115 protein-coding genes, 1 tRNA gene, 5 pseudogenes and 1 riboswitch (2 of these 122 cut by a window edge) are annotated in these 109,497 nt (G+C 64.9%); of the genes and pseudogenes, 77 read left to right on the forward strand and 44 right to left on the reverse strand.

From position 1 onward, the window contains the following. The 4 genes in view from ACOYJQ_RS02155 to ACOYJQ_RS02170 are tightly spaced (each overlapping or abutting the next) and all read left to right on the forward strand, a layout consistent with a single transcriptional unit that may run on beyond the window. Positions 1-338, forward strand: partial view of an ABC transporter substrate-binding protein gene (locus ACOYJQ_RS02155; RefSeq protein ID WP_433456058.1) — the end only. Its footprint begins 682 nt before the window's first position; 338 of the gene's 1,020 nt are visible here — the last part of the coding sequence; its start codon lies off the left edge, out of view; the stop codon is at positions 336-338. Beyond that, a complete protein-coding gene (locus ACOYJQ_RS02160; protein ID WP_433456060.1) occupies positions 335-1,429 on the forward strand; it encodes a FecCD family ABC transporter permease in 1,095 nt (364 codons plus the stop codon). The genes ACOYJQ_RS02155 and ACOYJQ_RS02160 overlap by 4 nt, the downstream gene beginning before the upstream one ends. Further along, complete coding sequence (locus ACOYJQ_RS02165) at positions 1,426-2,205, forward strand: ABC transporter ATP-binding protein (protein WP_433456062.1); 780 nt, start codon at positions 1,426-1,428, stop codon at positions 2,203-2,205. The genes ACOYJQ_RS02160 and ACOYJQ_RS02165 overlap by 4 nt, the downstream gene beginning before the upstream one ends. Next, positions 2,202-2,669 (forward strand): pseudoazurin, encoded by a 468-nt coding sequence (locus ACOYJQ_RS02170; protein ID WP_433456064.1) that lies wholly within the window; start codon positions 2,202-2,204, stop codon positions 2,667-2,669. Before ACOYJQ_RS02165 ends, ACOYJQ_RS02170 begins: the two co-directional genes overlap by 4 nt. A 55-nt stretch (positions 2,670-2,724) precedes the next feature. Here the strand turns inward: ACOYJQ_RS02170 and cobF are convergent, their stop codons facing one another. Genes cobF through cbiE form a run of 6 tightly spaced genes read right to left on the reverse strand, consistent with a single transcriptional unit; the run spans position 2,725 to position 8,080 of the window. Then, on the reverse strand, positions 2,725-3,495 hold the full coding sequence (gene cobF, locus ACOYJQ_RS02175) for a precorrin-6A synthase (deacetylating) (RefSeq protein WP_433456066.1): 771 nt from the start codon (positions 3,493-3,495) through the stop codon (positions 2,725-2,727). Between the two features lie 21 nt (positions 3,496-3,516). Further along, positions 3,517-4,284, reverse strand: a complete 768-nt coding sequence (locus ACOYJQ_RS02180; RefSeq protein WP_433456068.1) for an adenosylcobinamide-GDP ribazoletransferase — start codon at positions 4,282-4,284, stop codon at positions 3,517-3,519. A gap of 4 nt (positions 4,285-4,288) precedes the next feature. Then, positions 4,289-5,623 (reverse strand): cobyrinate a,c-diamide synthase, encoded by a 1,335-nt coding sequence (locus ACOYJQ_RS02185; protein ID WP_433456070.1) that lies wholly within the window; start codon positions 5,621-5,623, stop codon positions 4,289-4,291. Beyond that, the gene (gene cobM / locus ACOYJQ_RS02190) at positions 5,620-6,384 is read right to left on the reverse strand and encodes a precorrin-4 C(11)-methyltransferase (protein WP_433456072.1); all 765 of its coding nucleotides are present in this window, start codon (positions 6,382-6,384) and stop codon (positions 5,620-5,622) included. The genes ACOYJQ_RS02185 and cobM overlap by 4 nt, the downstream gene beginning before the upstream one ends. After that, the gene (locus ACOYJQ_RS02195) at positions 6,381-6,842 is read right to left on the reverse strand and encodes a cobalamin biosynthesis protein (RefSeq protein ID WP_433456074.1); all 462 of its coding nucleotides are present in this window, start codon (positions 6,840-6,842) and stop codon (positions 6,381-6,383) included. Before ACOYJQ_RS02195 ends, cobM begins: the two co-directional genes overlap by 4 nt. Beyond that, the gene (gene cbiE, locus ACOYJQ_RS02200) at positions 6,839-8,080 is read right to left on the reverse strand and encodes a precorrin-6y C5,15-methyltransferase (decarboxylating) subunit CbiE (RefSeq protein WP_433456076.1); all 1,242 of its coding nucleotides are present in this window, start codon (positions 8,078-8,080) and stop codon (positions 6,839-6,841) included. Before cbiE ends, ACOYJQ_RS02195 begins: the two co-directional genes overlap by 4 nt. Between cbiE and ACOYJQ_RS02205 the strand changes: the two genes are divergently transcribed. Beyond that, positions 8,079-8,960, forward strand: coding sequence for a cobalt-precorrin-6A reductase (locus ACOYJQ_RS02205; protein WP_433456078.1), 882 nt, complete (start codon positions 8,079-8,081; stop codon positions 8,958-8,960). The genes cbiE and ACOYJQ_RS02205 overlap by 2 nt on opposite strands. Here ACOYJQ_RS02205 and ACOYJQ_RS02210 read toward each other — a convergent pair. From ACOYJQ_RS02210 to cobW, 6 genes and pseudogenes are all read right to left on the reverse strand, one after another. Continuing rightward, the gene (locus tag ACOYJQ_RS02210) at positions 8,924-9,736 is read right to left on the reverse strand and encodes a precorrin-3B C(17)-methyltransferase (protein WP_433456080.1); all 813 of its coding nucleotides are present in this window, start codon (positions 9,734-9,736) and stop codon (positions 8,924-8,926) included. The two genes, ACOYJQ_RS02205 and ACOYJQ_RS02210, sit on opposite strands and share 37 nt — an antisense overlap. Continuing rightward, entirely contained in the window at positions 9,733-10,479 is a 747-nt protein-coding gene (locus ACOYJQ_RS02215; RefSeq protein WP_433456082.1) for a precorrin-2 C(20)-methyltransferase, read from the reverse strand. The genes ACOYJQ_RS02210 and ACOYJQ_RS02215 overlap by 4 nt, the downstream gene beginning before the upstream one ends. 108 nt (positions 10,480-10,587) lie before the next feature. Continuing rightward, positions 10,588-11,223: pseudogene (locus ACOYJQ_RS02220) on the reverse strand (precorrin-8X methylmutase); the annotation flags it as partial. Further along, positions 11,220-12,476, reverse strand: a complete 1,257-nt coding sequence (gene cobG, locus ACOYJQ_RS02225; protein WP_433456084.1) for a precorrin-3B synthase — start codon at positions 12,474-12,476, stop codon at positions 11,220-11,222. The gene cobG and the pseudogene ACOYJQ_RS02220, both read right to left, overlap by 4 nt. After that, positions 12,473-15,832 (reverse strand): cobaltochelatase subunit CobN, encoded by a 3,360-nt coding sequence (gene cobN / locus ACOYJQ_RS02230; protein WP_433456086.1) that lies wholly within the window; start codon positions 15,830-15,832, stop codon positions 12,473-12,475. The genes cobG and cobN overlap by 4 nt, the downstream gene beginning before the upstream one ends. 34 nt (positions 15,833-15,866) lie before the next feature. Next, positions 15,867-16,934, reverse strand: a complete 1,068-nt coding sequence (cobW, locus tag ACOYJQ_RS02235) for a cobalamin biosynthesis protein CobW (protein WP_433456088.1) — start codon at positions 16,932-16,934, stop codon at positions 15,867-15,869. 39 nt (positions 16,935-16,973) lie between these two features. Continuing rightward, a riboswitch (cobalamin riboswitch) is annotated at positions 16,974-17,185 on the reverse strand. Between the two features lie 192 nt (positions 17,186-17,377). Here cobW and cobU point away from each other — a divergent pair. The 3 genes from cobU to ACOYJQ_RS02250 are packed head-to-tail and all read left to right on the forward strand — an operon-like array spanning position 17,378 to position 20,038. Beyond that, positions 17,378-17,899: a bifunctional adenosylcobinamide kinase/adenosylcobinamide-phosphate guanylyltransferase gene (gene cobU / locus ACOYJQ_RS02240; RefSeq protein ID WP_433456090.1), complete on the forward strand. Its 522-nt coding sequence runs from the start codon at positions 17,378-17,380 to the stop codon at positions 17,897-17,899. A gap of 48 nt (positions 17,900-17,947) precedes the next feature. Continuing rightward, positions 17,948-18,562: a cob(I)yrinic acid a,c-diamide adenosyltransferase gene (gene cobO / locus ACOYJQ_RS02245; RefSeq protein WP_433456092.1), complete on the forward strand. Its 615-nt coding sequence runs from the start codon at positions 17,948-17,950 to the stop codon at positions 18,560-18,562. Between the two features lie 27 nt (positions 18,563-18,589). After that, complete coding sequence (locus tag ACOYJQ_RS02250) at positions 18,590-20,038, forward strand: cobyric acid synthase (protein WP_433456094.1); 1,449 nt, start codon at positions 18,590-18,592, stop codon at positions 20,036-20,038. On the opposite strand, the gene cbiB is transcribed toward ACOYJQ_RS02250, so the two are convergent. Further along, entirely contained in the window at positions 20,022-21,014 is a 993-nt protein-coding gene (gene cbiB / locus ACOYJQ_RS02255; RefSeq protein WP_433456096.1) for an adenosylcobinamide-phosphate synthase CbiB, read from the reverse strand. The genes ACOYJQ_RS02250 and cbiB overlap by 17 nt on opposite strands. On the opposite strand from cbiB, the gene cobD reads away from it, so the two are divergent. From cobD to ACOYJQ_RS02270, 3 genes are read left to right on the forward strand one after another with little or no spacing between them, the layout of a single operon-like run. Beyond that, positions 21,015-22,088 (forward strand): threonine-phosphate decarboxylase CobD, encoded by a 1,074-nt coding sequence (cobD, locus tag ACOYJQ_RS02260; RefSeq protein ID WP_433456098.1) that lies wholly within the window; start codon positions 21,015-21,017, stop codon positions 22,086-22,088. Positions 22,089-22,093: 5 nt separating this feature from the next. After that, a complete protein-coding gene (locus tag ACOYJQ_RS02265) occupies positions 22,094-22,669 on the forward strand; it encodes a tyrosine phosphatase family protein (RefSeq protein ID WP_433456100.1) in 576 nt (191 codons plus the stop codon). Between the two features lie 37 nt (positions 22,670-22,706). Beyond that, the gene (locus ACOYJQ_RS02270; RefSeq protein WP_433456102.1) at positions 22,707-24,239 is read left to right on the forward strand and encodes a cryptochrome/photolyase family protein; all 1,533 of its coding nucleotides are present in this window, start codon (positions 22,707-22,709) and stop codon (positions 24,237-24,239) included. A 26-nt stretch (positions 24,240-24,265) separates the two neighbouring features. Here the strand turns inward: ACOYJQ_RS02270 and ACOYJQ_RS02275 are convergent, their stop codons facing one another. Then, a complete protein-coding gene (locus ACOYJQ_RS02275) occupies positions 24,266-24,346 on the reverse strand; it encodes a hypothetical protein (protein ID WP_433456409.1) in 81 nt (26 codons plus the stop codon). Positions 24,347-24,353: 7 nt separating this feature from the next. Between ACOYJQ_RS02275 and ACOYJQ_RS02280 the strand changes: the two genes are divergently transcribed. Beyond that, positions 24,354-24,584 carry a LysR substrate-binding domain-containing protein gene (locus ACOYJQ_RS02280; protein WP_433456104.1) on the forward strand — a complete coding sequence of 77 codons (231 nt, stop codon included), beginning with the start codon at positions 24,354-24,356 and terminating at the stop codon, positions 24,582-24,584. A 75-nt stretch (positions 24,585-24,659) separates the two neighbouring features. Here the strand turns inward: ACOYJQ_RS02280 and ACOYJQ_RS02285 are convergent, their stop codons facing one another. From ACOYJQ_RS02285 to dsbD, 3 genes are read right to left on the reverse strand one after another with little or no spacing between them, the layout of a single operon-like run. After that, the gene (locus tag ACOYJQ_RS02285) at positions 24,660-25,361 is read right to left on the reverse strand and encodes a L,D-transpeptidase (protein ID WP_433456106.1); all 702 of its coding nucleotides are present in this window, start codon (positions 25,359-25,361) and stop codon (positions 24,660-24,662) included. Continuing rightward, the gene (locus ACOYJQ_RS02290) at positions 25,358-25,999 is read right to left on the reverse strand and encodes a DsbA family protein (protein ID WP_433456108.1); all 642 of its coding nucleotides are present in this window, start codon (positions 25,997-25,999) and stop codon (positions 25,358-25,360) included. The genes ACOYJQ_RS02285 and ACOYJQ_RS02290 overlap by 4 nt, the downstream gene beginning before the upstream one ends. Before the next feature lie 28 nt (positions 26,000-26,027). Next, positions 26,028-27,818, reverse strand: coding sequence for a protein-disulfide reductase DsbD (gene dsbD / locus ACOYJQ_RS02295; RefSeq protein ID WP_433456110.1), 1,791 nt, complete (start codon positions 27,816-27,818; stop codon positions 26,028-26,030). 113 nt (positions 27,819-27,931) lie between these two features. On the opposite strand from dsbD, the gene ACOYJQ_RS02300 reads away from it, so the two are divergent. The 3 genes and pseudogenes from ACOYJQ_RS02300 to ACOYJQ_RS02310 all read left to right on the forward strand — a co-directional run. Next, on the forward strand, positions 27,932-28,594 hold the full coding sequence (locus ACOYJQ_RS02300; RefSeq protein WP_433456112.1) for a response regulator: 663 nt from the start codon (positions 27,932-27,934) through the stop codon (positions 28,592-28,594). A gap of 26 nt (positions 28,595-28,620) precedes the next feature. After that, positions 28,621-29,943, forward strand: a complete 1,323-nt coding sequence (locus tag ACOYJQ_RS02305; RefSeq protein WP_433456114.1) for an ATP-binding protein — start codon at positions 28,621-28,623, stop codon at positions 29,941-29,943. 95 nt (positions 29,944-30,038) lie between these two features. Then, positions 30,039-30,566 (forward strand): annotated as a pseudogene (locus tag ACOYJQ_RS02310) (AraC family transcriptional regulator); the annotation flags it as partial. A gap of 348 nt (positions 30,567-30,914) precedes the next feature. On the opposite strand, the gene ACOYJQ_RS02315 reads toward ACOYJQ_RS02310, so the two are convergent. The 5 genes from ACOYJQ_RS02315 to ACOYJQ_RS02335 all read right to left on the reverse strand — a co-directional run bounded on the left by ACOYJQ_RS02315 (position 30,915) and on the right by ACOYJQ_RS02335 (position 37,173). After that, the gene (locus ACOYJQ_RS02315; RefSeq protein ID WP_433456116.1) at positions 30,915-32,288 is read right to left on the reverse strand and encodes a DUF1254 domain-containing protein; all 1,374 of its coding nucleotides are present in this window, start codon (positions 32,286-32,288) and stop codon (positions 30,915-30,917) included. Continuing rightward, positions 32,285-33,313, reverse strand: coding sequence for a DUF1254 domain-containing protein (locus tag ACOYJQ_RS02320; RefSeq protein ID WP_433456118.1), 1,029 nt, complete (start codon positions 33,311-33,313; stop codon positions 32,285-32,287). Before ACOYJQ_RS02320 ends, ACOYJQ_RS02315 begins: the two co-directional genes overlap by 4 nt. A 76-nt stretch (positions 33,314-33,389) precedes the next feature. Continuing rightward, the gene (locus ACOYJQ_RS02325; RefSeq protein WP_433456411.1) at positions 33,390-34,310 is read right to left on the reverse strand and encodes a formylglycine-generating enzyme family protein; all 921 of its coding nucleotides are present in this window, start codon (positions 34,308-34,310) and stop codon (positions 33,390-33,392) included. A 77-nt stretch (positions 34,311-34,387) separates the two neighbouring features. Then, positions 34,388-35,263: a SphA family protein gene (locus tag ACOYJQ_RS02330; protein ID WP_433456120.1), complete on the reverse strand. Its 876-nt coding sequence runs from the start codon at positions 35,261-35,263 to the stop codon at positions 34,388-34,390. 320 nt (positions 35,264-35,583) lie between these two features. Next, on the reverse strand, positions 35,584-37,173 hold the full coding sequence (locus ACOYJQ_RS02335) for an arylsulfatase (protein ID WP_433456122.1): 1,590 nt from the start codon (positions 37,171-37,173) through the stop codon (positions 35,584-35,586). A 375-nt stretch (positions 37,174-37,548) separates the two neighbouring features. Between ACOYJQ_RS02335 and ACOYJQ_RS02340 the strand changes: the two genes are divergently transcribed. Continuing rightward, the gene (locus tag ACOYJQ_RS02340; protein ID WP_433456124.1) at positions 37,549-38,238 is read left to right on the forward strand and encodes a Crp/Fnr family transcriptional regulator; all 690 of its coding nucleotides are present in this window, start codon (positions 37,549-37,551) and stop codon (positions 38,236-38,238) included. A gap of 453 nt (positions 38,239-38,691) precedes the next feature. Here ACOYJQ_RS02340 and ACOYJQ_RS02345 read toward each other — a convergent pair whose 3' ends face one another. Further along, entirely contained in the window at positions 38,692-39,102 is a 411-nt protein-coding gene (locus ACOYJQ_RS02345) for a hypothetical protein (protein WP_433456126.1), read from the reverse strand. A gap of 234 nt (positions 39,103-39,336) precedes the next feature. Between ACOYJQ_RS02345 and ACOYJQ_RS02350 the strand changes: the two genes are divergently transcribed. The 4 genes from ACOYJQ_RS02350 to ACOYJQ_RS02365 all read left to right on the forward strand — a co-directional run bounded on the left by ACOYJQ_RS02350 (position 39,337) and on the right by ACOYJQ_RS02365 (position 44,136). Continuing rightward, the gene (locus tag ACOYJQ_RS02350; RefSeq protein ID WP_433456128.1) at positions 39,337-39,561 is read left to right on the forward strand and encodes a helix-turn-helix domain-containing protein; all 225 of its coding nucleotides are present in this window, start codon (positions 39,337-39,339) and stop codon (positions 39,559-39,561) included. Beyond that, entirely contained in the window at positions 39,551-42,157 is a 2,607-nt protein-coding gene (locus ACOYJQ_RS02355; protein WP_433456130.1) for a hypothetical protein, read from the forward strand. Before ACOYJQ_RS02350 ends, ACOYJQ_RS02355 begins: the two co-directional genes overlap by 11 nt. A gap of 419 nt (positions 42,158-42,576) precedes the next feature. Next, positions 42,577-43,818, forward strand: coding sequence for a tyrosine-type recombinase/integrase (locus tag ACOYJQ_RS02360; protein WP_433456132.1), 1,242 nt, complete (start codon positions 42,577-42,579; stop codon positions 43,816-43,818). A gap of 18 nt (positions 43,819-43,836) precedes the next feature. Continuing rightward, positions 43,837-44,136 carry a DUF3223 domain-containing protein gene (locus ACOYJQ_RS02365; protein WP_433456133.1) on the forward strand — a complete coding sequence of 100 codons (300 nt, stop codon included), beginning with the start codon at positions 43,837-43,839 and terminating at the stop codon, positions 44,134-44,136. 305 nt (positions 44,137-44,441) lie between these two features. Here ACOYJQ_RS02365 and ACOYJQ_RS02370 read toward each other — a convergent pair whose 3' ends face one another. Then, the gene (locus tag ACOYJQ_RS02370; protein ID WP_433456413.1) at positions 44,442-44,918 is read right to left on the reverse strand and encodes a hypothetical protein; all 477 of its coding nucleotides are present in this window, start codon (positions 44,916-44,918) and stop codon (positions 44,442-44,444) included. 66 nt (positions 44,919-44,984) lie between these two features. Next, positions 44,985-45,716 (reverse strand): hypothetical protein, encoded by a 732-nt coding sequence (locus ACOYJQ_RS02375; RefSeq protein WP_433456135.1) that lies wholly within the window; start codon positions 45,714-45,716, stop codon positions 44,985-44,987. Between the two features lie 82 nt (positions 45,717-45,798). Here ACOYJQ_RS02375 and ACOYJQ_RS02380 point away from each other — a divergent pair, with 82 nt between their 5' ends. Next, positions 45,799-46,149 carry a helix-turn-helix domain-containing protein gene (locus ACOYJQ_RS02380; RefSeq protein ID WP_433456137.1) on the forward strand — a complete coding sequence of 117 codons (351 nt, stop codon included), beginning with the start codon at positions 45,799-45,801 and terminating at the stop codon, positions 46,147-46,149. A gap of 243 nt (positions 46,150-46,392) precedes the next feature. On the opposite strand, the gene ACOYJQ_RS02385 is transcribed toward ACOYJQ_RS02380, so the two are convergent. Then, a complete protein-coding gene (locus ACOYJQ_RS02385) occupies positions 46,393-47,610 on the reverse strand; it encodes an AAA family ATPase (RefSeq protein WP_433456139.1) in 1,218 nt (405 codons plus the stop codon). Positions 47,611-47,876: 266 nt separating this feature from the next. Next, positions 47,877-48,014, reverse strand: a tRNA-Ser gene (locus ACOYJQ_RS02390). A gap of 108 nt (positions 48,015-48,122) precedes the next feature. Here ACOYJQ_RS02390 and ACOYJQ_RS02395 point away from each other — a divergent pair. The 3 genes from ACOYJQ_RS02395 to ACOYJQ_RS02405 are packed head-to-tail and all read left to right on the forward strand — an operon-like array spanning position 48,123 to position 50,540. Next, the gene (locus ACOYJQ_RS02395) at positions 48,123-49,397 is read left to right on the forward strand and encodes an integrase arm-type DNA-binding domain-containing protein (RefSeq protein WP_377590860.1); all 1,275 of its coding nucleotides are present in this window, start codon (positions 48,123-48,125) and stop codon (positions 49,395-49,397) included. Further along, on the forward strand, positions 49,397-49,975 hold the full coding sequence (locus ACOYJQ_RS02400) for a DNA-binding protein (protein ID WP_433456141.1): 579 nt from the start codon (positions 49,397-49,399) through the stop codon (positions 49,973-49,975). Before ACOYJQ_RS02395 ends, ACOYJQ_RS02400 begins: the two co-directional genes overlap by 1 nt. Beyond that, positions 49,965-50,540, forward strand: a complete 576-nt coding sequence (locus tag ACOYJQ_RS02405) for a PIN domain-containing protein (RefSeq protein ID WP_377590858.1) — start codon at positions 49,965-49,967, stop codon at positions 50,538-50,540. Before ACOYJQ_RS02400 ends, ACOYJQ_RS02405 begins: the two co-directional genes overlap by 11 nt. Positions 50,541-50,762: 222 nt before the next feature. Here the strand turns inward: ACOYJQ_RS02405 and ACOYJQ_RS02410 are convergent, their stop codons facing one another. Next, on the reverse strand, positions 50,763-51,194 hold the full coding sequence (locus ACOYJQ_RS02410; protein WP_377590857.1) for a MerR family transcriptional regulator: 432 nt from the start codon (positions 51,192-51,194) through the stop codon (positions 50,763-50,765). Between the two features lie 83 nt (positions 51,195-51,277). Here ACOYJQ_RS02410 and ACOYJQ_RS02415 point away from each other — a divergent pair, with 83 nt between their 5' ends. The 14 genes and pseudogenes from ACOYJQ_RS02415 to ACOYJQ_RS02480 all read left to right on the forward strand — a co-directional run bounded on the left by ACOYJQ_RS02415 (position 51,278) and on the right by ACOYJQ_RS02480 (position 64,878). Continuing rightward, positions 51,278-51,589, forward strand: coding sequence for a mercuric reductase (locus ACOYJQ_RS02415; protein ID WP_377590856.1), 312 nt, complete (start codon positions 51,278-51,280; stop codon positions 51,587-51,589). After that, entirely contained in the window at positions 51,582-51,866 is a 285-nt protein-coding gene (locus tag ACOYJQ_RS02420; protein ID WP_377590855.1) for a GDCCVxC domain-containing (seleno)protein, read from the forward strand. Before ACOYJQ_RS02415 ends, ACOYJQ_RS02420 begins: the two co-directional genes overlap by 8 nt. A gap of 154 nt (positions 51,867-52,020) precedes the next feature. Continuing rightward, entirely contained in the window at positions 52,021-52,215 is a 195-nt protein-coding gene (locus ACOYJQ_RS02425) for a hypothetical protein (protein WP_377590854.1), read from the forward strand. 109 nt (positions 52,216-52,324) lie between these two features. Then, positions 52,325-54,463 (forward strand): ParB/RepB/Spo0J family partition protein, encoded by a 2,139-nt coding sequence (locus ACOYJQ_RS02430; protein WP_377590853.1) that lies wholly within the window; start codon positions 52,325-52,327, stop codon positions 54,461-54,463. Between the two features lie 102 nt (positions 54,464-54,565). Continuing rightward, positions 54,566-55,042 (forward strand): hypothetical protein, encoded by a 477-nt coding sequence (locus tag ACOYJQ_RS02435; protein WP_377590852.1) that lies wholly within the window; start codon positions 54,566-54,568, stop codon positions 55,040-55,042. A gap of 72 nt (positions 55,043-55,114) precedes the next feature. Beyond that, complete coding sequence (locus ACOYJQ_RS02440; RefSeq protein ID WP_377590851.1) at positions 55,115-55,435, forward strand: hypothetical protein; 321 nt, start codon at positions 55,115-55,117, stop codon at positions 55,433-55,435. Positions 55,436-55,505: 70 nt separating this feature from the next. After that, a complete protein-coding gene (locus tag ACOYJQ_RS02445; RefSeq protein WP_377590850.1) occupies positions 55,506-55,775 on the forward strand; it encodes a DUF6117 family protein in 270 nt (89 codons plus the stop codon). Beyond that, positions 55,772-56,068, forward strand: coding sequence for a hypothetical protein (locus ACOYJQ_RS02450; protein WP_377590849.1), 297 nt, complete (start codon positions 55,772-55,774; stop codon positions 56,066-56,068). Before ACOYJQ_RS02445 ends, ACOYJQ_RS02450 begins: the two co-directional genes overlap by 4 nt. A 418-nt stretch (positions 56,069-56,486) precedes the next feature. After that, entirely contained in the window at positions 56,487-56,651 is a 165-nt protein-coding gene (locus ACOYJQ_RS02455) for a hypothetical protein (RefSeq protein WP_377590848.1), read from the forward strand. A 360-nt stretch (positions 56,652-57,011) separates the two neighbouring features. Then, positions 57,012-57,428, forward strand: coding sequence for a hypothetical protein (locus ACOYJQ_RS02460; protein WP_377590847.1), 417 nt, complete (start codon positions 57,012-57,014; stop codon positions 57,426-57,428). Next, positions 57,421-58,065 (forward strand): annotated as a pseudogene (locus ACOYJQ_RS02465) (antitoxin of toxin-antitoxin stability system). Before ACOYJQ_RS02460 ends, ACOYJQ_RS02465 begins: the two are co-directional and overlap by 8 nt. Positions 58,066-58,217: 152 nt before the next feature. Continuing rightward, positions 58,218-62,564: a strawberry notch-like NTP hydrolase domain-containing protein gene (locus tag ACOYJQ_RS02470; RefSeq protein ID WP_377590846.1), complete on the forward strand. Its 4,347-nt coding sequence runs from the start codon at positions 58,218-58,220 to the stop codon at positions 62,562-62,564. Then, complete coding sequence (locus ACOYJQ_RS02475; RefSeq protein WP_377590845.1) at positions 62,564-63,601, forward strand: DUF7146 domain-containing protein; 1,038 nt, start codon at positions 62,564-62,566, stop codon at positions 63,599-63,601. Before ACOYJQ_RS02470 ends, ACOYJQ_RS02475 begins: the two co-directional genes overlap by 1 nt. A gap of 338 nt (positions 63,602-63,939) precedes the next feature. After that, a complete protein-coding gene (locus ACOYJQ_RS02480) occupies positions 63,940-64,878 on the forward strand; it encodes a DUF2493 domain-containing protein (RefSeq protein WP_377590844.1) in 939 nt (312 codons plus the stop codon). A gap of 121 nt (positions 64,879-64,999) precedes the next feature. On the opposite strand, the gene ACOYJQ_RS02485 is transcribed toward ACOYJQ_RS02480, so the two are convergent. Then, positions 65,000-65,737 carry an SDR family oxidoreductase gene (locus ACOYJQ_RS02485; RefSeq protein ID WP_377590843.1) on the reverse strand — a complete coding sequence of 246 codons (738 nt, stop codon included), beginning with the start codon at positions 65,735-65,737 and terminating at the stop codon, positions 65,000-65,002. Positions 65,738-65,835: 98 nt separating this feature from the next. Between ACOYJQ_RS02485 and ACOYJQ_RS02490 the strand changes: the two genes are divergently transcribed. From ACOYJQ_RS02490 to ACOYJQ_RS02510, 5 genes are all read left to right on the forward strand, one after another. After that, positions 65,836-66,759, forward strand: coding sequence for an AraC family transcriptional regulator (locus ACOYJQ_RS02490; RefSeq protein ID WP_377590842.1), 924 nt, complete (start codon positions 65,836-65,838; stop codon positions 66,757-66,759). A 122-nt stretch (positions 66,760-66,881) separates the two neighbouring features. After that, complete coding sequence (locus ACOYJQ_RS02495; protein WP_377590841.1) at positions 66,882-67,298, forward strand: hypothetical protein; 417 nt, start codon at positions 66,882-66,884, stop codon at positions 67,296-67,298. A gap of 696 nt (positions 67,299-67,994) precedes the next feature. Continuing rightward, positions 67,995-68,396 carry a single-stranded DNA-binding protein gene (locus ACOYJQ_RS02500; RefSeq protein ID WP_377590840.1) on the forward strand — a complete coding sequence of 134 codons (402 nt, stop codon included), beginning with the start codon at positions 67,995-67,997 and terminating at the stop codon, positions 68,394-68,396. Positions 68,397-68,745: 349 nt separating this feature from the next. Further along, the gene (locus ACOYJQ_RS02505; protein ID WP_377590839.1) at positions 68,746-68,901 is read left to right on the forward strand and encodes a hypothetical protein; all 156 of its coding nucleotides are present in this window, start codon (positions 68,746-68,748) and stop codon (positions 68,899-68,901) included. Positions 68,902-69,335: 434 nt separating this feature from the next. Next, on the forward strand, positions 69,336-69,716 hold the full coding sequence (locus ACOYJQ_RS02510; RefSeq protein ID WP_377590838.1) for a hypothetical protein: 381 nt from the start codon (positions 69,336-69,338) through the stop codon (positions 69,714-69,716). A 323-nt stretch (positions 69,717-70,039) separates the two neighbouring features. On the opposite strand, the gene tnpC (ACOYJQ_RS02515) is transcribed toward ACOYJQ_RS02510, so the two are convergent. From tnpC (ACOYJQ_RS02515) to ACOYJQ_RS02540, 6 genes are all read right to left on the reverse strand, one after another. Then, positions 70,040-71,539 (reverse strand): IS66 family transposase, encoded by a 1,500-nt coding sequence (gene tnpC, locus ACOYJQ_RS02515; protein WP_377590837.1) that lies wholly within the window; start codon positions 71,537-71,539, stop codon positions 70,040-70,042. 59 nt (positions 71,540-71,598) lie between these two features. Continuing rightward, entirely contained in the window at positions 71,599-71,946 is a 348-nt protein-coding gene (gene tnpB, locus ACOYJQ_RS02520) for an IS66 family insertion sequence element accessory protein TnpB (RefSeq protein ID WP_377590836.1), read from the reverse strand. Beyond that, complete coding sequence (gene tnpA, locus ACOYJQ_RS02525) at positions 71,943-72,338, reverse strand: IS66-like element accessory protein TnpA (RefSeq protein ID WP_377590835.1); 396 nt, start codon at positions 72,336-72,338, stop codon at positions 71,943-71,945. The genes tnpB (ACOYJQ_RS02520) and tnpA (ACOYJQ_RS02525) overlap by 4 nt, the downstream gene beginning before the upstream one ends. Positions 72,339-72,717: 379 nt before the next feature. Beyond that, entirely contained in the window at positions 72,718-73,299 is a 582-nt protein-coding gene (locus ACOYJQ_RS02530) for an SLATT domain-containing protein (RefSeq protein ID WP_377590834.1), read from the reverse strand. Beyond that, the gene (locus ACOYJQ_RS02535) at positions 73,289-74,614 is read right to left on the reverse strand and encodes an SMODS domain-containing nucleotidyltransferase (RefSeq protein WP_433456151.1); all 1,326 of its coding nucleotides are present in this window, start codon (positions 74,612-74,614) and stop codon (positions 73,289-73,291) included. Before ACOYJQ_RS02535 ends, ACOYJQ_RS02530 begins: the two co-directional genes overlap by 11 nt. A 693-nt stretch (positions 74,615-75,307) precedes the next feature. Beyond that, a complete protein-coding gene (locus ACOYJQ_RS02540; protein WP_377590832.1) occupies positions 75,308-76,219 on the reverse strand; it encodes an IS110 family transposase in 912 nt (303 codons plus the stop codon). A gap of 165 nt (positions 76,220-76,384) precedes the next feature. On the opposite strand from ACOYJQ_RS02540, the pseudogene ACOYJQ_RS02545 reads away from it, so the two are divergent. Together ACOYJQ_RS02545 and ACOYJQ_RS02550 are read left to right on the forward strand one after the other, a co-directional pair. Beyond that, positions 76,385-77,082, forward strand: a pseudogene (locus ACOYJQ_RS02545) (IS5 family transposase). Positions 77,083-77,218: 136 nt separating this feature from the next. Further along, positions 77,219-77,473 (forward strand): hypothetical protein, encoded by a 255-nt coding sequence (locus ACOYJQ_RS02550; protein WP_377590830.1) that lies wholly within the window; start codon positions 77,219-77,221, stop codon positions 77,471-77,473. Positions 77,474-77,749: 276 nt separating this feature from the next. On the opposite strand, the gene ACOYJQ_RS02555 is transcribed toward ACOYJQ_RS02550, so the two are convergent. Continuing rightward, entirely contained in the window at positions 77,750-77,968 is a 219-nt protein-coding gene (locus tag ACOYJQ_RS02555; RefSeq protein ID WP_377590829.1) for a helix-turn-helix domain-containing protein, read from the reverse strand. Positions 77,969-78,122: 154 nt separating this feature from the next. On the opposite strand from ACOYJQ_RS02555, the gene ACOYJQ_RS02560 reads away from it, so the two are divergent. The 13 genes from ACOYJQ_RS02560 to ACOYJQ_RS02620 all read left to right on the forward strand — a co-directional run bounded on the left by ACOYJQ_RS02560 (position 78,123) and on the right by ACOYJQ_RS02620 (position 85,086). Continuing rightward, the gene (locus ACOYJQ_RS02560; protein ID WP_377590828.1) at positions 78,123-78,371 is read left to right on the forward strand and encodes a helix-turn-helix domain-containing protein; all 249 of its coding nucleotides are present in this window, start codon (positions 78,123-78,125) and stop codon (positions 78,369-78,371) included. 174 nt (positions 78,372-78,545) lie between these two features. After that, positions 78,546-78,752, forward strand: a complete 207-nt coding sequence (locus ACOYJQ_RS02565) for a hypothetical protein (protein WP_433456154.1) — start codon at positions 78,546-78,548, stop codon at positions 78,750-78,752. Positions 78,753-78,859: 107 nt separating this feature from the next. Next, positions 78,860-79,063, forward strand: a complete 204-nt coding sequence (locus ACOYJQ_RS02570) for a transcriptional regulator domain-containing protein (protein ID WP_377590826.1) — start codon at positions 78,860-78,862, stop codon at positions 79,061-79,063. A gap of 64 nt (positions 79,064-79,127) precedes the next feature. Next, positions 79,128-79,631, forward strand: a complete 504-nt coding sequence (locus ACOYJQ_RS02575) for a DUF2285 domain-containing protein (protein ID WP_433456156.1) — start codon at positions 79,128-79,130, stop codon at positions 79,629-79,631. 140 nt (positions 79,632-79,771) lie between these two features. Next, complete coding sequence (locus tag ACOYJQ_RS02580) at positions 79,772-80,053, forward strand: helix-turn-helix transcriptional regulator (RefSeq protein ID WP_377590824.1); 282 nt, start codon at positions 79,772-79,774, stop codon at positions 80,051-80,053. Between the two features lie 18 nt (positions 80,054-80,071). After that, positions 80,072-81,232, forward strand: coding sequence for a replication initiator protein A (locus ACOYJQ_RS02585; protein ID WP_377590823.1), 1,161 nt, complete (start codon positions 80,072-80,074; stop codon positions 81,230-81,232). Next, positions 81,229-81,882: a ParA family partition ATPase gene (gene parA, locus ACOYJQ_RS02590; RefSeq protein WP_377590822.1), complete on the forward strand. Its 654-nt coding sequence runs from the start codon at positions 81,229-81,231 to the stop codon at positions 81,880-81,882. The genes ACOYJQ_RS02585 and parA overlap by 4 nt, the downstream gene beginning before the upstream one ends. Next, positions 81,879-82,622 carry a DNA-methyltransferase gene (locus ACOYJQ_RS02595; RefSeq protein ID WP_433456159.1) on the forward strand — a complete coding sequence of 248 codons (744 nt, stop codon included), beginning with the start codon at positions 81,879-81,881 and terminating at the stop codon, positions 82,620-82,622. The genes parA and ACOYJQ_RS02595 overlap by 4 nt, the downstream gene beginning before the upstream one ends. Further along, on the forward strand, positions 82,619-82,873 hold the full coding sequence (locus ACOYJQ_RS02600; RefSeq protein ID WP_377590820.1) for a ribbon-helix-helix protein: 255 nt from the start codon (positions 82,619-82,621) through the stop codon (positions 82,871-82,873). The genes ACOYJQ_RS02595 and ACOYJQ_RS02600 overlap by 4 nt, the downstream gene beginning before the upstream one ends. Further along, positions 82,870-83,391, forward strand: a complete 522-nt coding sequence (locus ACOYJQ_RS02605) for a DUF2840 domain-containing protein (protein WP_377590819.1) — start codon at positions 82,870-82,872, stop codon at positions 83,389-83,391. The genes ACOYJQ_RS02600 and ACOYJQ_RS02605 overlap by 4 nt, the downstream gene beginning before the upstream one ends. Continuing rightward, complete coding sequence (locus tag ACOYJQ_RS02610; RefSeq protein ID WP_377590818.1) at positions 83,388-83,933, forward strand: S26 family signal peptidase; 546 nt, start codon at positions 83,388-83,390, stop codon at positions 83,931-83,933. The genes ACOYJQ_RS02605 and ACOYJQ_RS02610 overlap by 4 nt, the downstream gene beginning before the upstream one ends. A gap of 46 nt (positions 83,934-83,979) precedes the next feature. Beyond that, positions 83,980-84,315 carry a DUF736 domain-containing protein gene (locus ACOYJQ_RS02615; protein ID WP_377590817.1) on the forward strand — a complete coding sequence of 112 codons (336 nt, stop codon included), beginning with the start codon at positions 83,980-83,982 and terminating at the stop codon, positions 84,313-84,315. A gap of 3 nt (positions 84,316-84,318) precedes the next feature. After that, entirely contained in the window at positions 84,319-85,086 is a 768-nt protein-coding gene (locus tag ACOYJQ_RS02620) for a lytic transglycosylase domain-containing protein (RefSeq protein ID WP_377590816.1), read from the forward strand. Between the two features lie 107 nt (positions 85,087-85,193). On the opposite strand, the gene tnpC (ACOYJQ_RS02625) is transcribed toward ACOYJQ_RS02620, so the two are convergent. The 3 genes from tnpC (ACOYJQ_RS02625) to tnpA (ACOYJQ_RS02635) form a co-directional block, all read right to left on the reverse strand. Next, on the reverse strand, positions 85,194-86,723 hold the full coding sequence (gene tnpC, locus ACOYJQ_RS02625; protein ID WP_377592067.1) for an IS66 family transposase: 1,530 nt from the start codon (positions 86,721-86,723) through the stop codon (positions 85,194-85,196). A gap of 72 nt (positions 86,724-86,795) precedes the next feature. Further along, a complete protein-coding gene (gene tnpB, locus ACOYJQ_RS02630; protein ID WP_377590815.1) occupies positions 86,796-87,149 on the reverse strand; it encodes an IS66 family insertion sequence element accessory protein TnpB in 354 nt (117 codons plus the stop codon). Beyond that, positions 87,146-88,042, reverse strand: a complete 897-nt coding sequence (gene tnpA / locus ACOYJQ_RS02635; protein ID WP_377590814.1) for an IS66-like element accessory protein TnpA — start codon at positions 88,040-88,042, stop codon at positions 87,146-87,148. The genes tnpB (ACOYJQ_RS02630) and tnpA (ACOYJQ_RS02635) overlap by 4 nt, the downstream gene beginning before the upstream one ends. 253 nt (positions 88,043-88,295) lie before the next feature. Between tnpA (ACOYJQ_RS02635) and ACOYJQ_RS02640 the strand changes: the two genes are divergently transcribed. The 14 genes from ACOYJQ_RS02640 to ACOYJQ_RS02705 all read left to right on the forward strand — a co-directional run bounded on the left by ACOYJQ_RS02640 (position 88,296) and on the right by ACOYJQ_RS02705 (position 102,262). Further along, the gene (locus tag ACOYJQ_RS02640; RefSeq protein WP_377590813.1) at positions 88,296-90,035 is read left to right on the forward strand and encodes a relaxase/mobilization nuclease domain-containing protein; all 1,740 of its coding nucleotides are present in this window, start codon (positions 88,296-88,298) and stop codon (positions 90,033-90,035) included. Between the two features lie 29 nt (positions 90,036-90,064). Next, positions 90,065-92,050, forward strand: coding sequence for a conjugal transfer protein TraG (locus ACOYJQ_RS02645; RefSeq protein WP_183754284.1), 1,986 nt, complete (start codon positions 90,065-90,067; stop codon positions 92,048-92,050). A gap of 5 nt (positions 92,051-92,055) precedes the next feature. After that, complete coding sequence (locus ACOYJQ_RS02650; RefSeq protein WP_183754286.1) at positions 92,056-92,520, forward strand: CopG family transcriptional regulator; 465 nt, start codon at positions 92,056-92,058, stop codon at positions 92,518-92,520. 167 nt (positions 92,521-92,687) lie between these two features. Further along, positions 92,688-93,677 (forward strand): P-type conjugative transfer ATPase TrbB, encoded by a 990-nt coding sequence (gene trbB / locus ACOYJQ_RS02655; RefSeq protein ID WP_183754288.1) that lies wholly within the window; start codon positions 92,688-92,690, stop codon positions 93,675-93,677. Beyond that, a complete protein-coding gene (locus tag ACOYJQ_RS02660; protein ID WP_183754290.1) occupies positions 93,674-94,006 on the forward strand; it encodes a TrbC/VirB2 family protein in 333 nt (110 codons plus the stop codon). The genes trbB and ACOYJQ_RS02660 overlap by 4 nt, the downstream gene beginning before the upstream one ends. Further along, entirely contained in the window at positions 94,006-94,287 is a 282-nt protein-coding gene (locus ACOYJQ_RS02665; RefSeq protein ID WP_183754292.1) for a VirB3 family type IV secretion system protein, read from the forward strand. Before ACOYJQ_RS02660 ends, ACOYJQ_RS02665 begins: the two co-directional genes overlap by 1 nt. Before the next feature lie 12 nt (positions 94,288-94,299). Further along, positions 94,300-96,756 carry a conjugal transfer protein TrbE gene (gene trbE / locus ACOYJQ_RS02670; RefSeq protein WP_183754293.1) on the forward strand — a complete coding sequence of 819 codons (2,457 nt, stop codon included), beginning with the start codon at positions 94,300-94,302 and terminating at the stop codon, positions 96,754-96,756. Continuing rightward, positions 96,753-97,514, forward strand: a complete 762-nt coding sequence (gene trbJ, locus ACOYJQ_RS02675; RefSeq protein WP_183754294.1) for a P-type conjugative transfer protein TrbJ — start codon at positions 96,753-96,755, stop codon at positions 97,512-97,514. Before trbE ends, trbJ begins: the two co-directional genes overlap by 4 nt. Before the next feature lie 17 nt (positions 97,515-97,531). Continuing rightward, a complete protein-coding gene (trbK-alt, locus tag ACOYJQ_RS02680) occupies positions 97,532-97,819 on the forward strand; it encodes a putative entry exclusion protein TrbK-alt (RefSeq protein WP_183754295.1) in 288 nt (95 codons plus the stop codon). Positions 97,820-97,823: 4 nt separating this feature from the next. Further along, a complete protein-coding gene (gene trbL, locus ACOYJQ_RS02685; protein WP_377590812.1) occupies positions 97,824-99,182 on the forward strand; it encodes a P-type conjugative transfer protein TrbL in 1,359 nt (452 codons plus the stop codon). Beyond that, positions 99,179-99,868, forward strand: a complete 690-nt coding sequence (gene trbF, locus ACOYJQ_RS02690) for a conjugal transfer protein TrbF (protein WP_183754297.1) — start codon at positions 99,179-99,181, stop codon at positions 99,866-99,868. The genes trbL and trbF overlap by 4 nt, the downstream gene beginning before the upstream one ends. Next, entirely contained in the window at positions 99,865-100,845 is a 981-nt protein-coding gene (trbG, locus tag ACOYJQ_RS02695; protein WP_183754300.1) for a P-type conjugative transfer protein TrbG, read from the forward strand. Before trbF ends, trbG begins: the two co-directional genes overlap by 4 nt. Further along, complete coding sequence (locus ACOYJQ_RS02700) at positions 100,842-102,035, forward strand: TrbI/VirB10 family protein (RefSeq protein ID WP_183754302.1); 1,194 nt, start codon at positions 100,842-100,844, stop codon at positions 102,033-102,035. Before trbG ends, ACOYJQ_RS02700 begins: the two co-directional genes overlap by 4 nt. Before the next feature lie 2 nt (positions 102,036-102,037). Beyond that, complete coding sequence (locus ACOYJQ_RS02705) at positions 102,038-102,262, forward strand: DUF2274 domain-containing protein (RefSeq protein ID WP_183754304.1); 225 nt, start codon at positions 102,038-102,040, stop codon at positions 102,260-102,262. A 59-nt stretch (positions 102,263-102,321) separates the two neighbouring features. Here ACOYJQ_RS02705 and ACOYJQ_RS02710 read toward each other — a convergent pair whose 3' ends face one another. From ACOYJQ_RS02710 to ACOYJQ_RS02730, 5 genes and pseudogenes are all read right to left on the reverse strand, one after another. After that, positions 102,322-103,005: a LysR family substrate-binding domain-containing protein gene (locus ACOYJQ_RS02710; RefSeq protein WP_246375052.1), complete on the reverse strand. Its 684-nt coding sequence runs from the start codon at positions 103,003-103,005 to the stop codon at positions 102,322-102,324. Positions 103,006-103,044: 39 nt separating this feature from the next. After that, positions 103,045-103,239: pseudogene (locus tag ACOYJQ_RS02715) on the reverse strand (helix-turn-helix domain-containing protein); the annotation flags it as partial. Positions 103,240-103,491: 252 nt separating this feature from the next. Beyond that, complete coding sequence (locus ACOYJQ_RS02720; RefSeq protein WP_183754309.1) at positions 103,492-104,169, reverse strand: acyl-homoserine-lactone synthase; 678 nt, start codon at positions 104,167-104,169, stop codon at positions 103,492-103,494. 96 nt (positions 104,170-104,265) lie between these two features. Continuing rightward, entirely contained in the window at positions 104,266-104,991 is a 726-nt protein-coding gene (locus ACOYJQ_RS02725; protein WP_183754311.1) for a helix-turn-helix transcriptional regulator, read from the reverse strand. Beyond that, complete coding sequence (locus ACOYJQ_RS02730; protein ID WP_246375048.1) at positions 104,988-106,382, reverse strand: FAD-dependent oxidoreductase; 1,395 nt, start codon at positions 106,380-106,382, stop codon at positions 104,988-104,990. The genes ACOYJQ_RS02725 and ACOYJQ_RS02730 overlap by 4 nt, the downstream gene beginning before the upstream one ends. 291 nt (positions 106,383-106,673) lie before the next feature. On the opposite strand from ACOYJQ_RS02730, the gene ACOYJQ_RS02735 reads away from it, so the two are divergent. The 5 genes in view from ACOYJQ_RS02735 to arsH are tightly spaced (at most 19 nt apart) and all read left to right on the forward strand, a layout consistent with a single transcriptional unit that may run on beyond the window. Then, positions 106,674-107,039 carry an ArsR/SmtB family transcription factor gene (locus ACOYJQ_RS02735; RefSeq protein ID WP_183754313.1) on the forward strand — a complete coding sequence of 122 codons (366 nt, stop codon included), beginning with the start codon at positions 106,674-106,676 and terminating at the stop codon, positions 107,037-107,039. Beyond that, positions 107,032-107,574: an arsenate reductase ArsC gene (locus ACOYJQ_RS02740; protein WP_183754315.1), complete on the forward strand. Its 543-nt coding sequence runs from the start codon at positions 107,032-107,034 to the stop codon at positions 107,572-107,574. The genes ACOYJQ_RS02735 and ACOYJQ_RS02740 overlap by 8 nt, the downstream gene beginning before the upstream one ends. A gap of 8 nt (positions 107,575-107,582) precedes the next feature. Next, the gene (gene arsC, locus ACOYJQ_RS02745; protein WP_183754317.1) at positions 107,583-108,002 is read left to right on the forward strand and encodes an arsenate reductase (glutaredoxin); all 420 of its coding nucleotides are present in this window, start codon (positions 107,583-107,585) and stop codon (positions 108,000-108,002) included. A gap of 19 nt (positions 108,003-108,021) precedes the next feature. Continuing rightward, entirely contained in the window at positions 108,022-109,107 is a 1,086-nt protein-coding gene (arsB, locus tag ACOYJQ_RS02750; protein WP_183754319.1) for an ACR3 family arsenite efflux transporter, read from the forward strand. A gap of 12 nt (positions 109,108-109,119) precedes the next feature. After that, on the forward strand, positions 109,120-109,497 hold the start of the coding sequence (arsH, locus tag ACOYJQ_RS02755; protein WP_183754321.1) for an arsenical resistance protein ArsH. It continues 378 nt past the right edge of the window; the window shows 378 of its 756 coding nt (coding positions 1-378); its start codon is at positions 109,120-109,122; the stop codon falls past the right edge of the window.

A 109,497-nucleotide genomic window follows, 5' to 3' on the forward strand; every position in this document is an offset into this window, starting at 1 on the left:
GCCGCAAGGGCGCGCCCGCCTACATGATGGACAAGCTCGGCATCCGCAACGTCGTCGAGTCCGATGAGGAATGGCCGGTCGTCGGCTGGGAGACGATCGCGCGCGCCAACCCCGACATCATCGTCATCGCGCGGATGAACCGCCGCCGCTTCCCGGCCGACGACCACGAGAAGAAGCTGGAATTCCTGCGGACCGATCCGGTGGCGAGCCAGATGGAGGCGGTGAAGCACAACCGCATCATCGTCATGGATGCGCATGCGATGGATGCAACCATCCGCACCATCGGCGGCATCGAGACGCTCGCCGAAGGGCTGGAAGCCTTCGATCCGGCGAAATGAGCGCGGCCGCTCCGGCGCGGGCAGATGAGAACGGCGCGCGTGGGAACGGTGCGAGCTGGAGCGCCGGCCTGTCGCGCGCGCTGGGCGCGTCGCTGGCGGTCGCGGTGCTCGTCGCCGCGATCATGGCGGGCGTCTCCATCGGGGAGACGTCCATTCCCCTGCGCACCATCCTGCATACGCTGGCCAACGAGCTGTTCGGCGCCGGTTATGCCGTCGATCCGATCGATCGCGGCATCGTGTGGCACTACAGGCTCAGCCGCACCTTCGTCGCGGCGTGCTGCGGGGCGGGGCTGGCGGCGTCCGGCGTCGTGCTGCAAGCCTTGTTGCGCAACGCGCTTGCCGATCCCTACATTCTTGGCATTTCCGCCGGCGCCTCCACCGGCGCTGTCGCCGTCACCATCGCCGGCCTGGGGGCGGGCGCGGTTTCCCTGTCGCTCGGGGCTTTCGCCGGAGCGATCGTGGCGTTTCTGTTCGTGATCGTGCTGGCGCGAGCGGCCGGCGGCGGCGCGGGGGCGCTGGCGGCCGGGCAGATCGTGCTGGCGGGCATCGCGGGGTCGCAGCTCTTCAACGCGCTGACCTCCTTCATCATCACGAAATCCGCCAATGCCGAGCAGGCGCGCGGCATCATGTTCTGGCTGCTGGGCAATCTGAGCGGCGCGCGCTGGGCCGATGTGGGCCTCGTCGTGCCGGTGGCGCTGGCGGGCGTCACCATCGTCATCTGGCATGCGCGCGCGCTCGACGCATTCGTGTTCGGCGCGGATTCGGCGGCCTCGCTCGGCGTGCCGGTACGCCGCGTGCAGGTGGTGCTGATCACGGTCGCGGCCCTGCTGACGGCGGTGATGGTGAGCGTGGCGGGTTCCATCGGCTTCGTCGGCCTCGTGGTGCCGCATGCGGTGCGCTTTCTCGTCGGCGTCCGGCACGGGCGGCTCATCCCCGCCAGCGCGGTGGCCGGCGCGGCCTTCCTCATCACGGCCGATATCCTGTCGCGCACGCTCATTCCGGGGCAGGTGCTGCCCATCGGCGTCATCACGGCGCTCGTGGGCGCGCCGGTCTTCGGCATCATCCTGATCCGCGGGAGGCGTCCGCGATGACGCTTTCCGTCGAGAACGCGAGCTGGGCGGCGCGGCGCGTCAGGATCGTCGAGGACATCTCGCTCGCCTTGCGGCCGGGCGAGACGCTGGGCCTCATCGGCCCCAACGGCTCCGGCAAATCGACGCTGCTGCGTCTGATGGCCGGCATCCGCGAGCCCGCGGCGGGGGAGGTGACGCTCGGCGGCGTTCCCCTGCGCCGCATGCGCCGGCGCGATGTCGCGCGCCGGATCGCGCTCGTCGAACAGCAGGCCGATACGGGCGAGCCCATCGACGTGCGCGACGCGGTGGAGCTTGGCCGCACGCCATGGCTTTCGGCGCTGGCGCCCTGGTCGTCCAGGGACGACGCGGCCGTGGCGCAGGCGCTGGCCGATGTCGCCATGCAGGGTTTCGAGCGCCGCCACTGGCACACCCTGTCGGGCGGGGAGCGCCAGCGGGTCCACATCGCGCGGGCGCTGGCGCAGCAGCCCGACTATCTGCTGCTCGACGAGCCGACCAATCATCTCGACATCCGCCACCAGCTCGCCATCCTGCAACTGGTGCGCGGCCTGGCGGTGACGACGGTGATCGCGCTGCACGATCTCAACCAGGCGATGCAATGCGACCGCGTCGCGGTGCTCGACCATGGCCGGCTGGTCGCGCTGGGGCCGCCGGACGACATCATCACCCACGCGCTGGTGCATCGCATCTTCGCCGTCGGCGCGCGCTTCCTGACGGATGCGCACGACGGTCGGCGCGTCATCCGTTTTCATCTACCGGAGCAGGTTCAGTCATCATGAGCAGGATTGCATCGCTTTTGCGCGCGCTGGCCATCGGCGCGGCCGTCGTCACGGGCGCCGACGCCGCCGTCGCGGGCGAGGTTCACGAGGTCAGGATGCTCAATCGTAACGACATCGGGCCGATGCCCTACGAGCCCGACTATCTGGCGATCGCGCCGGGCGACACGATCCGCTTCGTCCCGACCACGAAGGGCCACAACGCGGAGACGATCAAGGGCTTCGTTCCCGAAGGCGCGCAGCCCTTCCGCAGCAAGCTGAGCGAGACTTTCGAGATCACGCTGACGGAGCCGGGCTTCTACGGCATCAAATGCACGCCCCACTACGCCATGGGCATGGTGATGCTGGTGCAGGTGCGGGACGAGGCGGGCGCGCGCCGCGCGAGCGACGTCACGCTGCCGCAGGGGCTGCCGCCGCGCGCGCGGAAGCGCTTCGAGGAAATCATCGACCGCGCGGCGGGCAAGTGATACCCGCGCGGCGGGCAAGTGATACCCGCGCGGCGGGCAAGTGATACCCCGTTTCTCAAGTGACGCCCTGTCTCTTGCGCAGCAGGTAGATGTCCATGATCCAGCCCTTGCGCCGGCGCAGATCGGCGCGGGTGGCGGCGATCTGCGCCGCGACATCGGCGAGCCGGCCGCTGATGACGGTTTCGTCCGCCATGCCGAGATACGCGCTCCAGAAGATGTCGAAGGCGTCGCCGGCGAGATGGCGGAAGCTCAAGTCGCCGTCAAGCATTACCAGCGCCGTGTCGGCGTTGTCGGGAAAACCCTCCTGCGCCAGCCTGCGGCCGGTGGTGATGTGAACCGCGCCGCCGATGGTGTTGAGCGGCATGCGAAAGCTTGCCGCCAGCGCCTGCGGGCTGGCGATGCCGGGAATGACGGTATGGTCGATGGCGAGATCCGCGCTCTCCCTCAACAGCGCCACGATGCGCAGCGTGCTGTCGTAGAGCGACGGATCGCCCCACACGAGGAGCGCCGCCGTGCCGCCTTCCGCGAGATGCGTCTTGAGCAACGCGCGGTAGGTGGCCGCGATGGCAGCGTGCCAGTCGTCGACGCCGCCGCGATAATCGGCGCGCGCCGCGTCGCGCTGCGGCAGGTCGAAGGGCACGAGGCGCGTGCGCGGATTGGTGAGGTAGCGGGCGCAGATCTCGCGGCGCAGGTCGGCCAGTTCCGCCTTTTCCGCGCCCTTTTGCGGAATCAGCACGATATCGGCGCGGTTGAGCGCGCCGATGGCCTGCACGGTCATGTGCTCGGGATTGCCGGCGCCGATGCCGATGATGAGGATATGGCGCATGAAAGGGGCTCCGTCGGCGTTTCAGGGCAGGAAGGCGCAGGCGGTGAGCAGCAGCGCGATTTCCGCGCCCTGCTGGAGCGCCCCCACGACATCGCCCGTCTGCCCGCCGATCTGGCGCCGGCACAGCCGCCGCAGGGCGAAGAACCAGATAACGAGCGGCAGAGGCGCGGCGAGCGCGAAAGGCACGCCCGGCGGCAACAGCGCCAGCGCGCCGATCAGCAGCGCGGCGGCGGCGGTTTTGCCGCCGATGCGCCCCATGCCCGCCGAAAGGCCGTCGGCGCGGGCGGGCGGCACGGCGCGCATGAAGGCGGGCATCAGCGCGCGTGAGGCGACATGAGCGGCGACGAGGGCGCTCGCGGCTGCCGCCATGCCGTGTGCCGCCAGCGCCGCCAGCGCCGACCAGCGGGCGAGGCAGCCGAGCGCGAGCGCCAGCACGCCATAGGTGCCGATGCGGCTGTCCTTCATGATGGCGAGCTTGCTGTCACGATCGCGCCCGCCGCCGAAGCCGTCCGCGACATCGGCGAGGCCGTCCTCGTGCAGCGCGCCGGTCACGAGCACCGATCCCGCGATGGCGATCGCGGCGGCGGCTTCCGCCGGCAGGCGCAGGGCGAGCGCCAGCGCCAGCAGGCCCGCGCCCGCCGCCGCCGGCGCCAGCCCCGCTATCGGCGCGGCCCATTGCCGGGCGGCGAAGGGGCGATCCGTCGGCGGCAGGGCCGGCACGGGAACGCGGGTGTAGAAGCCGATGCAGTGCAGGATGTCGGCGAGCGGCGCGGGGCGGTCGGCGGTCATGGCGTCAGGCCCCTGCGGGATGGCGCGCGATGGCGTGGAAGAAGGTGCCGCTCACCAGCCCGCGCCGCGCCCCGGCGAGGCCGAGGCTGTTGCCCTGCCCGTCGAACAGCTCCGCGAGGGCCGCATCCTCGCCCCGGTCGAGAATGCGGGAATAGTGGAACTCGTGCCCGCGCACGATCTCGCCCTTGCGGCCGATGGGGCTGTCGGCCAGCAGCAGCGCCTGCCGGTAGCCCAGATTCATCTTTCGTTGCGCGAAGCTCGTCACATGGCCGAGCAGCCCGGCCATCCGGTGGCTGATGCCGTTCGCATCCTCCAGCGCTCGCCCCAGCGCCATGAAGCCGCCGCACTCGCCATGCACCGGCCGCGTTGCGGCGAAGCGGGCGAGGGTGTCGCGGAAACGGCTTGCGGCGGCGAGCTTGCCGGCATGCAGTTCGGGATAGCCGCCGGGCAGCCAGCAGACATCGCATGTCGCATCCGGCGCCTCGTCCGCGAGCGGCGAGAAGGGCAGGATTTCCGCGCCGGCCTGCCGCCACAGCCGCGTGACATGCGGATAGACGAAGCTGAACGCATCGTCGAGCGCGACGGCGATCCGCTGGCCGGGGGGCGGCAGGGCGAAAGCCGTGCCGGCCGCATTGCCGGGCGCGGGTGCGAGAGGGGCCGCGATGGCGAGCACGGCGTCGAGGTCGAGCGAGGCTTCCATGCGGTCGGCCAGCCGGTCGATGAAGGCGTCGAGCGCCGCGTGCTCGCCGGCCTGCACCAGCCCGAGGTGGCGCTCGGGCAGGGCCATGTCGGCATTGCGGTATACCGCCCCCGCCACGGTGAGGCCGAGCGCCTCGACGGCCTGGCGCGCCAGCCGCTCGTGCCGTTCGCTGGCGACCTGGTTGAGCACCACGGCGCCGATGCGCACCTGCGCGTCGTGGGTCGCGAAGCCGCGCGCGATGGCCGCCGCCGTCTGCGACTGGCCGGAGATGTCGAGCACGAGCAGCACCGGCAGTCCGAGGCGGCGCGCCAGATCCGCCGCCGCGCCGCTGCGCCCCGCATCCGACACGATGCCGTCGAACAGGCCCATGGCGCTTTCGACGACGAGCACGTCCGCGCCTTCCGTCTGCGCATGCACCAGATGGTCGATGAAGTCCGGGGCCATGGCCCAGCTGTCGAGATTGACGCCGGTCGCGCCGGTCGCCGCGTGGTGAAAGCCGGGGTCGATGTAATCGGGGCCGGATTTCGCCCCGCGCACGGCGAGGCCGCGGCGTTTCAGCGCGCGCATCAGGCCGATGGTGACGCTGGTCTTGCCGGCGCCGGAGCGTGCCGCGCCGATGATGATGCCGCTGGTGCTCACAATCCGTCGCGCCCCCTGAAGCGCCGTTGATAATCGATGCTGTAAAGGGCGCTGTCCTGAAAGTCGCTCGCCGCGAGGGAGCGCCCGACGAGGATGAGCGCCGTGCGCTCCACCGGATCGGCGGCGATCCTTTCCGCGATGGTGGCGAGCGTGGCGCGGATGATCCGCTCGTCCGGCCAGGAGGCGCGCACCACCACGGCGACGGGGCAATCCGCGCCGTAGCAGGGCGCGAGCGCCGCCACGATATCCGCGAGGCGATGGATGGCGAGGTGGATGGCGAGCGTCGCGCCGGTGGCCGCGAAGGCTTCGAGCCGCTCGCCTGCGGGCATGGGCGAGGCGCGGCCCGACACGCGCGTCAGCACGAGGCTCTGGGCCACGCCCGGCAGGGTCAGTTCGCGCCCCAGCGCCGCCGCCGCCGCCGCGAAGGCCGGCACGCCGGGCGTGAGCGTATAGGGAATGGCGCGCGCGTCGAGCCGGCGCATCTGCTCGGCCACCGCGCTCCACACCGACAGATCGCCCGAATGCAGCCGCGCCACATCCTGCCCGGCCGCATGGGCGCGCACGAATTCCGCCTCGATGTCGTCGAGGGACAGTGGCGCGGTGTCGACGATGCGCGCGCCGGCGGGGCAATGGTCCAGCAGGGCGGGCGGCACCAGCGAGCCGGCATGGAGGCAGACGGGGCAGCGCGCGATCAGGTCGCGCCCGCGCACCGTGATGAGATCGGCGGCGCCGGGACCCGCGCCGATGAAATGAACGGTCATGATCGTGGCTCCCGAAGGCTTGATGTTGCGATGGCGCAGGCGGCCGCCCCGCGCACGGCGCGCGGATGCGCGAGCCGCCCGCCGCTTGCCGCGAGCGCCGCCGCCTCCGATACGCAGGCGATGCCGGTGGCGGCGAGCGACGCGGCGCTCGATGTCGGGCAGCGGGCCGAAGCGTCCCGCGCGGCGGCTTCGGAGACGACGACGAGCGGCACTCCGAGCGCCCGCGCCGCGTCGGCGATGGCGGGCTCGTCCCGCTTCAGCGCGATGGTCGCCAGCGCGGCGAGGTGCGCGCGGGCGAGGCCGTTGACGGCCAGCGCCGCCTCAATGGCGGCCAGCACGTCGGCGAGCGGCGCGCCCTTGCGGCAGCCGATGCCCGCCAGCGCGCTTGCCGAGGAACTCTCTCCCCGAAGCCGGTTCTGTCCGATCGGAAGATGATCCGTCGTTTTCGTGGCGCTCATGGTTTCACCCACCGCCATTGCGTCACGGGCATGGCGGGCCGCCAGCCGGCCATGCCGCCGAGCGGCGCGGCGCGGGCAATGGCGATGCGCGTCAGTTCCCCGCCGTGCCGGCGGTGGAGGTCGATGAGCAGCGCCTCCATCGCGAGCGTCACCGCATTGGCGACGAGCCGGCCGCCGGGCCGCAGGGCGTCGATGACCGCCGGCATGACGCCCTCGTCCGTGCCGCCGCCGCCGACGAAGACGGCGTGCGGCGGCGGCAGGCCCGCGAGCGCGGCGGGCGCCGCGCCGGTGACGATCCGCAGGCCCGGCACGCCGAGCCGGGCGGCGTTCTCGCCGATGCGGGCGGCGCGCTCCGCGTGTTCCTCGATGGCGATGGCGCCGAGGGAGGCGTCGGCCAGCATCCATTCGATGGCGACGGAGCCCGCCCCCGCGCCGACATCCCACAGGAGTTCGCCGCGCCGGGGCTGAAGCGCGGATAGGGAGAGCGCGCGCACCTCCCGCTTGGTGATCTGGCCGTCATGGGCGAACAGATCGTCGTCGAGCCCGGCGGCGCGCCCGAGGATGCGCGCGTTGTGGGCCGCGGCAACGGTGATCGCCACGACATTGAGCGGATGGAACGGCGCATCGCCAACGGCTTCCGCGCGGCCGGCGATCACGGCTTCCTCCGCGCCGCCGAGCGCTTCGAGCACCCGGAAGTCCGATGCGCCGAAGCCTGCCTGCGTCAGCAGGGCGGCGATGGCGGCGGGCGCCTGCCCGTCCGAGGTGAGGGCGAGAACGCGCCGCCCCGGATGGAGCAGCGGCAGGATGAGCGCGATCGGGCGGCCGTGCAGCGAGACGGTCTCGACATCCTGCAACGCCCAGCCGAGACGCGCCGCCGCGAGGCTGAAGGCGGACGGCGCGGGAACGACGCGCATCTCGCCGGGCGGCACATGGCGCGCCAGCGTCGCCCCGACGCCGTGGAGGAACGGATCGCCCGAGGCCAGCACGCAGACGGGCTTTCCCCGCAGCGCCAGCACGGCGCGCATCGCGGCATCGAAGGGTGTGGGCCAGGGATGCGCCGCGCCGCGTATGAGCGGGTGCGCCAGCGCGAGATGCCGCGCGCCGCCGAACACATGGGCGGCGGCCCCGATCAGCGTCCGCGCCTGTTCCGCGAGGCCGGCGACGCCATCCTCGCCGACGCCCACGACGGACAGCCACTTTTCCGTTGCCGCGGGTGAGCGGGAAACATTAGATGCCATGATGACGGCCGATCATTCTGAACCGCATCCCGTTCTCGTTCTCGGCGGCACGGGCGAGGGGCGGCAACTGGCGCAAAGCCTTGGCGCATGGCCGCAACTCGCGGTCACGCTGTCGCTCGCCGGGCGCACGGCGCAGCCGCAACTGCCGCCGGGAAGGGTGCGCGTGCGCACCGGCGGCTTCGGCGGCGCTGAAGGGCTCGCCGACCATCTGCGCCGCGAGGCGGTGCGTGCGCTGGTCGACGCCACCCATCCCTTCGCCGCGCGCATGTCGGCCCATGCGATCAGCGCCGCGCGCCTTGCCGGCGTGCCGCTGATCGCCGTCGTCCGCCCGGCCTGGGTGCGGCAAGCCGGCGACCGCTGGATCGAGGTCGCCGACATGGCCGGCGCGGTCGCGGCGCTGGGCGCGGGAGCGCAGACCGTGTTCCTCGCCATCGGCCGGCAGGAGGTCGCCGCCTTCCGGCAGGCGAACTTCCGGCAGGCGAACTTTCGGCAGGCGTCCCGGCATCGCTATGTCGTGCGCAGCGTCGATCCGGTCGCGCCGGAGCATCTGCCGCCCGGCGCGGCGGTGGTGCTGGCGCGCGGCCCTTTCGCGGAGGAAGAGGAGCGGCGTCTGTTCGAGACGCACGGGGTGACGGTGATCGTCGCCAAGAACAGCGGCGGCGAGGCGACCTACGGCAAGATCGCGGCGGCGCGTCGGCTCGGCCTGCCGGTCGTGATGGTGCGGCGTCCGCCCGTCGATGCGGCCGGGAGCGCGCCAGACGCCACCGTGCCTGATGCCATTGTGCCTGATGCCATTGTGCCCGATGTCGCCGCGGCGCTGGCGGCGTTGCGCCGGTTGCTGCCTCATCCGCCCGCCCCTCCCGTCGAGCGGGGCGAATAGACGAGCGGCGGCAGGCCGGGGCGTTCCACGAGCCGCGTTTCCGGCGAGCCGATGATGACGCAGGTCGCCATGTCGGCAAGGCCGGGATCGGCCTCGTCCAGCCGGGCGATGGCGATACGCCCGCCTGCCCGCCCCACCGCGCGGCCGAAGATGACGGGCGTCGCGGCGGGCAGATGCCCGCGCAGGATGGCGAACGCCTCCCCGAGTTGCCACGGGCGCGCGCGGCTGATCGGATTGTAGAGCGCGATGACGAAGCCGGCCGAGGCGGCCGCCCGCAGCCGCTGCGCGATCGTCGGCCACGGTTTCAGGTTGTCGGAGAGCGACAGCGCGCAGAAATCGTGTCCAAGCGGTGCGCCCGCCCGTGCGGCGACCGCCAGCATGGCGGTGATGCCGGGAATGACGGCGAGGTCGAGCGCGCGCCAGACTTCCGGGCCATGCTCCACCGCCTCGCAGACCGCCGCCGCCATGGCGAACACGCCCGCGTCGCCGCCCGATACGATTGCGACATGCCGTCCCGACGCGGCGAGGTCGAGCGCCGTCCGTGCCCGCGCCAGCTCCTCGCGGTTGTCGGAGGCGTGCCGGCGCTGGCCGGCGGGGCCGGGCGGCAGGCGGTCGAGATAGGGGCCGTAGCCGATGAGGTCCGTCGCGGCCGCGAGGGCCGCGCGCGCCTCGGGCGTGATCTGGTCCGGGTGGCCGGGGCCGATGCCGATGACGTGCAGCTTGCCGCTCGCTTGCACTTCGGTGATGGGTATTTCGCTCATGGATATTTCGCTCATGGGCGCTTCTCCCAGCCGGGCACGAGGATCAGCGAGAAATAGGGCGCGTCGTCGTCGGGCTTGTCCGCCAGCGGCATCATCGCGCCGTCGCTCATGGTGCCGCGCTCGACATAGAACGCCCTCGCCAGCTTGCCGGCTTGCGCGAGCGCCCGGCGCACGGCCGGCAGGTTGCGCCCCACCTTCATGATGACGGCGGCCTGCGCATCCGCGAGCCGCCGCGCCAGTTCGGCTTCCGGCAGGGTGCCGGGCAGCACGGCGAGCACGTCGTCGCCCTGCACGAGCGGCAGGCCGGCCGCCGACCAGCAGCCGGACATGGCCGGGATGCCCGGAACCACCTCCGCCGGGTAGCGGTGCGCGAGGCGCACATGCAGATGCATGTACGATCCGTAAAGGAACGGATCGCCCTCGCTCAACACGGCGACCGTCCGTCCCGCGTCGAGATGCGCGGCGATGTCCTCGGCCGAACGGTCGTAGAAGGCGGTGATCGCGGCGGTGTAATCGGGATGCGCCCTGTCGATCTCGGTCGTGACCGGATAGAGCAGCGGCAGTTCCGCGATATCGGGGCGCAGATGGCCGGCCACCGAACGGCGCGCGTTGCTGCGTCCGCCCGCCAGATGATCCGCGCGGCGCTTGGCGAAATGCGCCACCACATCGGCCTCGCCCAGCACGCGCACGGCTTTCAGGGTCAGAAGTTCCGGGTCGCCGGGGCCTGTGCCGACGCCGATCAGTTTTCCGCTCGCCATTCGCCCCTACGCTCCGCTTCCGCCGGCAGTATCGGCCGCCGCCGTCGTATTCAGGGCGTTGACGGCTGCCGCCGTCATACTCAAGGCATTGACGGCTGCCGCCGTCATACTCAAGGCGTTGACGGCTGCCGCCGTCATGGCGCTGCCGCCCATGCGGCCGGCGACGGTGATGAAGGGAATGCCGTGGCGGTTGCCCGCCAGCGCCTCTTTCGATTCCGCCGCGCCGACGAAGCCCACGGGGATGCCGATGATGGCGGCGGGCCGCGTGCCGCCGGCGGCGATCCTGCCCAGCAGGTGAAACAGCGCCGTCGGCGCGTTGCCGATGGCCACCACCGCCCCCGAGAGCCGCTCTCCCCACAGCTCGATGGCGGCGGCGGAGCGGGTGTTGCCGATGGCGCGGGCGTGTTCCGCCGTTCGCGGATCGCGCAGCGTGCAGATCACCTCGTTGCCGGCGGGCAGGAAGGCGCGGGTGATGCCGTGGGCCACCATTTCCGCATCGCAGAAGATCGGCGCGCCGGCTTGCAGCGCCTGCCGCGCGATGGCGACGACGCCGGGCGAGAAGATGAAATGCGCCGCCGCCTCCACCAGCCCGCAGGCGTGGATCATGCGCACCGCCACATCCGCCTCCTCCGCGGAAAAGCGCGACAGGTCGGCCTCGTCCCGGATGATGCGGAACGAGCGCGCGTAGATGGCCGCGCCGTCCTTGATGTAATCGGGAAAGTCGTCGCTCGCGGGTGCCGTCATGCCGTGGCTTTCGTCGTGTGAAGTGAAATTGCGTCGAGAAGCGCCGCCTTCATGCCGTCGTCGAGGGAGACGCCGCTTGCCGCGATGCTGCAACCGTCCGCATGGCCGGTCAGGGTGACGGCGGGCTGCGACGGGCGGGCGCATTGCTTTCCGCATCCGAATACATGCAGGGAAACGCCGTCGCCGGCGAGGCCGGGCAGGCGGGAGAGGGTTTCGGCCAGCGCCTGCGTGTCGATATGCGCCGACCCGCAAGCCGGCGCGCCGGCGCAGGCGTGGATGGCGAGGCGCGGATCGTGCGGCTCCGCGATGAGCCCATGCCTCTGCGCGGCTTCGCGCCAGCGGGCGGCCTCCATGGGCGGCAAGCCGATGGCGAGCAGGCCGGACGGCGCGAGCCGCAGCCGCGCGCCGCCTGCCGCCGCGCGCGCGACGGCCAGCAGGGTTTCCGCGCCCGTTCGGCCGAACGGCAGGGCGACGCCGTGCGCCGATCGGCCGCCGATCAGCGGAAAGACGCCGACCGGGGGCCGTGTCGGGCGTTTCACGCGGGCATTGTCGCTGACGAAACCGCCGGCGGGCATCGCCGGGTCGTCGTCGGCAAGGTCGTTGTCGGCAAGATCGCTGTCGGCAAGATCGCGCGCGCGGGCGTCCGGCCCTTTGCGGGCGATGGCTTGCAGAAGCGACAGTGTGATCGTCGCGGCGCGTTCCGCGTCGAGGCCGTCGCGCATGCGGCCGTTCGTCCGCAGCCGCCAGTTGCGCGCGTCGATGGCCTCCAGACGGATATCCGCGCCGCTCGCGCCCGGCGGCAGCGCGCCGCCGTCGTCGATCGCGACGGAGACTTTCGGGCCGAGCCTTTCAGCCAGACGCATCGCTGCCGCCCGGCGGCGCAGATCGTGGAGCAACGGGCGCGGATCGGCGTGCGCCCCGGCGTCGAGGCCGGCGAGCGGCCCCGTTTCCACCGGCAGGCCGCTGCGCAACGAAAGGCCGGACGCGGCGATCGCCTCGCCGAAGCCCGCCGCGCCGGCTTCCGCCAGGCCCCTGATCTGCAAGCTGGCGCGCGTGGTGATCTCGACAAGGCCGTTGCCGTGCGTGAGCGCCGCCTGCGCGACGTCGGCAAGCTGCGCCGCCGACAGCTCCCCCTCCGCCGGGTTGAGGCGCGCGAGCAGGCCGTCGCCCGTCGGCATGGGGCGCGCGAGCGAGGGGCAAGCGCCGCGCCGCCGCCAGGACGCGGGAGCGCCGGAGAGAGCGGGCGCGCTCATGCCGGCGCCTCCGGCCGTTCCGCATCCTGCGCGAGGCGGGCCAGTTCCTCGCCCACGCTGTTGCGGCGCGGGTGCCACAGGCCCCGCCGCAGCAGCGCGCCGAAACGCTGCGCCATCGCGCCTGCCGCGGCCGGGTTTTCCCGCAGCAGAAAATCGCGCACCGTCTCATCGGCGAGATAGGCGTCGTAAAGCGCCTCGATCAGGTGGTCGGGGATCAGGTGGGTGGTTTCCGCAAAGCCCGCCAGCCGGTCCACGGTCTCCAGCAGTTCGGCCGCGCCGCGCGGGCCGTGGCGCATCTGGCCGGCGATGAAACGGGAATTGACGGCGCGGGCGTGCACGACGAGCGTCACCGCCTCCAGCAGCGAGCGGGCGCGCGGGCGCGCGGGGTCGCGCGTGTCGAGCACGACGAGATCGGCCTTGCCGCCCAGCGCCGCCACCGCGGCGGAAAAGCCGCCGACGAAGGCGACATCGGCCGAACCCTCCAGCATGTCGCGGCCGGGATCGTCAGCCGCATGCACCAGCAATTGCGCCGCCGCCACCCGCTCGGCGAAGGCGCCGGGGGCGGCCTCGCCCTCTCCCTCCGCGCCGCCGAAAACATGGGAGGCCGCGTCGAGATAGGCCCGCCCCAGCGCGGCGCGGTCGCGCCAATCGCCGCTCGCGAGACGTTCTTCCGGGCCGGCGCCGTAGGTGCCCGGCGCGGAGCCGAAGATCCGGCGGGGCGCGCGGCCGCTCAGATGCGCCGCCGCCGCGAGCGGGTTGTCGTCGCCTTCGTCCGCCCGCAACGCCACGGCGCGGGTGGCGGCGTCGAGAAGCGCGATCTGGCTCGCGAACATGTCGCGGAACAGGCCGGAGATGCGCCAGGTGACATCGACCCTCGGGCGGCCGAGACGCGCGGGCGGCAGCACCTCGATGCCGGTAGCGCGGCCGGTCGCGTGGTCCCATTGCGGGCGGCAGCCCATCAGGGCGAGCCCTTGCGCGATTTCCTCGCCGCCGGTGCGCAGGGAGGCGCTGCCCCAAAGGTCCATCAGCAGCGCGCGCGGCCATTCGCCATGATCCTGCAAATAGATGCGCAGGATCTCATCCGCCGCGCGCTCGCCCAGCGCCTGGGCGGTCGGCGTCGGCAAGGTGCGCGGATCGCTGGTGAAGAGGTTGCGGCCGGTGGGCAGCACATCGGTGCGCCCGCGCGACGGCGCCCCGGCCGGGCCGGGCGGCACATGGGCGCCGTCGAGCGCGGCGAGCAGGGCTTCGCGCTCGCTCTGCGCGCTGCGCAGCCGCTGCGGGTCGACCTCGCCGGCGGCCGGGCGGCCATAGACGTGCTGGCCGTCCTTGATGGAGAAATCCTTGATATCGCAAAGCCATGCATCGATGCGCCGCAAGGCGGAGGCTTCGTCGTCGCCCTCGCCGACGCCCGCTTCGACGGCGAGCCCGGATTTTCTGGCGCTGTCGACGATGAGCTGCGCGAGCCGCTCGCGGCGGCGGCGATCGAGGCCCTCGGCCTGCGCATATTCATCGACGAGGCGTTCGAGCGCCTGATGATCCGCGCTCAGTCCCGCCGCGCACAGCGGCGGGGTGAGGTGGCCGAGCGTGAGGGCGCCGATGCGCCGCTTGGCCTGCGCGGCCTCGCCGGGATTGCTGACGATGAAGGGATAGAGGACCGGCAGGCCGCCCGTCACCGCCTGCGGAAAGCAGGAAGGCCCGAGCGCCACCGTCTTGCCGGGCAGCCATTCGAGCGTGCCGTGCGCGCCGACATGGATGACGGCGTGGCAATCGAGCTTCCCGCGCAGCCACCCGCCGAAGGCGAGCAGCGCGTGGCGCGGTGCGCGGGCCGGATCGTGATAATCCGCGCGCCGGTCCGCCTCGCGGCCCCGGTCGGGCGCGAACGCCACCGTCACCGCGCCGAAGCGGGCATGGCGGAAGGCGAATGCGCCGTCCGGCGCGTCGTCGCCGGGCGCGCCCCATTCCCGCGCCATCGCCTCGCGCACGGCGGGCGGCTGCCCTTCCAGAAACGGCGTGTAACTGTCCAGCGGCCATGCCGGGCGCGCGGTTTCGAGCAGCCGCATCAGGTCGCGCGGTGTGGCCGGAATGTCTTCCACGACATAGCCCGCCGCGCGCAGGTCGTGGAGGATGGCGAGCACGCTCGCCGGCACGTCGAGCCCGACGGCATAGCCGGCGCGGCCGGGCGCGTTGGGATAATCCGGCATGAGCACGAGGATGCGCCGATTCCGTCGCGGCGTGCGCATCAGGCGCAGATGCGCGGCGATGCGGCCCGCCGCCTGTTCGACAAGCGCGTGCTCCGGCCGGTTGACGCGGGCGGTGAAGGCGAGCGCGTCGTCGGGTGCATCCGCATCCTTGAAGGAGATGGCCCCGGCCATGATGCGCCCGTCAAGCTCCGGCAGCACGACATGCATGGCGAGATCGGCGGGCGTGAGCCCGCGCTGGCCGGAGAGCCAGGCCTTGCGGTCGGTGGTGGCGACGACGGCCTGAAAGACCGGCACGCCGAGACGGTCGAACAGCGGCCTTTCCCCGGCGCCGGCCCCGGCGGCGAAGGCGGTGGCCGTCACGATGGCGGCCGGCCGCAGGCTTCTCGCCGTTTCCTCGATCGCGGCGATGGCCTCCGGGTCACGCAGGCCCGGCACGAAGAGCGGCACGGCGGCGATGCCCCGCGCCCGCAGCGCGTGGAACAGCGCGTCGACGGGGGCGACGTCGGCGGCCAGCAGCATCGAGCGGTAGAAGACGATCGGCACGCAAGGCGTATCGTCCGCTTCCGCCCCCAGCGGGCGGAAGCGGGCGAGCGGCACGATGCCTTCCCCCGGCAGGTAGAAGCCTGCTCTGGCTACCGGCCGGGCTTCCGGCGCCGCCACCGCCGCGCCCGCGAGCGCCGCCATGCGCCGCACCAGCGCGCGCAGGTTGTCCGGCCCGCCTTCGCGAAAGCAGGCGAGGAGGGCGGCGCGCTCCTGCGGCGGGACGGTGGAGAGCGCGGCGAGCCGCTCGTCGTCGGCGCGGCATTCGCCGGGCAGCAGCGCGAGGGCGATGGCGTGCTCGCGCGCCACCGCCGCCAGCCGGTCGCAGCCGTAGCGCCACCAGTCATAGCCGCCGAGCACCCGCGCCACGACGACGCGCGCGTGGCGCGCGATCCGTTCGATCCACAGGTCGACCGACATCGGATGGCGCAGGTCGCGCAGATGGGCGAGGCGCAGGGCCGGCACGGCATCCCCCGCCCGCCGCCATGCCGCCGCGAGGCCGGCGAGGTCGCTGTCCGTGAGGGACAGCGCCGCCATCGGCGCGGGAGACTGGCCGAGATCGACGGGTTCGATCAGGTCGTCCAGCGAGGCGGAGGTGGTGGCGAGCAGATGCATGGCTCACGCTTTGCGATATGGTCTCGCGACGGGCTCAGGCCGCGAGAATCTTCTCGACCGCCGCGCGGTCGATGCCCTTGAGGCCGATGACGACGAGGCGCGTGCGCGGCGTCTCGCCCGCGGTCCACGGCCGGTCGTAATAATGCTCGACGCGCGGCCCCGCCGCCTGCACGAGCAGGCGCAGCGGCTTGCCCTCGACATGGGCGAAACCCTTGAGGCGCAAGACGTTGGCGGCCTCGACGGCTTCGCTGACGCGCCTTGCCAGCTCTTCCGGCCGGCGGATCGCCGGCAGCTCGACGACGAAGCTGTCGAAATCGTCGTGCTCGTGATCCGCCTCGTCGTCGTGGTGCGTGCGGCGGCTCTCGATGGCGTCCTCGACGCCGATCCCCAGCCCGAGAAGCCCGAGCCCCAGCGCCGCGCCGGCGTCGACCTTGCCGTTCACGCCCGTCAGGACCCTGACGGCGGCCCGCAGATGCGGGCGCAGCGTCTCCTCGACGCGGGCGCGGCCGGCGTCATCCAGCAGGTCGGCCTTGGACACGATGACGAGATCGGCGCAGGCGATCTGATCCTCGAACACTTCCTCCACCGGATCGTCGTGGTCGATGGATTCATCGGCCGCGCGCTGCTTTTCGAGCGCGTCATGATCGGCGGCGACGCGCCCTTGCGCCAGCGCCGGGCCGTCGACCACGGCGATAACGCTGTCGACCGTGACGCGGCCGCGGATCGCCGGCCAGCGGAACGCCTGCACGAGCGGCTTGGGCAGGGCGAGGCCGGAGGTCTCGATCAGGATGTGCTCGACTTGCGGCTCCAGTGCCAGAATGCGGTCGAGCGCCGGGGCGAAATCGTCGGCGACGGTGCAGCAGATGCAGCCGTTGGCCAGTTCCACGATGTTGTCCTGCGGGCAGTTCTCGACGCCGCAGCCGCGCAGGATCTCGCCGTCGATGCCCACGTCGCCGAACTCGTTGACGATGACGGCGAGGCGGTGGCCGTCGGCCTGCGCGATGAGGTTGCGGATGAGGGTCGTCTTGCCCGCCCCGAGAAAGCCGGTGACGATGGTGCACGGCACCCGGCCACGGGCGGCGGAAAAGGCGGAATCAGCCATCGGAATGCGCTCCCTGTCCGGTGCTCCCGCCGGACGGTCAGAGTGAATCGGGTGACGGCAGGTCTCCTGGCTCCCGGATCGTCGTTCCTCCGCCGCCTTCCCGGCATCCCAGTGGCGCGAGGCGGAAGAACTCTCCGGCTACAGTTGCGGGAACAGCCGCGGCCTTGCGGGCAAGCGCCCGCGCACCGCATTCCCTCTTCGCTTCCCCCGCATCGGCCGAAACGGGGCAAGACCGTCCACGCCATCTAGGGCCGGGGCGCGAACCCTGTCAACGGCGCAGATCGGCATCGGCGGCGCGCGGGTGCGGGCGCAATCGCGCTGTCGCCCTATCCATTTGTTTACGCATCCGGTTTTCCCGAAAAGCGCACACTATCCGGCCCGATGCTGTATGTTGAACCGGGAATCGCTCCCTTCGGGGCGTCATTTCGGAGCGGGCGGGTTTCGTGTCGCATGGCGCATCCTTGACTTTCGTGCTGGGCGGCGCGCGTTCCGGCAAGAGCGGCCACGCGGAGCGGCTGCTCATGGAGCGGCCCGCGCCGTGGCGCTATATCGCCACCGCGCAGGCTTACGACGCGGAGATGCGCGCGCGCATCGCCGCCCATGCCGCGCGCCGGCCGGCGGGCTGGATCACGGTGGAGGAGCCGCTCGACCTGGCGGGAGCGCTCGCGGCCATGCCGGAAGGCGCGCCGGTGCTCATCGATTGCCTGACGCTGTGGCTGACCAATGTCATGCTCGCGCCGGACGGGCGCGACGTGGAGGCGGAAAGCCTGCGTCTGGCAGGGACGCTCGCCCGCCCGCGCGGGCCGTGGATCGTCGTCTCCAACGAGACGGGGCTCGGCATCGTGCCGGACAACGCGCTGGCGCGCCGCTTCCGCGATGCCGCCGGCCGGCTGAACCAGATGGTTGCGCAGAAGGCCGACAACGTGCTGTTCATGGTCGCGGGGCTGGCGATGCAGGTGAAATGAGCATGCATGTGAAATGAGCAAGCGGATGCCGCGGCGGAAAGGGCGGAAATGACGGAAATCACCGAGGAAGAGGCGCGTCGCCACAAGGCGCGGATGCAGAACCGCAAGGCGGTGCAGGATGCGGAAGTGGCCGCGAAGACCGGGGAAAAGGGCCTGCTGATCGTCAACACCGGCCCCGGCAAGGGCAAGTCGACGGCGGCCTTCGGGCTGGCGCTGCGCATGCTGGGGCACGGCGGGCGGGTCGGCGTGGTGCAGTTCATCAAGGGCGCGTGGAAGACGGGCGAGCGTGAGGCGCTCTCGGTCTTCGGCGAGCGCGTCGTGTGGCACACGATGGGCGAGGGCTTCACCTGGGAAACGCAGGATCTGGAGCGCGATATCGCCGCCGCCCGCCGGGCGTGGGACAAGGCGCGCGAACTGCTCGACGATCCCGCCTTCGCCCTCGTCATTCTCGACGAGCTGAACATCGCGCTGCGCTACGATTATCTCGATCTCGCGGAGGTGGTCGATGCGCTGCGCAACCGGCGCGCCGATCTGCATGTCGTCGTCACGGGCCGCAACGCCAGGCCCGATCTGATCGCCGCCGCCGATCTGGTGACGGACATGGGCGCGGTGAAGCACCATTTCGCCGCCGGTGTGAAGGCGCAGGCCGGAATCGAGTTCTGACGGATGAAACGGCCGGCGCGGGCGTTGATGTTTCAGGGCACGGGGTCGGACGTGGGCAAATCGCTCATCGTCGCCGGGCTCGCGCGGGCGCTGGCCGATCGCGGGCTCAGTGTGCGGCCGTTCAAGCCGCAGAACATGTCGAACAACGCGGCCGTCACGGTCGACGGCGGCGAGATCGGCCGCGCGCAGGCCCTTCAGGCGCGCGCCGCCCGCGTGCCGGCGAGCGTGCACATGAATCCGGTGCTGCTGAAGCCGCAAAGCGAGACCGGCTCGCAGGTCGTCGTGCAGGGCCGGGTGTGCGATCACGCCGACGCGCGCCGCTATCAGACGCTCAAGGCCGCGCTGATGCCATATGTGCTGGACAGTTTCCGGCGATTGTCGGACGAGGCGGATATCGTGCTGGTGGAAGGCGCGGGCAGCGCGTCCGAGGTCAACCTGCGCGCCAACGATATCGCCAACATGGGCTTCGCGGCCGCGACGGGAACGCCGGTGGTGCTGATCGGCGATATCGACCGCGGCGGCGTCATCGCGAGCCTCGTCGGCACGCAGGCCGTGCTCGATCCCGCCGACGCGGCGCGGATATGCGGCTTCATCGTCAACCGGTTTCGCGGCGATCCGGGGCTGTTCGCGGCGGGCATGGATCTGATCGCCGCGCGCACCGGCTGGCGCGCCTTCGGGCTGGTGCCCCATTTTCCCGAGGCGCGCCGCTTGCCCGCCGAGGATGCGCTCGGGCTGGAGCGGAGCCGGAAGGCCGAAAGCGAAAGGGGCGCGGAAAGAATCAGGATCGCCGTGCCGATCCTGCCGCACATCTCCAATTTCGATGACCTCGATCCGCTGGAGGCTGAGCCGGGCGTCGAACTCGTGCGCGTGTTTCCCGGTTCCGCCATTCCCGGCGACGCGCGGCTCGTGCTGCTGCCGGGATCGAAGGCGACGGTGGCGGGAGTGCGGGCGCTGCGCGCGGCCGGCTTCGATGTCGACATCAGGGCCCATGTGCGCCGGGGCGGCTTCGTGCTCGGGGTTTGCGGCGGCTACCAGATGCTCGGGCGCGTCATTGACGATCCGGGCATCGAGGGCGCGCCGGCGCAGGTTGCGGGGCTCGGCCTGCTGGATGTCGCCACCCGCCTCGCGCCGCACAAGCAGCTCGGACTCGTGGCGGGCGAAAGCCGCGACGGCGTGCGGTTCGCCGGCTATGAGATGCACATGGGTGTGAGCGAAGGCCCCGATGCCGCGCGGCCCTTCGCCCGTTTCGACGACGGGCGCGCGGACGGCGCGGTCTCGGCGGACGGGCGCGTCTTCGGCAGCTACGTCCACGGGCTGTTCGCGCATGATGCGCAGCGGGCCGCGTGGCTGGCGCGTCTCGGCGGCGCGAGCGCGGGCGAGGATTACGAGGCGGGCGTCGAGCGGGCGCTGGACGGTCTCGCCGCGCATCTCGCCGCGCATCTCGATCTCGACGGGCTGCTCAGCCATGCGGCATGACGAGCACGGCGAGGAGCGCGAGCACCGCGATGAAGAGCGCGTCCGCGCGGCGATAGAGGGCGAGCGCGCGGCGGATGTCGCCGGCCGTCGCCTCGCGCCTGCCGCCGGCGTTCATCAGCGCGTCTTCCACCCTTATGCCGCCGTAGCGGCGCGGCCCGGCGAGCGCGAGCCCGAGCGCGCCGGCCATGGCGGCTTCCGGCCAGCCGGCATTCGGCGAGCGGTGGCGGCGGGCGTCGCGCAGCGTCGCGCGCCACGCGCCGCGGGCGGATGCGCCGGGCGTGAAGACGGCGGCCGTGACGATGAGCAGCGCCGCGAGGCGGGCGGCGGGCAGGTTGACGAGATCGTCCAGCCGCGCCGACGCCCAGCCGAAAGCCTCATGGCGGGCGGTGCGGTGGCCGATCATGCTGTCGGCGGTGTTGATCGCCTTGTAGACGGCCGCGCCCGGCAACCCGGCGACGGCGAGCCAGAAGGCGGGCGCGACCACGCCGTCCGAAAAGTTCTCGGCGAGGCTTTCGATGGCGGCGCGCGCCACGGCCGCCTCGTCGAGGCTTTCGGGATCGCGCCCGACGATGTGCGACACCGCCCGGCGGCCGCCCGCAAGTCCGTTTCGCTCAAGCGCTTCGGCGACGGCGGCGACGTGGGCGTGCAGGCTGCGCTGGGCGAGCAACGTGCCGGCGACGAGGGCGGCCGCGATAAGGCCCATGCCGAGGCCCAAGCCGCCGCCGCAGACAAGCTGCACCGCCAGCCCGGCCAACCCGCTCGCCGCGACGAGCGCCAGCACGGCGGCGATGCCGGCCGCCCTGCGCGCGCCGGGCGCATCGCGCTCCCGGTTGAGGCGCCGGTCGAGCATGGCGATCAGCGCGCCGATCCATGTCACCGGATGGCCGATCGCGCGATAGAGGCGGTCGGGATAGCCGGCGGCGGCCTCGACAGCGAGCGACAGGAAGGCGAGAAGAGGAAACAGGGAGATTTGCACATGATCCTCCAGTCACCGGAACCCTTGCCGCCTTCATTCGCCGAAGAGAAAACGGCCGCCGATGCCGTCGCCGACCACGGCGGCAATCTCGCGCGGGCGCGGGCGCTGTTTCCCGGCGCGCCTGCGCCGTGGCTCGATCTGTCGACAGGCATCAACCCGCATCACTATCCGCTCGCGGCCTTGCCCGCCACCGTGTTTTCGCGCCTGCCGGAAGAAGCCCGCAGCCGTCGGCTCTCGGCGCTGGCCGCCGCGGTCTACGGCGCGCCGGGGCGGGGAGCCGACCATGTCGTGCCGGCGGCGGGCACGCAACTGCTGCTGCCGCCGGTCGCCGGGCTCGTGCCGCCGGGCCGGGCGGCCGTGCTGTCCACCACTTACGCCGAGCACGCGCGCGCGGCGCATCTTGCCGGCCATGCGGTGACGCAGGCGCGGACGCTCGCGGCGCTGGAGGCGGCGGACCTCGCCATCGTCGTCAACCCCAACAATCCCGACGGACGCGTCGTGGAGCGGGAGGCGCTCGTCGCGCTGGGCCGGCGGCTGTCGGCGCGCGGCGGGTTGCTCGTCGTGGACGAGGCGTTCATGGATGTCGGCCCGGCGGGCGCGAGCGTCGCGGGCGACGTGGAGGCGGCGGGGATCGTCGTGCTGCGCTCCTTCGGCAAGTTCTTCGGGCTTGCCGGCGTGCGGCTCGGCTTCGCCGTCGCGCCGCGGGCGCTGGCAGGGCGGCTTTCGGCGCGTCTCGGGCCGTGGGCGGTTTCCGGCCCGGCGCTGGAATACGGCATCGCGGCGCTGGGCGATGCGGACTGGCAGGCGCGCATGCGCGTGCATCTTGACGAACAGGCGCGGCGGCTCGACGCGCTGCTCGCGCAGGCCGGCTTGCCGGTCGCCTGCGGCACCAGCCTGTTCCGGTATCTGGACGACGTGCCGGCGCGGGATGTTTTCCTGGCGCTCGGACGATGCGGGGTGCTCGTGCGGGCCTTCGACGCGCGGCCGCGCGCCCTGCGCGTCGGTCTTCCGGCCGACGACGCGGCTTTCGCGCGGCTCGTCGGTGCGCTGCGCTCATGGCGCTCGGGAGCGTGAGCCGCATGGATTCCGTCATCCATGTCGCGCCGGCAATCCATGTGACGCCCCTGTCGCGGCTGTCCGAAACCCTGCGGCGGTCGCAGGCGGATCATCTGGTCACGATGCGTTCGCCGGGCCGCGACGTTCCCGAGGCGGCCCTGCCGGCCGGTCGTCCGCGCCATGTGCTGGAGCTCGTCTTTCACGATATCGCGGAGCCGCGTCCGGGGCTGGTCGCGCCGGCGGAAAGCGATGTCGCCGCGCTGCTGGATTTCGCGTGCCGCCGGGCGGGCAGGGGGCCGCTGGCGATCAATTGCTACGCCGGCATCAGCCGTTCGCCCGCCGCCGCCTTCATCGTCGCGGCGATGGCGTGGCCCGGCCGCGACGAAGCGGAACTGGCGGCCGCCCTGCGCCGGCGCGCGCCGGCCGCGACGCCCAATCCGCGGCTGGTGGCGCTCGCGGATGCGCTGCTCGGCCGCGGCGGGCGCATGGTCGCCGCCATTCGCGCCATCGGCCGGGGTGCGGATGCCTTCGAGGGCGAACCCTTCGCGCTGCCGCTGCCGGCGCTTCATCAACCGCCCGGCCTGTGGCGGACGGGCTGAATGACGGCATCCGATCGTTGGACTCTGACGGCCGATCATGGTCGACAGTGCGGCGCCGGCCGCGCCGCGGCTGCTCGCCGCCGTCGTGTTCAGCCGGGCGGTGTGGAGTTTCCTGAAAACCCGTGGAGCGGATCGGATGGCGGATGAGACTGTGCGCATCTATTGGCTGACCCGCGATTTCCGCTTCTCGGATAACGCGGCGCTTGCGGCGGCGGCGGAAGGAATGCTGCTGCCGGTCTTCGTCATCGACAGGCAGTTGCGCGCGCAGGGGGCGGCGAGCCGCTGGCGTGTGGAACGCGCGCTGCGTTGTTTCGACAGGCAATTGCGCGACCGCGCCGGACGCGGCGTCACGGTGCTGCAAGGTGAGCCCGAGGCGCTGTTGCCCGAACTGGCCGCAAGGACCGGCGCGCGCGAGGTGCATCAGGGCGACTGGCCCGCGCCCGACATGCGCCGCACCCAGGTGCGGGTGCGGAACGCCCTCGCGGCTCAGGACGCGCGGCTCGTGCTGCACCCCGGCCATCTGCTGGCCCATCCGCAGCGGGTAAGGACGCGCGACGGCGGAACCTACCGGGTCTACACGCCTTTCGCGCGCGCGTTGCGCGTCGCGGGGCCGGATCGCCCCGGCCCGGCGGTCCCCGCGCGCATCTCGCTTTCGCCCGAGGTTCCGGCCGGGATGCCGTTGGAGCGGATCGACCTCGCCCCCGATCTTCACGGCGGGCGTGGCGTGCTCGACGAATATGCGTTGCCGGCCGGCGAGGAAGCCGCGCTCGCGAGGCTCGACGATTTTCTCGCACGCGCGGGCTCCTACGGCCATGACCGCGATCGCCCCGATCCGGAGGCGACGTCCGGCCTGTCGGAACATCTGGCGCTTGGCGAGATCAGCCCGCGCACGGTATGGGCGGCGGCCGAACTGCGGCGCGAGACCGATCCTTCTCGCGCGGCGGGCATCGACAAGTTTCTCGCCGAACTGATCTGGCGGGAATTCGCATGGCACCTGCTGATCGACTTTCCGCAAATGGCGGAAAAACCATGGCGCGAGGAATGGGCCGGCTTCGCGTGGCGCGGCGACAACGCGGACTTCACGCGGTGGCGGCGGGGAAACACCGGCGTCGCCCTTGTCGATGCGGGGCTGCGCGAAATGCGCGTGACGGGACGGATGCATAACCGCGTCCGCATGGTCGTCGCAAGCTGGCTGACGAAACATCTGCTGACCGACTGGCGGCTGGGGCTCGCCCATTTCGCGGACAGCCTGACGGACTGGGACCCGGCCGCGAATGCGATGAACTGGCAATGGGTGGCGGGCTGCGGGCCGGACGCCTCGCCCTTCTTCCGTATCTTCAATCCCGAAAAGCAGGCGGATCAATACGATCCGCAAGGTTTTTACCGCCGCCGCTGGCTCGCGGGGCGCGAGGCGGCTTCGCCCGGGAGCCTGGCCTATTTCGACACCATCCCGCCGGGCTGGAACGTTTCGCGCGTCTGGCGGGAAACCGCCGACGCGACGACGATGACGGAGGGGCGCAATCGCGCCCTTTCCGCCTATGCGGACTTTAAGACGGCGCGCGACGCCTGAGCGTTTCCGTCGGGGCCGGTCACGGCTCACAGCTCCGCGCGGCCGCCGTCGACGACGATCTCCGCGCCGAGCATGTAGCTCGACGCATCGCTGGCGAGGAACAGCACGGCCGCCGTGGTTCAGGCCGCGATTGCCGCGCAGGGTATCGCGCTCGTGCGCAAGGCCCTCGTTGCGCGGGAAACCGACAGCGGACGGCTCGTTCATCTGCTGCCGGATCATCGCTGGCCGGTGAAATGGGCCTATTACGTGGTTGCCGGGCCCAGGGCGCTGCGTCGTTTCGAAGTGGCCGCCTTTCACGATTGGCTCGCCGGGGCGGCCTCGTCCGCGGCGCGGGAACGCCCTTGACGCCGCAAGGTCCGCACGCGGCCGTCCGAGAACGGGGAGCGGCGGCGCAAACGCCGCCGCCGCCATCCTCTCGGATTACCTCGGCGTGCCGTCGCCTTCCGCCGACAGCACGACGACTTTCGTTCCGGCCGGAACCCGCCGGTAAAGATCGATAATATCCTGGTTCATCATGCGGATGCAGCCGGAGGACATGGATTTCCCGATTGACCACGGCTCATTGGTGCCGTGGATACGGTAGAGCGAATCCTTTCCGCCTTCGAACAGATAGAGGGCGCGCGCGCCGAGCGGGTTTTGCTCCCCGCCGTCCATGCCCTTCGCCCATTTCCGGTATCTGCCCGGCTCCCGCGCGATCATGTCCGGCGTCGGTGTCCAGCGCGGCCACTCGCGCTTGTAGGCAATGTTGGCCGTGCCCGACCATTCCAGCCCTTCCCGGCCCACGCCGACGCCGTAGCGCAGCGCCTTCCCGCCTTCCTGAACGAGATAGAGATAGTGGTGCGCGGGGTCGACCACGATCGTGCCCGGCGGCTGATCGGTAGGATAATCGACCAACTGGCGCCTGTGCTGCGGCTGGAGCATCTCCAGCGAAACCGCCGGCACGGGAAACGGTTCGTTCGTCAGCGCCGTATAGCGGCCCGGCGCGGTGTCGCCGATGCCGGCGGGGGCCGTGTAAGCGACCGGTTCGACGGGGGCGGTCGAGGCGCAGGCGGCCAGACCGGACGACAGGAGAGCGAGCACCGTCAGGCGGACGTTCGCGCGGGTATCCGTTGCGAAGCTCATTCGGCCACCCTGTCGCCGGCGGCCTGACGGCGCCGTGCCTCGGCGAGCGCCTCCCTGAAACCGGCATAATCGAGAGTCGAGGTGCGGAAGGGACCGATGAGATAGGTCGGCGTTCCCTGCAGGCCGAGTGAGTCGGCCTGGCTCATGGTGCGCCGGAGCAGGGCCATGATCGCGTCGTTGTGGGTTCGGAGATCCGATTGCAGCCGGTTCATGTCGATGCCGGACGCCTTGACCGCCTCGAGCATCTTCTCCTTCGGGCTTTGCCGGCCGGGAATGGCCATCAGCGCGTGGTGAGCGAGATCGTACTTGCCCTGGTATTGGGCGGCGAGGGCGAGTTGGGCGCCGTAGACCGAGGCGTCGGTCAGGATCGGCCAATCCTTGTAAACGAGCCGGACCTTGCCGTCCTCCTTGACGATACGGGCGAGATCGGGCGCCGATTTCTTGCAGAACGGGCAATTGTAGTCCGCGAAGGCGACGATCGTGACATCGCCTTTCGGATTGCCGGTTTCCGGCGCATCCGGATCGTGCAGGATGGCCTTGATGTCGACGTCCTGCGCCTGGAGATGACCGGTCGTTCCGACCACGGTCGAGGCCGCGGCCATGCCGCCGGCCAAGGCGAGAAATTGTCTGCGTTGCATGGGAACTCCTTCGGGATGGTATGAGCGGTCACGCGCCGGCATTTTCGAGCCGCTGCATGATCTCCCGGCGCGTGACGGGGCCGATGAGGCGCGAGCCCCCGATTTCACCGCCACGGGTATCGAGGAAGAGCAGCACAGGCGGGCCGACGACGGAAAAGCGGGTCATGAGCGCGCGCGCCGCTTCATCCTGCGCGGTGACGTCGACGGCAATGACCGGCAGGGCATGCAGGCGCTCGCGGATCGCGGGCTCCTCCATCACCGCTTCGTTGGACTTGCATACCGTGCACCAGTCGGCGGTGAACGAAACCAGCACCGGACGTCCCGCAGCCTGCGCGGCCTTGAACGCGGCATCGAAGGCGGCGGAGGACGAGACGCGCCGCACATCGGCCGCCGGCGATCCCTTCGGCTGCGCGGCGGCGAGAAAGGCCAGCGGGCGCGCGGGATCGCGCGCGCCGCCGGCCGCGCCGACGAGGAGCGTGACGCCGTACACCACGGCCACCAGTCCCGCCGTCCTGGTCAGCCGGCGTTGCCAGGCGCTTGCGCCGTCGATGCGCTCGAAAGCCCCCAAGAAAACGCCTGCGCCGATCGCCAGCGCGCCCCACAGGCCGAGGCCGGCGGAAGCGGGCAGGATGCGCGCCACCAGCATCGCCGCCACGCCCAGGAACACGACGCCGAAGGCCTTGCGGACGGCGATCATCCACGGCCCGGATCGCGGCAACATGCGGGCGCCGAAAGTGCCGACGGCGATCAGGGGCAAACCCATGCCGAGGCCGAGGAAGAACAGCGCCGCCGCGCCCCGCGCCGCTTCCCCGGTCTGCACGGCATAGAGCATCGCGGCCGCGAGCGGCGGCGTCACGCAGGGGCCGATGATCAGCGCCGATCCGAAACCGAGAACGGCCGCGCCGATCAGCGATCCGCCGCTGCCCCTGCCGGACAGCCGTGTCGCCAGGGCCGGCGGCAGGGACAGTTCGAAGACACCGAACATCGAGAGCGCCAGCGCGACGAGAACCGCGGCGGCAAGCGCCAGCGCGACAGGTGTCTGAAGCAGGGTCTGGAGGTTCGCGCCCGACCAGCCCGCGGCGAACCCGACAAGGGCGTAGGCGCCGGCCATGGCGAGGACGTAGCTCGACGAGAGCGCGAAGCCGCGCGCCGCCGACAGTTTTCCCCCGGCGCCCGCCAGCATGGCCGACAGGATCGGGATCATCGGCAACACGCAGGGCGTCAGCGACAACAGCAGCCCGAAGCCCAGGAAGGCGGCGGCCATGGCGAGCGAGTTGCCCGAAAACAGCGCGGCGCCGTGCGCTCCCGCGCCGTCCCGCGGCTCCATGGTCGGAGAATCGACGGATGACATCCCGGTCGTCGGCGCTTGGCCGCCGCCGGGCCCGCGCTTCGCCGCGCCGACCGACAGCGTGGCGAGATCGACGGTCTTGCGGACGGGCGGATAGCAGATGCCCTGCTCGGCGCATCCCTGGTAATCGATTTCCAGCCTGCCGGTATCCGGCAGATCGGCGATGCGGCCGGATACGCTGCCGTGATAGATTTCGACATGCCCGAAATTCGGGTCATCCTTATCGTCGCCGGGAGGCGTCTCGATCGCGGCGGCCTCGCCGTCCAGCGTCGCCTTCAGACTGTCGCGGTAGAGATAGTTGCCCGGAGCGACGGTCCAGATGAGCTGCAACGCGTCGTCGGCCTGCCGCAGGACCCGGAGCGAAAACGCTTCGTCAGCGGGTGGCGGCGTCTGCGCCCCGGCGCCGGCCAGGGGAAACAGGATCGGCAATCCTGCCAGAAAAACGGTTACGAGCCTGAAGAGACGAGCCATGACCACCTTGCACCGCGATCGATTTGCAGTCGGGAGGAAAATGGCCGTCTACCTTAAGCCAGCCTTAAGGTAGGCGTAAAATCCGTAACGATCGGAAATTTCGGGGAACTTTCGTGCGCATACTTGTCGTCGAGGATGATCCCGTTCTCTCGGACGGGTTGAAGGTGGGCCTGGGCCTTGACGGCTCGGTTGTCGACAGCGTCGCCGCCTGCGCCGACGCGCTTGCGGCGCTGGCGGCCGCGCGGTTCGACGCCATGGTCCTCGACATCATGCTGCCGGACGGCTCGGGGCTCGACGTTCTCAAGGAAATGCGCGAGCGGGGCGACGCGACGCCGGTGATCCTGCTGACCGCTCTCGACGATCCGCCTGATCGCGTGCGCGGGCTGGACACGGGAGCCGACGATTATCTCGGCAAGCCCTTCGACCTCGATGAACTGGCCGCCCGCTTGCGGGCGATCGCCCGGCGCAAGGAGGGGCGCGCCGGCGCCGTGTTGCAGGCGGCCGGAATCGTCCTCGACCCGGCGCGCCTGACGGTTACGGCTTGTGGCGAAGCCGTTTCCCTTTCCCGGCGGGAGTTCGCCGTGCTCGCCGCGCTCATGGAGCGGCCCGGCGTCATCCGCTCGCGCGGTGAGCTTGAGGATCGGCTTTACGGCTGGCAGGAGGAAATCGAGAGCAACGCCGTCGAAGTCCACATCCATAACCTGCGCGTCAAGCTCGGGCGCGCGACCATCGAGACCGTGCGCGGCCTCGGCTATCGCTTGAGGGCTTCCAGTTGAAGGATATCCAGGTAAAGGACGCTCGGGTGACTTCGCTGCGCCGCCGGCTCTTCACGCTGCTTCTTGTCGCCACCGGCGCCATCTGGGTCAGCGCGACCGTCTGGATCTATGTCGGCAGCCGCACGGAACTGGAGAAAGTGCTGGATACGCGCCTTCAGGAAGCGGCGAAGATGGTGCATTCGCTCGTGTCGGGCGGCGACATGGCGACGGCTGCCGGCCCGCCTGCGTTGGACGACGCCGGCTATTCCCGTCAGCTCTCCTGCCAGATCTGGTCGTTCGACGGCCGCCTGCTGGCGCGATCGAGCGGGGCGCCGGCCGAGATCCTGGCGGAAGAGGGCGAGGGATTTGCCGACCGCGAGGTGAACGGCGAAGTCTGGCGCGTTTACACCATCGTCGACGCGAACAAGGGCGTGCGCGTGGCGGTCGGCGACAGGATCGGCCTGCGAGACCGGCTCGTCCGCGATCTGGTGTCGGGGCTGGTCTGGCCGGCCGTCCTCATCGTGCCGTTGCTCGGGTTGCTGATCTGGTTCGGCCTTGGCCGCGGCCTCGGGCCTTTGAACGCCGCGGCGCGCGAGATCGCCGCGCGCGACGGCGAGGATATGCGCCCGATCGACGGCCGGAGCGCGCCGGCCGAGATCCGGCCGCTGCTTCTCGCGTTGAACGGCCTGTTCGAAAAGGTGGAAACCGCGCGGCGGCACGAACGCGATGTCACGGCTTTCGCAGCGCATGAACTGCGCACGCCGCTCGCCGGTCTCAAGACCCAGGCGCAGGTCGCGCTGGCGGCGGCGGAAGGCCCTCTCAGGGTAGCCGCGCTGCGCCAGATCATCGTGTCCGTGGATCGCACGAGCCGGCTCACCCGCCAACTCCTCGCGCTTGCCAAACTCGAGGCGATGCCGAGGGTGGACCCGTCCGCCCGCGCCGATGTCGCGGCCGTGCTGCGGGAGGCCATCGCAGCCTGTCCGGCGCCTGCCGGCATCACGATCGATATCGATCCGGCGATCGAGCGACTTTCGATCGAGGGGGAGGCGGAGACCCTTCATCTCGTGCTGCGAAACTTGCAGGAAAATGCGATCGAATACGCACGGAGCCGGATTGTCTGGAGCGTAGCATCCGACGGCCGCAGCGTGTCGGTCGAGGACGACGGACCCGGTATTGCGACGGAAGAACTGCCGCTCGTCACGAAACGATTCTATCGCGGCCGCCACAGGAGCGTTTCCGGCTCCGGCCTCGGGCTGACCATTGCCGACATGGCCGGGAAGAGGATCGGTGCGACGCTGGTGCTGACCGGCCGCGAAGGCCCATCGGGATTGCGCGCGACCCTGCGCCGGGGCTGGAGAGGTCCCGTTTAAAACGGAAACACTCCAGCTTTCGCCCATGGCTGAAAAAGCTTTGCTTTTTCTCCCGCTTCCATCTTGCATCGGAACTGCGCGACGAGAACCGGGATCGGCTCGCTTTCCTGTTCGTCGAGCCTGACGCCGCCCCGCTCCCCCGGCATTGCTGCACACTGTCGATTTCGCCGATGATTCGCGAAATGATCGGCCGCCTTGCAAGGGCGTCGCCCGACTATGCGCCGGACAGTCACACGGCTCGGCTGATTCGTGTCCTGCTCGATGAACTGACGCTGATGCCGGAGGAGCAGTTCAACCTGCCGGTATCGGATCACCCGAAAATCCAGCGGATCGCCAAGGCGCTCACGTCCGATCCGGGCGACCGGAGCACGCTCGGCGAATGGGCGGCGCGCGTGGCATTGAGTGAGCGGTCGCTCACCCGGCTGATGGTTCGGGAAACCGGGCTGACTTTCGGCCGCTGGCGGCAACAATTGCAGATTATCGTCGCCCTGCGCGAACTTGCAGCCGGCGCGACGGTGCAACAAGTGTCGGACACGCTCGGATATGAGTCCGTCACCGCGTTCATCCTGATGTTCAAGAAAGCGCTCGGTCAGACACCGGCCCGGTATTTTGCTGCCAGATAGAGGTTATTCCCAACCGCGATGGGCTTTCCGACGGCCTGTTCGATGCGGGCGCGCCCTCTGTAAACGGCCTTGTGCGGGATGGCGGGAATGATGCCGCGGTTTCGGGCGGAGCCCTGACGGCATAGCCCTTGTCGCGCCGGCGCGACCCGGAGCGTCTCCAGCGCCGCAGCCCACCGGAAGCACGGAACGCTCTGATAGCTGTTGTTCGATCCTCATGAGGGAAGGCCGGATTGACTCGGATCGCGCAGTCCCCCGACGTCGTTCAACCGGACCTGGCTGCAATTTCAAACGACTGGACGCCTTGCCGCGGCCGTCAAGTCAAGGAACTGTCGGGGGGCGCGGATCATGTCATGCGAGCCTCTCCATGCTTGGCGCAGTCCACCTCTTGTCGAGCGCTTCAGGTTTAGGCAGGTACAATCGCATGATCGCGTAGAAAGGTTCGGCGGGGGCGGGCAGCCAGTTGCTTTCCAGTTCCGGGCCGGGACTCTCATGTTGGAGATAGAGCAGGATTTCTCCGCGGTCGTTCGGTTTGATCCCGGGCAGCATCGCTGAGTTGATGACATATCGGCTCAGAGGATTTTCGACCAGGAGTTGCGACGCCGTTGCATACATCGTCAGAGACCAGAAGGCGCCAACGGGCGGCAAGTCCGCTTCCGAGGCGAACCGCAGCACATAGCGGTGCTTGCTGCCGTCCGGCGACGCGCCCTGATCGTCCCGGTTATAGTTGATGTACAACGCTTCTTCGACCGAATTGCCGTAGATGCCGCCCATTGCGGCCGCGGCGCGCGTCAAGTACCGCCCCTTCATAAAGTCCGGATCGCCGAAGATCGTTGAGGAATCGGTAAGATTTTGGGCTTCCGCCAGGATCGACTGCAAGCCGGGCCTCACGGCAGCTCGCATTTCGGCGACGAGCTCGGGGCTCATCGACCGGTCAGGCCAATGGCCGCCGGCCGCAATGCCGAGACCGGTGTAACCGGACCGCATTTCCTCCTCGCCCGGTAACGGAGCAGCGAACTCCAGCAGAAAAGTAGCCAGCGACCAGAAATCAGTCGCGAGTATCTCGTCGCTGATAACCGGCCATTGAACGGCGGTCGGAGCGAGAGGCGCAGGTTGCCCGAGATAGGAGGAAAGCGGTTGCGCGACATAGCCCGCCTGAATTTCCCGGACGCGGGCAAGGTCTGACGGATCGAGGAGTTGCGTGCGCACGAGCCCCATGGCCAAGGTCGTAGGCATTGTCACGACACGCCGGACGCCCGTGGGCACGGTTCCGCGCCAGCCGGGGCCCGCAATCAGAAAATCTCCGCCACCATTGCCGTCCCGGCGGGAGCCGAGATAGTCGACATTGTGTGTGTACAGATCGACAAGTTGCAGAGAATAATACCGGTGCGCCTCAATGTTCGGCAACGATATGATTACGGGCTCCGCACGGAGGTCAAACACAATGAATGAGTAAGGGGTATCTGAATTCGGCGTGATAATCGCCGTATCCTGAGGTGTGTACACACGCGCAACGCTGTTGACGGTGTTGGGAGGCCCCTTGTACTGCCTTCCGCCTTCTTCAAAGGCATATTGAAACATGGTGAGATAGTTTTTCACCAGCGGATATGTATAAACGAGAGCTTCCCGGATCAGTTCCGTCTGTCGGGACTGCGATCCGCCCCACGCCGGCCGGCACGCCAGCATCGACCCTGCCCCGATCTTGATCAGCGTTCGGCGGTTCATTTCAATTCCTCCACGATTTCCTTCACGTCGGGGAATATCCAGCTGCCATCGAGGATGGCGGTGTCGGGGCGATAGAGGCGAACCATCCAGCTCCAGCCATCCGGGGTGGGAAGACAGTTGGGAATCTCGCCGTCGCATCCTCCGAACCGTATCGTAACGCCGCCATCCGCATCCGTCTTCGCGGTCAAATTGTTAAGCGTATAGGCGTTGTACGCGTTCGGCGTGTAGTATCCGTCAGCGTTATAGACCGAGACGGACCAGAAACCGCGCACGGGCACCTCGGCCACCTTGAGGGTGTAGGCGGCCCTGCCGTCGTTGTTCGGCGCCACGCGGTTCAGATAGAGCGCCTCGGTTTCCGGGTTGCCGCCCCACGCCATCGCCGAGCCGATAAGATGACGGATCGGATCGACCTCTCTCCTGCTTCCGAACATGCGCCGCGTGTCCGGCAGAAGATCGCCCAGCGCATTGAGCGCCTTGCGTGTCCGGGACCGGGTGGCCTCGTCCCACGCGGGCGGCTCGAAGGTTCCTGTCCGGGCCTGCTCGATCCCGATGGCATCCTGAAGCGCGTGGACCTTGGCCAGATCGCCCGGATCCTCCGGGTTCGCCAGGATTCGAATCGCGGTCACGACATAGCGCGTGCCGATGGCATCGCGCTCCAGTGTAACGGGTCCCGGCTCGTAGTACACGCCGTGGGTGTAGTGGTCCTGATCGATGACCTGCAAGGAGATGAACCGGTCGCCCGCATCGGGTAGCGTGATGGTCACCGGCCCGGCGTCGAGGTCGAAAACGGCCGAGGAATAGAGCGTGTCCCGATTGAGGCGGATGACGGTCTGCCGGTCCAGTGGCGTCATCTCCCGCGTATGGTTGAGCCTGCCGAACCCGCCAAGTCCGACGACCCCTTTGAAATAGAGATCGCTTTCGGCCCGAATGAAATTGTCGGAGTTCACGAGTGCCGGTTCGGCGAACGCCGGGGCCGGTGCGCATGCGAGTGCGATCAACAGTAAAAGGCGCGGGTAAGTGGTCACGACGGATCCCCCTGATAAATCGATACACTCATTTGGTCTTCGCTTGGCCGGAGCGACCGACCGGAGCGGTTGTTCATCAACGCCGCTCCATCCGGCGCACGCAGCGAAAACCGACGTGGCTCGTCGAGGTATCGACGGGCTCGGCGTGGCGGGCGGCGGGACGGTAGCGGCGGCAGTAGTTGGGCGCGCACAGATGCGAGCCGCCCTTCAGCACTTTGCGCGGGATGCGGATCTCGGGCTGCGCGGGATCGAGGCTCTCCGCCTCGGGGCCGCCGCGCGGATTGACCGGCACGCAGCAGGCCTTGGGCGCATCCTCGGGATGGCGCGTCGACCAGAAGTCCGCGGTCCATTCCCATACGTTGCCGATCAGGTCGTAGAGGCCATACCCGTTGGGCGGGAACGCCTTCACCGGCGACGTTCGCTCGTAGCCGTCGAGCGCCCGGTTCTCGAACGGGAACTGGCCCTGCCACGTGTTGGCCATATGCCGGCCGTCGGGGCAGAGTTCGTCGCCCCAGGCGAATTCCGCCCCGTCCAGGCCGCCGCGCGCCGCGTATTCCCATTCGGCCTCGGTTGGCAGATCCTTGCCCGCCCAGGCGGCATAGGCGGCGGCATCGTGGTAGGAGACATGCACGACCGGATGGTCGTCCAGCCCCTGGATGGAACTGCCCGGCCCGTAGGGCCTGCGCCAGTTGGCGCGGAAACGGAACTGCCACCAGCGGCTCCAGTCGCGCAGGTCGACGGGATGATCGGGCGGGGTGAACACCAGCGAGCCGGCCTTCAGCATCTCCGGCAGCGCGCCCGGATAGTCCTCGGGGGCGGGGGCCTTCTCGGCGAAGGTGACGTGGCCGGTAGCCTCGACGAAGGCCCGGAACTCCCGGTTGGTGACGGGCGTCACATCGATGAAGAATCCCTCCACCGTCACCCGATGCGCGGGTTTTTCTTCGGCGTAATGGTCATCCGAGCCCATGCGAAACGTGCCGCCGTCGATCCGGACCATGTCGCCGAGCCGCGCCGGATCGGCGGGCAGAACCCGGCTGCGCGATTTGGCGAACGGCTTTCTCATGCGCGCTTCTCCTACTGCCCGGCGGTGATCGGCAACGCGACGGTGACGATGCCGGCCGTTCCTTTCATGCGGTTCGTCGTGTTGAATTCACGGAACACCTTGAGGCGGGTGGTAATCGGCGCCCCGGCGACCGTGAAGTTGTAGCCGACCGAGCCGCCGACCGCCGTCACCCGCCCCTTGTAGGAGCCGAGCCGCGCGCCGCGCCCGCCGTCGCCCGTCACCTGCTCGTAATGATAGCCGACAAGACCGACGGAAAAGTCCTTGCTGAGGTACTGGGTCACCGCCCATTCGACGTGGAACTCGGTGCCGGTGCGGTAGTTCGTCTCCGGGTTCTCGCCGTTGAAGGTGAAGCCGGCCGCGACCGACAGGTCGAGCCCCCGTTCCGGGTCGAGCCAGGTGAGCGCTGCCGAGATGTCGCCGGCCCAGCGGTGAAACGCGATGTTGGCCAGTTGCCCGTCGCGATAGTCGCCCACCGGCACGTTCAGCATGCCGAGCACGTTCCAGTGGAACTTGCCCGCATGCCAGCCGAGCGAGGCCGTCGCCACCGGATCGCCGAACACCGTGGTCTTGTCGCGCAGCGAGCGATAGGCATCGATGCCGAAGCGCGGCGCATCGATATCGACCCCCGCGGTCGCGTTCGCCCGCCCGAAGGGCAGGATGGCGCCGAACGCGATGTTTCCGCCCAGCACCTCATGCGGCAGCACCCAGGTGCCGCTCAGCAGGTTCGTGCGCGCCTGCGCCTTGACGTCGGACACCACGCGGCCGCCGGCGGGGAAGGATTTGCCCCCGCGCATGTCGCCGTCATAGATATAGAAGTCGTTCTGCACGTAGAAACCCGGCGGGGGCAGGAAGCCGGCCATCGGCCCCCGGCTGCCGAGCAGATACATCCCGACCCCATCCTCCGCCGCACGGGCCGGGGCTGCGTCGAAGGCAAGCCATAGCCCGGCCGCGCTGACGCAATGCATTCCGATGCGCGGCATTCCGACGCGCGACAGCCGCGTCGCTGCTTTCCGATAGTGACAGTCCGGCACGCCGACCTCGCAAGGATGTGGCCCCGACCCGTTTCGCGCCTGTCAGGCGCCGGGCCGGAAGGGGGATCATTTCTGGAACGCAAAAACGGTTTTCCGATCGTTCTTCATTCGGTAACGGGGGCGCCGCGCGTGCGGACGGCGGCCGGCGGAAGAGGCCGCCGCCGACATCGCGGTTTTCAGTTCCCCGCCGCTTCCATCTGCCTGTTCATCTGCTCCACGATCTGGTCGACCGTGAAGGAGGCGGCGCGCTGGCTCGGCGGATATTCCTTGAACGTCGAGAAGTACTGTTGCGCGGCGACCTGGGCGATGTTGATGACATAGACCTGCGACAGCACCCAGTCCCAATAGGTATTCGACGTGATGTCGGCCCGCTCGTAGGGATCGGCGCGCAGGTCGAACAGCTTCGGCACCCGCAGGCTGGTGAAGGGCTCGCTCCACACCTGCAACGTGCCGGGGGCGCGCTGTTCGGCGAGCACGATCTTCCAGTTCAGGTAGCGGAGGCCGACGAATTGGCCGTCGTCGTTGAAGTACAGGAACTCCTTGCGCGCTCCCTGCTCCTGTTCTCCGGTCAGGTGGGGCAGCTGGTTGTAGCCGTCGAGATGCACCTTGTAGGTCTGTCCGCCGAGCTCCCAGCCCGCGCGCAGGCGCTGCTTGATATCCGTGTCGCCGGCCGCCGCCAGCAGCGTGGGGAACCAGTCGAGGCCGGAGAAGATCTCGTTCGACACCGCGCCGGGCTCGATCTTGCCGGGCCAGCGGACGATGGCGGGCACGCGGAACGCGCCTTCCCAGTTGGTGTTCTTCTCGGAGCGGAAGGGCGTCGTCGCCGCATCCGGCCACGAGTTCAGGTGCGGGCCGTTGTCGGTCGTGTAAATGACGATGGTGTTGTCGGCGACGCCCAGCTCGTCGAGCTTCTTCAGCAACTGTCCGACATGCCCGTCGTGCTCGACCATGCCGTCGGCGTATTCCGTGCGGGCCGCGAGGCCGGGCTCGCTGCGGCGATCCTCGCGCACGTGGGTGCGGAAGTGCATGCGCGTTGTGTTCATCCAGGTGAAGAACGGCTTGCCGGCCCCGACCTGCCGCTCGATGAAGTCGGCCGCCGCCTGCGTGGTCTCGTCGTCGATGGTCTCCATCCGCTTTTTCGTCAGCGGCCCGGTGTCCTCGATCGCGCCGCCGGCCTTCGCCCTGATGACGCCCCGGGGCTTGATCATGTTGCGGAACTGCTCGTCGCGCGGATAGGTGCGCTGTTCCGGCTCCTCCTCCGCGTTCAGGTGGTAGAGATTGCCGAAGAACTCGTCGAAGCCGTGGTTTGTCGGCAGGAACTCGTCCTTGTCGCCGAGGTGGTTCTTGCCGAACTGGCCGGTGGCGTAACCCAACGGCTTCAGCGCCTGGGCAATGGTGATGTCCTTCGCCTGCAGGCCCACCGGCGCGCCGGGCACGCCGACCTTCGACAGGCCGGTGCGCAGCGTCGTCTGGCCGGTGATGAAGGTGGAACGGCCCGCCGTGCAGCTTTGCTCGGCGTAATAGTCCGTGAACTTGAGGCCCTCGGCCGCCAGCCGGTCGATGTTGGGCGTGCGATAGCCCACCAGACCGAAGGTATAGGCGCTGATGTTCGATTGCCCGATGTCGTCGCCGAAGATGACGAGAATGTTCGGCCGGGCGCCCTCCCGAGGAGTCCCTTGAGCGGGTTGGGGCTGCTGCGCATGCGCAACCCCCACGGCGCCCACGCAGATCAGCGCGACCGAGGCCAGCAGATTGGTCAGTTTCACGATTGTCTCCACTTGTGACGTGTATGATCAAACGCCAGCCGGCATCAGCGCCGGACAGCAGACACTCCGCCTCGAAACGCGTGCATCATGGCACGCAGCCCGCATGAATTCTGTCCGAAAAGGGACAAAGACCGGGACTTTTCACCACATTCGAGCCATATTCTCCCGGGCAGGCCATTATTGAAACGATCGGTTTACTGAAATTCAAGAAAAACGGTACGAAGGGCGCATTAAGATCAAATGGAATAATTTTATTGATAGAAATTCAATCAAAATCAAATATTTAAATCATTTATCCGATCAAGCGAAATGGAAATGAGCTGGAAACGACAGCATCTCGCCATCCTTTCGACAACGATAGCAGCAGAAGACACGATGACTGACATATCCAGGGAGCAGGCTGCGGACATCGTTTCGAGCCGCGGTTGGCTATCGCTTGTGCCGGAAAGTTTCCGGTCCGATATACTGCGCCATGCGGTGTTGCAGCATTTCGCCGCCGGCGCCGTCATTTATCGCCTTGGAGACCCTCTCGGCGGTATCTACGGCCTCGTCACGGGAATCGTGACCGTCAACATCGCGCCGGCGCAACACGTGCCGCAGTTGATCCATCTCGGCGTTGCGGGGGCATGGACCGGCGAGGGCTGCTTCCTCACCCGCCAGCCCAGGCGGCTGGAACTGCGGGCGCTCGTCGCTACATCCATGATGCACGTTCCGCTCGAGGTGCTCGACAGGCTGGCGGCGCGCGATGCCAACGTCGTCCGGTATATCGCGCAGAGCACCATGATGGGCGTCGACATTCTCATCCAGGTCGTCCACGATCTGCAACGGCCCGACGCGACGCGGCGCATCGCGGCGGTTCTGCACCGCGCCACATCGATCGGCCAGGTGCCGATTCCCCTGACGCAGACGGAAATCGGGGCGATGGCCAACGCCTCCCGCAAGCAGGTGAACGCCGCCCTGCAGCGCTTCGCCGCGGCGGGCTGGCTCAGCAACGCCTATCGCTCGATCAAGATCATCGACCCGGAGGCGCTGCTTGACTTCGCGTCGGAAGGTGACGAAGATTGACCCGTGTCGCCAAACGCCGCCGCCGGAAGCTCGATCGGCAATCTGACTGAAAAGATCAGTGCGCGGCCGCCGGTCGGGCAGCAGTTCGATCAGCCGGCTATGTAACGCCGTGCAGCCGCGTCAGTGGCTACGCGGGCGCGCGCGTGAGGCCAGACACCACCTGTCCGATTCGATGCGCGGCGAAGCAGCGAGGACCGGGCGGCGTCGATTCGCCGACAGGTGGCGGTCGGCTGCATCACCACCGTTGACCCACATGGGACGGGACGCCGGTATAGTATAGGGGAAGGAAGGGTATACACCCGCCGCGCCGCAGCCGGTGGCTGCCCCCTCCCTGTGTGCAGGGGCGTCCCGTCCCACCGTCCCGGCAACCTATTGCAACGGATCACATTTCCGACGGATAAGATGGAAGCTGGGGATGACGTCCGCATTCGCCACGCTGAATCGGAAGCATTGTCATTCCTTTGGCCAGTTTTCAATATAATCTAATTTCATAGTGATTCCCTGTATGTCCAATATTTTCTGAATCCGTTCCAGCGCATTGTGCTCTATTTGCTCTGGGATATCATCATGTAGCGAAGCAAAATCAATCCACTTCTGCGCTACAGTGCCGCTGAACTTTTTTCTCAGGCGCTCTTCGGCGTTCTCCAGTAACCCAAAACGCTTCACTGCTTCCCGGGCGAGGCCGCGGACTGAACGCGGTTTGGGTGGCTTTTCCCCTTTAAGTCTCGCCATACCGACGCGGGCGCTGTCATTATCTGCTTCCGATCCAATCCACCGCAGCGCGGCCTCATCAGAATCTCGCGGCCGACCTTCCGGGTTCGGCTGACCAAACAATGCCTGCTTTGCATCACGAAGCCGATCCATGCGACGCTTGGCTATGGACGCGGAAGCCGGCCCCGGATCAGGGTAAGCATCTATAATGGAAAGCAGAACCTTATCGACAAAAGAGCGGCAACCGCCTCCCCATAATCAGTGGGCTCATCCTCGTCCGGCAGCTCCGAGCTCATCGTGGTTCCTTTCCGCGAGTTTTTCCCCATACGAGGGCGCGCATTTCATATAGCTGAATAGACCTCCTCAACGCACGATTTGGAGGTCATCGTGGAAAAACATCTTTCCGGCACTTCGGCGCTGGGACCTGAAAAGCTGCTTACCACACAAGAGGCAGCGCAAGCCCTTGGCGTTCATGTCTGGCAGATTCGTCGCGCCGTGAAGCGCGGCGACATCCCCAGCTTCACGCCATTCAACTCTCGGCGACTGGTAAAGCTCTCCGAAGTGATCGCCTACATCGAATCCTGCCGGCAGGGAGGTGGCGATGAGCGCTGAATTTTCCCTCCCCGACTTCATCTGTGCCTTCTACGGTTCGTCCTTCGAGGGCGAGGTCAAAATATGGAGCCTCAAAACCAGAAGAACAACTTCATACGGAGCGGATGCCATTCCTCAGCTCGTCCACGATATCGAGAAGCGGAAGCACGCCGAAGACCTGTATCTCGGGCTGAGCACCCAGCCGGGCGACCTTGGTCCTACCGCACGCGGTTCGAACGAGACCGCCATTTCGCTTCCGGGCTTCTTCGCTGACATTGATTTTGCAAATGCGAAGGACAGTGCCAAACGGTATCCGCCCGACTGTGACACGGCCCTTGGCCTCATTCGGTCGTTCGAGCACGAGCTGTTCCTGATCCAGCATAGCGGCAACGGTTTGCACATCCTCTATCCGTTCGACAAGGCGCTGGTGATGCACAATCAGGAAGCTCGGCGCAGGGCGCGAGCTATCCTGCAAAACTTTCATCGCAAGCTTGCCGCCCATTTCATGCGTGAAGGCTATGAGATCGACAATGTCAGCGATCTTGCGCGCGTCTATCGGGTGCCGATGACCTTCAACCACAAATCCGGCACGCCGAAACTCGTGGCGGTCGTCGCCTACAATCCGGAGAACCGATTGTCGCTGGCCGATCTCGAACGGGAAGTGCCCCCAGAAGACAGCGAGACGCCCAAGGCAATCTCAGAGAAGCTCGCCGACCACGATCTGATCCGGCGCGAATGCGCGTGGTATGATCATTTCGCCGGCGACGGGGCGGCGACGGCCGATAAGCCAAACTGGTACGCCACCGCGTCGATCACCGGGCGCTGCAAGGATGGCGAAGGGATCTTTCACAAATACAGCGCCACCCACCCCGGCTATAATGTGCACGAGGCCACGAAGAAACTGCACCGCGCGCTCAAGGAGGCCGGTCCACGCACCTGCGAATCCATCAATTCGGAACTCGGCAACGGGCGCTTCTGCGACGGGTGCCAGCATCGCGGCACCATCACGTCGCCGATCCAGTCCGGGTCGGGTTACGATCCGGGCCGCAACGGGCCGATTCCGCTGGGCTTCACGAAAGAGGGGCACTTCGCGCTGCTCGACCCCGTGCGGAAGATCATTATCCTGGCCTCGGCACAGCAGCTTCTGGCACAGCAATATCTCCTCGGGCTGGCCGAGTCCGGCTTCCGGTGTCAGCGGTTTCCGGGAAGAAAGCCGGGATCCGCAAACTATGCGGCGGCTGGCGAAGCTCTCATGAAAGCGTGCCGCCGCGCGGGTCCGTTCAATCCGTCGCGCGTTCGTGGTCGCGGCATCTGGCTGGAAGGGGACAAGGTTGTCGTCAATCTCGGCGAGCCCATCGACAGCAAGCGATTCGTCTATCTGTGCTTCGAGCCGGTTCCGTTCGCCGACGCGGGAGTCTTCGACGCCCAACGCCTCTACGACCATCTCAAGCTTTATAACTGGCGCTACCCACAGGACGCCGGCCTGCTGTTCGGCTGGCTCGCAATGGCACCGGTGTGCGGCGCGCTGGTCTGGCGGCTCCATGCCTTCGTCTATGGCCCGGCGCGGTCAGGCAAGACCACCATCCACGCCGTCGCTTCCATGGTGCTAAGCCCGCTGGCGATTTCAGCCGATGGTCAGAGCACCGAGGCCGGGATTCGCCAGACACTGGGACCGGACAGCCTGCCGATCCTGATCGACGAGTTCGAGAGCGACCAACGCGGCACGACGCTGAGCAACGTCCTGCGGCTCGCCCGCAGTGCCTCGTCGGCCGACACGCCGGTGCTGCGGGGAACGCCGGAAGGGAAGGCGCTGAGCTTCAGCCTGCGCACCACCTTCCTGTTCAGCGCCATCAACCCGCGCGGCATGTCGGCGGCCGACCAGTCGCGCATCTCGATGTTCGAGCTGCTCATGCACGACAACGACCGGGAGGTGGCCAAGCGCATCGCGGAGGATGAAGCCTACTTCCGCACGACCGGCGCGGCGTGGTGCCGACACATGATCGCGAACGCGCACCTGATCCAGCCGGCGGCGGACGCCGTCGACAGCCATCTCGCCGGCGACAGGCGGCACCGCCAGAACATGAGCATCCTGATCGGGGCGGGCTTTGTCGCCCTCCACGGCCGGGTTCCGTCCGACGAGGAGGCGCGGGCGTTGGCGACCGAGTACGAATTTGCCATCGAGCGCCACGCCCTCGAGTCCTACCGCGACGACGCGCAGGAATGCCTTGACCACCTCCTGTCCTTCATCGTGGACGACTACCCCCTCGGGCACTGGCTTGCCTGCGTGCGCGACAAGCAATTGAACGGCCGCAACGATTTTGCGGACGCCGAACGGATCGTCGCGAGTCACGGCATGCGGGTGAACGCCGAGGGCGATGATGCCGGCTTCTACATCGCGAACGGCGCGCCGGCGATGGAGGATGTGTTTCGCAATACGCCGTGGGAGAAACGGGCTTGGGAAAAGGCTCTCCGCAAGCTGGAAGGCGCATTCACGCCGCTAAACCCGGTTCACTTCCCGCTTATCGGCAAGAAACGAGCGGTTGGTATGCCGTTCTCGTACCTGCCGGAGAAGCCGCTTCCCTTCAATGACGGGCCGACATCACCCACACCGATTTAACCTCGGGCAGGACGGACGGACGCCTGCATAGTATGGGGGAGGGAGGGGGTATATATGCCTGCCGCGCCGCTGCCGCCGGCGGCGCACCTACCCCCTCCCCCTATGTGCTGGGGCGTCCGTCCGTCCGGCGCGGATGCCTCGTCGCTGCGATTTCAACCCTCGCGGGCATGGAATCCGGCAGCCCGGAAGTCCCGTCGCGTCGGGGCTGAAATGCCAGTCAGGATATCGCGGTTACAGCTCTGGTTACAGATGAAGCGCCGGAATATGCGCTCGTAACAGCCTGACCATGCAGCTCTGATAGGCTGATCCATCAATCAAAACATGCCCGATACGCGCCGATAACCTCATCGCGCTGCGGTTACTTGTGCCGGTTACGCGGGCGTGTTTTCCTGTGATTTTTACCTAATCGGATCAAGGACATGAATAAACCATTCAACGTCAGTATCACCTCGACAACCCGCCGTCGCAAGCTGTCCGACGGCACCGTCGCAGACTATCCCCAGTGGTATTGCGAATACCGCGACCCCGCCACCGGCAAGCGCCGCCGCACCTCCTTCAACCGGAAAAAGGACGCCGAGGCCCACCGCAACGACCTGCTCTTGAAGGTCGCCGAGGGCAGCTATGTCGATGAGCGCAGCGCCCCGACGATTTCGCAGGCCATCGACCATTGGCTCGCCACCAAGGACGGCAACGTGAAGCCCTCGACTCTCAAGGGCTACCGCGTCGTCACGAACGGCGCGATCCGGGGTCCGCTGCTCGTGGGCACCCGTCAGGAGCGGGCCGAATATACCGAGCGCAAGATCGCCCCCAAGGGCGCGCGGTTCCTGAAGATGCTCGGCGACATCAAGTTGATCGACCTCACCACGGCGCAAATCCGCGTCTGGCACCGGACGGTCACCGAGCAGTGCGGCACCTACACGGCGAACCGGGCGAAGTCACACCTCAAGTCCATCCTCGCGCGGGCCGAGGAAGATTTCGGTATCCGCGCCCCGTCCATGCCGACCGGGCTGGCGCGGGCACGCAGCCGGCCGAAGAAGGCCATCCTGACCCCCGAGCATATTGCCAAGTTCATCGCGGCGGCGAAGCTCGATCCCGAGCACGGTATCTATTACGCCTTCCCCTTCCTCGCTGGCACCCGCCCGTCCGAGCAACTTGGCCTGCTGTGGAGCGAGGTGGACTTCGAGCGCAACGTCATCCACATCCGCCGCATTCAGGAGCGCGACGGATCGCTGACCGAGATGACCAAGACCGAGGCGGGCACGCGCGACATTCCCATGAGCGCCGCCCTGCGCGAGATGCTGCTGCAATGGCGGGTGCGCTGCCCGCGCAACGGCAAGGAGCTGCATCGCGTGTTCCCCGGCCCCGATCGCTTGCAGGAATGGCCCAAGCCGCGCCTCGGCGGCGGCGGGCCGCTGCTCTACCAGAACTTCCGCAAGCGGTACTGGGAACCGGCCTTCAAGAACCTCGCTGTGCCGTATGTCACTCCGCATTCGGCGCGGCACTCCTTCATCTCGACCTTGCAGGCGCAGGGCATCGAGGTCGGGCTCGTCGCCCAGATCGCCGGCCACGCCAACCCGACGGTCACACTCGGCCATTACACGCAGGCCGTGCGCGACGGGGGCGCAGCCATCGAGGCGCTCGACCGCGCCTATGCGCTGTGATCGTGGGGAGGTGCAACCATGACCGCGATTCCCTTCACCATCGGGCGCTGGACGTTTCCGAGCAAGGCAGCGTTCATCGCCCGCTGCCGCGCCATCCTGCACGGTGGCGACATCGACACGGAAATCCGGGGCACGGACGCGGAACTGGTTGAAATGGTGTTCTGGCTGCGGGCGGACAAGCTGAAGGTGTGCGGCAGCCGGCAGGTCGTCGCCTACCACCGCAGGAAGCACCCGAGCTACCCGACGCCATGCTTCCACGCCGAACTGGATGACGGCACCATGTTGGATTTCAGTTTCAGGAAGGTACTCCGGCCGTGATGGCCTACCGGCCGGCGGGCGGGGCCACCCCTCACGCGCGGCATGGCCCGTCGCTGCGCCGAGGAGTACTACGGACGGCCGCTGTGGGTGCGGCAGCTATAGCAGGCGCGGGCCAGTAGCCGTCCGTGGGCCGCGCCCGTGGCCGGACGGTATATGGCCCTGATCGAGCAACAATAACCCCACCGCGCCGGGGGAAATTATTCGAGACTCCCCCGGTTTAAATCATTCAGGTTGGCACCGGGGACCCGTTTCTGCCCTTCGATGTATTTCGGGGATGATACGTGATACGCGCCGTACCTCGCCGCTCAGTCCACGCAGGTGCCGACGTTGCCCGACTTCACCAACTCCTGCCATTTCGGGCCGAGCGTCTCGCGCGCCGGGATCGCATACTGGAAGCCCGGTTCGCCATCGCGGAACATACTGATTGCGAATGCCTGATCGTGGGTGCCGGAGACAACCGGAATCCCCGGCTGATAGGTGGTGGTGCCCTGATAATAGCCGCGCTGCACGAAGCCCGTCGTCTGGTATGTTCCCGGTCCCTGCGTCACGGAGACGTTATTCGCGCCGGCCGCGCCCACGATGATGTATCGGTCGTAGCCGGCTCGCAAGGTTTCGATGGCGGCCTGTTTCTGTGCAACCCGTGCCGCGCCCGCGCCGCCGCATACCGGCGCGGCGCTGGTCTTGATGATGGCCGTGTTGGCTGATGTCCGCACCGCGCTGGACGACGTGCAGGCGGAAACGAGACCGGCGGCGGCGAGGCAGGCAACGAGCCGGATGCCCATGCTATTCACTTCATTATCTCCCTGACAAAGCACAACAAAACACGGAATCATCGGGGTAATTACCCGTCAATCATTGCCCGACGCAGCGTCGATCTGTTCCCCGCGCACGAATGAATGGTGCCACCGGCTGCACGCATCGGCTGCGGCGAGTGCAAGGCGCTCCGGGCTATCCGGGTGGACCAGCAGGAGGAACACGACATGGGCGGTGGTGAAGGCCCACACAGAAGCGTCGGGCGGGATGGCGCGAAGCTGGGCAATTCGTGCAGTGATGAACGGTGCGCGGTGCTGGCGGATGGGGAAGTGCTGGTAGATCAGCACCGCCTTGCCATCGGCATAGACGGCGGCGATCTCTTCCAGAAACACGTAGCGCAGGGCTGATTTCAGGCCCACGCGCGTGGACGGCACCTCAATGCCGTTGTCCGGGTCGAAGAACACGATATCGGCGGCGGCGAACCTCTCCCGGCACTCGGCCATGTAGCGGGCACGCTCATCGGGCGACTGCGGCAGCAGGTCGGAATGGAACAGCGCCCCCGGCAGCACACCGCTGGCTTCGATAACCCGCACGCTGCGCTGCTCCGGCTCCGCCGCGACGTGGGCCAGCGCGTCGAATAGCTGCGGGTCGAAATGCCGGTAGCGTTCGGGCTGCTCCAGATAGCCGAGCCTGCCGCCGTGATTACCGCCATCCGATTCCGTCAGCATCCAGCAGACGCCGAGCCGGTTCGCGCCGCCCGCCGATAGAGCCCGCAGCAGGGCGTATTTCCGATAGTCGTTGATGTCGCCGACGTATTGGTCCTTCAAGCCGATTCCCCACGCTATGGCCCGATTCGTGCGGCCATAACGTACATAGACCCGTGGGGTATGTCATGAACAATCCGTTCCTATGGAGCCTTTTGCAACGAATCTCAGGAAGCGCGCGGAGGAACTTGGCATCTCGAATGCCGAGGCGGCGCGGCGCGCAGGTCTGAGCGAGCGTCGGTACGGGAACTACGTCAGCGGGCGACGGGAGCCTGATCTTGCCACCTTGGTTCGGATCGCGACGGTCTTGGGAACCACGCCCAATGAGTTGCTTTCGGCACGGGCTGATGCCGTGGTTACGACACCCGAGCAGATGTTTCGAGAGCGCATTGATGCTGCAACGGCTGCGCTGCTGCCGGACGATTTGGAGCGCGTCGCAATTATAGTGGAAGCGTTGGCGACTGTTCGGGAACGAGCTGGTGGAGCGACTGCCTAACGCCAGACGTTCGTGTCGAAGTTCGAGCTGGGCGAGAGGCGACTCGACGTAGCGGAATTTCTGGTGATCAGCCGGGCGATTGGGGTTGATCCGTATGCGGTGATGCGAGAGGCTGAAACGGTTTAAGGTTGCCACGCACTGGCAATTCACTGAGAACCGTGTCAGCTGATCCCCCAACATACTGCCAAGTCCCACCTGCTTGAGGAGCCAGCAGATGTGTCAAGAAGCAATAAGTCACCCGAGTCATTCTGCAAACGAGAAATCCTTTATATTAGACCACTTCATAAAAAACCGTAGAAACGGATCTGTAATATAAAGATAGTCGGATGACCATTCTATCACAGGTTCGCCCTTAATTTTTTCCTTCGCAATGGATTCCATGTGTCCCAAAGCATTTGAAACTTCGTGTTTCTGCGGGATATCAACTTCCTGAAGTAGATCTTTAAGATTGTCACGAATTTCATCATAGTGGAGCTTGGATTTAGGGCCTGTTTTCCCTACAGCCATAAGTATTGCTTGATAAATATCTAAGCTTCCAGAGCCATCTTTGAGTCGGCGAGGGTTTCTCTTCGATCTTGATTGCGGTCCCTTCGCCAGCTTCTCGAAAGTCGGAAATCCAAATTGTTTTGCAACATCCTTATAAATATCCTCAAGTATTGCGTCTGTTGGGTCGAAATTCCTCGCGGGCTTTATCGTCTCTATAATCTCATAATGAGTACATACACGGCCACAAAATCTCTGCATCAATAAAGGACTTTGAAGTGCTTCCACGCCCATTTTCCTGCAAATTTGGTCGGGGACTGTCATACCTAATTTGGGAAATCCCTTTGCCGGAATCGACAAAAGATCATCTATAGACCACGGTGGAATAGTGATGTGAGCATAGCGGCCTTCCATCTCTGGCTCTGCGCTAATTGTATCAAATGCTCTGTGTGGGACAGCAATAAATACGACAGTTAAGCCATCAAATATTTCAGATTTTAGTGAGCGAACAACTTCCTGCTGAATGGCGGGGGAGAGATAGTGAAAATCATCCACCACCAGAGTGAGTTCCGACGAGCGCATCGCAGTCAGGATCTCTTTTTTTGTAGGCGCAGGATATTTCACTGTGCTCCCAGCGGTAATTTGAGATTTTATTCCTATAATCGCTTGCCACGAAAATGTCGCGCTACCTGTAATATTCTCTGACTCCTCGGTAGGTATTCTAAGGCTCCTAACTATCGACGTCCAGAAATCATCTGGATTTTCAACTTGCCCTCCATCAACCCATATGCAATCAGCAGCGGGTATGACTTTTCTACACAGAACTGTCTTTCCTGATTTTGTTGGGCCAGTAATTGCAACAATTTTATATCCTTCCGCCAATTCCGTGCGGAATTTCTTTTCTAAGGATAAATGATTCCTGTCAACATAGGTCACGTTGGGCATTCCACCCGCGACAAAGACAGCTTTAAGTTTCACGTTTGTAAGCCTTTTAACCGAGCACTCGTTCGCCACTAGCTATCATAGGTGATTTGTACTCAGAGGCCGAGTCTTTCCGATCACAACGTTCAGTTGCGCTACCTGCGCGATCCCGTGCCACCACGACCCCAAACCGCCCGATCCCCGCGCCCTTGTAACCCGCGTGTAACCGCGTCCTCCGAAGCCCCATCCGCCGACCACGACTTCAACCACGCCCAAAACGACGAAAGCCGCGGTTTCCCGCGGCTTTCGTCGTTAAAACAATCTGGAGCGGGCGAAGGGATTCGAACCCTCGACCCCAACCTTGGCAAGATTGAGACGACTATACTCTACGCTATCCAAAATCTATATATCTTACTGCGATAGCTATCGAAATCAGTTTCAAGATTGCCGCTCATATCCGCTAAATACCCTTCCATTTCTCTTTTTCTGCTGACAATTTGCTGACAGAGGCCATGCCATTATGCTATTGTCAGCAAGATCGTCAATCGCAGTCTCAGAGAGGAAGCGTTATGGCCAAACTCACCAAGCGGGCGCTCGAAGCCATGACCCCGCCCGAGAAGGGCAAGCAGGCATTCTTGTGGGACAGCGAACTTCGGGGTTTTGGAGTCCGCATGCTTCCCTCCGGCCTTCAAACATTCGTGCTGAATTATCGAAACGCGGCCAACAAGGAGCGGCGGATCAATCTCGGCCGCTTCGGAGTGATGACCGTCGAACAGGCCCGCGAGAAAGCCAAGGTCAAGCTCGGAGCCATCGCGGACGGAGAAGATCCTGCTGATACCGATGACGACCCGCACCACCAGCAGACGGTTTCCGCTTTGTGTAACTGGTATCTTGCGGAAGCGGAGGCCGGCCGCATCCTCGGCCGCCGCAATCGGCCGATCAAGAAGTCGACGCTCGCCATGGACAAGAGCCGCATCGAGACGCACATCAAGCCGCTTCTGGGCAACCGTCTCGCGCACACCTTGAAGGTGGCCGACATCGAGGGGATGCAGTCCGACATCGTGGCCGGCAAGACGGCAAAGCCGCGGGGCAAGGGCCGAGGCGGCGTCACGACCGGCGGTTCTGGTGTTGCATCTCGCGCCGTCGGAACGCTCCAGAGCATCCTTGGACATGCCGCCCGCCTCGACAAGCTCGAAAACCATCCCAGCCGTGGCGCGCGTAAGCTGACGGGCAACAAGAAACAGCGGCGGTTGAGCGTGGCCGAGATCAAGAAGCTCGGTGCGGCGATGCGGAACGCGGAACGCGATGGCGAAAACCCGGTGGCGCTCGCCATCGTCCGGTTCCTGGTCCTCACCGGCTTCCGCATTTCCGAGGGCCAGGGTCTGCAACGGCATTGGCTCCACCCAGATGCAGGCTATGTAGCCTTCCCCGACACCAAGGGAGATGCCCAGGTCCGCGCGATCGGCCCCTCTGCCGCGACGCTTGCTACCAGTCAACCGGTTCGAGGCAAGAGCCCTTATATCTTTCCCTCCGATATCACCGAGGGGCACTTCACAGCGGCCAAAGCCTGCCTTTCCCGGCTATGCGCCAGCGTCGGCATCAAAGGCGTTACGCCACATACGTTGCGTCACACCTTCGGCAGCGTCGCCGGCGATCTCGGCTTCTCCGAACTGACGATCAGGGCTCTCCTTGGTCATGCCGCCCAAAGCGTGACCCAAGGCTATGTCCATATCGACCAGGCCCTGAAGCTCGCCGTCGCCCGCACCTGCGAGGAGATCGCCTCCCTGCTTGATGAAAAGGACAAAGCGGTGCTTCCCGAGCAAGAAGAGAGGCAGGCGGCGTGATGACACAGCGCAAGGAAGCGGGTGCTGCCCGCGGCGGTTTCCGTCGGCAGCGCATTCGCAAGTCTCACGGACTTTCAGTTATTGCAGATGAAAGCGCGTACCCCTATATTGGCGGGCAAGGAGAACATGCCATGGCCAGCCAAGTCGTCCAGTTCGCCGGCCTCTCGGACCGGGATCGCAAAGCGGTGCCGCACCTGCCGAAACTCGGCGAGGGCGATCATCTTGAGCTGCATGTTCGGCGCCGGGACGGCGAGGAGCAGACGATCTCGCTGCCGCCGGCTGCGGCCGATGTCGTCGAAGCCTTGCTGTCTCGGCTTCTCAGTGGCGAACGGGTAGCGGTCATCGCGGAGCATGAGGAGTTGAGCCCCACCGAAGCCTCGATCATCCTTGGCATCTCTCGCCCCCTTGTCGTCCACCGCATGGAGATCGGCGATCTGCCGTTCCGCTATGTCGGAAAGCACCGGCGCGCGTCGCTGAAGGACGTGCTGGCGCTGAAGGCGCAGCTCGACGTCCAGCGCAAGGCCATGGAAGCCCTGGCCGCCGACGCCGAGGATCTCCACCGCGAATATGGCATTTAGTCCTGTTGTCGCGGTCTGCGACGCCTGCATCCTTTACCCGTTCCATCTGAGGAACATCATCGTCCAGGCAGGAGTCGACCGCCTGTTCCAGGCGCGTTGGACTGAAGAGATCCACGACGAATGGATGCGCAATCTCGTAGCCAACACGCCGAGCCTTTCGCTCACTCGCCTGGAAGCCGCGAAGCAACTCATGACAATCGCGCTGCCGGCGGCGACGGTTGTTGGATATGAGAAGCATATTGCGGCCGTCAGCTTGCCCGACCCCGATGACCGTCACGTCGCCGCCGCCGCGATCGAGGCCGGTGCATCGACAATCATAACCTGGAACCTGCGTGATTTCCCGGTCCCCAAGCTGAAGAAGCACAATCTGGTACGTCAGACACCGGATGCCTTCCTCGCCGGTCTCTATGAACAAGTTCCAGAGCGGCTGACCGGCTCGCTGGCGAATGCGCGGCGCAATCTCAGCCGGACGCGCGTGTCGGCTGCCGACTTCATCAGCATCCTTCGCGACCAGAGGCTCACCAAGCTGGCGGCGCAGATCGAGAAGCATGTCGACGATCTGTAGGGTGGCTTTCTCCATTTCCTGAAACCCTCAGCCACGGCTTTGCGCCTATACAATTCAGCGCATGATGCTTCGATGGGGTTGCACGCCGAGACCGGAGGGCAGAGCCGCAAGAGCGTTTTCAACGGGACCGCTTTGATCCGTTTCGAGGCTTAATTCCAGACTGTTGTTTCTACGCTTTTGCGTATTTACGGCGGGGGAAAGCCTTGTATGGGGAGTTCCCTGTCAAGGTCCAAGGAGCGACCGTCGGAGCGTGATTGGCCTGGAGAGCGTCGCGATAAGCGGACAGCAGGCGTCATCGCCAGCGTCGCACGCACGCACTGTTTCGGCCAGAACGCGTTCCATGCGCCTTAGATCGGCTATTCGCGTCCGGACGTCCTTCAGATGTACTTCAGCAAGATCGCGAGCTACAGCGCACGACGCTTGTCCGCTGGCGGCCAGGCCAAGCAGTGTCCGCACCTCGTCGAGCGTGAAGCCGAGCTCCCGTGCGCGTAGCACGAACGCCAGCCTGCCAACGTCCTCAGGTCCATAGCTGCGATAGCGTCCACGCCGCAGCGGTTCTGGCATCAAGCCGATGCGTTCGTAGTAGCGGATCGTCTCGATGTTGCAGCCGGTTCGCCGCGAAAGTTCACCGATGGGGATGGTGTGTTCGGCCATATCCAGCTCCCTGAAATTAGGGCTTGAATCTGTAGCGACTACAGACGGTAAGGTCACTCCATCCTGATTTCAAGGAGTGTCCTATGTCCGATGCGATCGAGAAAATGGCGGCGGCTCGACAGCCCCCAAGCGGGTCGGGGGCCGAGCGGGTCAACTTCGGGGCCTTGGCTGCCGCCTTTGGCGTCGCATCGTGCTGCGCGCTCCCACTGCTCCTGACGACGATCGGCGAGAGCACAGCTTGGCTCGGTGGCGTGGCGCTGTTGTGGCGTGAGCAGCGGGCCGCATCGATCTGCGGGCCGAACGACACCTGCACGCCGCCCGCTGTTCGCGTGCTGACTTTAGTTGGGCTTTTGATTGGAGCCGGTCTGCTCTGGGCAGGATACGTCTATGCCTGACACAACTCTCGTTCTGGAATCCACGATCATATGTCCGAACTGCGGTCATCGCGCGACCGAGACCATGCCGACAGAAGCTTGTCAGTACTTCTATGACTGCAAGGCGTGCGGCGCACTTTTGAAGCCGAAGTCCGGGGACTGTTGCGTGTTCTGTTCCTATGGCAGTGTGCCGTGCCCGCCGATTCAGGCTGGAGGCGGCGCGCCGACCTGCTGCGCTGGTGATGCTGCGGCCGTCGAGATCAGGCCGGGCGTCCAGCGCCAGACTGGTCGCTCGTGACTAGTGCAGCGGCAAGAGATGCCCTTCTCGCCCGCGACCGTAGCCGACCCGGACCTGTCGAGGCGTGGAGCACAGGCTTGCCACAGGCGGCCGATACGCGACCCGTCAAGGTCCAGCGCATCGTCTCCGCAGCGATGACCGGGAGGGCGCAGTCATGAGCGATGCGCCCAAGTCAAAACTCCTGCTGATCCTCGCCTGCTCGGCGACCATCCTCGACGATCTGCTACTGGTGTCAGAAGCCGACCTCGACCGGCTGCGGAGCCGGATCGAACGGCAGGAAGCGGCGATCGAGGTGCTGCGCCGGAAATACGGCGTCAACGAGGAGCGCCCGCAGCACTCCGACTGGTAACGCCGAGCCTGTCGGTCGCGCTTTAGAGGGAGAGAGAGGCTGGGGATTTCATGACGGGTTGGTAAGTCGAGAGAGAGGTTCTCGGCTGCTCGTCATGGAGTAACCCATCATGGCAAGAGCTGCCAAGAAGAAGTCCGCCCCTGCGATCATCGTCTTCTCGCGGGCGCGCGACATTCCGTTCAACCGCATCCGGCTGTCGGAAGCCAACGTTCGCGAGACGAACGTCGAGGCCGGTCTGGACGAACTCACCCAGGACATCAATCGTCGCGAGGACCTCGTGCAGGGCCTCAATGTCCGCGCCATCCTCGACGGTGATGGTAACGAGACCGGCGATTTTGAGACCCCGGCCGGCGGTCGCCGCTACAGGTCGATCGCGCGGCTGGTCGAGGCCGGGCGATTCCCGGCCGATGGCCTTGTCCCCTGCATCGTCAAGAAGGCTAATGCAAAGACCACCGCCATCAATGACTCGCTGGCCGAGAACACGTTCCGGCTCGCGCTCCATCCGCTCGACCAGTTCAAGGCGTTCAAGCGCATGGTCGATGGCGGCATGACCACCGAAGAAGTCGCCAGCGCCTACTTCACCACCCAGCGCTATGTCGATCAGCGCCTCGCACTCGCCAAGGCCTCCCCCAAGCTGCACGAGGTCTATGCCCAGGATGGCATGACACTGGCGACGCTGGAGGCGTTCACCGCGCACCCTGATCACGCCCGCCAGGAACAGGTCTGGGATGCCATCAGGCAGTCCTATTATCGCGAGCCCTGGCGCATCCGGCAGATGCTGACGGAAACCAGCGTTCCTGCTTCTGACAAGCGGGCGCTCTTCGTCGGCCTCGATGCCTATATGGCGGCGGGCGGCCCGGTGCTGCCGCGTTACCTCTTCGACGATGAGGAAGACGGCTGGCTCGACGACGTGCCGCTCCTCGACCGTCTGGTCGCCGAGAAACTGAAGGCCACCGCCGATGAAGTGGCCACCGAGGGATGGAAGTGGGTCGCGGTCGACCTCGAGCTTCCCTACAACCATGACTACGGACTGCGTGCCATCACCGGCACTTTCGCTGATCTGACCGAGGAAGAGCGGATCGCCCGCCAGGCACTCCGCGACGAATATGACCGGATTGAAGCCGAACATGGAGGCGACGAGCTGCCGGAGGAGATCGACCACCGTCTCGGCGAAATCGAAAAGCAGCTCGAAGCCTTCGAGCGCCGCCCGGCCATCTACGATCCCGCCGAGATCGCCACCGCCGGCGTTTTCGTCAGCTTCGACGAGGACGGCGCGCTTGTGGTCGATCGCGGCTGGGTGCGGCCGGAGGACGAGCCGGCTGCGTCCGTCGAAGGCGGAACGCCGGAGGTAGGCGCGGACGGTGATGCGGATGGTGCGGCCGCACCGGATGCACAACGTACCGTCATCACCATCGGCGGTCAGCCGGCCGAGCCCGAAGAGGATGAGGACACGATCAAGCCTCTCCCTGAAAGGCTCGTGTCCGAGCTGACCGCGCACCGCACCGTTGCGCTGAGCGACGCCGTGGCTGCCAATCCGCACATCGCCATGACCGCGCTGCTGCACCGGCTGGTCCGTGACACCTTCAATCGGTCCACCAGCGGTTCGGCTGTGCAGGTTTTAGTGCGTGAGGTGCATTTCCGCGAACAAGGCATCGACCTCAAGGACAGCCCCTACGCGAAGTCGGTGGGTCAACGACATGTGGACTGGAAGGCCGACCTGCCGGCCGACGACGATGCGCTGTGGGACTGGCTCGACGCGCTCGACGAGACCAGCCGTCTGGCGCTGCTGGCCCATTGCGTCTCGTTCGGAATCAATGCGCTCTATGAGCGGCCGAATCCTTACAGCGCCACCGGCGTTTCTGAACAGGGCCTGCGGACACGCATGGTAGAAGCCGACCGCCTTGCCCGTGCCACCGGCCTCGACATGGCCGACGCAGGTTTCCGGCCGACTGTCGTTAACTATCTCGGCCGCGTCACCAAGCCCCGCATCCTCGAAGCGGTCCATGAAGCGCTTGGCGAGGACAAGGTGCGCCTGATCGACCACCTGAAGAAAGACGCCATGGCGCGGGAGGCCGAACGCCTCCTGGCCCACACCGGCTGGTTGCCGGAGCCGCTGCGCCTTCACATCGAGGAGTCGGCTGCCGACACATCGGCCGGGGCGGACGAAGAGAGCATGGCATTGCCTGATTTCCTCGCCAGCGACGGCGAGGACGCAGACGATTCGGCGGCTCTCGTCGCCGCCGAATGACGCACGCTGGTGAGGCGGCTTCGGTTGCCCCGCCTTTTTCACCCTTCCACCACAAGGCCCGGCATCCCGCCGGGCCGTTTTTCGTTTCAGGAGAGCAGTTTCATGTCCGCTTCCCTCATCTTCGACATCGCACCACTCGGCTCGCTTGTGTCCTACAGCGACAATCAGCCGAAACCGCCCACGCGCTTCACCAAGAAGCTCGCCGCATGGAAATCACGCAATGGCGTCGGCCGGCTCGTGCGCAAGGAACCCGCCCGCGAACGCCCCACCTACACGAGCCCGCCGTATTTCACGCTGCATGAAGGCGACTTCGGAGAAGGCGGCATCATCCTCGTCACGATCATGCGGACCTACAGCATCGACAGCGATCTGACGTTCCGTGTGATCGAGCGTCCCAGGATCGGCCAGGTCCGTGTCGTGCAGGATATTGGCGAGAACGTCGAGCTGCTTCACCTCGCCGAAAATCGCGACGCCGCCGAACTCTGGCTGGCGAAGGGCAGATACAGCCGTGCCTGCCTGGAAGAGGTTACGGCCGACGAGGTTGGCGCAGATGTCGTCGAAGGCCGCACTGCCGCCTGACCTTAGCTCATTCCGCTTCACCTGGCTCGCCGTCGAAGGACGGCGGGCCGTTTTCATTTCAGGAGCCAGGGTATGACCATGCCGTCCAATACCAAACCCGCACGCGACCAACACAGCCTGCGGCCTGTTCATGTTGCTATCTATGAGCACCCCCATGGCACTGATGTCCGTGTTTTTCTCGACCAAGACCAAGCAATGGACTGGCGCACAGGCATTGCCAAGGAATGGTGGAGCAATGCCTACGATGACGATCCCCCACCGGACGATGAAATCGGCGAGAAATATTTCGAGCGCATGCTCGAGCGCGGCGACGAATTTTTCTCGACGGTGATGTGCGACGTCGAAATCTGCCCTCCCGATGCCGACGCTCCAATACCGTCCGGCGATCTCTAGCTTGCCTTCTTCCTTTTACCTCGTCTTCGCCCGGTCTCGCACCGGGCTTCTTTTCTTTCAGGAGAACATCATGGCTATTCCCGATCCCGTCCGCACCAACTTCCACACGCTGCTGCGCGCCGCCGACGATGGCAATCTCGCCCTCATGGAATGCCTCGACGCCGCCACGCGCGAGACCCGCTATGTCCTGTGCGCCGTCGGACGCGCAGACGACGGCGATATCGTCATGACGCCGTTCGGCCACCTCGCCGACGGCAATCCCTACGACGCCTATCTGCCGCCGGACCCAAATGATCCGGCGGGCTTCATCGAGAACTCGGATAGCAGGAGCACGGCATGATCACCGTCGATGAAATCTTTGCCGATGATCGCCGCAATTCTCCTCCGGAGCGGTCTCTTCCCTGGCAGGAAACACGCGAAGGCATCACCGTGATCGTCGAACCGAAGCCCCATTGGGCCGAGGACATGCGCGCCTTTCGGCTCGATGCCTGCGAATATTGCCGCTATGCCGATTGGACCACGCAGGGCGCCCGGACCCGCTTTTATGGCCATATCGACACCTCCGGCGACGGGGTGATGATGAAAGCAAGGTCCATGATCGCACGCGAGATCGCTGATGGGCTCTGGGACTGAAGGCCCGACAGCACCCTGCGAAAGCCGTCATGGTCACAACAACGGCCCCGACGGCTCAGATTCCAGCTTCACCCCGTCACCTTCCACCGACATCGCGGGGCATGGGGGTCCATCCCCGGCCTGAAGGAATACGACCCTGATGGCCGCATGGCGATGAGGCTGGCGCGGCGAAAGCATCTGCGTCGGCTATCCGGCACATGTCAGATGCGAAACACCACCCCCGCTTCCATTCGCAAACCTTGGTCCAATCCGTCTTCTTATCAATCAACCCGCAAGGGGTCGGCTTACGCGAGCGTGCCGCCCTCGCGGATTCGGGCTTGCCCGAACGCGCGAGGGTGATTGCAAATCCGGTCAGACACTTCGGGCGCCTGTCGCGCGGGGGATGGTCCCCCGCCTCCAAAGACAGGAGCCGGAACCCATGTCCTATGCAGATGCCACCGCCTACGCCGCCAGCCTCGTTACCACGCTGATGGTTACGATCGTCGTGTTCCAGGCCGGGGACGGCACCCATGGCGCGATGCCCGCCGCCGAGTTCGACGGCGACGAGGAAATGGTGAAGCTGGAACTCGATCCTTTCGGCTGAGGCGCAAAAGCGCCTCACCCCAACAGCCCGGATCGCGCAGGACGCGGCCGGGCCTTCCGGCCTGCGATGGCCGCCCATCGCCGGAAATCGCGCCGGGGACCAAGCCCCAACAATGGAGAGTGAGAGTACGGGCCGGATTTCCGTGACGGGTTGGTTGCCGGAGAGAGAGGCTCCCGGCGCCCGTCATGGAGTGATCCCGATGACCCATTCTCGCCATGACAGCTTCCGGCCGGTCAATCCCTTCGGGCGCGAGGTCGCGGCCGAGTTGCTCGCGCTGCCGCAGGCCGCCTGATCTCCCGTCCCATCTCCCGTCTATCCGGCCCGGCCTCGCGCCGGGCTTTCTCGTTTCAGGAGCCAGACATGGCCGACTATTTCACCCATTTCTCCTGCCTGCTCGATGTGGGCACCCCCGAAAACGCCGCCCGCGCGCTCGATCTCTACAACGCGTTGTCTGACGAGAACGCCGCCGAGGACCCGCCTTCGGACGGCTTCCTGCTGTCGATCCAGCCCGAACATGGGGGCACGCAGCTCTGGATGCGCGATGACGTCACCGGCGATCCCGAACATGTCATCCAGTTCGTCAAACGCTGCGCCGCCGCGTTCGGTCTGACCGGACTATGGGGTTTCCAATACGCCAACACCTGTTCACGGCCCCGCCTGGACGGCTTCGGCGGCGGCGCGCATGTCCTCGATCTCGCCACCGGCGAGACGGTCGCATGGACCTATACCGACGGCTGGCTCGCCCAGGTTCTCGATGGATGTGATCCCGATGCCTGAGATCATCGAAACCACCGTCTATCGGATCAACGAGCTTTCGAACGCCGCGAAGGAAAAGGCTCGTGCCTGGTATCGCGAAGGTGGCTTCGACTACGACTGGTATGATGCAGTCTATGAGGATTTCCAGTGCATCGCGGAAATCCTCGGACTGCGCCTCAAGACCCGTGCCGTCCGCCTCATGGGCGGCGGCACCCGCCAGGAACCCCGCATCTGGTTTCGAGGGTTCTGGAGCCAGGGCGACGGCGCCTGTTTCGAGACCTTCTATTCCTACCGGAAGGAAGCCACGCGCCGGATCAGGGAATATGCGCCACAGGATACGACCCTGCACGGCATCGCCGATGCCCTTCAGGCCACCCAGCGCCGCAATTTCTAACAGCTTCGCGCCGAGGCCAGCCATCGCGGGCACTATTATCATGAATACTGCATGGCGATCTCGGTCGAGCGCGATAGCCCGACCTGGCAGGACATGACGGAAGATGCCGAGGAAGTCGTGACGGAAGCGCTGCGCGATCTCGCCCGCTGGCTCTACCGGCAGCTTGAGCGGGAATACGACTACCTCTCCTCGGACGAGGTGGTGGACGAGACCATCGCGGCCAACGAGTACACCTTCACCGAGGCCGGTCGCCGCTTCGGCTGATCCAGACCAGTGCCCCTGCGGGGGCGCTTTTGTCATGCCAGTCACGCCCGCCTCTTGAGAGGCAGAGGGAGGCCGGGACGGGTTTGAGCTGGTGCGGTCGAGAGAGAGCGCCGCGCGGCTCGATCCTGTCCCGCTCTCCCGAGGTCTTCCCCATGAACATGATTTCCGCATCCGCGACGGCGCAGTCCGCCGCGTCGCTTCCGCTCACCTCCGACATCGATACCGCTGCGTCCATCTTCGCGGCGGCGGGGTTGCTGCTGCCGCATCTCGAACGCGGTCAGCGTATCGACGCCGCCACGCTGCGCGGCGCGATGGAAGCGGCCTTCGGCGCTTCCGATTCCGCCGGCGTCTGGGACTGGAAAACCGCCTATGACGCCTGCGAGGCGGCGACCGTCCTGTTCCTGCGCAAATACGGAAAGACGATTTTCCGTAAAGCCGGGTCTGCGGCCGATTGCCTGCCGCTGCTGGCGAAGATCGCCGGGCTTCTGCCGACGCATACGCGCCGGTCGAAGGAAGCCCAGACCTTTCAGCAGTTCTCGACGCCGATCCCCCTCGGCCTGATCGCCGCCACCGCCGCCGCCATCAAGCCCGCCGACCGGGTGCTTGAACCCTCGGCCGGGACCGGGCTGCTCGCCATCCTGGCCGAGATCGCCGGCAGCGCGCTGATTCTGAACGAACTGGCCGAAACGCGGGCCGCTCTTCTTTCCTCCCTCTTTCCGGCCCTTTCCGTCACTCGCTTCGACGCGGCGCAGATCGACGATCATCTCGATCCGTACCTGATCCCATCCGTGGTACTGATGAACCCACCGTTCTCGGCGCTGGCCAATGTCGAGGGCCGCGTGGCCGATGCCGCCTTCCGCCATGTCGCCTCGGCGCTGGCGCGTCTCGCGCCCGGCGGGCGGCTGGTGACGATCACCGGTGCCAGCTTCGCCCCCGACAATGCCACTTGGCGGGCCGCCTTCACCCGATTACAGGAGCGCGGCCGCGTCATCTTTTCCGCCGCCATCGACGGTTCGGTCTATGCCAAGCATGGCACGACCATCCCGACGCGGCTGACCGTCATCGACAAGCTGCCCGCCGAAGATCCGGCGGTCTTTCCAGCCGCTCCCGGCGTCGCGCCGGACGCCGCCACGCTGATGTCCTGGCTTGCCGGGCTTCCGGCTCGTCTGCCGGTCGAGATGCCCGCCGCTGCGGCTGTCGTCCCGGCTGCGCCCGCGCCCCGCACCGCGCGCGGCTATGTCAACCGCTCCGCGAAATCCGCACGACCCGCGCCGCTGGCCGAGCCGGAAGCCGTACCGCTCGACTACGAGGCCGTCGACTGGCAACCGGCCGAAAGCGGCAATATCTCCGACGCCATCTACGAGGAATACGGGCTTCAGGTCATCCGTATCCCCGGCGCACAGGCGCATCCGACCCAGCTCGTTCAGTCGGCGGCGATGGCGAGCGTCGCGCCGCCGAAGCCCAGCTACCGGCCGCATCTGCCGAAAACCATCCTCAGCCTGCTGTCCGACGCACAACTTGAGACCGTCATCTATGCCGGGCAGGCCCATTCGGATCATCTCGCCGGGGCCTGGACGGTGGACGACACCTGCGATGTTGTCAGCGCCGCGCCGGAGGACGCCAAGGCCGCGGTCCGCTTCCGGCAGGGCTTCTTCATCGGCGACGGCACCGGCGTCGGCAAGGGCCGGGAATCCGCCGCCATCATTCTGGACAACTGGATGCAGGGCCGCCGCAAGGCGGTGTGGATCTCGAAGTCGGACAAGCTGCTGGAAGACGCGCAGCGGGATTGGTCCGCCCTCGGCATGGAGCGGTTGCTGGTCACGCCGCTGTCGCGTTTCCCGCAGGGCAAGCCGGTCACGCTGCCGGAAGGCATCCTATTCACCACCTATGCCACGCTACGCTCCGACGACCGTGGGGAAAGGGTTTCCAGGGTCAAGCAGATCGTCGAATGGTTGGGTTCCGACTTCGATGGGGTGATCATTTTCGACGAGGCGCATTCGATGCAGAACGCCGCTGGCGGCAAGGGGGAACGCGGCGATGTCGCCGCTTCGCAGCAGGGCCGTGCCGGGCTCCGCCTCCAGCACGCCCTGCCGGATGCCCGCATCGTCTATGTCTCGGCGACCGGCGCCACCACGGTCCACAACCTCGCGTATGCCCAGCGGCTCGGCCTCTGGGGCGGCGAAGATTTCCCCTTCGCCACGCGGGCCGAGTTCGTCGAGGCCATCGAGGGCGGCGGCGTCGCCGCGATGGAAGTCCTGGCCCGAGATCTTCGGGCGCTTGGCCTCTATACCGCGCGATCGCTGTCCTTCGCCGGCGTCGAATACGAGCTGGTCGAGCATGAGCTGACCCCCGAGCAGACCCGGATCTACGACGCCTACGCCGGGGCCTTCGCCATCATCCACAACAACCTGGATGCGGCGATGGAGGCCGCGAACATCACCGGCAGCACGGGCACTCTCAACCGGCAGGCCAAATCCGCCGCCCGCAGCGCCTTTGAATCGGCCAAGCAGCGGTTCTTTGGCCATCTTCTGACCAGCATGAAGACCCCGACGCTGATCCGGTCGATCACCGCCGATCTGGAAGCGGGCCATTCCTCCGTCATCCAGATCGTCTCGACCGGCGAGGCGCTGATGGAACGGCGGCTGGCGGAGCTACCCACCGAGGAATGGAACGACGTCCGGGTGGACATCACGCCGCGCGAGTATGTCCTGGACTACCTCGCTCACAGCTTCCCGGTGCAGCTCTACGAACCGTTCACCGACAGCGAGGGCAATATGTCGTCGCGGCCCGTCACCCGAGACGGCCAGCCGGTCGAAAGTCGCGAAGCGGTCGCCCGGCGCGACGAGTTGATCGCCCATCTCGCCAGCCTGCCGCCGGTCCCCGGCGCGCTCGATCAGGTGATCCAGCATTTCGGGACGGATACCGTGGCGGAGGTGACGGGCCGGTCGCGCCGCATCATCCGCAAGCCCGGCAATGGCGTTACCCTGGATCGGCTTGTCGTCGAAAACCGTGCCGGATCGGCCAACCTGGCCGAGACGCAGGCGTTCATGGACGATAGCAAGCGCGCACTGGTGTTCTCGGACGCCGGCGGCACCGGGCGCAGCTATCACGCCGAACTGTCGGCACGAAACACCCGGCTGCGCGTCCATTACCTACTCGAAGCCGGGTGGAAAGCGGACACGGCCATCCAGGGCCTTGGCCGCACTCACCGCACCAATCAGGCGCAACCGCCGCTGTTCCGGCCGATCTCGACCAATGTGAAGGCCGAGAAGCGGTTTCTCTCGACCATCGCCCGCCGTCTCGACACGCTGGGCGCTATCACGCGTGGCCAGCGCCAGACCGGCGGCCAGGGCCTGTTCCGGCCCGAGGACAATCTGGAGAGCCACTACGCCCGCGATGCCCTGCGCCAGCTTTACCTGCTGCTGGTGCGCGGCAAGGTCGAGGGTTGCAGCCTCGACCGTTTCGAGGCGGCGACTGGGTTGAAGCTGATGGACTCGAACGGGATCAAGGACGATCTCCCCGGCATCACGACCTTTCTGAACCGAATGCTGGCGCTCACCATCGAGCTTCAGGGCATCCTGTTCACCGCCTTCGAGCAGCTCCTGACCGCGAAGATCGAGGGCGCCATCGCATCCGGCACCTATGACGTCGGGCTGGAGACGCTGACGGCCGAGAGCTTCGTCGTCACCGACCGGCAGACGATCTACGCTCATCCGCGCACCGGCGCCGAAACCCGGCTGCTGACCATCACCGAGCGCAAGCGCAACCATCCGGTCGCGCTGGCCGAGGCGTTCTCTTATCTGGACGATCCGCGGGCCGTGCTGCTGGTCAACGGGCGGTCGGGCCGCGCCGCCGTGCAGATACCCACCACCAGCGTCATGCTGGATGATGGCGAGATCGAGCGCCGCGTCCGGCTGATCCGGCCGATGGAGGCGCAGAATATCCCGGTCAAGGCCATGCCCGAGACCCATTGGGTCGAGGCCGACCGGGATGCCTTCGCTTCGGCCTGGACTGCCGAGGTGGCGGAAGTGCCGGAGTTCTCCGACGCCACCCTGCATATGGTCACGGGCCTCCTGCTGCCGATCTGGAAGCGGCTGCCAAACGACAGCACCCGTGTCAATCGGCTCCAGACCGATGCGGGCGAGCGGATCATCGGCCGCCGGGTGTCGCCCGCCTGGGTCGCCCATGCGACCGTGACCGGCACCACCTCGCTTACGCCGGAGGATGCTTTCACGGCGCTGATGGACGGGCGGACCATCCTCGATCTCGCCGAGGGCCTCCAGCTTCGCCGGGTCCGGGTCATGGGCGCGCTGCGCATCGAATTGTCCGGCTTCACCGACACGATGCGCGAGCGGCTGATCGCCTATGGCCTCTTCCACGAGATCATTTCGTGGAAGCTCAGGATGTTCGTGCCCACCGATGCCAGTGGCCCGGCCGTTCTCGCCCGGATATTCGACCGCTGGCCGGTCGAGCGCATCGGCGAGCGGGAGGCCGCGTAATGGCGCCTCGCTTCGCCACGGATCTGGCACACCGTCTCGGCCGGGAGGCCGAGGCGGTGTGCCGCGAATATCTCTCCTCCGGCAAGCGCGCCGGGAACTACTGGCTGGTCGGGGATGTGCGGAACACCCCCGGCCGCTCCCTCTATGTCCGCCTGAAGGACAGCGCCAAAGGCCCGGCAGGCAAATGGACCGACAGCGCCACGGCCGAATATGGCGATCTGCTCGATGTGATCCGCGAGGCGCTTGGCCTTGTCGACTTCAAGGACGTGGCCGAGGAAGCGCGCCGTTTCCTTTCGATCCCGTATCCCGAATCAGAAAAGACCATGACGCCGATGGGGAGGATGCCGGGCACGGCACCCGGTTCGCCAGAAGCGTCTCGGCGTCTCTTCGCCATGTCGCAGCCGATCCCCGGCACGCTTGCGGCGCTCTACCTGCGCGGGCGGTCGATCATGTCGCTCGAAGGCACCGCCGCGCTGCGCTACCATCCCCGGTGCTATTATCGGCCCGACGATTCTTCGCCCACCGAGATCAGGCCGGCGATGGTCGCCGCCGTCACCGACCTTGCCGGACGACAGACCGGCGCGCACCGCACCTGGCTCGCCCCGGACGGTTCCGGCAAGGCGCCTGTCGAGACACCGCGGCGGGCGATGGGCGACCTTCTCGGGTGCGCTGTCCGCTTCGGGGTTGCGGGTGAGGTGCTCGCCGCCGGAGAGGGAATCGAAACCGTGCTGTCGCCCCGTCAGGTTCTGCCCCACATGCCGATGCTGGCGGCGCTTTCGGCCGCTCACCTCGCTGCCATCCTGTTCCCGGCGACGCTGCGCAGGCTCTATGTCCTTCGGGATCGCGACCCGGCCGGGGACGGCGCCAGAGACAGCCTGATCGCCAGAGCGACGAGCCTCGGGATCGAGCCGGTTTCGGTGTCGCCGGTGCGTGAGGACTTCAACGAGGATCTGCGCTGGCGTGGCGCCGACGCCCTGCGGGCGGCCTTGAAAGACCAGCTTCACCCTGAAGACGTCAGCCGATTCATGGAGGGGTGAGGCGATCAGCAGGGGCATGACGTGGTCCTGGCGTCTGCTCCTGCCGTCTCCGGTCATCCTTCGGGGGAGACGATCCTTCCTGTCGGAGAGGCCGGCGCCCACGGCCTTCTGAGAGGGCGATCGGCCCACAAACGGGCCGGCCGGGCAATGGCGCGGCGCTTTCGGCTATTTTCCGCCGGCGGGGACGAGCCCCGCCTTTGCATCGCGAAGCAAAATAGCCGGCTTGGCCATCAAGGCCCTCGCGGAGGCGCGAGGGCTGCCAGGCAGTCCCGCCTGTGGGCTTCGACGCCTGCGAAGGCCGCGATGGGCGCGGTCTCGTGGACAGAAGGATGCTCCCGATGATGAACGAAGACGATACCGCAGGTTTCGAGCCGGCCCACAGCTCATCCCCCACCGATCATGTCCTCACCGAACTCCAGCTCTACGGCTACCGCCCGTTTCAGGATGAACCCGATCCACGGCCGCTGCCGGAGGGCAATGACGTCGCCGCCGCTGTCGCAGACATCTTCGACGCCCTCGTCTCGACGCTCGGCGACACCCGCCTCGAACCTGACCTCGACGATCTGCTCTGGGGGGCTGTCAACCTCTTCCACCGCGCCGCCGACCGGGTGGAACGCGACCTGGACGACAACGAGCAGGCGCAGCGCCGCCTCCAGCGCGAACAGGACGGCAGCGAGGTTAAGAGCGTCGAACTCGAACGCCTCACGGCGGAGGGGCAGACCCTGATCGAGCGGCGCAACAGCATGGAACTCTTCCGCGACCTCGCAGCGGACGCTTTCGAGCACCACACCCACAAGCCCTGGCGGCCACGCAGCGGCTCGATGGTCAACCATCGCAACCTGACCTCGGCGATGATCGACAGCCGCGACTTCCTTGCCGCGAAACGCCGGGCGGAGACCGAGGTGCTGCTGCCCGCTGGCCCCAGGGTCGCCGTCACGGGCGGTACGGACTTCAACGACCATCGCCTGGTCTGGGCGAAGCTCGATCTGGTCCATGCCAAGCACCCCGACATGGTGCTGCTGCATGGCGGCTCGCCAAAAGGGGCGGAGCTGATCGCCTCCCGCTGGGCCGATCACCGCGGTGTGCGCCAAGTCGCCTTCAAGCCCGACTGGACGAAACACGCCAAGGCCGCGCCCTTCAAGCGCAACGACGCCATGCTCGACACCCTCCCCATCGGCGTCATGGTCTTCCCCGGCACCGGGATTCAGGAGAACCTCTCGGACAAGGCCCGCAAGCTCGGCATCCCGGTCATGAAGTTCGACAAGGGCGGCGCGTAGAGCGCCTCCCTTCCGCATCACATCTCAAAACATATGATGCGTTATGTGCGGACAGCGCAGCAGACCGGATCTTTCCCGCGCGCCGATCATGGTGACTGGCCGATGATCGGCGCCGGTTCGGTCAAATGGCCTTCGCCAGAGCCACCGCATCGGCCCCCGCCGGGTAGCGCAGCCTGTCCGATCCATCGGTCGCAGCCCGCCAGACCGCCTCTGCCACATCGCTTTCCTTCGTCGTCTGCGGCGGATGGGCGAAGCCGGCAAAGATCGGCTGGGCGAACGCCGCATAAGCCTCGGGGATCAGGTCCGCGACAGGAATGTCGGTGTTCGCGGCGAAGCGCGTCGTTGGGGCATAGCCAGGCTCCACCAGCTTCACGCGCACATCGAAAGCGCCCAACTCATGCGCCAGCGAGCCGGTGAAGCCCTCGATCGCCTGCTTGCTGGCGGTATAGGCCGCGGCCAGCGGCATCGGCGCCAGCGTCACGCTGGATGTGACGTTGACGATCACGCCCGACCGGCGCGCCCGCATCTGCGGGATCACCGTCTGCACCATCGCCATGGTGCCGAAAGTGTTGGTCTCGAACACCTTGCGCACATGCGCCATCGGCGTCGCCTCAAAGGCCCCGACCACGCCGATCCCGGCATTGTTCACCAGCACGTCGATGGGGCCGGCGGCCTCAACCGCTGCGGCGATGCTGACCTGATCGGTCACGTCCAGCGGCAAGATGCGCACGCCGTCGGGCAAGAGCCCCTCGCGCGGGGTGCGCATGGTGGCGATGACGGCCCAGCCCTGAGCGTGGAAATGGCGGGCGATCTCCAGCCCGTAGCCCGACGAGGTCCCGGTGATGAGGACGGTATTCATGGCGGTCTCCTGTGTTTCGTGTTGACGAGACCTGTGTAGCCGCCATAGATAGGACTATCATCAATCTTAAGTCCGATATTAATTTGCGTTAGTCCGATATGGCCGATCCGCTCACCGAGGTGATCCAGCTCCTTCGCCCCCGCGCCGTGTTCTCGAAAGGGATCAGCGGCGCCGGCCGCTGGGCCGTGCGCTATGCCGAATTCGGCCAGCCCGGCTTTTGCGCCGTGACCGAGGGGCGATGCCGTCTCGCCGTCGAGGGCGAGGCGCCGGTCGTGCTCGAGGCCGGCGACTTCATCCTTCTGCCCGCCACGCCGGCCTTCACCATGTCCGGTTTCGACCCCGCGCCGCTCCAACGCATCGACCCGAACACCGCCCCGCCGCCCGACCGGGAAGTCCGCTACGGCCGACCGGACGGGCCACCCGATGTCCGGCAGTTCGGCGGCTGGTTCGCCTTCGGCTCACCCGACGCCGGGCTGCTCGTGTCGCTCCTGCCGCGCATGATCCACATCCGCGGCATCCCGCGCCTCACGCAACTCGTCCGCCTCGTCGGCGAGGAGGCGGCGCGCGATGACGTCGGCCGCGATCTCATCCTCGAACGCCTTGTCGAAATCCTGCTGATCGAGGCGCTGCGGACAACGCCGGCGGCGGCGGCGCAGCCGGGCCTTCTGCGCGGCCTGGACGATCCGCGCATCGCTGGGGCCCTGCGCGCGATGCACGGCGCTGTCGAGCGGCCGTGGACGATCCCGGATCTCGCCCGCGCGGCGGGCATGTCCCGTTCCGCCTTCTTTGACCGCTTCGTTCGCACGGTCGGGGTCAGGCCCATGGAGTATCTGCTGGCCTGGCGCATGGCCGTGGCGAAGAATCTGCTGCGCGGCGGCAAGATGGCGCTCGACGAGGTGGCCAGACGGATCGGCTACGGCTCTGCCAGCACGTTCAGCACCGCCTTCAGCCGCCATGTCGGCCTGCCGCCCGGCCGCTTCATGAGGCTCGAAGTGACATGCGACGGGCCAGCGGTTGCTTGACGATATCCCCCTTTCCGTACCATCTTGTCCAAGAAGAACCGGCGAAGCAGCACAGTCGCAGGCGGAGCGTATTCCGAGGCAGCCTGTCGTGATCCAGAAATCACCGACCTGTGGAGGCTCCCGTGACGCTTATCCTTCTCGCCATCTCGTTGACGATCGCGCTTTGCGTGATTGCATATAACTTCGCCATCTACGCCCTGCCGTTCATGGTCGGGCTGACGGCGTTCCAGCATGTCTATGCCGCCGACGCCGGATTCCTGATGTCCGGTCTTGCCGCCATCGGCGCGGCGCTTCTCTCGGTCGCGCTGGTCATCGCGGTTCTCGGCTTCGCCCGGAATCCGGTCCTGCGGCTTGTCGCGCTGGCCGTCTTCGCCATTCCCGCCGCCATCGCCGGATATGCGCTCGTCCATGGCGTCACCAAAAATGCCACGGACTCGGCGATCCTGCTCAACCTGCTCGGAGGCATGGGCGGTTTCATCATCGGCGTCGCCGCGATGGTGAACCTCAACGCGCTCGGAACCGCCGTCTTGTCACGCTGACGCTGCGGCACAGGTCCGCTCCCATGAGGCAATCCGGCGGCTTGCGCCGCCGGGCCTCCGGCATCCCGCACAAGGGGAAGCGGTCGTGTCCGCTGTAAACTCACCATCATCGTTTTCGGTCTGCTGCGCCCTGGGGGGCAGTCAGTCATCAAGCGAATATCCCACCGTTGCTCAAGCTCAGCCGCCGCGTCAGTTGCGGGACTCAGGCCGCGCAGTTCCTTCATCTTTCCCCGTTCACGCAATTCGTCGGTTCGCACCTTCGCCCATCGAGGCGGATGCGGAGCCATTCGCTCTGAGCCCGATAACTGTCATCTTCCCTTCCCAGCCGACCTTGCTCATCCGAGCGGGAACGCGAGGCGGCCGGTGGCGAGGGTTCTCATGCGGCGCCCGGCATGGGGCGGCGGTTCCATGAGCCTGTCAGCACGCCGTCGCCGGCAAGGACGAAGGTTCCGCTGTACGTCCCCGGTTCATGCTCTCAAAGGCGCCAATCCCTCCGACTGACTGATCCCCTAAGACCGTTCGGTTTCCGACCGCAACCCCCGCGGCTCCGGACCGTGTTGGCGCAAGCGCCGGCCCGCGCCACTCCGGGCCTTGGGGGCGAGCTGCCGTGAAGGCGGCAGTTGCTGTCGTCTCCCGACGGCCTTTGCCGGGTCTCGTCGGAGGGATGGTCCCTCCGAGGAGCAACGGAGACTTACAATGCAGAACATCGTCATTCTTGCCGGCAATATCGGTCAGACCCCCGAAACCCGCACCACCCAGGGCGGCACCAGCATCACCCACTTCACCCTGGCCACCTCGCGCCCCCGCTACTCGGAAGGCAGGGCTGTCCGGGACGAGAACGGCTACCGGGTCCAGGACACAGAATGGCACCGCGTCACCGCCTTCAACGGCCTCGGCAAGACGATCCAGCAATATTGCGAGAAGGGGATGAAGCTCCTGGTTCGCGGCCGCATCCACTACACGAAGTGGACCGATCGCGAGGGCGTCGATCGCTACAGCACGGAGATCATCGCCGAGACGGTAGATTTCCTGAGCCGTGCAAAGCAGACCGAGAACGCGGAGGATCAGCGTGATCTCGACGATGACATCCCGTTCTGAGTGGGGCGCGAAGGTCCGGCGGCGCAAGCCGCCGGGCCGGGTTTTCCGTTGTTCATGGCGGATTGCGGCGCCGTCCCCACGCCTACATCCCGGAACACAGGATATCTGGCCGGATCAACCGGCCCGGTATCCTCGTGAGCCCCGTTGCAGCGTGGTGCCAAACCGGCTTTCTCCCAATGACGGCCCATCATACCAGCAGTCGGGCCGCGTCAAGGACGTGCGGTTCCCCCAAAATGCTGACGCATTTCGGCTCCCCCACACGCCGGCTCCGCCGGTCGCTGCGCGATCCTTGACCCGTCCCTCCAACAACTGGTTGCCCGCCTCCGTCATCGAGACAAAGGAGGTTCACATGACACGGGTCGACATCTACACCGAAATCGCCGAGCTGCGTGCCGAACTCGGGCACTGCATCCTTACCCGCAAGGAGCGCAGGGAATCGCTGCGGCGCCTCGAAGAGCTGCTCGCCGAAGCTGAGCGCAGGCGGTGCGAGGAGGAGGGAGCGTAAGCTCCTTCTTTTTGTCGGCGACGGTGGCTGCGGACAGCATCGACAGGATCTCCAGCCGGATCGACCGGCCGGATCTCCTCATGAGAAGGGGGAAAGCCCCCCTCTCAAGCTCTCCCCCAAAGGGGCAGGGACACCCCGCCCCCTTGAACCCCCACCCATGGAGGGGGTGAATCACCCCCTCCAAACCACCCCGGCGCATACGGGCGCGGCGCCTCGTCGACGCCGCGGGCTCTTCTCTCTCTGACTTCCCATCATAGCACCGCCTCTCCGGCGTCAAGGACATCGCGGCCCCCTCCAATTTTCAGCCGCCGTCCCGAAGGACGGCGCCGGAAAATCGGTGCCTCCGCTCGCCGCAAGCGGCGGCTTACGCCGTCCTTGACCCCTCGATGCGCCGGTGCGGCCTCCTTCCGTCAGAGAACGAAAGGAGAGATCTCATGACAAAGCACAAGATCACTTACATCGACGGTGACAGCGCCGAATACCGGCGGCAGCGGAAGGAAGGCTTCCGCCGCATCCGCGAAGCCGAGCTGGCAGCCCAGAGGCTGAAGCGCGCGCCGATGTATCTTCACGGCGGCTACGACGAGGATGGCGACGTCATCCCGATCGAAAACCTCGGACCCCATGACGATATGGAGGACGCGATCCGGGCCATCGAGGCGAGCGAGACGGCCGTGAGCATCCTCGTTGCGCAACGTCGCGTCGAAATCGCAGGGCATCGCATCCCGGCTGTGACGCACGCGCTCCACCGGGACGATGAATTCCTCTACTGGGACGACGACTTCGATCCGGAGGCCACGGGTCCAGACACCGACTGAGACCCAGACCAGAGGCGGCATCCGCCGCCTCTGGTCTTTGCCTCGGTTGGAAGCGACGCCGGCCGGATCGACCGGCCGCCTTCGCTGACGAAAGAGGGGCAAGCCTCCTCTCGCCGCTCACCCCATGAGGGAAGGGCAAGCCCCTCCCTCAAACTCCCTCCCATGGGGAAAGAGGGACGGTTCCCTCCACCTCTTTCCCCAAACCCCTATCCCCCCTCCCGGCCCAGCCTGATTGGTCTTATCTCACCGGGATGATGCCGAAGGCCATACCCGATCCGCACGCGCCGCCCACTCCGGCCCTCCGTAAACGTCCGGTCTGACCGCTATCCGTTCCAACGCCACGGCATCAGGTCATCGACCTTTGTGATTTTGTAGTCGGGGATGCGGGCGATGGTATCTGCGAGCCAGGTTTGGGGATCGAGGGCGTTGAGCTTGGCTGTCTCGATCAGGGTGTAGGCGATGGCGGCGGCCTTTCCGCCCGCCTCCGAGCCGACGAAGAGGTAGTTCTTCCGCCCGAGGGCGATGGCGCGCATGCCGCGTTCGGCGGTGTTGTTGTCCAACTCCAGGATGCCGTGGTCGAGGTAGGGGCGCAGGCGTTCCATCCGCGACAGCGCGTAGCGGATGGCCGCGGCGAGCGGAGATTTTCCCGAGATCGTGGTGAGTTGCATGGCCAGCCAGGCCTCGAGATCATCGAAGACAGGGGCGGCATGGGCCTTTCGCAACTCTGCGCGACGATCAGGTGGCGACCCTCGAGCTTCCTTTTCGACGGCATATAGCTGGGCGATCCGTCCGATGGCCTCTTCGGCAATGGGGGAGCCTTGCGACCGGTGGATATCGACGAACTTGCGTCGGGCATGGGCCATGCAGGCGACCTCGCAGATGGCGCCGGAACGATAGAGATCCTCGAACCCGGCATAACCGTCGGCATGCATCCAGCCGCGGAAGCGGGCGAGATGGTCCTTCGGATGCTGGCCTTTCCGGTCACTGGAGAAGCGATACCATGCGGCAGGCGGAGCATCGCTGCCCCAGGGTCGCTCATCGCGGGCATAGGTCCAGAGCCGCGCCGTTTGGGTCTTGCCTGCGCCGGGCACCAGCATCCGCACCGGAGTATCATCGGCGAAGATCGCCTCGGCGGACAGGACATGTCGGCCGATGGCTTCGGCCAGCGGTTCCAGCAGAGCGGTGGACTTGCCGACCCAGTCGGCCAGGGTAGAGCGGTCGAGATCGAGCCCTTCGCGATCGAAGATCTGGCTCTGGCGGTAAAGCGGCAGATGGTCGGCATACTTGCTGACTAGCACATGGGCGAGCAGGCCGGGGCCGGGACGGCCGCGTTCGATCGGGCGCGAGGGCAACGGCGCCTGGACGAAACGCTCACAGCAGGAGCAGGTCAGTCGGGGACGGACGATGCGGTTCACGATGAAGCGCCCGGGGACATATTCCAGCTCTTCCGTGACGTCTTCCCCGATCCGGCGCAGGTGCCCGCCACACTCAGCGCAGGCATCAACACCGGGCGTCAGTTCCACTTCCATCCGGGGAATGTGGTCCGGGATCGGGCGGCGCTTGGGTTTGCCCTTCTCTTCGATGTCCGGCAGCTTCATCCGTGCCGTCATTACGGCGGCGGCGATCTCGCTGGTCTCAAGGGCCAGTTGCAGTTGCCCGGCAGTCTCGGACGAGGCCCCGAACCGATGTGCGCGGTGCCCGGCCAACTGGTGTCGGAGCTTCTCGATCAGGATCGCCTGCGCCTTCACCTCGGCCAGAAGCCGCGCGGTGAAGCTGCGCAACTCCTCGGGATCTTCCGGTAAGGTCAGGGTTTGCTCGAACATGAGAGAAGTCTATCCCACGGGATTCCTTGTGGGAATCCCGTGGTTGCCGAGCGGTCGGATTATCCCGCTGCCAGCGGGCGCCAGGTCCGTTCCGGGGTCCGCCAGTCGATCCCCTCAAGCAGCATGGATAACTGTGCAGGCGTCAGCGCGACCTTGCCCTCCTTGGCCGAGGGCCAGACGAACCGGCCCCTCTCCAGCCGCTTCATGAACATGCAGGCCCCCTGGCCGTCCCACCAGATCACCTTCACGAGGTCGCCCCGGCGACCACGGAACACGAAGAGATGCCCGGCGAACGGGTCCTGCTTCAGCACCGCCTCGGCTTGCGCCGCGAGCGCCGCAAAGCCCTTGCGCATGTCCGTCACTCCGGCCGCCAGCCAGACCCGCGTGTTGGCCGGGACCGGGATCACGCCGTCAGCCCCCGGATCAGCCGTGCCAAGGCTTCCGGATCATAGCCGCCGCTGATCCGCATCCGGTGACCGCCTGCAAGTTCGATTTCGATCCGGTTCTCGGCAATAGGCGTGGTCACCGGCGGCGGCGCCTCCCCGACGATCTCCACCGGCAGAAAGTGCGCTTCTTCTGAAGGGGCCGGAACCGAAGCCGGGTCAGGTGCATAACGGGCATCGCGCAGCCACTTGAAGATCAGATTGGCATTCACCGCGTAGCGCCGCGCCACCTGGGCCACCGAAACGCCGGGCGCAGTCGTCTGGAAACAGATCGACCGCTTCTCCTCGTCCGTCCAAAGCCGCTTCGTCCGACGCGCCACGCCATCACCATAGTGTCCACTATCGATGGTGGACACTATCCCGCACTCTCAGAACGCGGCAGTGCGGGCAGACCGGACGCTTACGGCCCTCCTGATCCAACAGGAAGCGCAATGCCCGCTGCCGACTATGACGGAGACGACAGGGACGACGACACCATCATTTAGGAAATCGACCAATTCTCTTGAAGCCGGTGGAGCTTCTGCCCCGATCGTCCGCCTGATCACGCCAGGAGGGGCTGCAAGCGGGCCTATCCGCTTGCACGTCCGAATCAGTTCCAACCAAAAAGGCTTGAAACCCGTCTTTGCGGCCAACTCCTTCACCCGCAGCAAAGAACGGCTAAAATAGACGAGATACTCGGTCGTTTGTGCCTCAATTGAACATGATAGACGTTCTAACTCCTTTTAATAATTTATTTTACTGCCGCGCTATCGTCTTCGATCGACCGCCTGAACGCTTCAGCGATAGTGGAAGGAAACAGTCGATCTCGTCGGCGCTGAATGTTAAATCTTCCATTTTCTGCAGTCGCTTCTGAGCTTCGATATAGGCCTTGCCATTTGTTTGTGGCGCAGCCTGATAGAGCGCAGCAAGCATTGTCTGCAACTCATCGCGACGTTCGACAGCAGCCTGCCGATCGAGCGTCGGTAAATCTGTAAGAAGCGAAAGATAACATTCGCGGACGTTCCACAGTTTCGCGGCCGCCTCACGGTGCTTCTGCGCTGTAGAACCCAAGTCGAAATTCTTCAAATATGTCGTTACAAATAGCGTGAGGAACGACACTAGAGCCGTTGCGACTTCAACCCACGCTTTGTCCGTTACCACCGCGCCAACGGCACTCGTACTCGTGAGTGCTGTGAGGACAATTTGCAGGATCTTATAGCTGTTGAGTTGCTTGGCGCAGTTATCGGCCATCCGCTCATGCGTCTTGTGGGTGTAGACGACCCTACCAAAACATTCGCGGATCTGATCCTCAAGGGTGATGTCATAATCAGGCTGCATAATCGTCTACCTCGGCGCTCTGTGCGCTGATGGGAACCCGAATGACATCCCGGGCGACAACCACCCCATTCAAAACTGCATAGGATTCTACACGATGATTGCCACGAAAATCAGTGCTTTCGTACTGCTCCCAAGAGCCGGAGTCCCGGACAATCTGGCCACGTATCATGTCGCGACGCTCGGCCTCCTCGCCACGATTCAGTACCTTCCAATAGATTTCGACTTCGGGGGGGAGATCGGAGCTATCTGCTATGAAAAAGCGGAGACTTTTCTTGCGTAGAAGAATGCCGTGGCGTTCGAGAAGGTCGAGCAAGAGCGTAGGACGGAAGCCATTCTGGATCACCTCGCAATCGATTCGCACATCATACCGCACATCCACTGGAAAGCGGTCCTCAATATATTCTTCCGTATTGCGAAATGCAGCTTTGGCAAACGCGGCTTCGGATGCCGATTTGGATACTGGGGTAGGATAGCCATTCCCAAACACGTTACGCCATTTCTGGCGTTCATTGGCTTGTCCGCTCGCCTCGATAGCTTTCAGGCAGAGTTCGTATGCCTTTTTGGCTTTCCTCTCGAATCTCTTTTTGACACGCACACGCTGCCTGCTGCCAAGGGCGGCGTATTCAGACTGTTTTGGCTGCTCAGATAAGAACTTAAAAAAATCACGACACATGTAATCGTAGTACAGATAGCTCCTTTTGTCGTACTCGTCGGTGGATTCCAGAAAATTGTAGGCGAGCGTATCTATCAGGAGCCCGCTCATCGCTACGCCATGCTTGTTTTTCCAAGCGCGTGTCATTTTGCACAAGCGGCGTAGATTTCTGTTTTTTCGATCATTTGCCGCTTGCATCTCATCAAGCTCATCCTGCGGCTTGGTTATCTTCCATGATCCGCCATTCGCGGTATCCGGATATTTATAGCTTCCATCTGATTGCCGAAAAGCGGGCATCACCTCAACGTGGAAGTCCTTGTAGAGAACCTGCACGACTAGTCTGTCGACCTTTACGGTAGTCGACGGATAACGCGATTTGATCGCATCTTTGGTATCACGAAGAAGTGCGTAATGGCCGCCGTTCTTGTAATTATCCCATTCCGCGGCAGGGACGATGTAAATCATGTCCAAGTCGGAGATACCTTTTATTGCCGTCCAGCGACCGTAAGACCCTACTTGGAGGCTGTTGGCAGTTTTCGATTCGGTCTCTCGGAATCGCTTATTAAGAGCGGCGGTGATCTCACCATAGCGAAGTGAGATAGTTGCTGCGTTATCGATTTTGATGTTGTCGAGAAAGGTTTTGAAGTCGTCTGCGATGCCCACTGTGCCCCCAATCGGCTGAAGGGATGATGCGCCCTAGCATGCGAGCTCGACAAGCGCAGGTTCCTATTCTGTGCTCATCTGGGCATGACCGTCAAACTTCACAAGGCGATTATCACACGGAAATTTCGTACAGGACACCGCAGACACAAATATGGGCGGTCAGGAACACCTGTAGGCGACATCTGTCTTTCTTAATTCGCTGAATAATGATTAAATAAATCATAATTAAAAAATAATACTGATATTGGTTATGAGGAGTTAGCGTTCCTGATTCTAGATGGATTCGGCATATCTTAGAGGCGCTATATTGGTATTTATGTCCTGTCCCGCAGCATCAACCTCTGAGGTTGAGCGCGGCAGCCTCGTCTGTCACGAACGAAAGCTATACGACAATTAGGTCGTGGTGACGATTTAATTTTTGGGATTCCCAAAGTGCTACAAATCAGATTCATATGTGGACGCCCCCTATGGCAAGGGTTTTTGTCTGATGAATTTGATCGGTTGCTTTCATATGTCCGGCCTGTTTGTGCGGCATTGTGATGGCCGCTGGCCCTGATGGAAATCCGTCGGTGAGGTCCCTGATCAATTTGGCGCGCTTGTGAGGCGCGTTGAATCAGACGGGCTGGTCTCACCATTGGCTCGATCGTTACTCATCATTGACTGCCGTTACCAATTCGGGTGATCTGTATTCTGTCAGGCTGCCAGTGGGTGAGGTCGATAAGCTTCCTTTCGCGTCAACACGGCCCATGCGATCCGAGCCAACTTGTTCGCCAGTGCCACGGAGACGAGCCGGAAGGGTTTTTTCTCCATGAGCTTCCTGATCCAGTCAGCCATGGGTGTTGGCTTATCCTTGACGTGGCGGATGACAGCGGTGGCGCCGACGACGAGCAGGCGGCGCAGATATCGATCTCCCTGCTTGGAGATACCACCCAGCTTCGTTTTGCCACCGGTGGAATGCTCTTGCGGGGTCAGGCCCAGCCATGCGGCGAACTGTCTTCCCGAGCGGAACTGATCGGGATTGGTGACGGTGGCGGTGATCACGCCGAGGCCGGGGATCGCGGCAAGCCTGCGGCTGGCCTCGCTCTCGGCATGCCAGGAACTGAGCTGCTGGTCGAGGACCGTAATCTCGCTGCTGATCGCCATGATTTGGCGGATGAATGTCTCCCGGGCGGTGCGCGCATAGGATGGCAGGGCATTGGCGAGCATGGTGCGCTGACGTACGAACAGGGACCGGGCGCGATGTGTCATGAGGATGCCCTGTTGCTTGATCGTTTTGACCGGCACGAACCGCATCGTCGGACGTTGCACGGCCTCGCAGATCGCTTCGGCATCGAGTGCATCGCTTTTACCGCGCTTCACATAGGCCTTCACGTAGGACGGGGGAATCAGGCGGACTTCATGCCCCATCGCGACGAGCGTTCGCGCCCAGTGATGCGCCGTTCCACAAGCCTCCACGCCAATCAGGCAGGGCTGCAGCTTTGAGAAGAACGGCAGCATCTGCTTCCTGTGCAGCCGCTTCACCAAAATCGTGGCGCCGTTCTCGTCGACACCGTGTGCCTGAAACACGTTCTTGGCCAGATCCAGTCCAATCGCTGCAATCGTCATCGTAAATGCTCCTTTTCCTGCTTCGGCCGGTTGAGCAGCATAACCGCTGCTGGCAGTGCAGGGGCGTCCACATCATCAAGGCTGTTTTTTTGGAGATCGGCGATGGACTGTGATGCTCTTCGGGATGATCAGTGGGAACGGATCAGGAGCTTTGTGCCCGGCGGCATGAAGGGCAAGCGCGGACCACGCACCGATAACCGCAAGTTCCTCGACGCACTGTTATGGATGGCGCGCTCTGGCGGCCGCTGGCGCGACCTGCCTGAGCGGCTTGGCGACTACCGTTCGGTGAAGCGTCGCTACTATCGCTGGATCGAAATGGGTGTGCTGGACAACATGCTGGCTGCGCTGGCCCGCGAAGCCGATCTGGAATGGCTGATGATCGACAGCGCCATCGTCCGCGCCCATCAACACGCGGCCGGAACCCGCAAGGTCAAAGGGGGGCGGATGCCCAAGGCCTGGGTCGGTCTCGCGGGGTCCTGAGCACCAAAATCCACGCTGCCGCCGAGGCCCTTGGCTTGCCTGTCCGCCTGATCGCTTCGCCCGGCCAACGCAATGACATTGCCTTCGCCCACGATCTGATCGACGGCATAGAAGCCGATGCTACCATTGCGGACAAAGGCTACGACGCCGATCATCTTGCAGACAAGATAACCGACAGCGGTGCGGAAGTCGTCATCCCGCCCAAGCGCAACCGCAAGGTTCAACGCCCCTACGACGTGGATCTCTACAAAGAGCGCAACTGTATCGAACGCTTCTTCAGCAAGCTGAAACAATTCAGGCGGGTCGCCACACGCTACGACAAATTGCTCGCAAACTTCATGGGCTTCGTCAAACTCGCCGCAATCGCCATATGGATCAGATAGTTAAATCGTCACAACGACCTAGATCATATCACGCAATACATTCTATCACTCCCGTTTCCGATCCGCCCATAAGCTTGGAGGCCGGAATGCTGTCTCAGCATATCTGTGGGCGGTCGTCTGCATCGAGACCCGTCACATGAAGGCCGCGCTTTCGGCACAGCTCAACAAAACTGATGGTCATGATGCATGCGGGATCGCTCAGATGATGCGTGTCAGCCTGTTCAAGCCGGTTCGTATCAAAACGCGGACCAGCCAGCGCCTTCGGACTATGCCCACAGCACAGCAATGTTTGCGGAACAAGCTCCAAGATATCGCGAACAAAATCCGCTGCCTTATCCGCAACACCACCTCAGCAAGGCGATCATCGCACTGGCGCGCAGAATCGTGGTGATCTTGCGTCGCATCTATATCGACCGCATGGAATTCGATTAGAGCGAGAAGCCGGAAGCAGAAGCTCCTTCGGCTTGAGCTTCAGCCGGATAAGACCCTATCGATGCAACTCTCCGCAAGGGGACGGGAACTGACGAGTTCGCAAATACGACTTAACTACCCAGGCCCCGCCAAAGCGATGCCGCATAATAGATTGTTTCGTTGGCTCCTCTGGCCCCATCTTATGGTGGCCTCCTGCCTACTACGAAGAGTAGCGTGATCCTCGCGAGAGGGGCGCTCAACTTTGATCGTCGGGCGTAACCAGCTCGACGTGACTGACGCCGAGAGCTTGGGCCAGTTCATAGAGCGTGATCACGGTCGGATTCCTCCGACCGCGTTCAAGGCTGCTGAGATATTGTTGACTGAAGCCGGAACGCGCCTCGACCTCTTCCTGAGTCAGGCCCCTCTCCCGACGCAGGCGGGCGAAGTTCCGGCCGACCAGTTTGCGCATATCCATGCATAGGAAGATTGCCGTTTACATACTTTAAGTTTATCAACTATAGTATGTAATTGAGCTGCAGATGGAGATTGGGGTCGTGCAAGCGGCATGGTCTGGATAGAGAGGCCGCAGTTTGGGAATGCGCGTAGGTCCATGCGGACGGTGATCATGTATGATCATCGCTCGACAATCACGGGCCGCACGCGCGTTGCTGGGTTGGACACAGGAGACGCTCGCTGACAAGGCCCGAGTATCACTGACCGCACTCAAGCGCCTCGAATCCGAGAACGGGTTCGAAGTGTACGAGTCGACACGCGATCAGGTGCGCCGATCTCTCGAAACGGCGGGGATCGTTCTCCTGTCGACAGAAAAGGGTGAAGGGGACTTGCTACTACACGATAGGACCGATGCCTCGCAGTAGCTGTTCTTTATGACGAGCTACCAATCCTTGTCACAAAAAGAGCTTATCTCCTGCGGAGATCGTTAATGGCAAAGTGCGCACGAATATGGGTGGAACAAAATGGGGCAAGCAATCCAGACATTTTTGCACAAACCCCCGTCCAGCGAGACGATTACGTCTTACGATCGAGAGCACATGAAACTCTATATGCGGCTACTCGATGCCGAGCGCGATGGCGCCGACTGGTACGAAGCCGTCAGCATCCTATTTGGCCTGGATCCTGATCACGATCCGAAACGCTGCCACGCCATCTACGAGGCCCATCTTGCTCGCGCTCACTGGATGACGGAGTACGGCTACAGAGAACTGGTTCGCGAAAGCCAGCGGAAGACATCATCGTGATGCGTTGAAGGCATCACCTGATGCTCTCCAACTGACTTCCCAAATTCAACCCGAAGGGGAATCGTGACCCCTCCCAAGTTCTTAAACCGAGATTCGGGAGAATCGCGATGACACCTGATGCATCGACCTGGCGTACATCGGCACACTACGACCATCTGGATGAACTAACGCCATCCGATCTCGCCTGGGAATGGCTCCGCCGCAACGACGAATACGACGCAGACTTCGAGGCGTCGATTTCCGAAAGTAGTGATCGCGAAACGTTGACCGAGCGAATGAAGTGGCGGTGGCGATTGCGATTTCGCCGTTGACCCCCTTACACCACCTCCCGATGCTCCCGTCTTTTGGCTCCCGCTGGAGGACACCAGCGTTGTCGTGCTGACCGAAGCCCCTTCGGCACTTAGCGACAGCATCGCAGATGGTTCCATCGAACCCTGGCGACCCGACCCACCGGCTGACGGTGCAGATGACGCTGCGTTCCGCTACCCTTTGGGCAATGGGCAGCACCTCCAGGTTGTCGATTGCGCTGTCCAGAAAGGCGCTGTAGCCGCCGTTCCTCTCGGCATTGAGGGCTTCGACCGGATCGAGGCAGTTCATCGCCTCCTCTCGGCTCTGCATGGCCGCGCTGTTCCGCCAGATACGCGCCTCACACACCAACAGCGCATCCGTCAACGCAGAATGCTTCGCGCGTTCGACGGAGACCGCGCTGGCGCGACGCAACAGGAAATTGCGCAGGTTCTCTTCGACGTCGATCATCTCAACCGCGACGAATGGCAGGCTTCGTTTGCTCGCCATCGCGTCAAGACGCTCCTTCGTGACGCCCGCAAGATGATCACGGGCGGATATCGAAAACTCCTTCATCATCGCCGCCAATCCTAGCGCGCTCCTATCCCCGCATGGTGGGCGATTTCAATACCTCCCAACTTCGCCCTGCAACTCGCCAGCTCTCCTCCGCCACCGTGGTCGCTGTCAGCCGCTGATCCGCAGCGGCCGTCCCCAACGCCACGGAGGCCCGATCCATGCCCCACGAACCCGTCGTTTTGCCGCCGCGTTTCCTGCGCACCAAGGAAGCCGCCGAGTTTCTCAGCTTGTCCGCCCGCACTCTTGAGAAGCATCGCACCTACGGAACCGGCCCCGCCTATCGCAAGCTCGGCGGTCGCGTCGTCTATGCGATCGACGATCTCGAAGCCTGGGCTGCGCGCGGCTCCGTCACCTCGACCTCCGATCCGCGTGGGCAGGTGCTGCCGGCGAAGCGCCAGGTGCTCCCCGCCGTCCCGCAGCCCGGCCGCTACGCACGCTGATCGCGGGCGGTCGACCGAATGGCGGTGCGGAGCCGATCTTCCTCGGAGCGCGGGCAACTCGATCTGTTCCGGGCGCTCCCCGGCGACTTCGCGCCAAGAGACGCGCAGGATCTCATGGCCTATCCCTTTTTCTCTCTCGCAAAGACGCCACGTGTCGCGCCGATCGATTTCGTCGCCGGCGACATCACCATCCGTGTCGAGGCCGTTCCCGACCATGGCATGGCCACCATCTGGGACGCCGACATCCTTATTTGGGCAGCGAGTCAAATCGTCGAGGCCCGGGACACGGGGCTTCGCACCTCCCGGCTCATGGCCGCGACCCCCTACGAAATCCTCAAATTCATCGGACGCGGCGTGTCGATCCGCGATTACCAGCGCCTGAAGGCGGCGCTCGATCGCCTTCAGTCCACCACCGTCAGCACAACCATCCGCCAGCCCGCCGAGGGCCGCCGCCATCGCTTCTCCTGGATCAACGAATGGAAGGAGCGCACGGACCGCAACGGCAAGCCCGATGGCATCGAGATGATCGTGCCCGATTGGTTCTACCAAGCCGTCCTTGATGATGCGCTCGTGCTCACCATCGATCGCGCCTATTTCGGTCTGACGGGCGGCCTCGAACGCTGGCTCTACCGCATCGTGCGCAAGCACGGCGGCAGACAGCGCGCCGGATGGCGCTTCGACTTCCGCCATCTTCACCAGAAATCCGGCAGCCTGTCGCCGTTCAAGCGCTTCGCGTTCGAGCTGCGCGACATCATTCGGCGCCAGCCGTTGCCCGGCTATACCCTATTTTTGGAGGTCGAGCTGGGCGGCCGCGTCCTGCTCGCCTTCGAACCGTCGGCGCCCTGTGGACAAGCTGTGGATGGCTTCGTGCCATCAGGAACCCGCCGGGACGTGCTATCCGGAACCGCCCCCTCGTGCCAACGGGAACCCAAACAGGATGTAAACTACCGAATAAAAAAAGAAAATAGCGCCCTTAACTTAGAATCTAACATAGATTCTAACCTTTATAGGGGCGTGCGCGATGTGGAAAGCATCGAAAACCGGCCACCGACAAGGCCGAAAACCGATAAGATCTATCCTACGCCGAATACGTCTTTCCGTAAATCCGTAAATCCTGCCAACGAAGCTTCGGACGCGCCGCAGTTGCCCCTCGACCACCGGCCGGGAGGGGCAAGATGATCGTGGCGCTCCTCAACCAGAAAGGCGGAACCGGCAAGACGACCCTCGCCCTGAATCTCGCCGGCGAATGGGCCAGCCGAGGGCTGCGCGTCACTCTGATCGATGCGGACCCGCAAGGCTCCGCCCTTGACTGGTCGCAGCAACGCAGCCGTGAAGGTCTGCCGCGCCAGTTCGGCGTCGTCGGCCTGGCGCGCGACACGCTGCACCGCGAAGCACCGGAACTCGCCCGCGATGCCGACATGATCGTCATCGACGGACCGCCGCGCGTCGCCGGCCTGATGCGCTCGGCGCTACTCGCTGCCGACCTGGTGCTGATCCCCGTGCAACCATCGCCGCTTGACGGCTGGGCCTCGGCCGAGATGCTGGCGCTTCTGAACGAAGCGCGCATCTACCGGCCAGAACTGGCCGCTCGCTTCGTGCTCAACCGATGCGGCCCCCGCACCGTTCTGGCGCGTGAGATAGCCGAAACGCTGGCCGACCACGACCCGCCGGCACTCTCCAATACCATCGGACAGCGCATCGCCTTCGCCGTCGCGGTGCAGTCCGGCCGCCTCGTCTCGGAACTCGATGACGACACGCCCGCCGCCCGCGAGATCGCGGCGCTTGCGGACGAAATCGACCGGCTCGGTGTCGGGAGGATCGCATCATGACCATCCTCACCGGCGATTGCCGCGACCTCATGCCCGCGCACGGCCCTTACGACCTGATCCTCGCCGATCCGCCCTATGGCGACACCTCGCTCGCCTGGGATAGCCGCATGGATGGCTGGATCGCGCTCGCCCGCGCGGCGCTAGCCCCCACCGGGTCGCTCTGGGTGTTCGGCTCGCTTCGCCATTTCATGGCGACCGCCGACCAGTTCGCTGACGCCGGGTTCCGGCTGGCACAGGAGATCGTCTGGGAAAAGCAGAACGGCTCCGGTTTCCATGCCGATCGCTTCAAGCGCGTCCATGAGTTGGCAGTTCAGTTCTATCCGGCCGAGACGCCCTGGCGGGACATCCACAACGTCGTCCAGACCACGCCCGATGCGACAGCGCGCACGGTACGGCGCAAGCAGCGCCCACCGCATACCGGCCATATCGACGCCGGTCACTATGTCAGCCGTGATGGCGGACCACGCCTCATGCGCTCCGTCATCTATGTGCGCAACTGCCACGGTCGCGCGATCCATCCGACCGAAAAGCCGGCCGCTCTCCTCGAAATCCTCATCCGCACAAGCTGCCCGGAGAGCGGGCTTGTCGGCGACTGGTTCGCGGGATCGGGCGCGGCCGGTGAAGCCTGCCGGCTGACCGGCCGCCGTTACCTCGGCTGCGAAATCGATCCCGGCATGGCAGAGAAGGCCCGCGCCCGGATCGCCACGGTGCTGCCGTTCGACGGGAGGGCCACGTCATGAGCGAGCGCCCGGCCCGCAAAGGCTTTGCGACCCGGCCTGCCGATCCCGAAAGCTGGATCAAGGCCACCGATGCGTCGACGGCTCGCAAGGAAGACATTGGCACCTACACCGCCCGGCTGACCATCGACATCACGCCCGAATTGCGCGGCCGCATCAAGATCACCGCCTTCCGGCACGGCGTCACCGTCGCCGAGATGCTGCGCGAGCTGCTCGCGCGCGAATTTCCCCCGACACAAGGAGATCTCCCATGACCGGCATTGCGGCCTCCCGCGTGCGCGGCGGCCCATGGCCGGCCGCACGCTCCTCAGACAATATGACCGACGTCGAGCTGACCTGGATCGAGCAGAAGATCGAGTTCTGGATCAGGTTCGGATGCGAAGCGCATGAGCAAATCCTCGACCGCCGCAGGCGCATCGTCTCTTTCCGGCCGAACAGCATCTTCGCCTTCGTTCGCTGGGCCGCCAACGACTTCGGGACGGTCATCTCGCGCATCGACATCGTGCGCGCCGTCAAGCCGGGCGAAGCGTATCAGACACTGCCCTTTGTGCGCCCCGGCGGGGACATCCTGCTGAAGATCGAAGGCTGGCGACAAGTCGAGGATGTGCTGCGCCACATCGATATCGTGGAGCGCATCGGCATCGACGCTTGCGACGTGGCCCCCGATTACTGGCGTCATGTCGCCCATCGCATGCAGGCCGGCCTTAAGCCGCGCCTTTACGCGATGGAACGCCATCAGGCGTGGCTCATGCGGCGGGAGATCGAAGGATGACCCGCTTCGGTTACGTCATGGTGACGTATTTCGCGGCGATGGGCGTCGCCATAGCCGCGTTCATTCCGACACCGACCAGGCTTATCTGGAACGCCACCGCCAGCGCGCCGATCGGGATCTACACCATCACACCGGCCGACCGGCTGGAGGTACCCGAACTGGTCGCCATCAACCTGCTCGAACCGCTCGCGGATTTCATGGTCGAGCGCGGTTATGTCGGCCGCGACGTGCCGCTCCTCAAGCGCGTCCTCGGCTTGGCCGGTCAGCGCGTCTGCCGCATCGGCCGCGTCATCACCGTCGACGACGTGGAGATGGGCGAGGCTCTGGAGCGCGATCGGACCGGCCGCGATCTGCCCGTCTGGCAGGGCTGCCGACGCATCGCCGACGACGAACTTTTCCTCATGAACTGGGAAGTCCGCGACAGCCTCGACAGCCGTTACTTCGGCCCGATTCCGGCCTCCGCCGTGATCGGCCGGGCGCTCCCTCTCTACACCGATGAAGACGGCGACGGCCGCTTCGTCTGGCGCGCGCCGACGCGGTGACGGCGTGTCCACATCCATCCTCACCGCGAAACCCAAGGAGACGATTATGGCTCAGATCGGCCAATTCAACCGCACGGAAACCGGCTTCGAAGGCCACCTCAAGGCGCTCGGCCTCGACGCCGAACTCACCCTCGTTCCGGCCGAACCTTCAGACTCCGAGAACGCTCCGGACTATCGTGTCCTGCTCGGCGACGAGGAAGGCTTGGACATTGGCGCAGGCTGGAAGCATGCCAGCGAACGCGCCGGCGAATATGTTTCTATCGAGGTCGACAGCCCGCTTTTCGCCAAGCCGTTGCGGGCCAACCTCTTCCAGCCCGGCGGCGACAGCACGCTCTGGGGCCTGCACCTGAACCGGCCCGCCAAACCGCGCAAGGAGGATTGAGCGGTGCCGGCCCGTCGCCATGCCACCTTTGCCGGACGGCCGACCACCGTCCGGCATACGGCCGTCCTTCTTCTCCTTTCCGGCATGGTCGCCGCCACCGCAGCGTTTCCGGCTACGGCGCAATCGCTGCCGGCGACGCGCGCGCCGACTGCCAGTCCCTATGCCGCGCATATCGCCGAGGCATCGCAACGGTTCGGCATTCCGACGCCATGGATCACGGCGGTCATGGGGGCCGAAAGCGCCTACGATCTGCTCGCCGTATCACCGGCGGGCGCCATGGGCCTCATGCAGTTGATGCCCTCGACCTGGCGCGAGCTGCGCGTCCGATATGGCCTCGGCGATAATCCCATCGACCCGCGCGCAAACATACTCGCCGGCACGGCCTATCTGCGGGAAATGCACGAGCGATACGGCACCATTCCCGCAATGCTCGCGGCCTATAACGCGGGACCGGCGCGCTATGACGAGCATCTCGCGACCGGCCGTCCACTGCCCGCTGAAACGCGCGCCTATGTGGCGTCGCTCGCTCCCAGGCTCGGCGCTGGACCGCTGCTTGCAGAGCCGAGAACCGTGCCGCCGACACCGCCCGACTGGCGCGAGGCTCCGCTCTTTGTCGCGCGCTCGGACGACCGCCGAACCACGGATCCCCGTGCATCCGACGCTTCGTCGAATGGCGCGCGCGCAACCGCCTCCCTTCAGGGCACGGCTCCCGCCGGGCCGCAGACGGAAGCGATTTTTCTCGCCCGAAGCGATGGGGAAGACCCGCGATGACCCCCAAAGGCTCATTTCGCACCCTGTCGGGCTCCCGCGCATCATGGAGCGTGAAGGGGCGAGAGACAGGCACAACAACCGTATGCGTCCGGGGGCTGCACGTGATGTCAGCTCTTGACGGGATTTTGCGCTTTCCAGTTCCACGGCAGCAGTTCGTCGAGTCGATTGACGGTGTGTCCGTCGCGCATGCGCTGGAGAACGTCGGCAAGATAAGCGTAAGGTTCGACGCTGTTGAGCTTGCAGGTTTCGATGAGCGAGCACACGACCGCCCAGCGATCTCCACCGCCGTCGCTGCCGGCGAAGAGATGGTTCTTGCGGCCGAGACTGACCGGGCGGATGGCGCGCTCGACCGGATTGGTATCAAGTTCGATGCGGCCGTCGGCGAGGAAGCGGCTCAATCCCTCCCAGCGTGCCAGCGCGTAGCGGATCGCCTCGGCCAGCGTGCTGCGACCGGGAATGCGCGGCAGTTGCGTCTCCATCCAGACGCGCAGATCGGCGACGACGGGTTTCGATTGGAACCGTCTGGTCGCAAGGCGATGGGCGGGCGATTGGCCGCGCACCTGCGCTTCGATGGCGTAAAGCTCGCCGATCCTGCGCAGCGCCTCGGTCGCAATAGGCGATCCGGTGGCCTGCGCCACGTCGTAAAACTTGCGTCGCGTATGCGCCCAGCAGGCGGCGAGAACGATGTCTCCCTTGGCGGTAAGCTGCTCGAAGCCGGCATAGCCATCGACATGCAGCACGCCCTTGAAGTGCTGAAGATGCGCGACCGGGCGTTCGCCCTTACGATCGGGCGCGAACACATAGACGGCAGCCGGAGGTTCAGGTCCGGCCCATGGCCGCTGCTCGCGAGCGTAGACCCACAACCTGCCGGTCTTGGTGCGCCCGCGTCCGGGATCGAGCACCGGAACCGGCGTGTCGTCGGCGAACAGATGGTCGGATGCGAATACGTTCTTCGCCAGCCGATCGTGCAGGGCTTCGAGCCACCAGCATGCGCCGCCGACCCATCCCGCAAGCGTGGAGCGGGCAAGATCGACGCCATGACGGGCGAAGATTTGCGACTGCCGATAGAGGGGCGTGTGATCGCAGTATTTGCTGACCAGCACCTGCGCCAGCAGCGCCGGCGTCGCCAGGCCACCGGCGATCAGCCGTTCCGGCGCGGAAGCCTGCACCACTGTTTCACAGGCACGGCAGGCGTATTTCGGGCGAACGGTTCGGATGACGCGAAGTTGCGCCGGCACCCAGTCGAGCATTTCGCTGACGCTCTCACCGATGGCATGAAGCGGGCCACCGCAGCAGGCGCATATCGTGCCGCCAACATCGAGAACGACATCCTCGCGCGGCAGGTGATCGGGCAGCGATCCGTGTTGTGCAGGTCGTTCGCTCGACGGTTTGGCGACAATGGGACGGCTTTCCCAGATACGCGCGATGTCACCGTCGAGGTCTTCCAGCGCGAGCGCCAACTGGTCGGCATCAAGGCGTTCGGAGCGACGGCCGAACTGCGCCCGCTGAAGTTTTTTGATGATGGCTTGAAGGCGCTCGATCTCTCCGTCCCGGCTCTCGACGACGCTCGCCATGTCGCGCACGAGGCGCTGCAAAAGCGTTGGATCGGAGGGCAGGTTTTCGAGATCGATCAACATGATCGAATCTACCATAAACCACTCAAAAACCCAAGGATTCCGGCAATTTTCGTGCAGGTTGGTGGCGCATTTTCAGCCAGCCAAAGCGGGTCTCCACACACGCTCGGGAGCGCGCCAGTCGATACCCTCGATCAGCATCGCGAGCTGCGCAGGCGTCAGCGTGATCGAGCCGTCGTAGCCCGCCATCACCGGCCACACGAAGCTACCCTGGTCGAGTCGCTTGGTGAACAGACACAGCCCGTTGCCGTCCCAGAACAGGATTTTCAGCATCGACGCCTTCTTCCCCCGGAAGGCGAACAGATGGCCCGAGAACGGGTCTTGTTTCAGCGTTTGCTGCACCAGCATGGCGAGCCCGTCGAGGCCTTTCCTCATGTCGGTGTAGCCCAGCGCCAGATGCACTTTAACGCCGGCCGGGACCATCATCATGATGCTGTCCCCACGTCGCCGATCTGCGCGCGAACGGCAGCGGGATCGCTTCCTTCCGGCACGAACATGCGCCGTCCGTCCGGCAGATCGACGGCTATCATTCCGTCAGGCGGTCGCACGAGTTTCTGCAAAGCCAGTGTCGCCGGTGTGTCGTCCGGCAGCACAACGGGTGCCAGTTTCGCGCGCTTCTTTTGCGTCACGCCGAACTGTACCCGCCAGCGGAACAGCATGCCGGTGACGATCCCGTGCTTGCGCGCCACAGCGGAGACACTGACGCCCGGCTGGTCGCTCTCCAGCGCGATGGCGTGCTTCTGCTCATCGCTAAAGAAGCGTCGGACAGGCGATCGGGGCGGCTCGGGATCGTCCTTAGGATGGCCTGTCAAGCTGCTTTCGGGCCGCGATTTCTTAGCACTAGTGCCAACGACCGGGCGGGCGGAGGGGTGAAGATGCGCACGCCAGTCGATCTCAACCTCGCCTTCGTCCAGCCGGTCACGCCAGATGCGCAAGCTTGTCGGCGAGATATGCAGCCCGGCCGCATATTCGCGCACGCCCATGCCGCTCCAGTTCATCGCCTCGACATGCATCGCCCAAAACGCCTGGAGCGCCCGATTGCGTTCTTCCGTGCTCACACCGAAGCGCCGCCGAGCACGTATTTTGCGCCGCTTTTCCCGTATCTCAAGCTTCTGCTGACGGCGCAATTCCGCCTGATATTCCGCATGCTTACGCGCCGCATCTTCACCCGCGAGATGCTTCAGCCATCCGTCAAGCGTGTGCTTCGACACCCGATGCTGACGGCAATAGGCCGTGCGTGTGAGGCCGCTGCGTTGCCATGCCTCGATATGAACCAACCAGAAAGAACGGTGTGCCGTGTTCTCGAAACGTTTCAAATTCATCGAAGATCCTCCAGGCTACGAAGGAACCCGACATGCTGCTCTATTGCACTACCCGATCAGTGTGCAGGGAACGGACGCTTACCAACAACCGGACGATGGCAGGATAAAAGGCCGCACATTGTGCGTTGGTCGGGCGGTTGGTTTTGTTGGAGTTTCTGGCTCAGCGCGCACCTTGCCACCTTCCGGCGCAAAGTGCGCGGAAATCGTAAGCCTCTCTATTTGAATGACCTTTTGCACATTGCGGAGCCGCGCCATGGCCGATGAGCGTGATTTCCGCATCCGGCCGGGGCGCATCCGCTCAACCCGCGCGCAGTCCACGAGGCCCTTCATCGCCCAGGCGCTCGCCGCCGCGAAGAAGGCGGGTGGCGGCGTGTCGCGTTCGGGCCGCATCGTCTCCGGCAATCGCTCGCGCTTCGGCCACGGCCAGCGCGCCAGTATCCAGGCCAACCGGCTGATCACGTCCCGTTCACGCGGCGCCGTGATCAAGGCCCGCGTCGTCCGCCACTCGGCGCGTTCGGCCCCGCTCGGAACCCATCTCGACTATCTGCGCCGCGATGGCGTGACCCGCGACGGAGAAAAGGCGCGTCTGTTCGGGCCGGGAACGGAAGAGGCGGACGGCCGCGCCTTCGCCGAACGATGCGAGGATGACCGGCACCATTTTCGTTTCATCGTATCGCCCGACGACGCGGTGGAAATGTCGGATCTCAAGTCCTTCACCCGCGATCTCGTGCGCCAGATGGAACATGATCTCGGCACCCGGCTCGACTGGGTGGCCGTCGATCACTGGAACACCGCGCATCCGCATGTCCATCTGATCGTGCGCGGCGTGCACGACGACGGCCAGGATCTCGTCATTTCCCGTGACTACGTCAAGGAGGGGATGCGCGATCGCGCGCGCGATCTCATCACGCAAGAGTTGGGACCGCGTACCGACCTCGACATCCGCCGCACCATCGAAAGGCAGGTCGAGGCGGAACGCTGGACGCAACTCGATCGGCAGCTTGTCCGCGATGCAGGTAAAGTCGGCATCATAGATCTTGCCCCGCACGCCGACCGCCAGCCCGACGAGTTCCACGCGCTGAAGGTCGGCAGGCTGCGTACCCTCGAAATCCTTGGGCTGGCCGGACAGGTCGGCCATTCGCAATGGTTCATCAAGCCCGAAGCCGAGACGGTGCTGAGGGAACTCGGCGAGCGGGGCGACATCATCAAGCGTATGCACCATGCGCTCACCGAACGCGGCATCGAACGCGGGTCGGCGCAATTTGTCCTGGCGGCCGAGAGTCTCGATGCGCCGGTCATCGGCCGCCTGGTCGAGCGCGGTCTCGACGATGAGCTGAAGGGAACGGCCTACGCCGTCGTCGACGGGGTGGACGGCCGCAGCCATCATATCAAGTTGCCGCATCTCGACGCCGCCGGCGACAGTCCGCCCGGTTCGATCGTCGAACTGCGCGCCTATGAAGATGCACACGGCGAACGCCGCATTGCGCTCTCCGTCCGTTCGGATCTCGACATCGATCGCCAAATCACGGCCTCGGGCGCCACATGGCTCGACCGGCAGGCTGTGGCGCGCGAACCGCTGGCGCTCTCCGAGACCGGCTTCGGCGCCGAAGTGCGTCAGGCCATGGAACAGAGGGCCGATCATCTGGTCGGTGAAGGGCTGGCCGAGCGCCAGGGCCGGCGCATCGTTTTTGCCAGACGGCTGATCGACACCCTGCGCCGCCGCGAATTGGATGCACTCGGCGAGACGCTCGCCGCGCAGACCGGCACGGCGTTCAACCGTGCCGGCGGTGGCGAGTATGTCGCCGGCACCTATCGGCAGCGATTCACGCTCGCCTCCGGCCGCTTCGCCATGATCGACAACGGCCTCGGCTTTCAGCTCGTTCCCTGGTCGCCCTCCCTCGAACAGCAACTCGGCCGCCATGTCTCTGGCGTCGCCCGCAGCGACGGCGGCGTCGACTGGAGCTTCGGCCGCAAGCGGGGGCTCGGCCTCTAACTCTCAATTCCCAAGAAAGGACCATCGCCATGTCCGCGACGAAAATCCTCTGGGGGCAGATCATAATTGTCTTCCTCATCATTCTCCTGACCACCTGGGGCGCCACGCAATATGTCGGCTGGAGCCTTGGCTTTCAGACGCAACTTGGCGAGCCGTGGTTCAAGCTGTTCGGGATGCCCGTCTATTACCCGCCGGCGATCTATGTCTGGTGGTATTTCTACGATGCCTATGCGCCGGAGGTTTTCGCCAGCGGCGGGATCATCGCTGCATCCGGTGGATTCATCGCCATTGCCGTCGCCATCGGCATGTCCGTCTGGCGCGCGCGGGAAGCGAAGAACGTCGCCACCTACGGCTCCGCGCGTTGGGCCGAGACAGTCGAGGTCAAAGACGCCGGGCTGCTCGATCCCGATGGCGTCGTGCTCGGTCGATACGAGCGCGAATATCTTCGCCATGACGGGCCTGAGCATGTGCTGTGCTTTGCGCCGACCAGGAGCGGCAAAGGTGTAGGCCTCGTCGTGCCCTCACTGCTGACCTGGCCGGGCTCTGCCATTGTCCATGACATCAAGGGTGAGAACTGGCAGATCACCGCCGGCTACCGTGCCCGGCACGGCCGCGTCCTGCTGTTCGATCCGACGAACACGCGATCTTCCGCCTACAATCCGTTGCTCGAAGTCCGCCGCGGCGAATGGGAGGTGCGTGATGTTCAGAACATTGCCGACATCCTCGTCGATCCGGAGGGAAGCCTGGAAAAAAGAAATCACTGGGAAAAGACATCCCATGCCTTGTTGGTCGGCGCCATTCTCCACGTTCTCTACGCCGAAGAGGACAAGACCCTGGCCGGCGTCGCCGCTTTCCTCTCCGACCCGAAGCGCCCGATCGAGTCGACACTCGCCGCGATGATGAAGACGGCGCATCTGGGCGAAGCCGGTCCTCACCCGGTCATCGCCAGCGCCGCGCGCGAACTGCTGAACAAGAGCGACAACGAGCGCAGCGGTGTGCTCTCGACCGCGATGTCATTTTTGGGGTTGTACCGCGATCCCGTCGTCGCACAAGTGACACGCCGCTGCGACTGGCGGATCACCGACATCGTGGGCGGCAAACGTCCGGCGACGCTCTACCTTGTCGTGCCTCCGAGCGACATCAACCGGACAAAACCTCTCATTCGCTTGATCCTTAATCAAGTCGGCCGGCGCCTGACCGAGGACTTGCAGGCGAGGGCCGGGCGGCACAGGTTGTTGCTCATGCTCGACGAGTTCCCGGCCCTGGGCCGGCTGGATTTCTTCGAGTCCGCCTTGGCCTTCATGGCCGGTTATGGCCTCAAGTCCTTTTTGATCGCCCAGAGCCTCAACCAAATCGAGCGCGCCTACGGCCCGAACAACAGCATCCTGGACAACTGCCATGTCAGGGTCTCGTTCGCAACCAATGACGAAAGGACGGCGAGAAGGGTGAGCGATGCGCTCGGCACCGCCACCGAGATGAAGGCGATGAAGAACTACGCCGGGCACCGTCTGTCGCCTTGGCTCGGGCATCTGATGGTCTCGCGCTCGGAGACTGCCCGGCCATTGCTCACCCCCGGCGAAGTGATGCAACTGCCGCCATCAGACGAGATCGTCATGGTCGCCGGAACGCCGCCGATCAAGGCGAAAAAGGCGCGATACTTCGAGGATCCGCAGTTTCAGGAGCGGGTCTTGCCGCCACCAGAACTCACCCGTCCCGGTGAACCGCGCCCCGACGACTGGAGCCGTTTGCCGATCCCAGTTCGCCCGGAAAGTGGGGAGGCTCCAGCAGGCTCGGCCGCGGAAAATGAAGACCCGACAGAATCCGAGCGTCGCCATCAGCCGGAGCTTAATCGGGTGAAGCCGGTGGAGAAGAAGGCGCCGATCGAGAACGAGTTCGGGATCGATCCACCCGACGACATGGAGGAGGCGGCCACCCGAAACCGGCGTCTGACGCGCCTCATGCACGGCGTCGCACGGCAAGTTTCGCTCGATCCCAATGACGGCATGGAGCTGTGAGCGCCATGACCGGACGAAAGAAGAAGGCCCAGATTTCCGTCTATCTCGACCCGGACGTGATGACGATGCTGTCAGACTACGCCGCACGCCGGGAGCAATCGCTTTCCCAGATCGCCGAGGCCGCGATCGCGTCGTTCCTGTCACCGGACGACGCCGAGCGACGCGAGGCGGTAATCGCCAAACGCCTCGACCAGCTCGACCGCAGGATGACCCGGATGGAGCGCGATCTCGGCATCTCGGTGGAAACCCTGGCGGTCTTCATCCGCTTCTGGCTCACCACTACACCGGCATTGCCCGAACCCGCTGCGCAGGCTGCGCGCGCCAAGGCTGGAGAGCGTTACGAAGCCTTCGTAACCGCGCTCGGCCGCAGGCTCGCGCAGGGGCCAAAGTTGCGGCAGGAAATCAGCGAGGACATTGTCGACTCATCGGACGGTCAGGTCGCTTCGGGCGCAGACGCACAGGGCGAATAGTGACCACTCCGGTGAGGTCAAGGAGATCGCAACTCCGCCGTTCTCCTGTATTTGCACGCCATGCCACTACGACGCTAAATACTTGTTGAATAGGTCGAATTTACGGCTCTTTTAATCATCCCCGTCCGGGGACTGTCTGATCTTCCCCGGCCAGGAACGGGGATCGGATGGCAGGTTCGCATCACAATTCGGAAGGCTTGGCTCGCAGCGTGCGGATGCTGCGCACCGCACTCGGCCTCGCCATTGTCCGGTTTCTGGACGACCCGGACGTTGCCGAGGTGATGCTCAATCCCGACGGCCGGTTGTGGATCGACCGCCTGTCGGGAGGGATGTCCGACACGGGCGAGCGTCTGTCCCCGTCTGACGGCGAACGCATCATCCGTTTGGTCGCCCACCACGTTGGTGCGGAGGTTCACTCCGGAGCGCCAGGGCTTTCGGCCGAGTTGCCGGAAACTGGCGAACGCTTCGAGGGGCTGTTGCCTCCAGTAGTGACCGCTCCCGCTTTCGCGATCCGCAAGCCAGCGGTCGCCGTGTTCAGCCTCGACGACTACGTTGCCGCCGGCATCATGTCGGCGGATCAGGCAGAGACGCTGCGGGGAGCCATAGTCGGCCACGCCAACATCCTCGTCGCCGGCGGAACCAGCACCGGCAAGACGACATTGGTCAATGCACTTCTGGACGAGGTTGCCAAAAGCCCCGACCGCCTTCTCATCGTCGAGGATATGCGTGAGCTGCAATCCCGATCCGAAAACAAGGTGCCTATGCGCACCAAGGACTTTATCGCCGATCTTCTCTATCTCTCCCGCCGCTCCATGCGTCTCCGGCCCGACCGCATCATCGTTGGCGAGGTGCGTGGGTCCGAAGCCCTTCAATTGCTGAAACTCTGGGGCACCGGCCATCCCGGCGGTATCGGCACCATCCACGCCAGCACGGCGATCGGCGCCCTGCGCCGGCTGGAACAACTCGTCCAGGAAGCCGTCGTTACCGTCCCGAAGACGCTCATCGCCGACACCATCGACATCGTTGCCGTGCTATCCGGTCGCGGCCCCGCGCGCCGGCTCTCCGAACTCGCCCGCGTAGAAGGGCTCGGGCCGGACGCCGACTACCGCATCGCCCCCGCGATCCCACCCGCAAACCCCAATGGAGAACAATCATGATTCGAACCCTTTCGTGCGGCTGCAACGCCATGGCGACGGCCGCGACCGCCATGACCGTCAGCCTCATGTTCGCGCCGGCGGCCCATGCCTCCGGCTCATCCATGCCGTGGGAGGCGCCGCTGCAATCCATCCTTCAGTCAATCGAAGGGCCGGTCGCCAAGATCATCGCCGTCATCATCATTATCGTCACCGGCCTGACGCTGGCCTTCGGCGACAGCTCCGGCGGCTTCCGGCGGCTGATCCAGATCGTGTTCGGTCTCAGCATCGCCTTCGCCGCTTCAAGCTTCTTCCTGTCGTTCTTTTCGTTCGGTGGCGGGGCGCTGGTCTGATGGCGGGCGGTCTCGAACAACTCGACGAGGTGCCGGGCTTCACGGTGTCGGTTCACCGCGCGCTGACCGAACACATCCTGCTCGGCGGCGCCCCGCGCTCCATCGCCATCATGAACGGCACGCTCGCCGGGGCTGTGGGCCTCGGCCTGCGCCTCTGGCTGGTCGGCCTCGCCATCTGGGCCATCGGTCATTTCGCGGCAGTCTGGGCCGCGAAGCGCGATCCGCTGTTCGTGGAAGTGGGAAGGCGACACCTGCGCATCCCCGGCCACCTCACGGTCTGAAGGAGTCTGTCGATGATGAACCTTGCCGAATACCGCAATCGCAACGCACGGCTGGCCGACTATCTGCCTTGGGCCGCGCTGGTCGGCGGGGGCGTTGTTCTGAACAAGGACGGCAGCTTCCAGCGCACCGCGCGGTTCCGCGGGCCTGATCTCGACAGCGCCGTCGCCGCCGAGTTGGTCGGCACGGCCGGCCGCATCAACAATGCCGTGCGCCGTCTAGGTTCCGGCTGGAGCCTCTTTGTCGAGGCGCAGCGCTACGAGGCCGCGAGCTACCCGGACAGTCGTTTTCCCGATGCCGCGTCGGCGCTGGTCGATGCAGAGAGGAAGGCCGATTTCGAGGAAGCCGGCACGCACTATATATCCAGCTACTTCCTGACCTTCGCCTGGCTGCCACCAGCCGAAGATGCTGCCCGCGCCGAAAGCTGGCTCTACGAGGGCCGCGAGCAAGGCGGCGTCGATCCGTTCGAGGCCCTGCGCGGCTTCACGGATCGCACCGATCGCGTGCTGGCGCTGCTCGACGGCTTCATGCCGGAATGCCACTGGCTCGACGATAGCGAGACGCTGACCTACCTACACTCAACCATTTCCACCAACCGGCACCGCGTCCGCGTTCCCGAGACGCCGATGTATCTCGATGCCCTCCTGGCCGATCAGTCTCTGACTGGCGGGCTGGAGCCGCGCCTCGGCAACACGCATCTGCGCATTCTCACGATTGTCGGTTTTCCGACCGCAACCACGCCCGGCATCCTCGATGAGCTGAACAAGCTCGCCTTTCCCTATCGCTGGTCGACGCGCGCGATCCTGCTGGACAAGACCGACGCCATCCGGCTGCTCACCCGCATCCGTCGCCAGTGGTTTGCGAAACGCAAGTCGATCGCCGCCATCTTAAAAGAAGTGATGACCAACGAGGCGTCCGTCCTCGTGGATACCGATGCCGCGAACAAGGCGGCCGATGCGGACATCGCGCTTCAGGAACTCGGCGCCGACTATGCCGGCATGGCCTATGTCACGGCGACAATCGCCGTCTGGGACACCAATCCCCGTCTGGCAGACGAAAAGCTCCGCCTTGTCGAAAAGACAGTTCAGAGCCGCGATTTCACGGCGATGCCGGAAACCATCAATGCGGTCGATGCCTGGCTCGGCTCACTGCCGGGGCATGTTTACGCCAATGTCCGTCAGCCACCGATCTCGACGCTCAATCTCGCCCACATGATCCCCCTCAGTGCCGTGTGGGCGGGGCCGGAACGGGACAGCCATCTCGGTGCGCCGCCCTTGCTCTTTGGCAAGACCGAAGGAAGCACCCCGTTCCGGCTTTCCATTCACGTCGGCGATGTCGGGCATACGCTTGTTGTCGGCCCGACCGGATCGGGCAAAAGTGTGTTGCTCGCCTGCATGGCGCTCCAGTTCAGGCGCTATGAGCGGAGCCAGGTTTTCGCTTTCGATTTCGGGGGCTCGATCCGGGCCGCAGCCCTCGCCATGGGCGGCGACTGGCATGATCTTGGAGGTGATCTCACCGAGGGAGACGCATTTTCCGTTTCGCTCCAGCCGCTTGCGCGCATCCATGATGTTCCGGAACGCGCTTGGGCGGCCGACTGGATCGTCTCCATCCTGACCCGCGAGAACATCGCGATCACGCCGGATGTCAAGGAACATATCTGGACGGCGCTGACCTCTCTCGCTTCGGCGCCGGTCGAGGAACGCACCATCACCGGCCTGACGGTGCTGCTGCAATCGAACGACCTGAAACAAGCCTTGCGCCCGTATTGCGTCGGCGGTCCCTACGGCCGCCTGCTCGATGCCGAAACCGAACACCTCGGCAGTGCGTCGGTGCAGGCGTTCGAGATCGAGGGGCTAGTCGGCACAGGCGCCGCGCCGGCCGTCCTGTCCTATCTGTTCCACCGCATCGGCGACCGGCTCGACGGCTCGCCGACCTTGCTCATCATCGATGAGGGCTGGTTGGCGCTGGACGACGAAGCCTTTTCCGGACAGTTGCGGGAATGGCTGAAAACCCTGCGCAAGAAGAATGCATCGGTCATCTTCGCCACGCAGTCGCTGTCCGACATCGACAATTCTGCCATCGCCCCCGCGATCATCGAAAGTTGCCTGACACGGCTTCTTCTTCCGAACGAGCGTGCCGTCGAACCGCAGATCACCGCCATCTATCAGCGATTTGGCTTGAACGCACGGCAGATCGAGATCCTCGCGCGGGCCGCGCCGAAGAAAGACTACTACTGCCAGAGCCGCAGCGGGAATCGTCTGTTCGAGCTGGGCCTGTCCGAAGTCGGGCTGGCGCTCACGGCCGCCTCCTCGAAATCCGACCAGTCCGCCATCGCCCGCGTCTTCGCCGAGCACGGCCGGGACGGCTTCCTAGCCGCCTGGCTTCGCCTGCGCGGCGTCGACTGGGCCGCGGACCTCATTCCCGACCTCGCAAATCTCATCCCCCAGCCCGACAAGGAGACTTCATCATGAAAACCCGTCATTCCCGCGCGGCCTTGCTTGCCGCATCTTTTCTTGCCCTCTCAGGCCCGGCTTCGCTGGTTCTGGCGCCGCCGGCTTCCGCTGCCTGGATCGTGTTCGATCCGAGGAATTACATCGAGAATGTCCTGTCGGCCGCGAGATCGCTGGAGCAGATCAACAACCAAATCCAGTCGCTTCAGAACGAGGCGCAATCGCTCATCAACCAGGCCCGCAATCTGGCGAGCCTGCCATATTCCTCGCTCCAGCAGCTCCAGCAGTCCGTTCAGCGCACACAGCAGCTTCTGCAGCAGGCGCAGAATATCGCCTTCGACGTCCAGCAGATCGACCAGGCGTTCCAGCAGCAATATGGCAACGTCTCGCTGACGACGAGCCAACAGCAGCTCGTCGCCGACGCCCGCTCGCGCTGGCAGAACACGGTCGGCGGCCTTCGAGACGCTCTCCGCGTTCAGGCCGGCGTCGTGGGCAACATCGAGACCAACCGCGCCGAGATGTATGCGCTCGTCGGCCAGAGCCAAGGCGCAACCGGAGCGCTGCAAGCCACTCAGGCCGGCAATCAATTGTTGGCCCTTCAGGCGCAACAGCTTTCCGACCTGATCGCGCTGATTTCGGCCAATGGCCGCGCCGAAGCGCTCACCGAGGCCGAACGCACCGCCGCCGCCGAACAGGGCCGCGAGCAGCGCCGCCGCTTCCTAACGCCGGGCAGCGGGTATCAGCCAGGCAATGCGCAGATGTTCAACAACGGCAATTGACCGACGGAGGGGCGCCTATGGACGGCAAGATGCTGGCCCGGCTCGCGGCGGTCGTGTTCGTCGCCATCGCCATCACCGCCACGGCGATCGAGATGACCCGCACGGAGGAGCCGCCGACGCCCCGCTCGGCCGTTTCCGCCGAACCAGCGCGCGATCCACTGCGCGAGAAGCAGCGTCGGTGCCAGCGTCTCGGCGAAGCGGCCGCAAGCGACCCCGAATGCCTGCGCGTCTGGGCCGAGAGCCGCGACCGCTTCCTCGGCCGGGCCTCTGCACCCGCCGCACCACAGACCGCGGAAGGACAGTGATCCGATGGGCGGCACCGGCGTAATCGACTCGTTTCTCGGGGTTTTCACATCCTACATAGACTCCGGCTTCGGCCTGCTTGGCGGAGAAGTCGCCTTCATCGCCACCACCCTGATCGTCGTCGACGTCACCTTAGCCTCGTTGTTCTGGGCCTGGGGCGCGGATGACGATATCATCGCCCGGCTGGTGAAGAAAACCCTGTTCGTCGGCATGTTCGCCTACATCATCGGCAACTGGTCGAATCTCGCCCGCATCGTCTTCGAGAGCTTCGCCAGCCTTGGCCTCAAAGGCTCGGGCACCAGCTTCTCGGTCGCTGACCTCATGCGCCCCGGAAAGGTGGCGCAGGTCGGCCTCGACGCCGGACGGCCACTGCTGGAATCCATCAGCGATTTGATGGGATGGATCGCGTTCTTCGAGAATTTCATCCAGATCGCTTGCTTGTTATTCGCCTGGGCCTTGGTCTTGTTGGCCTTCTTTATTCTGGCGATCCAACTATTTGTCAGTTTAATTGAGTTCAAGCTCACCACTCTCGCCGGATTCGTGTTGATTCCGTTTGGCCTCTTCGGGAAAACGGCTTTCATGGCCGAAAGAGTCCTGGGGAACGTGATCTCCTCGGGCATCAAGGTTCTGGTGCTGGCCGTAATCATAGGAATCGGCTCGACACTGTTTTCGCAGTTCACCGCTGGCTCCGGTGGCGCGACGCCGACCATTGACGACGCCATGGCGATCGTGCTGGCCGCCCTGTCGCTGGTCGGATTGGGAATATTCGGGCCAGGAATTGCGAACGGCATCGTTTCCGGAGGCCCTCAGCTTGGCGCTGGCGCGGCCGTCGGCACCGGCCTTGCGGTCGGCGGGGCGGCCGTCGCGGCCGGTGGCGCAACCATGCTCGCCGCAAAAGGTGGAGCGGCCGCACTCTCCGGTGGAGCTGCGGCCGTCCGGGGCGGTGCGGCTGCCGCCGGTGCGACGTCGACCGCCTACAGTCTCGGTTCCATGGGCCAATCCGGTGCAGCCGGTGTCGCCTCCGGTCTCGGCGGCGTTGCGCGCGCGGCCGGATCGGCGGCCGTCTCGCCCCTGAAGCGCGCAGCAAGCCGTGCCGCGGAAAGTGTCAAATCCAGCTTCTTCGATGGCGCGAAGGCAGGGTTCAGCGCGACGGGCGGCACCTCGACCATGGGCACCGTCGCCAGCGCAGCCGGTGCATCCCCTGCTTCCCCGGCGCCCGCTGATGGCCCGCCCGCCTGGGCGCAACGTATGCGGCGCAGTCAGGCGATCAGCCACGGCATCAGCTCTGCCGCCCATGCCGTCCGTTCCGGCGACAGCCATGGCTCCGGCTCCTCCGTCAATCTCTCCGAAAGCGACCGCTCATGAGCTTCTTCAAACGACCCGCCGCGCATTACGGCAAGACACCTGAACCGGAAACACCTTATCAGCGTGCAGCACAGGCTTGGGACGACCGCATCGGATCGGCGCGGGTTCAGGCCCGCAACTGGCGATACATGGCCTTCGGCAGCCTGATCCTGTCCGCCGGCTTCGCCGCAGCCCTTGTCTGGCAGTCGGCGCACGGGACTGTCGTGCCCTGGGTGGTTCAGGTCGATCGGCTCGGCCAGGCGCAGACCGTCGCCCCCGCCACGGCCGACTACCGCCCGACCGATCCGCAGATCGCCTGGCATCTCGGCCGCTTCATCGAGCAGGTCCGCGCCATCCCGGCCGACGCCATCATCGTCCGCCAGAACTGGCTCCGGGCCTATGAATGGACCACGGATCGCGGGGCGGCAGCGCTCAACGACTATGCCCGCGCCAACGATCCGTTCACGAAGGTCGGTCGCCAGCAGGTTGCCGTCGAGGTCTCCAGCGTCATCCGCGCCTCGCCGGATTCGTTCAGGATCGCCTGGACGGAACGCCATTACGAGAACGGCCAGCTCTCCCGAACCGAGCGCTGGACCGCGATCCTGACCATCGTGATCCAGACCCCGCGCGATACCGAGCGGCTCCGGACGAATCCCTTGGGAATCTACGTCAACGCCATCAACTGGTCGCGGGAGTTGGGCCAATGAGCGCGATGTTCCGCCAATCCGCATTTCCGGCTTTACGCAAATCCGCGATCGCGGTTGTCCTTCTTTCCGCATCCATGCTGGCCGGTTGCGCGACCTACAAGCCGCCGCAGATCAGCTACGACGCGGACGTGCCACCTTTGCCGGCCGTGCCCGCCGCCGTCACCGACGAGCGGCCGCGCCCCTTGCATGTTCCGCCCGCCTGGACGCCGAGCCGGGGCGGCAATGCCGCAAGCACCCCGGCCGGCCGCGTCACCAACGCTAATGCCGCCGCCCGTGTCGAGCCGCGCCGCGAGGGTTATTACAATTCCATTCAGATCTACCCGTGGAGCGAAGGCGCACTGTATCAGGTCTATGCGGCGCCCGGCCAGATCACCAATATCGCGCTTGAGCCGGGGGAAAACCTGACCGGTGCCGGCCCGATCGCGGCCGGCGACACCGCTCGCTGGATCATCGGCGACACCGAGAGCGGTTCGGGCGTGACCCGTCGCGTGCATGTGCTGGTCAAACCGACGCGCGCCGACATCTCGACCAATCTGGTTATCACTACTGACCGGCGCACCTACATGATCGAGCTGCGCTCGGGCGAGACCCCCTACATGCCGGCCATCGCCTGGGCCTACCCGACGCCTCCCGCGTCCCAGCGTCAGGCAGCGCCCGCCACCCCGATCATTCCAGCCGCCGCGGCGCGTAACTACCGCTACAACCTCACGGGCGCCACGCCGCCCTGGCGGCCGGTCGCGGTCTATGACGACGGCCGCCGAGTCTATATCGTTTTCCCGCGCGGCATCGCGCAGGGGGAGCTTCCGCCCCTGTTCGTCCTCGGCCCGGAGGGCGAGGCGCAGATCGTCAACAGCCGTATCCACCAGAATATCCTGATCGTCGATCGCATCTTCGCGGCCGCTGAGCTGCGCCTCGGCAGTGGCGAGCGCCAGCAGACCGTCAGGATCGTGCGCACCGACGGGAGGCCCGCGTCATGAGCGATACCGAGAACACGCCAGAAGACAGCGTGCCGCTGACCGGCGCCGCAAGCGATTCAGCCTCCGCCATGCGCCTGCGCGCCGAAGCGCCGCGCGTCACCCGCCTGTCGCGCAAGGTGCTGGCCGGCCTTGGCGTCGTCGCCGGCCTCGGCATCGGCGGAGCGCTGATCTATGCTCTCCAGACCCGCGATCCCGGAGCCGGCGGCGAGGAACTCTATTCCACAGAGAATAGGCCAACGGCCGATGGTCTTGCCGGCCTGCCGCGCGATTATACCGGCCCTGTGCTCGGGCCGCCGCTGCCGGGAGACCTGGGCGGGCCGATCCTCGACGCACAGAACCGGGGCCAGCCCGTCGCTCCGCCACCCATGACGACCCCCGCCGTCGATCAGGCGGAACAGCGGCGGCTTGCCGAGGAAGAGGCCGCACGCCTGAGCCGTGTCTTCTTCCAGACCGAGGCCCGTCCAGGTGCGGCCACCGGCACGCTCGCCGGCGGTGCGAACCCGAGCTTCGCCGGACTCGGCCTTGCCGGCCAGACCGGAATACCCACCGCGCAGGATCGGCAATTGGCCTTCCTCAATGCGGCTGTCGATCGACGCACGGTCGCCCCCGATCGCGTCGCCCCCCCGGCATCGCCCTATGTGCTTCAGGCAGGTTCAGTCATCCCGGCCGCGCTCATCACCGGCATCCGCTCCGATCTTCCCGGCCAGATCACCGCCCAGATAACCGAAAACATCTACGATAGCCCGACCGGCAATATCCTGCTCGTGCCCCAGGGCGCTCGCCTGATCGGCGAATACAGCAACGACGTCGGCTTCGGGCAGCGCCGCGTCCTGCTCGTCTGGAACCGGATCATCCTGCCCAACGGCCGCTCCATCGTGCTGGAACGCCAGCCCGGCGCCGACACGCAGGGCTACGCGGGGCTTGAGGATGGCGTCGATTACCATTGGTGGGACATCGCCAAGGCCGCCGGTCTTTCGACCCTGCTCGCGGTCGGGACGGAACTGGCCGTCGACGACGATGACAGGCTGCTTCGAGCCATACGTAACGGCGCACAGGACACGATCAACGATGCCGGTCAGGAAATCGTCCGCCGCCAACTCAATGTCGCGCCGACGCTGACGATCAGGCCCGGCTTCCCCGTCCGCGTGGTCGTTACCCGCGATCTTGTCCTCGAACCCTACAGGGGCTGATCATGGCGAAACTGAAACTTGGTCCCCTCGCCGACGACAAACCCGTGAAGGTCACGGTGGAGTTGCCCGCATCACTCCATCGAGACCTTGTAGTGTATGCCGAAATTCTCGCCCGAAACGCCGGTGAGGTTGCGCCGTATGATCCGGCGAAGCTCATCGTCCCAATGCTTCAGCAGTTCATGGCCACTGACAAGGGATTCAGCAGGGCGAAACGATCCTCTGAATAGAGATCCTGCAATATCCTGCGCATCATGATACAAGAATACTAGCACGGCCGAGGTAGGAGCTACTTACCAGTGGCAATCTGTTCGTCTGAGAGAGTGCGGGCAAGGCTGAGAAGGCGCCGGCATGCGGGATTGTCGTTTGTCGGCGACCATACTGTGCAAAACGGAACCGTCTCGCTTGCAAGTTGGCGATATAGCACGCCCGGAAAAAGCATTGCGGTAGCCGCCTCGCTGACCAGAGTCAGATTTCCACCACTAGCGACCATTTGCATGAGGTTGTCTCGATAAACCGCCTGCACCTTAACTGATGGTTGATGCCCCGGTTCCGACAGGTGTTTTATTAGAAAATCATGGATTTCAGGGCCTGGCCACGTCTCGCAAACTACAAACCGCCGCCCTTGCAGTTCTCTCCAAGTGATGCTTTCATGCACAGCTAGGTTGTCATCCTCGGGCATTGCAACAAAAACCTGTTCGCTCCATAGCTGCCTAGTCTCGCAGCCGCTGACATGCGGTGATCCAGTAAGAAATGCGACATCCAACTGATGTGTGCGTATGGCTTGGATGTGCTCTAACGGAGTGCCTTCAATGAACTCAAGGCGCACTTTCGGATGACTATTAGTATAATTTTCGATTAAGCTTGTCATAAAATTTGAAGCAAGGGACACTGAAATTCCAACGTGTATCCTTCCTTCATCTCCCTGGCCTGCAGACGCGACATCTTTTCCCGCAGATTTGATATGCTTCATGGCGCGCCTCGCCCGTTGTAGGAAAAGCTCACCGGCGTATGTCAGACGTACCCCATTCGACTGCCTGATGAATAGCGCAGCACCAATGTTATCCTCTACATCCCGAATGCGTCGGCTCACTGCTGACACTTGCACACCTATGGCTGCGGCAGCCAGCCGAAAGCTTCCATGTTCGGCTGCCGCGATAACATATCGGAGATGACGTACTTCGATGTCCGAGTGCTTCGTCCACATCTTCAGCCTCTACAATAGTGGATGGCCATGCAAGCGGGCGTTCGAGGCTCGCGAAACATAGCTCTCGAGAACGAACTGTTGAGCTGATTCGATACTCAATTCGTTTGGAGAACGATTCAGTCCTTTCGAGAAACAAACGATCGCGTGCAACTGCTGTCCTTTTACGACCTCAGTATCAACGGCTGGCTGTCAGGGGATATACGACACCGCCCGCTTGACAAGTTATTGCACGCCCCCGAAATGGGTCAGCGCCTAAGTCAGCTCGTCGTGCATTGCCAGCGAGCTTTGACCGGCATTGTAACTGCGGATGACCGGCTGGGGTGCGTAGAGCGAATCTGAAAGCTTGAGCGCTTGCCTCATCCGATGCCTTGTTGCTGCTGACACTTCGAATACGCCGCAACACACCGGAAAACGGCCGAAACCGTTCGCATGCCCGATCTCATCGAACTTGAGGCCCGCGCGTCGGTAGATTCTCCGCATGTGGGGCTCGTAGTTCGAAATTAGGGTATGTATTCCGTAATGAAGTGCACACTCACATAGCGCCAGAAGTAGCATGCTGAAAGCGCGTCTCGGATCGAGGTCCGGAAAATCGGCGAGAATTGCAGTTTCATCAACACACATTCTTGTCCCTTCCCAGATCCCGGGTCCGATAAGGGAGATGTCAGGGAAGGTCGACCGAAATACGTCATATAGAAGAGTCGGACCGGTCGTCGGTAACAGGCGCACGCTACCGTAGAGATGATCGGCTTGTTCGTCGCACCAAATGAGATAGGCAGGCCCAAGATTATCGTAACTGTCGCGCTCGTATGGACCTGTAACCTCCACTTTCCATCTCAGTTGATCGACAAATATCCTTTTTCTAAGACGGAATGATTGATCGATAAGGTGGGCGTATTTATTGTATTCATTCTTCTGGATGACAATAAACATCATATCCTCCAACCGGTGATTGGTGGATAAACAATGCAGTATGAAAGTTCGCGATGAAATTCCCTCATATGAGTACCCTCATATGAGGGTATAGGATCACAAAGTAATGAGGCGCAGATGCAATGCGAGCGTCGCGGCAGATGAAATTGTCACGCATCCAAGCTTGATTCGTGCTGATTTCAGGTAACTCCGCGCTGTATGATCGGATATGCCAAGTATGAGCGCGATTTCCTTGTATCCTTTGCCAAGTGCTGTCCAATGAAGGCATTCCAGTTCGCGCGGGCTCAAAGACGGTGCAGGATCTCGTTCACCATACAGCTCAAGGACGGCCTTCTGGTGAACGAGTAATGCAAGCTCCACCCATTCTTCCTTATGGCGATTTACTGTTCTGTTCCAGATGGATGGCGCCTTCATACTATTCATCGATAGCAAGGCGCGACGTCGTACTTTATCAACAATAGGTATTGAAAATCCATTCTCTCCGATTCCGTGACGTTGTGCATCTTGAAAAAAATCATAGGCGTCAGGTGGAATTTCGATTTCGCGCCAGTGGAACGGTAATTGTCGTAAAAATCCCTCCTTTACAATTGGATCAACCTTGACATACCCATTCAACAAGTAACGTGAAACCCATTCATCAGGATAATTAGTCCGGACGAACGGGGAGTCTACTGAATCGATAATGGTCTGGGCGAAGTGATATGTTACAAAATCGATGTTGTAGATTTTTGACAGGCTTACAATTGCCTCTCCAACGGTCGAGGCAGCTTCGGTTGCGTAATACGCCTGCTCAAAAAGACTTTGACGACGTGTCATTTTCATCCGCTGCGAAGGGCGGCACTCCATGCTTGGGTTGCCATCTGGACCGGATCCCACGGGCTGCTCAAGGGCGGGGTGTAGCTGAGGTCAAGATCGCTTGCCGCCTCGACGCTCATCCCGTGATGAATGGCGGCCGCAAATATGTCGATGCGCTTGGAAACCTCGGTCCCGTAGTGCCCGATGATCTGCGCTCCGAGCAGTCTCTGTGTCGAACGGTCGCCCGTCACCCGGATCGTCATCTCCCTGGCGCCGGGGTAGTAGACCTTGTGATCCCATACGACGGAGTCGACGGAAAGCGGATCAAATCCGGCGTTTGCCGCGTCCCGGTCGTGAAAGCCGGTGCGTGCGACGACGGACTCGAACAGGCGAACCGACTGGGTGCCGAGACTGCCTTCGAACTGCCGGTCGCCGCCGACTGCGTTCTCGCCGGCAATCCTGCCTTGTTTGTGCGCGGTCGTTCCGAGAGGCAAGTAGGCGTTCGCCCGGGTGATCCGATGCCATGTTTCGACGCAGTCGCCCGCCGCATAAACATCAAGGATGTTGGTCTCCATCCGCCGGTTCACCTGCAGGGCTTTCTTGAACCCGAGGGTGATGCCTGCCGCCTCCGCAAGCCCCGTTTCCGGCCGGGCGCCGACGGCGACAAGAACCATGTCCGTCGGCAGCGAGAAGCCGTTCGGGCCATCCAGGCGCAGTCCCACGCCATCCCGCGAAATCGACGAAATAGCCTGACCAGCGGCGATGTGAATTCCATTGCGCCGGAGTTCCTCACCGACTTTCTGCCCCAGGTCGGAGTCGATTGTCGTCATGACGCTCGGCGCCATTTCCACCACCGTGACGTCAATGCCGCGCCGCGTAAGCGCCTCGGACATTTCAAGCCCAATATAGCCTCCGCCGATAATGGCGATGCTCCGCGGCTTGGCTTCCTCCAGGTGCTTCTCGAAGGCGAAAGTGTCGTCCATCCATCGCAGCAGGAAAACTCCCGGCAGATCAAGGCCGGGAAGCGGCGGCCGTATCGATGTCGCTCCTGTGCCGATGACAAGCTTGTCATAACGGTGTTCGACTATGCGTCCGCTGCTGTCCCGGGTCGTCACCTGATGACTGGCAGGATCGATGCCTTCCACCGCATGGTCCAGCAGCAGCTCGACGCCGAGCGCTTCGATGTCGGCAGCCTTGCGGTGAGCAAGGTTGGTAGCTTCTTCCACCTCACCGCTGAGGAAGTACGGGATGCCACAAATGCTGAAGTTCGGATAACGGTCTGCAGTGGCAATTGTGACATGCCAATCTAGAGCGAGTTCGCGTGCTCGAAGGGCGGCGCTAATGCCGGCATCGCTTCCGCCGATAATGAAGAGTCGAGGCATGATAACTCCGTCAGAGGTTCCGATTTGCTGCTGCATTCCGATTTCGTGGCTGCGGGAGACTCCTGCTCGCGAATGACGACAATAACATAACAAATTGCCATTTTTCTGGAAATCTGGATTTCCAGAAATAATGTGGCTTTATGCATCGACCTGATTGCCATTCATTTCGGTTGCTGTAGCCATGATGCAGCGCGCCCCGCTCCCCACCGCCAGCAGGTAAAACTTCCGCTACGAATCGCTTCTCATGCACTTACCGAAGGGATTTCCCTTGCTTCGATCCCGCGCATTTGCTACCCAATATCTCAACATTAATTGAGGCGTGGAACAATGGAAGAAAAGCAAGCCCTCGATGCTTTCGGCGCCCTTTCGCAGGAGACGCGGCTGCGTATCGTCCGGTTGCTAGTGGCTGCCGGTCCCGAGGGTATGCCCGCAGGGGCCATCGGCGAGGCGCTGGGAGGCGCGTCCTCCTCGCGCCTGTCGTTTCACCTCAGCCACCTCGAACATGCCGGTCTCGCCCGGTCTCGCCGGGGGGGGCGGCTGATCATCTACAGCGCCGTCTATCCGGCGCTTTCCAGCCTCATCCAGTTTCTCATGCGCGATTGCTGCCAGGGCCATCCGGAGGTGTGTACGCCAGCCATCTCGGCCCTGTCCTCCTGCTGCCTTTCAACTACTGGGGAAAACGCCCATGCTTGAGCCGTCCTTGCAAGTCCGTGTATTCAACGTTCTCTTTCTTTGCACCGGCAATTCCGCCCGTTCCATCGTCGCCGAAAGCATCCTGAACAAGGATGGGGAAGGCCGTTTCCATGCCTTCTCGGCGGGCAGTCATCCAAGGGGCGACGTGCATCCCTTGACGTTGGAGACGCTGGAGAGCTTCGAGTACCCGACCGAGGGATTGCATTCGAAGAGTTGGGACGAGTTTGGTCAGCCCGACGCTCCGGTGATGGATTTCGTATTCACGGTCTGTGACAACGCTGCCGGCGAAGTCTGCCCCGTCTGGCCCGGACAGCCGATGACCGCCCATTGGGGCATCGAGGATCCGGTTGCAGTTGAGGGAACCGACATCGAGAAGCGGACCGCTTTCGTGACGGCGCTTCGCTATCTGAAGAACCGGATCTCCATTTTTGCCGCACTGCCGATCGAGAGTCTCGACCGCACATCGCTCAAGGCCAAAGTGACGGAAATCGGTCGCATCGAAGGTGCGACCGATTTCCGCGCTGATATCGCATGAGGTCAGCCATGGACGTGATCATCTACCACAACCCCGACTGCGGCACCTCGCGCAACACGCTTGCCATGATCCGCAATGCAGGCATCGAGCCCCATGTGATCGAGTACCTGAAGACGCCGCCGTCGCGCGCGCTGCTCGTCCAGCTCATCGCGCGCATGGGGCTGACGGTGCGCGATATCCTGCGGGAGAAAGGCACGCCCTATGCGGAACTGGGCCTCGATGACCCAGCGCTGAGCGACGACCAACTGCTCGATGCGATCGAAAAGCATCCGATCCTCATCAATCGTCCGATCGTCGTCAGCCCGCAGGGCGTGCGGCTCTGCCGCCCTTCGGAAGCGGTGCTCGACCTGCTTCCCCCGCAACGCGGCGCGTTCACCAAAGAGGACGGCGAGAAGGTTGTCGACGCACTCGGCAACAGGCTCGTCTGACGTGCCAGGAGCTTCCCCCATGGAAACCACTGTTCGGCCGGCCTCGCGGCTGTCCTTTCTCGACCGCTACCTGACGGTCTGGATCTTCGCCGCGATGGCGCTCGGCGTCATTCTCGGCACCGTCTTCACCGGCCTGCCCGATGAGCTCAACGCGCTGTCGGTCGGTTCCACGAACATCCCGATCGCCATCGGGCTGATCCTGATGATGTATCCGCCGCTCGCCAAGGTGAAGTACGAGGAACTTCATCGCGTCTTTGCCGACAAGCGCGTGCTCGCGCTCTCGCTGGTGCAGAACTGGATCATCGGCCCCACGCTGATGTTCGCGCTCGCCGTCATCTTCCTGCGCGACCATCCGGAGTACATGACCGGCCTCATCCTGATTGGCCTCGCGCGCTGCATCGCCATGGTGCTGGTCTGGAATCAGCTCGCCAAGGGCGACAACCAGTATGTCGCCGGTCTCGTCGCCTTCAACTCGATCTTCCAGATCCTGTTCTTCTCGACCTATGCTTGGATATTTCTCACCGTGCTGCCACCGCTGTTCGGACTTGAAGGCAGCGTCGTCGATGTCGGATTCTGGACGATCACTGAAGCGGTGCTGATCTATCTCGGCATTCCGTTTCTGGCCGGATTCCTGACCCGCCGTATCCTGGTCGCGAAAAAGGGCGCCGACTGGTATGAGAACGTCTTCCTGCCGAAAATCAGCCCGATCACGCTGGCGGCGCTGCTTTTCACCATCGTCGCGATGTTCAGCCTCAAGGGCGGCGATGTGGTGCGCCTGCCGCTCGACGCTGTCATCATCGCGATCCCGCTGACGATCTACTTCATCGTCCAGTTCCTGATCAGCTTCTTCATGGGCAAGCTGATCGAAGCCGATTATCCCCGCACCACGGCGATCGCCTTCACCGCCGCCGGCAACAATTTCGAGCTGGCGATCGCGGTGGCGATCGCGGCCTTCGGGCTCGCATCGCCGGTTGCCTTCGCCGCGGTGATCGGTCCGCTGGTCGAGGTGCCGGTGCTGATCCTGCTGGTCCATGTGGCGCTGCGGCTTGGGGAACGATTGTTTCCGACGACCGCACCGGCGCCCGTCGCGGCGGTGAAACAATAGAAAGAGAGAATCATGCGTTTGCGTACGTTGTCCGAACCCGACCATCTGCCTGCTCTCGATCGCCGCTTCGCGCATCGTCGTCCGGGCATCGGTCTGGGTCCGGGCGATAGCAAGCCGCGTATCCTCCTGCTCTACGGTTCGCTGCGTCCGCGCTCCTATTCGCGGCTGGCAACGGAAGAGGCGGCTCGGCTTCTCGCGTTCTTCGGGGCGGAGACTCGCATCTTCGATCCTGGCGATCTGCCCTTTCCCGACCAGGTTGCCGACGACGACCATCCGGCCATCAGGGAGCTGCGCGAGCACGCGATCTGGTCGGAAGGCATGGTCTGGTGCAGTCCCGAACGTCATGGCCAGATGACCGGCCTGATGAAGGCGCAGATCGATCACCTGCCG

The sequence above is a fragment of the Pseudochelatococcus sp. genome (assembly GCF_050946405.1).
GTDB lineage: Bacteria > Pseudomonadota > Alphaproteobacteria > Rhizobiales > Beijerinckiaceae > Pseudochelatococcus.

Bases quoted from the DNA above. Each gene is read 5' to 3' on its own strand.
- ACOYJQ_RS02160 (WP_433456060.1), top strand. From the start codon at position 335: ATGAGCGCGGCCGCTCCGGCGCGGGCAGATGAGAACGGCGCGCGTGGG.
- ACOYJQ_RS02165 (WP_433456062.1), top strand. From the start codon at position 1,426: ATGACGCTTTCCGTCGAGAACGCGAGCTGGGCGGCGCGGCGCGTCAGG.
- ACOYJQ_RS02170 (WP_433456064.1), top strand. From the start codon at position 2,202: ATGAGCAGGATTGCATCGCTTTTGCGCGCGCTGGCCATCGGCGCGGCC.
- cobF (WP_433456066.1), bottom strand. From the start codon at position 3,495: ATGCGCCATATCCTCATCATCGGCATCGGCGCCGGCAATCCCGAGCAC.
- ACOYJQ_RS02180 (WP_433456068.1), bottom strand. From the start codon at position 4,284: ATGACCGCCGACCGCCCCGCGCCGCTCGCCGACATCCTGCACTGCATC.
- cobM (WP_433456072.1), bottom strand. From the start codon at position 6,384: ATGACCGTTCATTTCATCGGCGCGGGTCCCGGCGCCGCCGATCTCATC.
- ACOYJQ_RS02195 (WP_433456074.1), bottom strand. From the start codon at position 6,842: ATGAGCGCCACGAAAACGACGGATCATCTTCCGATCGGACAGAACCGG.
- ACOYJQ_RS02205 (WP_433456078.1), top strand. From the start codon at position 8,079: ATGATGACGGCCGATCATTCTGAACCGCATCCCGTTCTCGTTCTCGGC.
- cbiE (WP_433456076.1), bottom strand. From the start codon at position 8,080: ATGGCATCTAATGTTTCCCGCTCACCCGCGGCAACGGAAAAGTGGCTG.
- ACOYJQ_RS02210 (WP_433456080.1), bottom strand. From the start codon at position 9,736: ATGAGCGAAATATCCATGAGCGAAATACCCATCACCGAAGTGCAAGCG.
- ACOYJQ_RS02215 (WP_433456082.1), bottom strand. From the start codon at position 10,479: ATGGCGAGCGGAAAACTGATCGGCGTCGGCACAGGCCCCGGCGACCCG.
- cobG (WP_433456084.1), bottom strand. From the start codon at position 12,476: ATGAGCGCGCCCGCTCTCTCCGGCGCTCCCGCGTCCTGGCGGCGGCGC.
- cobN (WP_433456086.1), bottom strand. From the start codon at position 15,832: ATGCATCTGCTCGCCACCACCTCCGCCTCGCTGGACGACCTGATCGAA.
- cobW (WP_433456088.1), bottom strand. From the start codon at position 16,934: ATGGCTGATTCCGCCTTTTCCGCCGCCCGTGGCCGGGTGCCGTGCACC.
- cobO (WP_433456092.1), top strand. From the start codon at position 17,948: ATGACGGAAATCACCGAGGAAGAGGCGCGTCGCCACAAGGCGCGGATG.
- ACOYJQ_RS02250 (WP_433456094.1), top strand. From the start codon at position 18,590: ATGTTTCAGGGCACGGGGTCGGACGTGGGCAAATCGCTCATCGTCGCC.
- cobD (WP_433456098.1), top strand. From the start codon at position 21,015: ATGATCCTCCAGTCACCGGAACCCTTGCCGCCTTCATTCGCCGAAGAG.
- ACOYJQ_RS02265 (WP_433456100.1), top strand. From the start codon at position 22,094: ATGGATTCCGTCATCCATGTCGCGCCGGCAATCCATGTGACGCCCCTG.
- ACOYJQ_RS02270 (WP_433456102.1), top strand. From the start codon at position 22,707: ATGGTCGACAGTGCGGCGCCGGCCGCGCCGCGGCTGCTCGCCGCCGTC.
- ACOYJQ_RS02285 (WP_433456106.1), bottom strand. From the start codon at position 25,361: ATGAGCTTCGCAACGGATACCCGCGCGAACGTCCGCCTGACGGTGCTC.
- ACOYJQ_RS02290 (WP_433456108.1), bottom strand. From the start codon at position 25,999: ATGCAACGCAGACAATTTCTCGCCTTGGCCGGCGGCATGGCCGCGGCC.
- dsbD (WP_433456110.1), bottom strand. From the start codon at position 27,818: ATGGCTCGTCTCTTCAGGCTCGTAACCGTTTTTCTGGCAGGATTGCCG.
- ACOYJQ_RS02315 (WP_433456116.1), bottom strand. From the start codon at position 32,288: ATGAACCGCCGAACGCTGATCAAGATCGGGGCAGGGTCGATGCTGGCG.
- ACOYJQ_RS02325 (WP_433456411.1), bottom strand. From the start codon at position 34,310: ATGGTCCGGATCGACGGCGGCACGTTTCGCATGGGCTCGGATGACCAT.
- ACOYJQ_RS02330 (WP_433456120.1), bottom strand. From the start codon at position 35,263: ATGTATCTGCTCGGCAGCCGGGGGCCGATGGCCGGCTTCCTGCCCCCG.
- ACOYJQ_RS02340 (WP_433456124.1), top strand. From the start codon at position 37,549: ATGACTGACATATCCAGGGAGCAGGCTGCGGACATCGTTTCGAGCCGC.
- ACOYJQ_RS02345 (WP_433456126.1), bottom strand. From the start codon at position 39,102: ATGGATCGGCTTCGTGATGCAAAGCAGGCATTGTTTGGTCAGCCGAAC.
- ACOYJQ_RS02355 (WP_433456130.1), top strand. From the start codon at position 39,551: ATGAGCGCTGAATTTTCCCTCCCCGACTTCATCTGTGCCTTCTACGGT.
- ACOYJQ_RS02360 (WP_433456132.1), top strand. From the start codon at position 42,577: ATGAATAAACCATTCAACGTCAGTATCACCTCGACAACCCGCCGTCGC.
- ACOYJQ_RS02365 (WP_433456133.1), top strand. From the start codon at position 43,837: ATGACCGCGATTCCCTTCACCATCGGGCGCTGGACGTTTCCGAGCAAG.
- ACOYJQ_RS02370 (WP_433456413.1), bottom strand. From the start codon at position 44,918: ATGGGCATCCGGCTCGTTGCCTGCCTCGCCGCCGCCGGTCTCGTTTCC.
- ACOYJQ_RS02380 (WP_433456137.1), top strand. From the start codon at position 45,799: ATGGAGCCTTTTGCAACGAATCTCAGGAAGCGCGCGGAGGAACTTGGC.
- ACOYJQ_RS02395 (WP_377590860.1), top strand. From the start codon at position 48,123: ATGGCCAAACTCACCAAGCGGGCGCTCGAAGCCATGACCCCGCCCGAG.
- ACOYJQ_RS02400 (WP_433456141.1), top strand. From the start codon at position 49,397: ATGACACAGCGCAAGGAAGCGGGTGCTGCCCGCGGCGGTTTCCGTCGG.
- ACOYJQ_RS02405 (WP_377590858.1), top strand. From the start codon at position 49,965: ATGGCATTTAGTCCTGTTGTCGCGGTCTGCGACGCCTGCATCCTTTAC.
- ACOYJQ_RS02410 (WP_377590857.1), bottom strand. From the start codon at position 51,194: ATGGCCGAACACACCATCCCCATCGGTGAACTTTCGCGGCGAACCGGC.
- ACOYJQ_RS02415 (WP_377590856.1), top strand. From the start codon at position 51,278: ATGTCCGATGCGATCGAGAAAATGGCGGCGGCTCGACAGCCCCCAAGC.
- ACOYJQ_RS02420 (WP_377590855.1), top strand. From the start codon at position 51,582: ATGCCTGACACAACTCTCGTTCTGGAATCCACGATCATATGTCCGAAC.
- ACOYJQ_RS02425 (WP_377590854.1), top strand. From the start codon at position 52,021: ATGAGCGATGCGCCCAAGTCAAAACTCCTGCTGATCCTCGCCTGCTCG.
- ACOYJQ_RS02430 (WP_377590853.1), top strand. From the start codon at position 52,325: ATGGCAAGAGCTGCCAAGAAGAAGTCCGCCCCTGCGATCATCGTCTTC.
- ACOYJQ_RS02435 (WP_377590852.1), top strand. From the start codon at position 54,566: ATGTCCGCTTCCCTCATCTTCGACATCGCACCACTCGGCTCGCTTGTG.
- ACOYJQ_RS02440 (WP_377590851.1), top strand. From the start codon at position 55,115: ATGACCATGCCGTCCAATACCAAACCCGCACGCGACCAACACAGCCTG.
- ACOYJQ_RS02445 (WP_377590850.1), top strand. From the start codon at position 55,506: ATGGCTATTCCCGATCCCGTCCGCACCAACTTCCACACGCTGCTGCGC.
- ACOYJQ_RS02450 (WP_377590849.1), top strand. From the start codon at position 55,772: ATGATCACCGTCGATGAAATCTTTGCCGATGATCGCCGCAATTCTCCT.
- ACOYJQ_RS02455 (WP_377590848.1), top strand. From the start codon at position 56,487: ATGTCCTATGCAGATGCCACCGCCTACGCCGCCAGCCTCGTTACCACG.
- ACOYJQ_RS02460 (WP_377590847.1), top strand. From the start codon at position 57,012: ATGGCCGACTATTTCACCCATTTCTCCTGCCTGCTCGATGTGGGCACC.
- ACOYJQ_RS02470 (WP_377590846.1), top strand. From the start codon at position 58,218: ATGAACATGATTTCCGCATCCGCGACGGCGCAGTCCGCCGCGTCGCTT.
- ACOYJQ_RS02475 (WP_377590845.1), top strand. From the start codon at position 62,564: ATGGCGCCTCGCTTCGCCACGGATCTGGCACACCGTCTCGGCCGGGAG.
- ACOYJQ_RS02480 (WP_377590844.1), top strand. From the start codon at position 63,940: ATGATGAACGAAGACGATACCGCAGGTTTCGAGCCGGCCCACAGCTCA.
- ACOYJQ_RS02485 (WP_377590843.1), bottom strand. From the start codon at position 65,737: ATGAATACCGTCCTCATCACCGGGACCTCGTCGGGCTACGGGCTGGAG.
- ACOYJQ_RS02490 (WP_377590842.1), top strand. From the start codon at position 65,836: ATGGCCGATCCGCTCACCGAGGTGATCCAGCTCCTTCGCCCCCGCGCC.
- ACOYJQ_RS02500 (WP_377590840.1), top strand. From the start codon at position 67,995: ATGCAGAACATCGTCATTCTTGCCGGCAATATCGGTCAGACCCCCGAA.
- ACOYJQ_RS02505 (WP_377590839.1), top strand. From the start codon at position 68,746: ATGACACGGGTCGACATCTACACCGAAATCGCCGAGCTGCGTGCCGAA.
- ACOYJQ_RS02510 (WP_377590838.1), top strand. From the start codon at position 69,336: ATGACAAAGCACAAGATCACTTACATCGACGGTGACAGCGCCGAATAC.
- tnpC (WP_377590837.1), bottom strand. From the start codon at position 71,539: ATGTTCGAGCAAACCCTGACCTTACCGGAAGATCCCGAGGAGTTGCGC.
- ACOYJQ_RS02530 (WP_377590834.1), bottom strand. From the start codon at position 73,299: ATGCAGCCTGATTATGACATCACCCTTGAGGATCAGATCCGCGAATGT.
- ACOYJQ_RS02540 (WP_377590832.1), bottom strand. From the start codon at position 76,219: ATGACGATTGCAGCGATTGGACTGGATCTGGCCAAGAACGTGTTTCAG.
- ACOYJQ_RS02550 (WP_377590830.1), top strand. From the start codon at position 77,219: ATGAAGGCCGCGCTTTCGGCACAGCTCAACAAAACTGATGGTCATGAT.
- ACOYJQ_RS02555 (WP_377590829.1), bottom strand. From the start codon at position 77,968: ATGGATATGCGCAAACTGGTCGGCCGGAACTTCGCCCGCCTGCGTCGG.
- ACOYJQ_RS02560 (WP_377590828.1), top strand. From the start codon at position 78,123: ATGATCATCGCTCGACAATCACGGGCCGCACGCGCGTTGCTGGGTTGG.
- ACOYJQ_RS02565 (WP_433456154.1), top strand. From the start codon at position 78,546: ATGAAACTCTATATGCGGCTACTCGATGCCGAGCGCGATGGCGCCGAC.
- ACOYJQ_RS02570 (WP_377590826.1), top strand. From the start codon at position 78,860: ATGACACCTGATGCATCGACCTGGCGTACATCGGCACACTACGACCAT.
- ACOYJQ_RS02580 (WP_377590824.1), top strand. From the start codon at position 79,772: ATGCCCCACGAACCCGTCGTTTTGCCGCCGCGTTTCCTGCGCACCAAG.
- ACOYJQ_RS02585 (WP_377590823.1), top strand. From the start codon at position 80,072: ATGGCGGTGCGGAGCCGATCTTCCTCGGAGCGCGGGCAACTCGATCTG.
- parA (WP_377590822.1), top strand. From the start codon at position 81,229: ATGATCGTGGCGCTCCTCAACCAGAAAGGCGGAACCGGCAAGACGACC.
- ACOYJQ_RS02595 (WP_433456159.1), top strand. From the start codon at position 81,879: ATGACCATCCTCACCGGCGATTGCCGCGACCTCATGCCCGCGCACGGC.
- ACOYJQ_RS02600 (WP_377590820.1), top strand. From the start codon at position 82,619: ATGAGCGAGCGCCCGGCCCGCAAAGGCTTTGCGACCCGGCCTGCCGAT.
- ACOYJQ_RS02605 (WP_377590819.1), top strand. From the start codon at position 82,870: ATGACCGGCATTGCGGCCTCCCGCGTGCGCGGCGGCCCATGGCCGGCC.
- ACOYJQ_RS02610 (WP_377590818.1), top strand. From the start codon at position 83,388: ATGACCCGCTTCGGTTACGTCATGGTGACGTATTTCGCGGCGATGGGC.
- ACOYJQ_RS02615 (WP_377590817.1), top strand. From the start codon at position 83,980: ATGGCTCAGATCGGCCAATTCAACCGCACGGAAACCGGCTTCGAAGGC.
- tnpC (WP_377592067.1), bottom strand. From the start codon at position 86,723: ATGTTGATCGATCTCGAAAACCTGCCCTCCGATCCAACGCTTTTGCAG.
- tnpB (WP_377590815.1), bottom strand. From the start codon at position 87,149: ATGATGATGGTCCCGGCCGGCGTTAAAGTGCATCTGGCGCTGGGCTAC.
- tnpA (WP_377590814.1), bottom strand. From the start codon at position 88,042: ATGAATTTGAAACGTTTCGAGAACACGGCACACCGTTCTTTCTGGTTG.
- ACOYJQ_RS02640 (WP_377590813.1), top strand. From the start codon at position 88,296: ATGGCCGATGAGCGTGATTTCCGCATCCGGCCGGGGCGCATCCGCTCA.
- ACOYJQ_RS02645 (WP_183754284.1), top strand. From the start codon at position 90,065: ATGTCCGCGACGAAAATCCTCTGGGGGCAGATCATAATTGTCTTCCTC.
- ACOYJQ_RS02650 (WP_183754286.1), top strand. From the start codon at position 92,056: ATGACCGGACGAAAGAAGAAGGCCCAGATTTCCGTCTATCTCGACCCG.
- trbB (WP_183754288.1), top strand. From the start codon at position 92,688: ATGGCAGGTTCGCATCACAATTCGGAAGGCTTGGCTCGCAGCGTGCGG.
- ACOYJQ_RS02660 (WP_183754290.1), top strand. From the start codon at position 93,674: ATGATTCGAACCCTTTCGTGCGGCTGCAACGCCATGGCGACGGCCGCG.
- ACOYJQ_RS02665 (WP_183754292.1), top strand. From the start codon at position 94,006: ATGGCGGGCGGTCTCGAACAACTCGACGAGGTGCCGGGCTTCACGGTG.
- trbE (WP_183754293.1), top strand. From the start codon at position 94,300: ATGATGAACCTTGCCGAATACCGCAATCGCAACGCACGGCTGGCCGAC.
- trbJ (WP_183754294.1), top strand. From the start codon at position 96,753: ATGAAAACCCGTCATTCCCGCGCGGCCTTGCTTGCCGCATCTTTTCTT.
- trbK-alt (WP_183754295.1), top strand. From the start codon at position 97,532: ATGGACGGCAAGATGCTGGCCCGGCTCGCGGCGGTCGTGTTCGTCGCC.
- trbL (WP_377590812.1), top strand. From the start codon at position 97,824: ATGGGCGGCACCGGCGTAATCGACTCGTTTCTCGGGGTTTTCACATCC.
- trbF (WP_183754297.1), top strand. From the start codon at position 99,179: ATGAGCTTCTTCAAACGACCCGCCGCGCATTACGGCAAGACACCTGAA.
- trbG (WP_183754300.1), top strand. From the start codon at position 99,865: ATGAGCGCGATGTTCCGCCAATCCGCATTTCCGGCTTTACGCAAATCC.
- ACOYJQ_RS02700 (WP_183754302.1), top strand. From the start codon at position 100,842: ATGAGCGATACCGAGAACACGCCAGAAGACAGCGTGCCGCTGACCGGC.
- ACOYJQ_RS02705 (WP_183754304.1), top strand. From the start codon at position 102,038: ATGGCGAAACTGAAACTTGGTCCCCTCGCCGACGACAAACCCGTGAAG.
- ACOYJQ_RS02710 (WP_246375052.1), bottom strand. From the start codon at position 103,005: ATGAAGCATATCAAATCTGCGGGAAAAGATGTCGCGTCTGCAGGCCAG.
- ACOYJQ_RS02720 (WP_183754309.1), bottom strand. From the start codon at position 104,169: ATGTTTATTGTCATCCAGAAGAATGAATACAATAAATACGCCCACCTT.
- ACOYJQ_RS02725 (WP_183754311.1), bottom strand. From the start codon at position 104,991: ATGAAAATGACACGTCGTCAAAGTCTTTTTGAGCAGGCGTATTACGCA.
- ACOYJQ_RS02730 (WP_246375048.1), bottom strand. From the start codon at position 106,382: ATGCAGCAGCAAATCGGAACCTCTGACGGAGTTATCATGCCTCGACTC.
- ACOYJQ_RS02735 (WP_183754313.1), top strand. From the start codon at position 106,674: ATGGAAGAAAAGCAAGCCCTCGATGCTTTCGGCGCCCTTTCGCAGGAG.
- ACOYJQ_RS02740 (WP_183754315.1), top strand. From the start codon at position 107,032: ATGCTTGAGCCGTCCTTGCAAGTCCGTGTATTCAACGTTCTCTTTCTT.
- arsC (WP_183754317.1), top strand. From the start codon at position 107,583: ATGGACGTGATCATCTACCACAACCCCGACTGCGGCACCTCGCGCAAC.
- arsB (WP_183754319.1), top strand. From the start codon at position 108,022: ATGGAAACCACTGTTCGGCCGGCCTCGCGGCTGTCCTTTCTCGACCGC.